The 81,129-nt window shown below is 69.1% G+C and carries 80 protein-coding genes and 4 pseudogenes; 42 read left to right on the forward strand and 42 right to left on the reverse strand.

Annotation, left to right across the window (positions count from 1 at the left end):
* Positions 1–198: 198 nt before the first annotated feature.
* The gene (locus ACIBB8_RS13240; RefSeq protein ID WP_398951435.1) at positions 199–3,021 is read right to left on the reverse strand and encodes an FAD-binding and (Fe-S)-binding domain-containing protein; all 2,823 of its coding nucleotides are present in this window, start codon (positions 3,019–3,021) and stop codon (positions 199–201) included.
* A 270-nt stretch (positions 3,022–3,291) separates the two neighbouring features.
* Between ACIBB8_RS13240 and ACIBB8_RS13245 the strand changes: the two genes are divergently transcribed.
* The 6 genes from ACIBB8_RS13245 (at position 3,292) to serC (ending at position 8,618) form a co-directional block, all read left to right on the forward strand.
* Positions 3,292–4,770 (forward strand): sensor histidine kinase, encoded by a 1,479-nt coding sequence (locus ACIBB8_RS13245; RefSeq protein ID WP_398951437.1) that lies wholly within the window; start codon positions 3,292–3,294, stop codon positions 4,768–4,770.
* Positions 4,767–5,204 (forward strand): roadblock/LC7 domain-containing protein, encoded by a 438-nt coding sequence (locus ACIBB8_RS13250; RefSeq protein WP_358856753.1) that lies wholly within the window; start codon positions 4,767–4,769, stop codon positions 5,202–5,204. The genes ACIBB8_RS13245 and ACIBB8_RS13250 overlap by 4 nt, the downstream gene beginning before the upstream one ends.
* Complete coding sequence (locus ACIBB8_RS13255) at positions 5,201–5,563, forward strand: DUF742 domain-containing protein (protein WP_398951439.1); 363 nt, start codon at positions 5,201–5,203, stop codon at positions 5,561–5,563. The genes ACIBB8_RS13250 and ACIBB8_RS13255 overlap by 4 nt, the downstream gene beginning before the upstream one ends.
* Positions 5,544–6,200 carry a GTP-binding protein gene (locus ACIBB8_RS13260; protein WP_398951441.1) on the forward strand — a complete coding sequence of 219 codons (657 nt, stop codon included), beginning with the start codon at positions 5,544–5,546 and terminating at the stop codon, positions 6,198–6,200. The genes ACIBB8_RS13255 and ACIBB8_RS13260 overlap by 20 nt, the downstream gene beginning before the upstream one ends.
* A complete protein-coding gene (locus ACIBB8_RS13265) occupies positions 6,197–7,405 on the forward strand; it encodes a cytochrome P450 (protein WP_398951443.1) in 1,209 nt (402 codons plus the stop codon). The genes ACIBB8_RS13260 and ACIBB8_RS13265 overlap by 4 nt, the downstream gene beginning before the upstream one ends.
* Before the next feature lie 94 nt (positions 7,406–7,499).
* Positions 7,500–8,618, forward strand: coding sequence for a phosphoserine transaminase (gene serC / locus ACIBB8_RS13270; protein WP_398951445.1), 1,119 nt, complete (start codon positions 7,500–7,502; stop codon positions 8,616–8,618).
* A 231-nt stretch (positions 8,619–8,849) separates the two neighbouring features.
* Here the strand turns inward: serC and ACIBB8_RS13275 are convergent, their stop codons facing one another.
* The 6 genes and pseudogenes from ACIBB8_RS13275 to ACIBB8_RS13300 all read right to left on the reverse strand — a co-directional run bounded on the left by ACIBB8_RS13275 (position 8,850) and on the right by ACIBB8_RS13300 (position 12,519).
* Positions 8,850–9,053, reverse strand: a complete 204-nt coding sequence (locus ACIBB8_RS13275) for a DUF4259 domain-containing protein (RefSeq protein ID WP_398951447.1) — start codon at positions 9,051–9,053, stop codon at positions 8,850–8,852.
* A gap of 9 nt (positions 9,054–9,062) precedes the next feature.
* On the reverse strand, positions 9,063–9,527 hold the full coding sequence (locus tag ACIBB8_RS13280; RefSeq protein WP_398951449.1) for a hypothetical protein: 465 nt from the start codon (positions 9,525–9,527) through the stop codon (positions 9,063–9,065).
* A 174-nt stretch (positions 9,528–9,701) separates the two neighbouring features.
* A pseudogene (locus ACIBB8_RS13285) lies at positions 9,702–10,187 on the reverse strand (alpha/beta hydrolase); the annotation flags it as partial.
* A complete protein-coding gene (locus ACIBB8_RS13290; protein ID WP_398951450.1) occupies positions 10,180–10,353 on the reverse strand; it encodes a hypothetical protein in 174 nt (57 codons plus the stop codon). The pseudogene ACIBB8_RS13285 and the gene ACIBB8_RS13290, both read right to left, overlap by 8 nt.
* A 373-nt stretch (positions 10,354–10,726) precedes the next feature.
* Positions 10,727–11,554, reverse strand: coding sequence for an ABC transporter permease (locus tag ACIBB8_RS13295; RefSeq protein ID WP_398951452.1), 828 nt, complete (start codon positions 11,552–11,554; stop codon positions 10,727–10,729).
* Entirely contained in the window at positions 11,551–12,519 is a 969-nt protein-coding gene (locus ACIBB8_RS13300) for an ATP-binding cassette domain-containing protein (RefSeq protein WP_398951454.1), read from the reverse strand. Before ACIBB8_RS13300 ends, ACIBB8_RS13295 begins: the two co-directional genes overlap by 4 nt.
* Before the next feature lie 133 nt (positions 12,520–12,652).
* On the opposite strand from ACIBB8_RS13300, the gene ACIBB8_RS13305 reads away from it, so the two are divergent.
* Complete coding sequence (locus tag ACIBB8_RS13305; RefSeq protein WP_398951456.1) at positions 12,653–13,435, forward strand: TetR/AcrR family transcriptional regulator; 783 nt, start codon at positions 12,653–12,655, stop codon at positions 13,433–13,435.
* 41 nt (positions 13,436–13,476) lie between these two features.
* On the opposite strand, the gene ACIBB8_RS13310 is transcribed toward ACIBB8_RS13305, so the two are convergent.
* Positions 13,477–14,478, reverse strand: coding sequence for a WD40 repeat domain-containing protein (locus tag ACIBB8_RS13310; protein WP_398951458.1), 1,002 nt, complete (start codon positions 14,476–14,478; stop codon positions 13,477–13,479).
* A 58-nt stretch (positions 14,479–14,536) separates the two neighbouring features.
* On the opposite strand from ACIBB8_RS13310, the gene ACIBB8_RS13315 reads away from it, so the two are divergent.
* Entirely contained in the window at positions 14,537–15,232 is a 696-nt protein-coding gene (locus ACIBB8_RS13315; RefSeq protein WP_398951460.1) for a GDSL-type esterase/lipase family protein, read from the forward strand.
* 21 nt (positions 15,233–15,253) lie between these two features.
* Here ACIBB8_RS13315 and ACIBB8_RS13320 read toward each other — a convergent pair whose 3' ends face one another.
* Both ACIBB8_RS13320 and ACIBB8_RS13325 read right to left on the reverse strand, forming a co-directional pair.
* Complete coding sequence (locus tag ACIBB8_RS13320) at positions 15,254–15,871, reverse strand: helix-turn-helix domain-containing protein (RefSeq protein ID WP_398951462.1); 618 nt, start codon at positions 15,869–15,871, stop codon at positions 15,254–15,256.
* A 94-nt stretch (positions 15,872–15,965) separates the two neighbouring features.
* Entirely contained in the window at positions 15,966–16,571 is a 606-nt protein-coding gene (locus ACIBB8_RS13325; RefSeq protein ID WP_398951464.1) for a TetR/AcrR family transcriptional regulator, read from the reverse strand.
* Positions 16,572–16,727: 156 nt separating this feature from the next.
* Here ACIBB8_RS13325 and ACIBB8_RS13330 point away from each other — a divergent pair, with 156 nt between their 5' ends.
* Together ACIBB8_RS13330 and ACIBB8_RS13335 are read left to right on the forward strand one after the other, a co-directional pair.
* The gene (locus ACIBB8_RS13330; protein ID WP_398951466.1) at positions 16,728–17,228 is read left to right on the forward strand and encodes a hypothetical protein; all 501 of its coding nucleotides are present in this window, start codon (positions 16,728–16,730) and stop codon (positions 17,226–17,228) included.
* Between the two features lie 41 nt (positions 17,229–17,269).
* Entirely contained in the window at positions 17,270–17,893 is a 624-nt protein-coding gene (locus ACIBB8_RS13335; protein ID WP_398951468.1) for an RraA family protein, read from the forward strand.
* A 43-nt stretch (positions 17,894–17,936) separates the two neighbouring features.
* On the opposite strand, the gene ACIBB8_RS13340 is transcribed toward ACIBB8_RS13335, so the two are convergent.
* The 3 genes from ACIBB8_RS13340 to ACIBB8_RS13350 form a co-directional block, all read right to left on the reverse strand.
* Positions 17,937–19,277: an MFS transporter gene (locus ACIBB8_RS13340; protein ID WP_398951470.1), complete on the reverse strand. Its 1,341-nt coding sequence runs from the start codon at positions 19,275–19,277 to the stop codon at positions 17,937–17,939.
* Between the two features lie 184 nt (positions 19,278–19,461).
* Complete coding sequence (locus ACIBB8_RS13345; protein ID WP_398951472.1) at positions 19,462–20,442, reverse strand: hypothetical protein; 981 nt, start codon at positions 20,440–20,442, stop codon at positions 19,462–19,464.
* A gap of 185 nt (positions 20,443–20,627) precedes the next feature.
* On the reverse strand, positions 20,628–21,056 hold the full coding sequence (locus ACIBB8_RS13350) for a hypothetical protein (RefSeq protein ID WP_398951474.1): 429 nt from the start codon (positions 21,054–21,056) through the stop codon (positions 20,628–20,630).
* A gap of 74 nt (positions 21,057–21,130) precedes the next feature.
* Here ACIBB8_RS13350 and ACIBB8_RS13355 point away from each other — a divergent pair, with 74 nt between their 5' ends.
* Genes ACIBB8_RS13355 through ACIBB8_RS13370 form a run of 4 tightly spaced genes read left to right on the forward strand, consistent with a single transcriptional unit; the run spans position 21,131 to position 24,542 of the window.
* Positions 21,131–21,949, forward strand: coding sequence for a helix-turn-helix transcriptional regulator (locus ACIBB8_RS13355; protein ID WP_398951476.1), 819 nt, complete (start codon positions 21,131–21,133; stop codon positions 21,947–21,949).
* Complete coding sequence (locus ACIBB8_RS13360) at positions 21,946–22,188, forward strand: DUF397 domain-containing protein (protein WP_398951478.1); 243 nt, start codon at positions 21,946–21,948, stop codon at positions 22,186–22,188. Before ACIBB8_RS13355 ends, ACIBB8_RS13360 begins: the two co-directional genes overlap by 4 nt.
* A 9-nt stretch (positions 22,189–22,197) precedes the next feature.
* The gene (locus tag ACIBB8_RS13365; protein ID WP_398951480.1) at positions 22,198–23,478 is read left to right on the forward strand and encodes an ATP-binding protein; all 1,281 of its coding nucleotides are present in this window, start codon (positions 22,198–22,200) and stop codon (positions 23,476–23,478) included.
* Entirely contained in the window at positions 23,475–24,542 is a 1,068-nt protein-coding gene (locus tag ACIBB8_RS13370; RefSeq protein ID WP_398951482.1) for a tetratricopeptide repeat protein, read from the forward strand. Before ACIBB8_RS13365 ends, ACIBB8_RS13370 begins: the two co-directional genes overlap by 4 nt.
* Before the next feature lie 170 nt (positions 24,543–24,712).
* Here the strand turns inward: ACIBB8_RS13370 and ACIBB8_RS13375 are convergent, their stop codons facing one another.
* Entirely contained in the window at positions 24,713–25,612 is a 900-nt protein-coding gene (locus ACIBB8_RS13375; RefSeq protein ID WP_398951484.1) for a hypothetical protein, read from the reverse strand.
* A gap of 107 nt (positions 25,613–25,719) precedes the next feature.
* Positions 25,720–26,250, reverse strand: coding sequence for a hypothetical protein (locus ACIBB8_RS13380; protein ID WP_398951486.1), 531 nt, complete (start codon positions 26,248–26,250; stop codon positions 25,720–25,722).
* A 131-nt stretch (positions 26,251–26,381) separates the two neighbouring features.
* Here ACIBB8_RS13380 and ACIBB8_RS13385 point away from each other — a divergent pair, with 131 nt between their 5' ends.
* Positions 26,382–26,771 (forward strand): DUF3592 domain-containing protein, encoded by a 390-nt coding sequence (locus ACIBB8_RS13385; RefSeq protein WP_398951488.1) that lies wholly within the window; start codon positions 26,382–26,384, stop codon positions 26,769–26,771.
* Between the two features lie 261 nt (positions 26,772–27,032).
* Complete coding sequence (locus tag ACIBB8_RS13390; RefSeq protein ID WP_398951491.1) at positions 27,033–27,272, forward strand: hypothetical protein; 240 nt, start codon at positions 27,033–27,035, stop codon at positions 27,270–27,272.
* 26 nt (positions 27,273–27,298) lie between these two features.
* On the opposite strand, the gene ACIBB8_RS13395 is transcribed toward ACIBB8_RS13390, so the two are convergent.
* Positions 27,299–27,634, reverse strand: coding sequence for a hypothetical protein (locus ACIBB8_RS13395; protein WP_398951592.1), 336 nt, complete (start codon positions 27,632–27,634; stop codon positions 27,299–27,301).
* Positions 27,635–27,699: 65 nt separating this feature from the next.
* Positions 27,700–27,990, reverse strand: a complete 291-nt coding sequence (locus tag ACIBB8_RS13400; protein WP_398951493.1) for a hypothetical protein — start codon at positions 27,988–27,990, stop codon at positions 27,700–27,702.
* 212 nt (positions 27,991–28,202) lie between these two features.
* On the opposite strand from ACIBB8_RS13400, the gene ACIBB8_RS13405 reads away from it, so the two are divergent.
* Together ACIBB8_RS13405 and ACIBB8_RS13410 are read left to right on the forward strand one after the other, a co-directional pair.
* Positions 28,203–28,592 (forward strand): DUF3592 domain-containing protein, encoded by a 390-nt coding sequence (locus ACIBB8_RS13405; protein ID WP_398951495.1) that lies wholly within the window; start codon positions 28,203–28,205, stop codon positions 28,590–28,592.
* 50 nt (positions 28,593–28,642) lie between these two features.
* Complete coding sequence (locus ACIBB8_RS13410) at positions 28,643–29,308, forward strand: Scr1 family TA system antitoxin-like transcriptional regulator (protein ID WP_398951594.1); 666 nt, start codon at positions 28,643–28,645, stop codon at positions 29,306–29,308.
* Between the two features lie 196 nt (positions 29,309–29,504).
* On the opposite strand, the gene ACIBB8_RS13415 is transcribed toward ACIBB8_RS13410, so the two are convergent.
* Positions 29,505–30,041: a GNAT family N-acetyltransferase gene (locus ACIBB8_RS13415; protein WP_398951596.1), complete on the reverse strand. Its 537-nt coding sequence runs from the start codon at positions 30,039–30,041 to the stop codon at positions 29,505–29,507.
* A 310-nt stretch (positions 30,042–30,351) separates the two neighbouring features.
* Here ACIBB8_RS13415 and ACIBB8_RS13420 point away from each other — a divergent pair, with 310 nt between their 5' ends.
* The gene (locus tag ACIBB8_RS13420; protein WP_398951497.1) at positions 30,352–31,413 is read left to right on the forward strand and encodes a hypothetical protein; all 1,062 of its coding nucleotides are present in this window, start codon (positions 30,352–30,354) and stop codon (positions 31,411–31,413) included.
* Positions 31,414–31,468: 55 nt separating this feature from the next.
* On the opposite strand, the gene ACIBB8_RS13425 is transcribed toward ACIBB8_RS13420, so the two are convergent.
* The 4 genes from ACIBB8_RS13425 to ACIBB8_RS13440 form a co-directional block, all read right to left on the reverse strand.
* Complete coding sequence (locus ACIBB8_RS13425) at positions 31,469–32,332, reverse strand: ABC transporter permease (RefSeq protein WP_398951499.1); 864 nt, start codon at positions 32,330–32,332, stop codon at positions 31,469–31,471.
* Positions 32,292–33,140 (reverse strand): ABC transporter ATP-binding protein, encoded by an 849-nt coding sequence (locus tag ACIBB8_RS13430; protein WP_398951501.1) that lies wholly within the window; start codon positions 33,138–33,140, stop codon positions 32,292–32,294. Before ACIBB8_RS13430 ends, ACIBB8_RS13425 begins: the two co-directional genes overlap by 41 nt.
* Complete coding sequence (locus ACIBB8_RS13435) at positions 33,137–33,592, reverse strand: MarR family winged helix-turn-helix transcriptional regulator (protein WP_398951503.1); 456 nt, start codon at positions 33,590–33,592, stop codon at positions 33,137–33,139. The genes ACIBB8_RS13430 and ACIBB8_RS13435 overlap by 4 nt, the downstream gene beginning before the upstream one ends.
* Positions 33,593–33,738: 146 nt before the next feature.
* Positions 33,739–34,245 carry a hypothetical protein gene (locus tag ACIBB8_RS13440; RefSeq protein WP_398951505.1) on the reverse strand — a complete coding sequence of 169 codons (507 nt, stop codon included), beginning with the start codon at positions 34,243–34,245 and terminating at the stop codon, positions 33,739–33,741.
* A gap of 242 nt (positions 34,246–34,487) precedes the next feature.
* Here ACIBB8_RS13440 and ACIBB8_RS13445 point away from each other — a divergent pair, with 242 nt between their 5' ends.
* Positions 34,488–35,933 (forward strand): Gfo/Idh/MocA family protein, encoded by a 1,446-nt coding sequence (locus ACIBB8_RS13445; RefSeq protein WP_398951507.1) that lies wholly within the window; start codon positions 34,488–34,490, stop codon positions 35,931–35,933.
* A 77-nt stretch (positions 35,934–36,010) separates the two neighbouring features.
* Positions 36,011–37,009: an NEW3 domain-containing protein gene (locus ACIBB8_RS13450; protein ID WP_398951509.1), complete on the forward strand. Its 999-nt coding sequence runs from the start codon at positions 36,011–36,013 to the stop codon at positions 37,007–37,009.
* Between the two features lie 124 nt (positions 37,010–37,133).
* On the opposite strand, the gene ACIBB8_RS13455 is transcribed toward ACIBB8_RS13450, so the two are convergent.
* Positions 37,134–38,192: a VWA domain-containing protein gene (locus ACIBB8_RS13455; protein ID WP_398951511.1), complete on the reverse strand. Its 1,059-nt coding sequence runs from the start codon at positions 38,190–38,192 to the stop codon at positions 37,134–37,136.
* A 384-nt stretch (positions 38,193–38,576) separates the two neighbouring features.
* On the opposite strand from ACIBB8_RS13455, the gene ACIBB8_RS13460 reads away from it, so the two are divergent.
* A complete protein-coding gene (locus ACIBB8_RS13460) occupies positions 38,577–39,326 on the forward strand; it encodes a hypothetical protein (protein ID WP_398951513.1) in 750 nt (249 codons plus the stop codon).
* Between the two features lie 56 nt (positions 39,327–39,382).
* Positions 39,383–39,547: pseudogene (locus tag ACIBB8_RS13465) on the forward strand (Tn3 family transposase); the annotation flags it as partial.
* Positions 39,548–39,606: 59 nt separating this feature from the next.
* Here ACIBB8_RS13465 and ACIBB8_RS13470 read toward each other — a convergent pair.
* Entirely contained in the window at positions 39,607–40,041 is a 435-nt protein-coding gene (locus tag ACIBB8_RS13470) for a VOC family protein (RefSeq protein ID WP_398951515.1), read from the reverse strand.
* 590 nt (positions 40,042–40,631) lie between these two features.
* Here ACIBB8_RS13470 and ACIBB8_RS13475 point away from each other — a divergent pair.
* Both ACIBB8_RS13475 and ACIBB8_RS13480 read left to right on the forward strand, forming a co-directional pair.
* Entirely contained in the window at positions 40,632–42,068 is a 1,437-nt protein-coding gene (locus ACIBB8_RS13475; RefSeq protein WP_398951517.1) for an MFS transporter, read from the forward strand.
* 385 nt (positions 42,069–42,453) lie between these two features.
* Positions 42,454–44,682 carry an N-acetylmuramoyl-L-alanine amidase gene (locus ACIBB8_RS13480; RefSeq protein ID WP_398951519.1) on the forward strand — a complete coding sequence of 743 codons (2,229 nt, stop codon included), beginning with the start codon at positions 42,454–42,456 and terminating at the stop codon, positions 44,680–44,682.
* A 99-nt stretch (positions 44,683–44,781) separates the two neighbouring features.
* Here ACIBB8_RS13480 and ACIBB8_RS13485 read toward each other — a convergent pair.
* Positions 44,782–45,633, reverse strand: a pseudogene (locus ACIBB8_RS13485) (aldo/keto reductase); the annotation flags it as partial.
* 81 nt (positions 45,634–45,714) lie between these two features.
* On the opposite strand from ACIBB8_RS13485, the gene ACIBB8_RS13490 reads away from it, so the two are divergent.
* From ACIBB8_RS13490 to ACIBB8_RS13520, 7 genes are all read left to right on the forward strand, one after another.
* Entirely contained in the window at positions 45,715–47,364 is a 1,650-nt protein-coding gene (locus ACIBB8_RS13490; protein ID WP_398951520.1) for a recombinase family protein, read from the forward strand.
* Positions 47,365–47,619: 255 nt separating this feature from the next.
* Positions 47,620–48,576: an AAA family ATPase gene (locus ACIBB8_RS13495; protein WP_398951522.1), complete on the forward strand. Its 957-nt coding sequence runs from the start codon at positions 47,620–47,622 to the stop codon at positions 48,574–48,576.
* Between the two features lie 498 nt (positions 48,577–49,074).
* Entirely contained in the window at positions 49,075–49,248 is a 174-nt protein-coding gene (locus ACIBB8_RS13500) for a hypothetical protein (protein WP_398951524.1), read from the forward strand.
* Positions 49,249–49,373: 125 nt separating this feature from the next.
* Positions 49,374–49,682: a hypothetical protein gene (locus tag ACIBB8_RS13505; RefSeq protein WP_398951526.1), complete on the forward strand. Its 309-nt coding sequence runs from the start codon at positions 49,374–49,376 to the stop codon at positions 49,680–49,682.
* Positions 49,675–50,214 (forward strand): hypothetical protein, encoded by a 540-nt coding sequence (locus ACIBB8_RS13510; protein ID WP_398951528.1) that lies wholly within the window; start codon positions 49,675–49,677, stop codon positions 50,212–50,214. The genes ACIBB8_RS13505 and ACIBB8_RS13510 overlap by 8 nt, the downstream gene beginning before the upstream one ends.
* A 406-nt stretch (positions 50,215–50,620) precedes the next feature.
* Positions 50,621–51,193 (forward strand): recombinase family protein, encoded by a 573-nt coding sequence (locus ACIBB8_RS13515; RefSeq protein WP_398951598.1) that lies wholly within the window; start codon positions 50,621–50,623, stop codon positions 51,191–51,193.
* A 68-nt stretch (positions 51,194–51,261) separates the two neighbouring features.
* Positions 51,262–52,251 carry an aldo/keto reductase gene (locus ACIBB8_RS13520; RefSeq protein ID WP_071365445.1) on the forward strand — a complete coding sequence of 330 codons (990 nt, stop codon included), beginning with the start codon at positions 51,262–51,264 and terminating at the stop codon, positions 52,249–52,251.
* Between the two features lie 135 nt (positions 52,252–52,386).
* On the opposite strand, the pseudogene ACIBB8_RS13525 reads toward ACIBB8_RS13520, so the two are convergent.
* The 3 genes and pseudogenes from ACIBB8_RS13525 to thpR form a co-directional block, all read right to left on the reverse strand.
* Positions 52,387–52,539, reverse strand: a pseudogene (locus tag ACIBB8_RS13525) (aldo/keto reductase); the annotation flags it as partial.
* Positions 52,540–52,594: 55 nt separating this feature from the next.
* Positions 52,595–52,741: a hypothetical protein gene (locus tag ACIBB8_RS13530; RefSeq protein WP_398951531.1), complete on the reverse strand. Its 147-nt coding sequence runs from the start codon at positions 52,739–52,741 to the stop codon at positions 52,595–52,597.
* 277 nt (positions 52,742–53,018) lie between these two features.
* Positions 53,019–53,582, reverse strand: a complete 564-nt coding sequence (gene thpR / locus ACIBB8_RS13535) for an RNA 2',3'-cyclic phosphodiesterase (RefSeq protein ID WP_398951600.1) — start codon at positions 53,580–53,582, stop codon at positions 53,019–53,021.
* A gap of 110 nt (positions 53,583–53,692) precedes the next feature.
* Between thpR and ACIBB8_RS13540 the strand changes: the two genes are divergently transcribed.
* Positions 53,693–54,283 (forward strand): Uma2 family endonuclease, encoded by a 591-nt coding sequence (locus ACIBB8_RS13540; protein ID WP_398951533.1) that lies wholly within the window; start codon positions 53,693–53,695, stop codon positions 54,281–54,283.
* A gap of 76 nt (positions 54,284–54,359) precedes the next feature.
* Here ACIBB8_RS13540 and ACIBB8_RS13545 read toward each other — a convergent pair whose 3' ends face one another.
* Positions 54,360–55,694 carry an MFS transporter gene (locus ACIBB8_RS13545; RefSeq protein ID WP_398951536.1) on the reverse strand — a complete coding sequence of 445 codons (1,335 nt, stop codon included), beginning with the start codon at positions 55,692–55,694 and terminating at the stop codon, positions 54,360–54,362.
* An 82-nt stretch (positions 55,695–55,776) separates the two neighbouring features.
* Positions 55,777–56,217 (reverse strand): MarR family winged helix-turn-helix transcriptional regulator, encoded by a 441-nt coding sequence (locus ACIBB8_RS13550; RefSeq protein ID WP_398951538.1) that lies wholly within the window; start codon positions 56,215–56,217, stop codon positions 55,777–55,779.
* Positions 56,218–56,350: 133 nt separating this feature from the next.
* On the opposite strand from ACIBB8_RS13550, the gene ACIBB8_RS13555 reads away from it, so the two are divergent.
* Positions 56,351–56,542, forward strand: a complete 192-nt coding sequence (locus ACIBB8_RS13555) for a ribbon-helix-helix protein, CopG family (protein WP_358862349.1) — start codon at positions 56,351–56,353, stop codon at positions 56,540–56,542.
* Here ACIBB8_RS13555 and ACIBB8_RS13560 read toward each other — a convergent pair.
* Positions 56,535–57,989, reverse strand: a complete 1,455-nt coding sequence (locus tag ACIBB8_RS13560) for an NCS2 family permease (protein ID WP_398951541.1) — start codon at positions 57,987–57,989, stop codon at positions 56,535–56,537. The two genes, ACIBB8_RS13555 and ACIBB8_RS13560, sit on opposite strands and share 8 nt — an antisense overlap.
* 189 nt (positions 57,990–58,178) lie before the next feature.
* Here ACIBB8_RS13560 and ACIBB8_RS13565 point away from each other — a divergent pair, with 189 nt between their 5' ends.
* Positions 58,179–58,478, forward strand: coding sequence for a DUF2530 domain-containing protein (locus ACIBB8_RS13565; RefSeq protein WP_398951544.1), 300 nt, complete (start codon positions 58,179–58,181; stop codon positions 58,476–58,478).
* A 259-nt stretch (positions 58,479–58,737) separates the two neighbouring features.
* Entirely contained in the window at positions 58,738–61,206 is a 2,469-nt protein-coding gene (locus tag ACIBB8_RS13570) for an HAD-IC family P-type ATPase (protein WP_398951546.1), read from the forward strand.
* Between the two features lie 3 nt (positions 61,207–61,209).
* Here the strand turns inward: ACIBB8_RS13570 and ACIBB8_RS13575 are convergent, their stop codons facing one another.
* From ACIBB8_RS13575 to ACIBB8_RS13590, 4 genes are all read right to left on the reverse strand, one after another.
* Positions 61,210–61,983, reverse strand: a complete 774-nt coding sequence (locus tag ACIBB8_RS13575; RefSeq protein WP_398951548.1) for a DUF5707 domain-containing protein — start codon at positions 61,981–61,983, stop codon at positions 61,210–61,212.
* Positions 61,984–62,188: 205 nt separating this feature from the next.
* Positions 62,189–63,124 carry a hypothetical protein gene (locus ACIBB8_RS13580; RefSeq protein ID WP_398951552.1) on the reverse strand — a complete coding sequence of 312 codons (936 nt, stop codon included), beginning with the start codon at positions 63,122–63,124 and terminating at the stop codon, positions 62,189–62,191.
* A gap of 189 nt (positions 63,125–63,313) precedes the next feature.
* Positions 63,314–66,574: a sacsin N-terminal ATP-binding-like domain-containing protein gene (locus ACIBB8_RS13585; protein WP_398951602.1), complete on the reverse strand. Its 3,261-nt coding sequence runs from the start codon at positions 66,572–66,574 to the stop codon at positions 63,314–63,316.
* 665 nt (positions 66,575–67,239) lie between these two features.
* Positions 67,240–68,175, reverse strand: a complete 936-nt coding sequence (locus ACIBB8_RS13590; protein ID WP_398951554.1) for a DUF3027 domain-containing protein — start codon at positions 68,173–68,175, stop codon at positions 67,240–67,242.
* Between the two features lie 395 nt (positions 68,176–68,570).
* On the opposite strand from ACIBB8_RS13590, the gene ACIBB8_RS13595 reads away from it, so the two are divergent.
* From ACIBB8_RS13595 to ACIBB8_RS13610, 4 genes are read left to right on the forward strand one after another with little or no spacing between them, the layout of a single operon-like run.
* Positions 68,571–69,995: an MFS transporter gene (locus tag ACIBB8_RS13595; RefSeq protein ID WP_398951556.1), complete on the forward strand. Its 1,425-nt coding sequence runs from the start codon at positions 68,571–68,573 to the stop codon at positions 69,993–69,995.
* 27 nt (positions 69,996–70,022) lie between these two features.
* The gene (locus ACIBB8_RS13600; protein ID WP_398951558.1) at positions 70,023–70,505 is read left to right on the forward strand and encodes a DUF2771 domain-containing protein; all 483 of its coding nucleotides are present in this window, start codon (positions 70,023–70,025) and stop codon (positions 70,503–70,505) included.
* A 29-nt stretch (positions 70,506–70,534) separates the two neighbouring features.
* Positions 70,535–71,230, forward strand: coding sequence for a futalosine hydrolase (locus ACIBB8_RS13605; RefSeq protein WP_398951560.1), 696 nt, complete (start codon positions 70,535–70,537; stop codon positions 71,228–71,230).
* Positions 71,214–72,089 carry a 1,4-dihydroxy-6-naphthoate synthase gene (locus tag ACIBB8_RS13610; protein ID WP_398951562.1) on the forward strand — a complete coding sequence of 292 codons (876 nt, stop codon included), beginning with the start codon at positions 71,214–71,216 and terminating at the stop codon, positions 72,087–72,089. The genes ACIBB8_RS13605 and ACIBB8_RS13610 overlap by 17 nt, the downstream gene beginning before the upstream one ends.
* Before the next feature lie 245 nt (positions 72,090–72,334).
* Here ACIBB8_RS13610 and ACIBB8_RS13615 read toward each other — a convergent pair whose 3' ends face one another.
* Positions 72,335–72,718: a cold-shock protein gene (locus tag ACIBB8_RS13615; RefSeq protein ID WP_358863230.1), complete on the reverse strand. Its 384-nt coding sequence runs from the start codon at positions 72,716–72,718 to the stop codon at positions 72,335–72,337.
* Positions 72,719–72,916: 198 nt separating this feature from the next.
* On the opposite strand from ACIBB8_RS13615, the gene ACIBB8_RS13620 reads away from it, so the two are divergent.
* The gene (locus ACIBB8_RS13620) at positions 72,917–73,141 is read left to right on the forward strand and encodes a hypothetical protein (RefSeq protein ID WP_398951564.1); all 225 of its coding nucleotides are present in this window, start codon (positions 72,917–72,919) and stop codon (positions 73,139–73,141) included.
* Positions 73,142–73,427: 286 nt separating this feature from the next.
* Here the strand turns inward: ACIBB8_RS13620 and ACIBB8_RS13625 are convergent, their stop codons facing one another.
* The 5 genes from ACIBB8_RS13625 to ACIBB8_RS13645 form a co-directional block, all read right to left on the reverse strand.
* Positions 73,428–75,794, reverse strand: a complete 2,367-nt coding sequence (locus ACIBB8_RS13625; protein ID WP_398951566.1) for an MMPL family transporter — start codon at positions 75,792–75,794, stop codon at positions 73,428–73,430.
* A 490-nt stretch (positions 75,795–76,284) separates the two neighbouring features.
* Complete coding sequence (locus ACIBB8_RS13630; RefSeq protein WP_398951604.1) at positions 76,285–76,920, reverse strand: response regulator; 636 nt, start codon at positions 76,918–76,920, stop codon at positions 76,285–76,287.
* Positions 76,920–78,122 carry a sensor histidine kinase gene (locus tag ACIBB8_RS13635; protein ID WP_398951568.1) on the reverse strand — a complete coding sequence of 401 codons (1,203 nt, stop codon included), beginning with the start codon at positions 78,120–78,122 and terminating at the stop codon, positions 76,920–76,922. Before ACIBB8_RS13635 ends, ACIBB8_RS13630 begins: the two co-directional genes overlap by 1 nt.
* A gap of 68 nt (positions 78,123–78,190) precedes the next feature.
* Entirely contained in the window at positions 78,191–78,853 is a 663-nt protein-coding gene (locus tag ACIBB8_RS13640; RefSeq protein WP_398951570.1) for a DedA family protein, read from the reverse strand.
* Between the two features lie 495 nt (positions 78,854–79,348).
* Positions 79,349–79,594 carry a DUF397 domain-containing protein gene (locus tag ACIBB8_RS13645; protein ID WP_398951572.1) on the reverse strand — a complete coding sequence of 82 codons (246 nt, stop codon included), beginning with the start codon at positions 79,592–79,594 and terminating at the stop codon, positions 79,349–79,351.
* Between the two features lie 89 nt (positions 79,595–79,683).
* Here ACIBB8_RS13645 and ACIBB8_RS13650 point away from each other — a divergent pair, with 89 nt between their 5' ends.
* On the forward strand, positions 79,684–79,932 hold the full coding sequence (locus ACIBB8_RS13650) for a hypothetical protein (RefSeq protein ID WP_398951574.1): 249 nt from the start codon (positions 79,684–79,686) through the stop codon (positions 79,930–79,932).
* Positions 79,933–79,937: 5 nt separating this feature from the next.
* Here the strand turns inward: ACIBB8_RS13650 and ACIBB8_RS13655 are convergent, their stop codons facing one another.
* The gene (locus ACIBB8_RS13655; protein WP_398951576.1) at positions 79,938–80,552 is read right to left on the reverse strand and encodes an HAD family hydrolase; all 615 of its coding nucleotides are present in this window, start codon (positions 80,550–80,552) and stop codon (positions 79,938–79,940) included.
* Positions 80,553–81,129: the final 577 nt, after the last annotated feature.

Here is an 81,129-nt window from a genome sequence, read left to right on the forward strand (position 1 = left end):
GCGCGTTTTTTGGCAATGCCCCGCCCCAGTAAAATGGGGGGGGGGGGGGGGGGGGGGGGTGGGGGGGGGGGGGGGGGGGGGGTTTGGGGGGGGGGGGGGGGGGGGGTGGGCCGCCCCCCCCCCCACCCCTCCCGGCCGCGGGGCTCCGCCCCGGACCCCGCCCCTCGGTCGCCGGAGGGCCCCGGCGGAACGCTTGTGTCAGTTGCCGTCGGGGGAGGTCCCGGGCCCGTCCAGCCCCTCCGCCAGCAGCTCCGCCAGGTGCCTCGCCCGCACGCCCGCCAGCTGTGCCAGCTGGGTCCGGCACGAGAAACCGTCCGCCAGGATGTCCGTGCCGGGCTCCGCACCCCGTACCGACGGCAGCAGCTGCTCCTCCGCGCACGCCACCGACACACCCCAGTGGCCCCGCTCGAAACCGAAGTTCCCCGCAAGACCGCAGCACCCTCCACTCAACTCGCCCTCCATGCCTGCCCGTTTGCGCAGTCGGCGTTCGGCCGCGTCACCGAGGACCGCGTGCTGGTGGCAGTGGGTCTGGCCCGCGACCCGACGATCCAGGCGCGGCGGCCGCCAGTCGGGGGCGTACTCCTCCAGGTACTGCGCCAACGTCCGTACCGAACCGGCGAGTTCGGCGGCGCGCGGGTCGTCGGGGAGGAGTTCCGGCAGGTCCGTACGGAGGGTGGCGGCGCAGCTCGGTTCGAGGACGACGAGCGGGTCGCCGAGGAAGAACCCCATCCGGTCCAGGGTGCGGCGCATAACCGTGCGGGCCTTGTCCAGTTGGCCCGTCGACACGTAGGTGAGTCCGCAGCACACGCTGCGTTCCGGGTACAGGGCCGTCCGGCCCGCCGCCTCCAGGACCCGGACGGCCGCCTTCCCGACCTCCGGGGAGAGGTGGTTGGTGAAGGTGTCCGGCCAGACGGCCACCACCTGATCGCTCGACAGGATCACCGTCCCGCGGCCCGTGCGCTTTCGGGCCCACCGGGTGAACGTCTCCCCCGCCAGCACCGGAATCGTCCGCTCCGCAGTGATGCCCGCCAGCCGCTTCGCCAGTGCGGCGAACGGGCGGATCCGGGCGAGTGCGTTCAGCACGGGCGCGATCGGGGCCACGAGCCGCAGCCACTGCGGCAGCCGGCCCATCACGTAGTGGGCGGCGGGCCGCAGCCGCCCCCGGTAGTGGTGGTGCAGGAACTCCGCCTTGTACGTGGCCATGTCCACGCCGACCGGGCAGTCGCTGCGGCACCCCTTGCAGGACAGGCAGAGGTCGAGCGCGTCCCGCACCTCCTTTGACCGCCAGCCATCCGTGATCACCTCGCCGGCGAGCATCTCGTGCAGCAGGCGGGCCCGGCCGCGGGTGGAGTGGGCCTCCTCCCCGGTCGCCCGGAAGGACGGGCACATCACGTCCGCGCCCGCCGGCTGCGCCGTACGGCATTTCGCGACGCCGACACATCGTCGTACGGCCGCCGTGAAGTCGCCGTCGTGCGGGTAGCCGAAGGTGACGTCCACGGGGCGTTTCGGCAGGACGTCGAAGCGGATGTTCTCGTCGAGGCGGGCGGGGCGGGCGAGGATGCCGGGGTTCATGCCGCCGTCCGGATCCCAGAGGTCCTTGAACCGGCCGAAGAGCGCAACAAGTTCGTCCCCGTACATCCGGGGCAGCAGCTCGGCCCGCGCCTGCCCGTCGCCGTGTTCCCCGCTCAGCGAGCCGCCGTGCGCGACGACGAGCACGGCGAGTTCTTCGGAGAAGCGGCGGAATCGGGCCACACCGTCGCCGCTCAGCAGGTCGAAGTCGATCCGCACGTGGATGCAGCCGTCACCGAAGTGCCCGTACGGCGTGCCGCGCAGCCCCTGTGCGGCAAGCAGGGCGCGGAAGTCGCGCAGATACGGGCCGAGGCGGGCGGGCGGTACGGCGCAGTCCTCCCAGCCGGGCCAGGCCTCACTGCCATCGGGCATCCGGGTGGCGGTGCCGGCCGCGTCCTCCCGGATGCGCCACAGGGCCCGCTGTCCGGCCGGGTCGGTGACCACGGCCCCGTCCACCGCGTCGGCCGCCCGCAGGATCCGTTCGGCGTGCGCCCGCGCCTCGGCCGGGGTGTCCCCGCCCGTCTCGACGAAGAGCCAGGCTCCGCCGCGCGGCAGCCCGGCAGGTTCCCGTACGAGATCGGCGGCCATGCCCTCGACCGTCAGGGGGCGGTACGGGAGGAGGCCGGCGGCTGCTTCGGCGGCCGCGGACTCGTCGGCGTAACCGAGTACGGCGAGGGCGCGGGATCCGGGTGCCTCGACCAGTCGTACGGTCGCCTCCGTCACCACGCCGAGCGTGCCTTCGCTGCCACAGAAGGCGCGGGCCAGGTCCGGGCCGCGCTCGGGGAGCAGGGCGTCGAGGGCGTATCCGGAGATGCGGCGCGGAAGTTCGGGGAAGCCGGTGCGCAGCAGCGCGAGGTGGGAGCCGACCAGTTCGCGCAGGCCGGCGGGGGCGCCGTCCCACCTCCCCCGGTCGAGCCGGAGCGTGTCGCCGCCGTAGCGGGCGACGGTCAGTGCGTGGACGTTGTCCGCGGTGGTGCCCCAGGCCACCGAGTGGGAGCCGCAGGCGTTGTTGCCGATCATCCCGCCGAGCGTGCACCGGCTGTGCGTGGAGGGGTCGGGGCCGAAGGTGAGGCCGTGGGGTGCGGCGGCGGCGCGCAGGTCGTCCAGGACCACGCCCGGCTGGACGACGGCCGTCCGGGACGCAGCGTCCAGTTCGACGATCTTCCCCAGATGGCGGGTGAGGTCGAGGACCACACCGATGCCGGTGGCCTGCCCGGCGATGGAGGTGCCACCGCCACGCGGCACGACAGGCACCGCGTGCGCACGGCAGACGGCGAGCGCGGCGGCAACGTCGTCGGCGTCGCGCGGGGCGACGACGCCGAGCGGCACCCGGCGGTAGTTGGAGGCGTCCATCGTCGTCAGCGCCCGCGCGGTGGTACCGAACTCCACCTCTCCGCGCACGGCGCTGCCGAGGGCCCGTACGAGAGCGGTCCGGTCCTGTGGTTCAGCCATGGGCCCAGCATGCCGCTGGTCGGGGCAGTGGGCCCGTCGCCCCCTCGCGTTTCCCCCGAATACGTCAATCCGTCGGAATACGTCGGATGCGTAGTCACATACGTGACAGAGAAGACCACAAGGTCTTCCCAAACAGATCGTCAATTCTCATATAGTGGCGACGACTTGATTAGGAATTATCAACTCCGGTTGATCTCTTTCGCCCCCTGCCGTACTGAAGTGTCCGGATCCGCCCCCCTGTCCGTAGCCGTCCGCCACCGAGGACTCCGCTTGCGCCCCACATCCCGGCCGACCACACTGGCCCTGCTGGTCTCGGCGGCCGTCACCGGTTCCTGCTGCCTGTGGGCGGTCCTCGCCGCTCCCGCTTCGGTCAGAACCCCGCTGTCCTGGGGGGCGGGCGCAGCCGCCCTGCTGCTGTCCGTCGCCGTGGCGACCGCTGTCCACGCCCGGGCCACGACGCGCCTGCTGCGCGCGCACAACGCCGCCGAGGCCCAGCGGTTCACCGCGGAGATGTCGCGGCTGGTGTCGTCGTCCGCGGCCGACGCCCAGCGTTTCACCGCGGAGACGGCCAGGATCAAGGCCGCGGCAGCGGCCGAGAACGCCGGGATCACCGAGCTGGCCGCCGCGGAGACCGCCCGGCTGGAGGACGAGGTCAAGCGGCTGGGCGACCGGCTGCACGACGAGGCCGAGCGGCTGGGCGCGTGCGTGGCCCGCAGCGAGAGCGAGCGCTCCGCCGCGATCGCCGCCTGCGCCAACGCCGCCGGACGGATGCAGGCGCTCGCCACCAGCATGCTCGCCGACCTGCGCGAGATGGAGCACCGGCACTCCGCCGAGGACGTCCTCGGCGATCTGCTGCACCTGGACCACCGCACCGCCCAGGCGGGCCGGCTGGCCGACTCCATCGCCGTGCTGACCGGCGCCCGATCCGGGCGGCGCTGGGCGAAGCCGATCGTGATGGAGTCCATCCTGCGCGGCGCGATGGGCCGGATCAACGGCTATCAGCGGGTACGTCTCCACTCGACCAGCGACGTCGCGATCGCCGGTCACGCGGCCGAGGGCGTCATGCACGCGCTCGCCGAACTCCTCGACAACGCTGCCAACTTCTCGCCGCCCACCGCGGAAGTCCATGTGTACGTGGAGGAGGTGCCCGCCGGCATCGTCCTCACCGTCGAGGACAGCGGTCTGGTGATGAGCGATGTGCAGCTGCGGCGCGCCGAGCGTGCGGTGTCCGCCACCAACCAGGACCTGGCCGGTCTGTCCGGCACCCGCCTCGGTCTCGCCGTCGTGGGCCGGCTGGCCCGTAAGCACGGTCTGACGGTGTCGTTCCGGCCGTCCGCACGCGGCGGCACGGGCGCCCTGATGATGCTCCCGCAGGAACTGATCACCCGGACACCGGTGACCGTCCCGGCGCCCGCCCCGGTGGCGGAACCGGCGGCGGAACCGGAGCCCGTCCACACCCCCGCCCCGGCCGCCGGTCCCGCCCCCGCGAACGCGGAGACCGGCTCCGGCCCCGCGTCCGAGACCACCGGCAGCCTCCCCCGGTTCGGCGAGAGCGGCCTCCCCAAGCGCACCCGGGGCCGTACCCTCGCCGCCGCCGAATCCCGTAACAACCCCAACGGCGCCACCCCGGGCGCCGCCGCGACTTCCCGGCCCCGTACTTCCGACCCCAAGGAACAGGCAGCCCGCTTCAGCAGCTTCCGCCAGGCAGTACGGCCCAATCCCCCGCACCCGGAAGGCAACACCCGATGACCGCGACCACCGACGAGAAACTCAACTGGCTGCTGGAGGGGCTCCTGGAGCGCACCCCCGGCGCCCGGCACGCCCTCGTCCTGTCCAGGGACGGCCTCAAGCTCTGCCGTACCCCCGAGCTCTCCGTCGATCAGGCCGACCAGCTGGCCGCGATCTCGGCCGGCATCCAGAGCCTGTCGCACGGCGCCTCCGTCGAGTTCGGTGACGGCACCGGCGGCGTACGGTCCGCGATGGCCGAGTTCTACGGCGGCGTGCTGTTCATCGTCGAGGCGGGCGCGGGCGCCCATCTCGCGGTCGTCGCCTCGGAGGACTCCGACGTCGGCCTCATCGGCCACAACATGACCGAGCTCATCGAGCAGCTCGGCGAACACCTCAGCGCCCCGCCGCGCTCCTCCGCGACCTCCGAAGCCGCCGACGCGACCGCCGCCGTATGACCCGCCCCCGCCCCGGCCGGGACGACGACCCGGACCGGCTGTACACCCTCACCGGTGGCCGCAGCCGGTCCGATTCGGACGTGTTCGACCTGGTGACGCTGGTGGTATCCGAATGCGAACCGACCCCCGGCATGCAGTCGGAGCACGTCACGATCCTGCGGATGTGCCAGAGCCCCACCGCGGTCGTCGAGATCGCGGCGGGCCTCGGGCTGCCCGTCAACATCGTCCGGATCATGCTGTCCGATCTGCTGGACACCGGCCGGATCAGCGCCCGTCACCCCCGTACCGCCCGTGTCGCGGACCGGCTCCCCGACCCCGACATCCTGGAACAGGTGCTCGTTGGACTCCGCAACCTCTGACCGTGCCGCCCTGCAGGCGACGGCCGACAACGGACTGAAGATCGTCGTCGTCGGCGGCTTCGGGGTCGGCAAGACCACCATGGTCCGCTCCGTCAGCGAGATCCGTCCGCTGAACACGGAAGAGACCATGACCCGCGCGGGCGAGGCCGTCGACCACCTGGACGGTGTGCAGTCGAAGACGTCCACGACCGTCGCCTTCGACTTCGGGCGGATCTCCCTCGACGAACGCTCGGTGCTGTACCTCTTCGGCGCACCCGGTCAGGAACGCTTCTGGTTCCTGTGGGACCGGCTGTTCTCGGGCACGCTCGGCGCCGTCGTCCTCGTCGACACCCGCCGGCTCGCCGACTCCTGGTACGCGATCGACCGCCTGGAGCACCACGGCACGCCGTTCATCGTGGCGTGCAACGACTTCGGCGGCCCGCTCCACACCGAACAGCAGATACGTGAGGCGCTCGACCTCGCGGACGACGTGCCCCTGGTGGAGTGCGACGCCCGGGACCGCTCGTCCAGCAAGTACGTACTGATCACGCTGGTCGAGCACCTCCATGCCCTCGCGGCCGGCACGGCGTCCGCCCCGTCCGCCGCCCGTCCGGAGACCACACCGGAGCCCACCCCCGCCCTTGGAGGCGAAAGATGACCCGTATCGCCCTCGACCCGTTCGTCGCCGATCTCGACGGCGAGAGCGCCCGGCTGCGCGCGGAAGGTCCCCTCGCCGAGGTGGAGCTGCCGGGCGGGGTGCACTGCTACGCGGTCACCCACCACGCCGAGGCGCGCCAGCTGCTCACCGACAGCCGGATCGTGAAGGACATCAACGTCTGGGGCGCCTGGCAGCGCGGCGAGATACCCATGGACTGGCCGCTGATCGGCCTCGCCAACCCGGGCCGCTCCATGCTCACCGTCGACGGCGCGGACCACCGCCGGCTGCGCACCCTGGTCGCGCAGGCGCTGACCGTGAAGCGGGTGGAACGGCTGCGGGCCGGTATCGAGGCGCTGACCACGGCGAGCCTGGACCGGCTGGCGGCGCTGCCCCGGGGCGAGCAGGTCGACCTGAAGGCCGAGTTCGCGTACCCGCTGCCGATGAACGTGATCAGCGAGCTGATGGGTGTGGACAACGCCGACCACCCCCGGCTGAAGGAGCTGTTCGAGAAGTTCTTCTCGACACAGACACCGCCGGAGGAGGTCCCGCAGATGATGGCGGACCTCGGCACGCTCTTCACGAGGATCGTCGACTCCAAGCGGGAGAACCCGGGCGACGACCTGACGAGCGCCCTGATCGCGGCCTCCGAGGACGGCGACCACCTCACCGACGAGGAGATCGTCAACACCCTCCAGCTGATCATCGCGGCGGGCCACGAGACCACGATCAGCCTGATCGTGAACGCGGTCGTCGCGCTCCAGACCCACCCGGAGCAGCGCAAGCAGGTGCTGAGCGGGGAGGTGCCGTGGGAGAACGTGATCGAGGAGACCCTGCGCTGGAACACGCCCACCTCGCACGTGCTGATCCGGTTCGCCACGGAGGATGTCGAGGTCGGCGACAAGGTGCTGCCGAAGGGCGAGGCGCTGATCGTCTCCTTCGGCGCGCTGGGCCGCGACGAGGCGCAGTACGGGCCGACCGCCGGTGACTTCGACATCACCCGCTCCCCCAACCGCCACATCGCCTTCGGTCACGGCCCGCACGTGTGCCCGGGCGCGGCGCTGTCCCGGCTGGAGGCGGGGGTGGCGCTGCCCGCGCTGTACGAGCGGTTCCCGGACCTGGAGCTCGCCGTCCCGGCGTCCGAGCTGCGGAACAAGCCGATCGTCACCCAGAACGACCTGTACGACCTGCCGGTCGAACTGGGCTGACACCGCCGCGCGATGTGGTCCACACGCCGGAGCGGCTGTCTCATCCGACGGACACGGCGCTCAACCGTGCCCGCGAGGTATTACGCTCCGGTTCGTGGCCGATATCCAGATTCCCGCTGACATCAAGCCCGCCGACGGACGCTTCGGCGCCGGTCCTTCCAAGGTGCGGACGGAGGCGCTCGACGCGCTGGCCGCCACCGGTACGTCTCTTCTCGGTACGTCCCACCGCCAGGCCCCGGTCAAGAACCTGGTCGGCTCGGTGCGTCAGGGTGTACGCGACCTCTTCTCCCTCCCCGAGGGATACGAGGTGATCCTGGGCAACGGCGGCTCCACCGCCTTCTGGGACATCGCGACGCACGGTCTGATCGAGACGAAGTCCCAGCACCTCAACTTCGGTGAGTTCTCGTCGAAGTTCGCGAAGGCCGCCAAGCTCGCGCCGTGGCTGGCCGACCCGACCGTGATCGCCTCCGACCCGGGCACCCACCCGGACCCGCGGGCCGAGGCGAGCGTGGACGTCTACGCGTTCACACACAACGAGACCTCGACGGGTGTCGCCGCGCCGGTCAAGCGCGTCGCCGACGCCGACGAGGGCTCCCTGGTCCTGGTGGACGCCACCTCGGGCGCGGGCGGCCTGCCGGTCGACATCACCGAGTCGGACGTCTACTACTTCGCCCCGCAGAAGTCCTTCGCCTCCGACGGCGGTCTCTGGATCGGCGTCTTCTCCCCGGCGGCCCTGGAGCGCGCCGCGCGCATCCACGCGTCGGGCCGCCACATCCCGGAGTTCTTCTCGCTGCCGACGGCGATCGACAACTCCCTCAAGAACCAGACGTACAACACCCCGGCCTTGGCCACGCTGTTCCTCCTGAACGAGCAGCTGAACTGGCTGAACACCCAGGGCGGCCTGGACTTCTCGGTCCGCCGCACGGCCACTTCCGCGCGGAACCTGTACGGCTGGGCGGACGAGTCCAAGTACGCGACCCCGTTCGTCACCGACCCGGCGAAGCGCTCGGCGGTCATCGGCACGATCGACTTCTCGGACGAGATCGACGCCTCGGCCGTCGCCAAGACGCTGCGCGCCAACGGCATCGTCGACACCGAGCCATACCGCAAGCTGGGCCGCAACCAGCTGCGCGTGGCGATGTTCCCGGCGATCGACCCGTCGGACATCCAGGCGCTGACGGCCTGCATCGACTACGTGATCGAGAAGCTGTAACGCGTACGCGCTCACGCACAGGAAGGGCCCCGCATCCATCTGGTACGCCAGGCGCGCGGGGCCCTTCGCGTTCACTCGACCGGGGTGGCGCAATGCCTTCCGGGCGATCGCGGCTACGACTACCACCAGGTGCACGCCCCCGGGCAGACAGTCACGCTGCCCGATTCGATCGGCGCCCCGGTGACTCTCGACGTAGACGAGCTCATCAGGGCCGGCCGCCCCCAGACCTGATCAACCGGCCGAGGCCGCCGGCACCTCCCGGAGCCGAGTGATGCCGGCCGTCCACTCCTCGTTGTCCTCCCGCAGCTCGCGCAGCTCCGAGGCTTCGCCCAGCACCCGGTCGAGGGCCCGCACCACGAGGGGGCTCAGGTCCGGCGAGCGAACCGGGTGGCGCGGGCGGCGGACCGAGCCATCCCGCACCCACGCGTCACGCAAGCGGCACCTTCAGAACCGTTCGACCTTCTCGCCGTCCGGCACCTGATAGCAGCCGGAGACGACCATCAGGCTGAGGCTTGGCGGGTCGATCTTGGCCATCTCGACAATGTTGACGCTGTGCTTCTTCTTGTCGTTGTCGGCCGTGAGGTTGAGGTTCTTGCTCTTGCTGGTGTCGAGCCCGTACTCGACGACTTTCCAGCCATGCTTGGGCAGTTCTTCCTTGAGCCGCTCCATCACACCACCGAGCTGGTCGGCCGATGCCGGAGTAAAGCTCCATGGGTGAAAGATCTGGAAGTACTTCTCCGGATCCTTGCCGCTGCACTCGGAGACGCCTGGGCCAGTATTGGACGTCTTCCCCTTGATGCCGATCAGGTCGTAGAGCTCGCTGGAAACCTTTTCCGTCTCATTGGCAGCGGCAAGTGAGGTGCTGGTGCCCGCGGATGGGACGTCGCCGGAGTTGTTGGTATCAGTCATGCTGCATCCAGTAAGGGTCGCGAGGGCGAGGGATACAAGGAGCGCCGGGGCGCTCAGTTTGATCTTCAAGTCGAGGGGCCTCGATGGGTCGGACCGGGACACGAGCCGGTCATGTCTTCGGGTACTTCGAGGGTCGGTCGTCGAACAGGCAGATGCCCGCGGGCACCGACACCCCTACTTCACATGCGCCCAGTGGTCCGGCGGCGGCTTCAACTTCACTTCGTCACCGTGCCCCGCGACAACCAGGCCCTGGTTCCTGAGGCTCTGAGTGTTCTCCTTCCAGTAGTCACTGTGGCCCTCGGTGTCCGTGGTCATCTGGTTGGCGCCGAAGCGTTCGTCGCTGGGGATGGTCCAGAGGCCGTCCCAGTCGGTTCCGCCGTGCCCATAGCGACCGATGTCCGGGACGGGATCCCCGTCGGCCTCCTGGTTCCAGACATGTCCCGTGGGCACGTCCAGCTGTTCGGCCTTGGATACCTGAACACCGGGGCTTCCCGCGAGGATCACGTCGTCCGCGTTCAGGTCACCCTGCCGGGCCGCGGACCCGATGAGGGTCGTGCCGTACGAGTGGCCGATCGCAGTGCGGTGCGGGTCCGAGTCGGCGGTGTGCGACGCGTCGAGTCCGTCCATGAACCGGTTGAAGGCCGGGGCGCCGTCATTGGCCCTCGCCGGCCTTCGCCCATGCCTTCTTGTCCGACTTCAGATCCTCCGAAGCCGCGCCCGCCGGAGCCCCGCCCCCCTGATCGGCCGGATACTGGTTCAACTGCATCTGCGCGGAACCGCGCGCCACCGCATCGGACTTGAGCCGCTCCCACTCATCCCACGCCATCCGCAAGACCCTCCCCGTTTCCCCGTTCCCGGGTGACCCCGGGCCGAGCCGCCATAGTCTCCGGCTCCGAGGAGCGAAATCAAACGCTCACACCCGGTACCAGCACCGGCGGGTACCCGGAGTACCCAGTTCCACCAGTGTTCGGCAGGGTCGGGGGCGCCAGCTTCCCAGCGGGTGTAGCGGGCCCGGAGGGTGTCCAGGTCCTCCGGCTCACCGCCCGTGTACGTGTGCAGTGCCGGGTCGTCCAGCACCACCGCCATCTCGTCCGCGTACGCGACCCGCAGCGGCAGTGCGTCGAGCCGTTCGGTGGAGAAGGCCTCGGGCCCCTGGTGCGTCATGGCGCCCGACCCTACGCGCGCCGTCCCGCCCCGGTTCAGCGGCTCAGTCGCTGGAACCGCCGCACCGCCAGAGGCAGGAACACCACGGTCAGTACCAGCGGCCACACCACCGCCATCAACAGGGCGTGTTCCTCCACCCAGGTGCCGCCGCCCGCCACCGGGTTGCCGAAGAGTTCGCGGGTTGCCGTGACCGTCGAAGAAATCGGGTTCCAGGCGGCTACGGTGCCCAGCCAGCCCGGCATCAGGGAGGGTGCGACCAGGGCGCTGGAGATCATCGTGGCCGGGAACGCGATGGCGTACAGACCGCCCGCCGACTCCGCGCTCGGGACCAGGAGTCCCAGCCAGACGCCGACCCAGATCAGGCTGAACCGGAGCAGCAGAAGCAGTCCGAACGCGCCGACGGCGGCAGTCGGGCCGCCGTCCGCACGCCAGCCGATCGCGAGGGCCGTCGCCGCGAGGATCGTCAGCTCGGCGCCGGCGACCAGCAGATCGGCGAGGCCGCGCCCGGCGGAGATCGCGGACGGTGCCATCGGCATGGAGCGGAACCGGTCGACGACGCCCTTGCCAACGTCGGTCACCATGGCCATCGCGGTGTTCATGAAGCCCATGGCCATGGTCGTGGCGAACATGCCCGGCATCAGGAACTCCCGGTAGTCGCCGCCTCCGGGCACCTTCATGGCACTGCCGAAAACATACCCGTACAGCAGAACGGAGAGGATCGGGAAACCTAACTGCCAGATGATGACCGCCGGTTGGCGCTGGTAGTGGGTGAGACTGCGCCGGGTGACGTTCCAGCTGTCGGCGAGCGCCCAGTGGAGTCGGCCGCGTGCGGGGCCGGCCGTGTGCAGTTCGATGGCGGTCACACCGTCACCTCCTCTTTGGGCGTCTCCGTACGGTGTCCGGTCAGGCTGAGGAACACGTCGTCGAGGCTCGGTCTGCGCAGCCCGATGTCCTCGACCGCGATGCGTTCGTCCTGGAGGGTGCGCGCGACCTCGGTGAGCGCGGCGACCCGGTCGGCGACCTGGGCATGGACGCGGCGGTCCGCCTCGTCGGAGACGACAGGACCGGCGCCCGCGACCCGTTCCACGGCCTTGACGACCGTGGGCAGGTCGGCCGCCTCGCCCGCGACGACCTCGATCCGGTCTCCCCCCACCCGGTTCTTCAGCCCGTCCGGGGTGTCGTCGGCGATGGCCCGGCCACGGTCGATGACGGTGATGCGCGAGGCGAGCCGGTCGGCCTCCTCCAGGTACTGGGTGGTGAGCAGCACCGTCGTACCCTCTGCCACCAACGCCCTTACACTGTCCCAGACTTCGCCCCGCCCACGCGGATCGAGCCCTGTCGTCGGCTCGTCCAGGAACAGCACCTGGGGTGCGAGGATCATCGATGCCGCCAGGTCGAGGCGGCGCCGCATGCCGCCGCTGTATCCCTTGACCCCCTTGTCGGCGGCGTCGCGCAGGTCGAACTGTTCCAGCAGTTCCGCGGCCCGCCGCCGGGCACGCGCGCCGCCCAGATGGAAGAGGCGCCCGAACATCTCCAGGTTCTGCCGCCCGGTCAGGATCTCGTCGACGGCGGCGTACTGCCCGGTGAGCCCGATCCTTGTGCGTACGCGACGGGGTTCGCGCGCCACGTCCAGCCCGGCAACCTCGGCTCGCCCGCCGTCGAACCGCAGCAGCGTCGACAGGGCGCGTACAGCAGTGGTCTTGCCGGCCCCGTTGGGACCGAGCAGCCCGTGCACGGTGCCGGGCCGGACGGCCAGATCGAATCCGTCGAGAGCCCTCTTCTCCCCGCTGCCCTTCTTCCCGCCGCGCTTCTCTCCGTACCGCTTCATGACCCCTTCGGCACGTACGGAATATCCGCTCGCGTCGATGACAGAACCCCCTTCACTCCAATGAACTGAGTACGCTGTACCCAAATGAGAGTACACCGTACCCACTTCTTGTCCAGAGGCTTACGCTGAGCTCATGACGAAGAGCGATTCAGCGGGTGGCGCAGACGGAACGACGGCCGGCAGCGGCGATATCGCGCGCAGCCTGGAGCTCCTCTGGGGCACCGGCGACCGCCCCAGCCGCGGCCCCAAACCGGCTCTCACACTCGGCCGGATCGTCACCACCGCCGTGGCGATCGCCGATGCGGAGGGCCTGGCCGCCCTCTCGATGCGCCGGCTCTCCACCGATCTGGGCACCGGCACGATGTCGCTCTACCGGTACGTCCCCGGCAAGGCCGAGCTGCTCGACCTGATGCTCGACCACGTCCTGGGCGAACCCCTGGAAGCCACCCCGGCCGACGGACCGGCGGACTGGCGCGCCGCCCTCGACACCATGGCCCGCACCTACCTGGAGCAGCTGAGCCGCCACCCCTGGCTGCTCAAGATCAACCAGGCGCGTACGATCCTCGGCCCCAGCGCCCTCCGAGGTCTCGAACTGGCCCTCGCCGGTATCAGGGGCATGGGTCTGACCGACCCGGAGCTGATCTCGACGATCATCACGGTCAACAGCTTCGTGGAGGGCATCGCCCGCACCCGGCTCCAGGCCACCGAGGCCGTGCAGCAGACCGGGCTGAGCAATGACGCCTTCTGGGAGGACCAGCGCCCCTACCTGGAGCGGGCCATGAGGAGCGGCGACTATCCGCTGATGGCAGGGCTCTCCGGGGACGCGTTCAGCTACGACAACGACCACTTCGCGTTCGGCCTGCAACGGCTGATCGACGGATTCGAAGTGCTCGTCGAGGGGCGCGCCAGGGGGTGACGCGGGGCCCTGGCCGTGCACCGATGGAGACCGGGCAGCGGTCAGCCGCGCTTGCGGCGCCGGTTCATGAAGACGAGTGCGCCCACGGCGGCGAGCACCAATGCTCCGACCAGGGTGCTGCCCTTCGTCTGGTTGCCGCTCCCGTCACCGGCGGCGGCCGACGCTCCGCCGCCGTCCTTCGACGGCGACTTGGCGTCGCCGCCGTTCCTGTCCGCGCCTGCGATGTCCACCCGCACCACGTCGCTCCGTGCGCCCTCCGAGCCGAACATCAGCGCCGAGCCGTCCGCCGTGTACGTCACCGACTCGGACTGCCGCTGGAGCGGTGCCTGCACCGCGTGGTCGGCGCCGAGCCGCCCGTCCTTGAACGCGTAGCCACGGGCGCTGAAGTAGGACCGCAGCACCAGTTCCTTCCCGTCCGGCGAGAACGCCCCGTCCGTCACCCACGGCACCTCGCCGACCCGCCGGAACACATTGGTCCGTCCGGTGGAGAGCTTGGCGGGCCCTTCGTACAGTCCGCCGCCGTCCTCGTTCTTCGAGGCGATGTAGACCCGGCCGGTCTTCGGGTGGATCATCAGCGCCTCGGCGTTGCGCGCCCCGTCCGCGTACTTCACGTCGAACTGGGTCGCCCGGACCGTCGCGTCCTTCAGCACCTTCGGCTCCGGGAACCGGTAGATCCAGACGTGGTCCCAGCTGCCGTTCAGGTTGTCGCCGATGTCGCCGACGTACAGGTTGCCGTCGGGTCCGAGCGAGATCGCCTCCACGTCGCGCGGCGCGCCGACCCCGCGCATGGTGATCGTCGCGACGGTCTTCCCGGTCCGGGAGTCGACGGCGTACACGTACGGCCCGTCTTCGCTGTCGTTGTGCGTCCAGTAGATGCCCGGGTGGGCGCGGCTCGCGGCGAGGCCGCTGGACTCGGTGATCCTGGGGTCCTCGATCGTGAAGCTGCGGTCGGCGGACCCGTCGTCGGCACTGGCCGGGGCGGCTGCCGCCCCGGTGAGGACGAGCAGCGCGGCGGCACCGGTGACTGTCAGATACGAACGCATGGACCAAGTGTCCATGCTCACGTCGCAGCTCCGCGCGTTGATCCGCCATGATGGCGTCATGCGTTTTCTGTTCGTCGGCGATTCCATGACCATCGGCCGCGCCGGCGACTTCACCTGGCGCTACCGCATGTGGCAGCACTTCGAAGCGGCTTTCGATGGTCCGTACGAGATCGTCGGTCCCCGGACCGAGCTGTACGACACCGCGACAAATACCCCGGCCTCGTACGCGTACGGCGACCCGGATTTCCCCGCCCTGGCCCGCCGCCATCTGGCGGGCTGGGGCGAGGGATGGCTGCACATGGCCCCGGTGATCGCGGACACGGTCACCGCGTCGCGTGCCGACGTGCTGCTCGTCTCGCTCGGCCTGATAGATCTCGGCTTCTACACGGACAGCGGGCAGGCCGCCGAGAACGCCCGCGCGTTCATCGCGGCGGCCCGCAGCGCGAACCCGCACATCAAAACCGTGCTCCTGCCGGTCATCCCGAACATACGGGCCGAGTCGGACGCCCCGTTCGCCGCCGAGTGCGACCGCTTCAACGAGCTCCTCGCGAAGGCGGTCGCCGACCTCGACGAGCCGATGTCACCGATCCTGCTGGCGTCGCGCCCGCCCGGGTACGACATCCACACGGACACGTACGACGGCACGCACCCCGGCCCCACGGGCGAGCAGAAGCTGGCCGCGACGTTCGCCGACGCGATGCACCAGGCGTGGGGCATGGGCGGGCCCTACGCGGGCGGCCGCGCGGAAGCCTGACGCCCGGCCGTCCCGGTGCCCTCACTTTCTGGTGGGCCGGGCCCGCACATGCATCCGTTCGCCCTGCGGCCCGAACAGGCTGAGAATCTCGACCGGTTCCGGCCCCGCGCTGGACCAGGCGTGGGGCGTACGCGTGTCGAACTCGGCGACCTCCCCGGTGGTCAGTACGACATCGTGCTCGCCCAGCACCAGCCGCAGCCGCCCCGCCAGCACGTACAGCCACTCGTAGCCCTCGTGCACCCGCTGCTCCAGGGGCCCGGTCGCCCCTCGCCCGCCGGGCAGCACCAGCTTGTACGCCTGGAGGCCACCGAGGTGGCGGGTCAGCGGCATGAACTTTCTGCCGCCGCGGGTGAAGGGGCGCAGATGGACGCGGGGGTCGCCGGTGGCGGGGGCGCCGACGAGTTCGTCGAGCGGCACCCCGTACGCCTTGGCCAGCGGCAGCAGCAGTTCCAGGGTGGGTTTGCGGCCGCCCGACTCCAGGCGGGAGAGGGTACTGACCGAGATTCCGGTCGTCTCGCCCAGCTGGGCGAGGGTCGTGCCGCGCTCCCGGCGCAGGGCCCTCAGGCGCGACCCGACTCCGGTCAGGACAGCGGCGAACTCATCGCCGGCACCCGCATCCGCCTTCGCTCCGTCTCCCATCGCCCCATTATTCGCCGTGCGGGAGAGCGGGGGCGGTTATCCGCCGTACGGGAGAGCGGGCGCGGATATCCGCCGTACGGGAGAGCGGGAACGGTCAGGGCGAACCGAGCATCGTCAGGGAGAGCCGCGTGAGCTCTTCGGTGAGCCAGTCGGGCGTGACCTGGCGGGGGCGGCGGGCGTGGTGGGCGAGGAGTTCCTCGACCGAGTGGGTCATCACCGTGACCGCGACCCGCTGGTCGCCGTCACCCACCTCACCCCGCTCGGCGGCGCGTTCGGCCTCACAGGTCAGGAACTCGGACCACATCGTCCGCCACATCGCCAGATGGTCGTCGACGGTGCGGCTCACGCCCAGCACCTCGACGAACGCCACCCGCGCGGCCCGCGGATCAGCGGTGACCCCGCCCACATAGGCGGCGAAGAGGCGACGGAACCGTTCCTCCGTCGAGCACTCCTCCATGTCGTCGGAGAGCATCGCCTCCTCGGACGCGCGCAGTCCGCTGGTCGCCACCTCGTCGTACAGTGCGATCAACAGCGCCTCCCGGGAGGTGAACTGCTGATGGAACGCGCGAATCGGCACGCGCGCCTCGGCGCAGAGTTGCTCGATGCTCGTGCGCGCGTAGCCGTATGCGGCGAACAGGTCCCGTCCGGCCCGCAGGAGCCGGGCACGCCACTGCGCCCGGTCCTCGGCGGACTCGGTCATCCCTGTTCCGCGGCTCACCACGGCATTCACCACAAGTCCTCCTTCGTCGGCCCGAAGTCGCTGTCATTGTCCTCGCTCCGCCCCGACGGCGGCGGATCCGCCACACCCACAGGCAGCGGCGCGTCGTCGGACGACGACATCTGTCATCGTGGAGCCATGGCCTGTCCCGACACCGACGGTGACGACATCGACGCCGACTCGCCTCTGTGGCCGGTAAGAGCGGCCGCGGGACGCCTAACTGCGGCGACCGCGGACGCGGGTGTGGACGGTGTCCTCCACCGTCTCCACCTGGACGCCCGGGACACCGGGGTCACACAGGCGACGGCGGAGGCTCTGCTGGAGCGAGGCGACGTGTACGGCCTGCGCGCCGTGCTGAGGGCGCTCGCCCGCGCACAGGACATGGGGACGGCCGACCAGTTGGGAGCAGCCATCGACTGCGATCCGCACGGGTGGACGGAGGCCGGGGATGATCGGCGCATCCACGAGTTGCGGGAGCTGACGTCCGACGAGGATGCGGGCGTACGGGCCGAATCGGCGGCCGTCCTCGGCTCTTTGCGACCCTCGGATCTCTGCGACGAGGCGTCCTTCACGTCGGCGCTGCCCAGCGCCACCTGCACCTGGATCGAGGAAAACCGGTCACCGGACGGCTGCTCCTGACCATGCGTCAGCGACCGCACACAACGATATGAAGGAAGAACATGAGCGACGTCAACGGATTCCAGAGCATTCCCCCGACCACCCTCGCCGACCTTCTGGGACGCGAGCAGGTCATGGACATCGGGATCCGCCCCCTGTGGCCCTCGCCCCGGCGCGTCGCCGGCCCGGCGTTCACCGTGCAGTGCCCTCCGGGAGACAACCTCATGCTTCATGCGGCCATTTACCGCGCTGAGCCCGGCTCCGTCATCGTCGTCGAAGCGGGTGACGTGGACTACGCGCTGGCCGGAGGAAACGTCTGCGCCGTCGCGCAGCGTCGGGGGATCGCAGCGTTCGTGGTCGACGGCGTGATCCGTGACCTCGCTGAGGTGCGCGAGATGGGCTTTCCCGTCTTCGCCCGGGGTGTCATCCCTGTTCCGGGGACCAAGAAAGCCGCCCGGCCGCTGGGGGGCCGGGTGCGGTGCGGCGGAGTGAACGTGAACGCCGGCGATGCCGTGGTGGCCGACGAGGAGGGAGTTGTGGTCGTGCCCCATGCCCGTCGGGAGCAGGTACTCCTCGACGCTCGGGCGAAGTTGGCCAAGGAGGCCGACGAGTCCCTCGACGCGTGGGAGGCGGCGCACCGCGCCCGTATCGACAAGATCCTCGCCGAGAACGGCTTCGAGGGCTGATCAACGCCGTGCCCGGCACGGCACCGGGTCCGGCCGGCGTCCCTCAGACCGTCCGGACCCACCGCCTGCCGTCGGCGGTATCGGCCACCGGGAGCACGGTGTCCAACCGCCGCAAGCAACCCCGCCGTTGTACGACCGAGAGCCCCGCGACCGCCGCCCCGAGCACGAGCCAGCCCGCCGGGCCGGCCGTCAGCACGGCACCCGTCAGCAGCAGCGGACCGGCGGACTTCTGCACGGACTGGGACATGCCGGCCACTCCCAGGTAGGGCGCCCGTGCTTCCCGGGGCGCGAGCGACACGGCGAGCTCCCAGGAGCTCACCGACCGCATCAGCTCCGCCAGGGTGACCAGCATCGCCGCGGCGAACAGGGCGATCGACGCCGACCAGGCCGCGCCTGACGTGGCGGTTGCCAGCACCGCGCAGCAGGCGAGCATCGTCAGCCCGTACACGACCACCACTCCCGCTGCCTGGCGCGGCTCCTTCACCTTCGCCGACACCCGCAGCTGCAGGACGACGACGAGCACGGTGTTGATCACCAGGAAGGCCGGGACGAAGGCGTGCGGCGCCTGGGTGTGGTTCACCAGCCACAGCGGCAGTCCGACGTTGAGGATCGAGTCGTCCAGATTCATCGGGATGTCCAGCAGGACGAACCGGAGGTAGCCGCGGTCGCGCCACGGGCTCGGCGCGGCCGGCCCGCCCGCTGCGGCCGCGTCCCCGGTCCGCGCCGTCACGCGCCCAGGGTCGCGCGGCTCCCGGGTGCGCCACACCAGCACCGCGGCCACCAGGAACGAGAGCGCGTTGCACAGGATCAGGGCGCGGTACGCATCACGGGTGCCCATGGCCAGGCCGATGGCGGCGATCCCCGCACCGAGCGCGTACCCGGCGTTCGCCACGCTGCGCGACAGCGCCTGGTACGTGGTGCGCCGCTCGCCCGCCACCCGCGTGGCGAAGAGCATCTCCAGCGTCTTGGCCGCCCGGTCGCCGAGGTAGGTGACGGCGACGACGGGCAGCAGCACGGAGAAACCGGTGCAGAGGAGCATCAGACCGAGGGTTCCGAGGCGGAGGAGGTGACAGCCGATCAGCAACGAGCGCACCGGGAAGCGACCGGCGAGGCGTCCCACGATCGGCGATCCGGCAATGCCCGCCACCCCGGCGGCGCCCAGCAGCAGGCCCAACTGCCGGGCGTCCAGGCCGGTGACGAAGGTGAAGTACAGAACCGAGGATGCGCCCCAGACTCCCGAACCGGTCCTGTCGAGGAGCTGGCCGAGCAGCATGATCCGCCCGTCCCGGCCGCCCGGCGGACGGCGCAGCTGCGCCAGGAGACCGGCCTCGCGCTGCCGGGCTTCCTGGGTCCTGATCCTCCGGGCCTGTGCGCCGCGCCGCATCGCCGGCCTCCGATCCGCTGTCAATGTATCTCGATATCAAGAGATCCAGAGGCAGCCTGCCGGAGATGCATCTCGACGTCAAGATACTTGATATCAACAGGGTTCTGGTCAGGCCCAGCGGATATGCCGCCGGGGCGCAAGCCCCGGCCGAACGCGGGAATCGTCGATCTGTGGCGAGCCCCGGTCACCCGCTGTTCAGGCGCTGGCCGTCTCCACCCGGGCTCACCGCGAGGGCGGCAACCCGTTCGCGCCAGGGGACGCGGGGAGGCCGGGCGGCGACGGCTGCCGCATCGGCGAGCCAGAACCGCCGCGCACCTTCCCTGCGACACGGACCGCAGTGCGTCTCGTCCCCCACGGGCCGGAACACGTGATCGTCGCCGGGCCCCTGGCAGACCACCAGTCCGGCCACACGCGGCGCGGGCCGGGATTCGACGGTGGGTGGCGGTACCGCCTCGGGGAGCTTCTGTACGAGCCGGTGCCGCAGGAACCCCACTGCGGACCACACCCCGCCCTCGGGCAGCCCGCTGGTCAGCGCCCGCCGCAGATCGGCAGCCGTGGCTCCGCGCCGCAACCACTCGGCGGCGGCCTCCGCGAGACCCCGCGCCTCCCGCGCCCCCAGATGCAGCTCCCGGTGCACATGCCGCAACGAGAGCAACACCCGCTCGCCCTCGGCCACTTCCGGCGCGCATTCAGCTTCGGGTTCGGCTTCGGCTTCGGTGGGTGGGTGGGATGAGTTCTTCCCCAGTTCTTCATCTACCGGTGTACAGCCACCGGCCACCCGACTCCTCGGCTGATCGACCGTCCGTTTCTGCGCACTCGGTGGCACCTCGGCACCCCACCCGTCCCTGAGCCCGGCAGCCGCCGCACCCGTGACCGGGGAGTTGGCGAAGAGCTGTACGGTCACCCACCGACCCCGGTCGTTCTGCTGATGCCACTCGTGCAGGAACCCGTCCTCGACCAGCATCCTCTTGGCCCGCTGATAGGCCCGCCCCGTGATCCCCAGCTGCCGCGCATGCTCGCTGAGCGGCTTGTCGGCCAGACCTTCGGGGAGCCCCTGCACGTACAGGAGCAGAATCTTCGCGTCACTGTTCAGACGCGGATGACGCACCACGTCGTGCGAAGCCTTCGTGAAGCGCCGAGACGGCGCGATAGCATGCCAAAGCATCCCGGTGGACTCTCGTTCCACTTGTGGTGAAGGCCCTCGGACTGGTGTTGGTAGCACCGCCGGGGGCCGCCCCGCATGCGGCTGCATACAGAGCGTGATGACGACGTCACCGTACCGCACCCAGCTCCCCCTTCACTACGCAAACGGACATTGCACCCGGCAACGCGCCTGCCGTGAGGGCTCCTTCAGAAGACCTCCGCCTCATCTGCCAGCACGCCCGCGGTCAGCTCGTGCAGCAACCCCGCATCCACGAACGGCGTCTCGGCGGTCGGCAGCGAACGCCAATCCAGCGGCCAAGTCAGCCCGTGCAGCGCGGGTACCCCGACGAACGCCGCTGTCCGCCCGTCCCGACTCATCGCCTCCGCACCGGCCGGCCAGCGGTAGGCGGTCACGGTTTGCGGCGGCAACAGAAAATACGTGCTTTGCGCCCCGATCCGCGAACGCACGACGGGGCCCGCCCGGAAGTCGGTGAACTGCATCAACTCGTACGCCACTTGTTCGCCCCGCATGCCGGTGATCTGTACGGCGTCGAAGTGGATGCCCGCATACCGAAGGGCATGCCCGCTTGCAGGCACCCACGAGGGCGCCAGGTCCAGTGAACTTTTCCGTTCCATACGGAAAGCCTCGCGCCCCACACGTACCGTGACCAGGGACACAAGGCGTCTGTGCACTGTTGTGCACTCGGGAGGTGGGTTGTGCACTCCGGTGGCCAAGGGGGCGGCAACGCCCAGATGTTCGGACGTTATTGCGCTTCTATCGGGAGCGGGCAGAGCTGTCGCAGGAGGCGCTGGGGCTGAGGATCGGCTTCTCGAAGTCGCAGGTGGCGATGGTGGAGCGGGGGCAGCGGCCGCCGAAGGGCGACTTCGTCGCGCGGGCGGATGAGACGCTGGGTGCACAAGGTGCACTGCTGGCCGCAGGGGCAGAGTTGCGACCCAGCCATTTGGCCTCATGGTTCGAAGAGTTCGCCGAGGTAGAAACCGGAGCCTGCTCACGACACGAGTACGAGACACACGCGGTGCCTGGTCTGCTCCAGACGGAGGAACACGCCCGTGCGGTCTTCACCAACCACCACCCGGCTCTCGACGACGAGGAGATCGAGGGACGGGTCGTGGCTCGAATGGAGCGGCAGAAGCTTCTTACCCGCAGACCGGCGGCCGACATCGGCTTCGTGCTGGAACTGCATCCGCTCACGCGGCCCATCGGCGGCAATCAGGTGCGCAAGAGGCAGCTCCGCCACATCCTCGATGTCGCTCAGCTGCGGAACGTACAGATTCAGGTGATGGCGCCGGACCGGACGACCCACGCGGGGCTCAACGGCCCGTTCGTTCTGCTGGAGACGGCTGAACGGAACCGCCTCGCCTACGTCGAAGGACAGAGCGGCAGCTTCTTCGTGAGCCAACAGCCTGACCTGGGCGATCTGTTCGGCAAGTATGGCATTCTGCGGGCGCAGGCGCTCAGCCCGGACGCGTCCATGAAACTGATCGATGAGGTGACAGGGGAAGAATGAGCACCGACCTCAACTGGTTCAAGAGCAGCTACAGCGGCGACCAGGGCGGCAACTGCATCGAGGTCGCCCTCGCTTGGTCCAAGTCCAGTTACAGCGGCGACCAGGGCGGCGACTGCGTCGAGGTCGCCACCTGCCCCCACACCGTCCACGTCCGTGACTCCAAGGACCTCACCGTCCCCGCCCTCGCCCTCTCCCCCGCCGCCTGGACTGCCTTCCTGGGATACGCCACCGCTCAATAGGGTGTTGGCATGTCCAACGAGCCCCCGCTGATCCAGAGTCTGCGTAACGCAGTTGCCGCGGCGCCCTCCGACGTACCTCTTCGGCTGCATCTCGCCGAGTTGTTGCTCGGTGAGGGGCTGAACGACGCCGCCGTCGCCGAGGCTGCCGTCGCGCTTCAGCATGCGCCGGGTGACTCCGCCGCGCGGGCACTCATGGTCCGGGCCATGGGCATGCCCGCACCGGCCCCGGAAGCACCCAAGGCCCCCGAAGAGCCCGAGACACCCGCGGCACCCGCGGCACCGGCCGGGTTCGACTGGCGTGCCGCCGAGGACGAGCTCGGGGGTGCCGTGCCGCCCCGGTTCGTCACGTCCGGGGCAACCGAGACGCCTGTCCCCGTGGACGGCCAGGGCGATCCCGGGCCGGCCGCCACCTGGGAGGTCGACACCCCGGGTTCCGTGACGCTCGCCGATGTCGGCGGCATGCACGAGATCAAGGAGCGCCTCGAAGCCGCGTTCCTGGCTCCCATGCGCAACCCCGAGCTCGGCAGGCTGTACGGGAAGAGCCTGCGCGGCGGGCTGTTGATGTACGGGCCGCCCGGGTGCGGGAAGACGTTCATCGCGCGGGCCGTCGCGGGCGAGCTCGGGGCGAGCTTCATGTCCGTGTCGATCAACGACGTGCTCGACATGTGGATGGGCAACTCCGAGCGCAACATGCACGAGGTCTTCGAGACCGCCCGCCGTCAGGCGCCGTGCGTGCTGTTCCTCGACGAGGTGGACGCGCTGGGCGCCAAACGGAGCCGTATGCACCACGGCGGGATGCGCAACACCGTCAACCAGTTGCTCACCGAGCTCGACGGCGTCGACGGGGCCAACGAGGGCGTGTTCGTGCTCGCCGCGACCAACGTCCCCTGGGACGTGGACATCGCACTGCGACGTCCCGGCCGGCTCGACCGTACTCTGCTCGTCCTGCCGCCGGACGCGCCCGCGCGCGAGGCGATCCTCCGCTACCACCTGCGCGACCGGCCGATCGAATCCGTCGACCTGGGCAAGCTGGTCAAGGTCACCGAGGATCTGTCCGGCGCCGATCTGGCGCACGTCTGCGAGTCCGCGTCCGAGCGGGCGTTGCTCGACTCGACCCGTACCGGCACGGTCCGGATGATCAACATGAAGGACCTGCTGGCCGCGGCGAAGGAAGTCCGGCCGTCCACCGACCCCTGGTTCGCCTCGGCGCGCAATGTGGCGATGTTCGCCAACGAGGGCGGCATATATGACGAGTTGCTCGCCTATCTGAAGAGGAAGCGCAAGCTGTGAGCGCCACCGCCGATCACCCCATGACCGAGCAGGCAGCCGCCCTCATCAGCCTGGACCGGCTGGACGAGGCGAAGGCCCTGCTGGCCAAGCGCCTCGCCGAGGACCCCGAGGACTTCCGGGCCTGGGTGCGGCTCGCGCGCTGTCATCTGGCTGAGCGGGAGTTCGAGGACGTCATCACCACGACCGGCGAGGCACTGCGGATCGCCCCGCAGGACTGCGACGCGTGGATCGTGCGGACGTACGGGCTGCGCAGGACGGGCAGGCGGGACGAGGCGCTCGCGGCGGCCCAGGAGGCGGTGCGGATCAACCCGCAGTCGTGGCAGGCGGTCATCGCGCTCTCGGAGGCCGTCAGCGCCTGGCAGCCGCGCTGGCCCGAGGTGCTTGAGCTGGCGCAGACGGCGGTCCGGCTGGCCCCGGAGGAGCCGGGGGCGTATCAAGGGCTGTGGAAAGCGGCGCTGCTCAACGGGGCCTTCGACGTGCGGGACCATGCGATCCGCGAGACGCTGCGGCTCGACCCGACGAGTGCCTGGGCGCTGCAAGAGCTGGCCGCGAAGCAGGCCACGGCGCCCGGCACGGGGCCCAAGCAGCGGGCGGAGGTGTACGCGTCCGCGCTGGCCGCCGACCCCGATTCGAAGAGCATGCGCATGGGGCTGGACCGGGCGGTGTTCCAGATGCTGCGCCGCACCCGGTGGCTCGCCGTGCTGTGCCTGGTGATCGCGGGGGCGGCGATCAATCTGTTCCCGTCCGACGGGGACGGCCCCGAGCTGCCGCTGCCGATCGGTACCCGGCTCTATGCGCTGGCGCTGATCGGGGTGGTCTGGGCGCTCGGCGCGTGGTGGCGCTACCGGAAGCTCCGCGCGGGGGTGCAGTTGAGTGTGCGGTCGCTGCTGCGGCGGATGTTCTGGGCGCGGCTGGTACTGGTGCAGGCGGTGCTGGGGACGTTGTGTGCGGTGGCCATCGCAACGGCGCCGTGGACGGACCGGGGCGTTCCGCAGGTGATCTTCTGGGTGGGGCTCGCCCCGATCCTGCTGACGATCTGGTTCGACCGACCGCGCACGCAGTGAGCGATCCGGCAGCGCGTGGTCGCCTTCGCCTGTGTGCCATCTCGCCGGCTCGATAAATCGCCGACCCGAGAAATGTGACGCACACCTCCAGGCACCGGGGGGCCTATCCACAGGTTGCTGGGCAGGGCGTGTACCTCCGGGTTCTCGTACGGGTTCTGGAGGAGGGGCGACTACCGCCGGGCGAGCTGGCGCTGTCCCAGGAACACGGCGCGGGCGATGGTCTGCGAGTCGACCTGTACGTGCACGGGCCGATCCGCGAGCGCCTCGACGGCAGCGGCGAGCCGGTGCAGCGCGGCGCCGCCTCCCGGGTGGTGGCTGAGCATGCGGCTCAGCTTGGACAGCGGGATGACGGCCTCGTCCTCGCCGCCCTCACCGATGACGGCGAGGCGGCCGCCGGAGCGGGCGGAGACGACGCCACCCTCGGCGAGCGTCGGAATGTTGGGGATCTTGGGGATGTGGATCCCGAATTCCTTGCCGCCGAAGACCGGTACCCAGCCGGGAATCTTGACGTGAATCCCGTTCAGGCCGCCGATCATGGCGTTGATTCCGCTGATGTAGGCGCGGGGCAGGGCGGTGAAGGAGTTGATGATGCCCTTCATCACACCCTTGATGGGCCCGGCGTGCGACTTGATGGCCCCGGAGATGGCATTCCAGGCCCACTTCACGCCCGCCGCCAGGGCCTTGGACACCTTGTCCATATTGATGAACTGCCCGATGATCGGTGCGAGCAGCGTCATGACCAGCCCGAAGGCGTTGGCCTTCATGGCGGTGTTGAGGCCCTTCTGGGCCAGGGTGGCGCCCTTGAGCCCCTTCCCCAGGCCACCCATGGAATTACCGCTGCCGCCGGCGCTCTTGCCGGCCTTGCCGACGGACTTCTCCACGGCGTCGGACTGGCGCTTTACGTCGCGGAGGGCGGCGTTGGCCTTGCCGGAGGAGGACTTGAGGTGGTCTAGGGAGGTCTTGAACTTGTCGGAGGAGGTTGTGGATTTGCCGAGGGATGATCCAGCGCTCTTGGCGCCGTTGCCGACTTTACCGATGGAGCCGGAGGCGCTCCCCGCCGCACCACGCAATTGTCTGACTGCCGAGGATGCTTGGGACGCCGAGCTCCGAAAGCGCGAGAGATTCCCCGCCGCGGTGCTTGAGCTACGAGCGAGTGTCATGTGAACTCCGGTTTCCGTCAGGCGATGGCTCGCGCTGCGCTGGTGACGTCCTTGGTGAGGTCATTGAGAGAACGGGCCAACTCGATCGACGCCTTCCGCATGCTCTTCAACCGTTCCGTGTCGATGCTCGTCACGGGAGCTCGCGGGGCCGGGGGTTGCTGCGCTGCGGCGGCCCGAGCCTCCAGTTTCTTCTTACTGCGCGGAATGCCGTTGTCATCGTGTTTGAAGCCTGCCGCGTCCAGAAGCTTTTCCTTGACTTTCTCGGAATTGATGAAGTTGCTCACCACAAATCCGGTGATGACCGCTCCGAGTGCGGACCAAGCGGCAACCGAGCTGCCCTTGAAATCCTTGAATGACTTGACCAGCTCATCCAGACCAAATCCCATCGCCTTGGTCCAGTTTTCTTCCTGGGTGGGATCCTCTTTCGCCTCCTTGAATTTCTTGTCGATGTAGTCCTTGGAGGCTCCGCCTCCATTTCCCTGTTGCTCCAACTTCTTCTTTACTTCGACTACTTCTGTATAGACGTCGTCGACTGTGTGGCTACCCATGGCGTCCCCTCCGACTCTCCGTGTGTATGTGCAAGGTTGAGTACGTGCAAGGTCGAGCCCCTTGACGGGCGGGAGGATAGACCCGATAGTGAGTTCCGAAATATCTACTGGGGATCTATCGGGGTGGGCAAATGTATGGTTTCGCGATTCCGGTCGCCTTCTTGGCGGTACTCGTTCTCTTTTTTGCCGTGCGAATTTATGTGCGTGGGCGGGCGCTGCGAGTTCGGTGGATCAGGGTTGTCGCGCAATGCATAAATTCAGGGCATGGATCGAGCGGGAGCGTCTACCTTCGGGTGAGATTCGCGTCGAATGACGGGGAGCGGGAGGCCAGTGTCGGGCCATTCACATTCCCCCCCGCTCGCGTTGGCGAATCGATCTTTGTCGTCTACGATCCTCGGGATTTGGGCAACGTTGAGACCCCGGATCAGATGACGAGCGGAAGAGTTGCGCTGACCTTCATTGTTCTCTCTGTTGCGGCGCTCGCGCTGTCGACGGTCACGCTCTATATTTGGGCCGTTTGAACCGTGTTGGTGTGCAGGGTCAAGTAAGTGGGATGTGAATCCCCCACGGAACTCCAAGAGGACCGGATCTACGGCCCCTCCTCCTGCGCGAGAGGTCTTGAGCGATGATTCCAGGCGCGACAATTTGTCGTAAACGTCGCCCGTCGTGTGATTACTCATGATCGAGCCCCCATTCCATCCGCATGCGTCTTGACTGCTTGATCCGCTATGGCAAGGATGAGGCGGAGCAGCTTGCAAGTTGACCAAGAGTGGGGGTGGGGAATGATTTACCTTGCGGAAGCAAGCGACATGCAAATTTTGGCGAGATTCATCGGGGTTACTCTGACAGGGATTGGCCCCATTGGTATCATTTTGGCCGTTCTTACACCTAAAGTGGTTCGCGAGGAGCGCGAAAAGGGGAACCTGGAGACGGCTGCAAAGGTCAGACGAAGTGGGTGGGGTGCGGCGACGATTGGGATTTCCTTGATCGGTATCGGCGCCTGCCTGTACTTCTTTTCCTAGCCCCTGGGCGAACTGAGGAAGGGACCTCAGGCGAAGAACCTGCTGAGTTCCTGCGGAGGCGGCAGCGTGGTCGCGTCCTCGCCCGATGTGTCCTTTCGGGCCGGCTCCGCCTGCCCGGGGCGTTGGATGGGCTCAGGGCAGTCGAGGGGATCGCTGTCCTCGTCCCGGTTGACGGTGGCGAACATCCAATTGGCCTCCTGGAACAGGTCCACCACGTGGGCCAGCAGGTAGTCCGTCACGCTCCATTCGGCGGCATCGCCATGCAGCTCACGCGCGAGCACGCTGTCGCGCGGCATGTGCGCGACGAGCACCGCGAGCCGGCGTGAGGTGAGCCGGCCGCGGTGCCAGTCCAGGAGGTCGATGCCGTAGTGGCGGAGCAGGTCCGCCTCGATGGCCTCGGCGTGCTCGTCGACGAGCTCGTCGAGGCTCAGTCTTCCCCCAGGCCCAGCCCCGTCTCCTTGCCGTAGGCCTCCAGAATCGCCGCGATGTCCTGCATGGTGATGTCGTGCCGCTCGAAGCGCGCGAACTGCCGCTCACCGAACAAGAGTTGGAGAAGACCGTCGACGTCGTTGTCGTCGAGGTCCCGCAGCTTGCGGGCGGTGCCGCGGCCGAGCTCGGTCGGCAGCTCGAAGGTGTCGTCGTCGAGGGTGAAGGTCCAGGCGCAGCCGAGCGCTTCGAGGCGCTGGGCGCGGGCGGCGTTGACGTTGAAGCCGGGCATGCGGGAACTCCTCTGTGCAGGGCGAGGTGGTGGGGTGGCCCGGCGCGCGCTGACGGGCGCGCCAGGCCGGATGGCGCGGGAGGCCGCGATGCGGCCGATCCCGTTACACGTATGACCCATGTATTCGGAGGCAGAGTTACTGGTTCCCAGGTCTGTGAACGGCTAGAATTCCGGATTGCTGGATTTGGGCGGAGCTGGAGAGGCGGGGGATCGTGCTTGATGGGCTGCACGGATGGGAGATGGATATCCTGGTCTTTGGAATTCCCGTACTGGCCGGGGCACTTCTATTTATCTGGCGCGATGGGAATCTTCGTCGCAGAGGTGTCGTTATTCGCGCTGCGTGTGTAAATAAGGCCTTTGATGGAAAAGGTCTGGTCACTTTACGCTTGGAGTACGAAGTTGAAGGCCTGCGCTATTACTGCAACAGCATGCCGTATAAATTTCCTCCGGTTGGTGTCGGTCAGCGGTTGGATGTGATCTATGACTCCAAAAATCCCGGCTACTCGGAGGTGGTGGAACAGCGGGGCCGCGGCACAGTTCCCTGGATCGTCGGAGGTATCGCGTTCATATTTCTCCTGCTGGCAGGTATTTCTTACTTCTGACCTCGGGGGTCTAGGTAAAGAAGCGAGTCATTTCGCCATGGCTCGGCAGCCTGGACTCGGCAGGCTCCGTCTCGTTCTTCACCAACCACCACCCGGCTCTCGACGACGAGGAGATCGAGGGACGGGGCGTGGCTCGAATGGAGCGGCAGAAGCTTCATACCCGCAGACCGGCGGCCGACATCGGCTTCGTGCTGGAACTGCATCCGCTCACGCGGCCCACCGGAGGCCATCAGGTATGCAAAAAACAGCTCCGCCACATCCTCGATGTCGCTCAGCTGCGGAACGTACAGATTCAGGTGATGGCGCCGGACCGGACGACCCACGCGGGGCTCAACGGCCCGTTCGTTCTGCTGGAGACAGCTGAACGGAACCGCCTCGCCTACGTGCGGACGGTGGCGGACGTGCAGCGCATGCTGAGGCTGTTGCCGGATGTGCCCGTGGACCCCGTCGAGCTGGAATCCTTGCTGCCGTTGTTGCTACGTCCTGGCGTTGATCGGGGTGGTCTGGGCGTTCGGCGCGTGGCGGCGCTACCGGAAGCTGCGTGCGGGGGTGCAGCTGAGCGTGCGGTCGCTGGTGCGGCGGATGTTCTGGGCGCGGCTGGTGCTCGTGCAGGCGGTGCTGGGGACGCTCTGCGCGATGGCGATCGCGGCATTGCTGTGGACGGACCGGGGCGTTGCAGGTGGTCTTCTGGGTGGGGCTCGCACCGACGCTGCTGACGATCTGGTTCGACCGGCCGCGCACACGGCAGGCGCCCCAGTCCCGGCAAGCTCTGCCCCGTCGCACTGCCCGGCACACCCGCTCGCCGCGTTGGCCACAAGCCCTGGTAGCTCCTTCCCCGAGCTCTCAGCTTCGTTCGAGCAGGGGAGACCCCATCCAAGGGCTTCCGGTTGCCGGGCCAGGTATCCGTCTCACTCACCCATGCGGGGCCGGCGAGGACCCTTCCGTGGCGGCCAGGGTGCGGGTCAGCACGCGAGTGGTGCTGCCGTCGTCCTCGCTGATGTCCCGGACGTGCTCAAAGCCGATCCTGCCCAGCAACGTCAGCGAGGCACTGTTCGCTGCAGCCACAGTGGCGTGCACCTCGGTCAGCCCGAGAGTGCCGAAGCCATAGGCGACGACAGCCTCGGCCAACTCCGTCCCCAGGCCCGATCCCCACACCGCTGGGACCAGCGCGTAGACGATCTCGTGGCCCCCGACCACATCGGTCGGCTTGATCTCGGCATGCCCGATCAACAGACCGTCACTGCGAACGGCCCAGACATCGAACAGGTTCTGGGCATAGACCTTCGTGAAAATCCGCCCGAACAGGGCCCGATCCGCTGCCTCGGGAGCCAGGCCGTCACCCATCCACTGCGACACCCTCACATCCTGGAACAAGGCAATGAAGCCCTCTTCGTCCTCCGGAACGTAGGGGTCCAAGAGCAGTCGCTCGGTGCACAGAGTCGGGGTCATGAACGGCGACGCTAACCACCGGACACCGTGCCCGCAAACCACTTTCACCAGCATGAACGCGGCCTGGACAACCCGCACCGCTACAGCACCTGAAGTCGCCGCCCGCGGCGAAAAACCGGCCGGGGCAGCGATTAGCAGGCCGGGCCCCCAGCCCGAAGGTCGGCAGGTGAGCCACTCCTGAGGAACGCACCCGGGGCCGTACTTGGTGCTTTGCTCAGCTTCCGACTGCTGGAGCAGCGCCGTCGGCCTCCCTCCGTAAGGTGAAGGCGTCAGGTACGCGCATCTCGCGCCATCCGTGCCGGAGGATTCCGTGACCTTCACCGCTCGTCTCGTCTCCACCGTCGCTGCTCCGCTGGACCCCGCGTCGACGGACGCCCCACAGGTGCTGCACTGGCCCGGGCGCAGACTGCTGGTGCAGCGCGGGGACACCGAGTTGGCCGTCCGCGACCTGGACGGGGAGGGAACGGAGGTCCGCTTCCCCGCGCCCTGGCCTCGCCGGTACGGCTCGGTGACAGTCTCCCCCACCGGCGATGTCGCCGTGTTCGCTGGCGTGCACGCATTGCGAGCCGTGGATACGACCGGCGCCGTGCGGTGGGAGCTCCGGCACGGTTGCTGGTCCTCTGCCGAGTGCACCCAGGCCCATGCCTCGTTCTCCGAATACGCCGACGACCACCACCACCACGCCCACGCGGACAGCGGCTCGGCGGCATTCTCCTCGGACGGCAAGCTCCTCTGGGCCCACATCCGCACCTATGTGGAGGGCGACATCGAGGAGGAATGGCTGATCCTCGACCCCGTCGACGGCACGGTACTGACCCGGGCCGCGACGATGACCGTGGGATCGGGCTCCCTCCACTTCCCCCACCCGAACCCGGCATACATGGGGCTGACCGTCGCCGAGGGCGAGGAGGACTCGCCCGTGCTGTGGGGACACTGGGACGGTGCGAAGCTCACTGTCCAGCGGTTCGTCGAGGAGGTCCTCCTCGCCGTGAGCCCGACCGGAGAGCACTTCCTGACCACCGATCCTGGGCAGTGGGCCCTCTACCTGCACCGGGCGGAGGACGGCATGGAACTGCGGCATCTGAACGCCGAGGAAGCCGTTCCCCCTCCCTCAGGCAAGGGCGACGACCGAGTTTGTTGGGACTACGAGGCGGCGTTCCCGTACGACGACACCGCCGTGGTCGGCACCGAGCACTACGCGCAGGTCCCCCGCCACTGGCTCGTCGACGTGCGCGGGATGATCCTGCGTGGCGAGATCGCCTACCCCTTCCCCGTCTCCGGATCTCCCCGATCGGCGGGAGACGGCACCTGGTACACAGTCTCCGCAGACCGTACGTCCCTGCACCTGTGGCACCCGCAGGGCGCGCGCTGAGGAGGCCGCGCGCCAACAGCGGGCCCCGAACGCAAGAGCGCGTCGTACGACGCGGTCAGCGGGCGAGCCGGCCGAGGAGCGAACCGGCGGCGGCGATGCCGACGCACGCGGCGAGAGCGAGTACCGCGACATCGAGGCCGAGGTGGGCCGGCGTGCCGATGAGCAGTCCGCGCAGGGCGTCGACCTCGTAACTCAGCGGATTCGCCTTGCTGATCGCCTGGAGCCAGCCGGGCATCAGCGCGACCGGGTAGAGCGCGTTGGAGGCGAAGAACAGCGGCATGGTGATGGCCTGACCGATCCCCATCAGCCGGTCGCGGGTGAGGACGATCCCGGCGATCGACATCGACAGGCAGGAGAAGAACGCCGACGCGAGAACGACCACCACGACCACGCCCAGCAGCCGCAGCGGATTCCAGGTCATGCCGACGCCGAGCGCCGCGGCGATCACGATGACGACCGCCGCCTGGATCACGGCTTTCACGCCGGCGGCGAAGGCCTTTCCGGCCACCAGGGCGGTCCTGGGCGTCGGCGTGACCATGAGTTTGGTGAGGACGCCGGAGTCCCGCTCCCAGATGATCATGATGCCGTAGAAGATCGCGATGAACATGGCGGACTGGGCGATGATCCCGGGCGCCAGGAAGTCGAGATACGGGACGCCGCCGGTGGGGATGGCGTGGATACGGGAGAACGTCTGGCCGAAGATCAGCAGCCAGAGTGCGGGCTGGACGGCGCGGGTGTAGATCTCGGTGCGGTCGTGGCGCAGCTTCTGCAGTTCGACGGCGCACATCGCCGCGACCCGCGCGGGGACGACGCGCCAGCCCGTGCGGGCGGGCGGCGGCTCCAGCAGGAGGGCGAAGCGGCCGTCGGGCGAGCCGGGTTCAGCCGCGGCGCGATGCGGTGCGACGGGTACGGAGGACATCGTTGAAGGCTCCCTTCTCCCCGGGAGAACCGGGGTCGTCCAGGCCGCTTCCGGAGTGGTACCGGAAGACGTCCTCCAAGGTCGGTGGTGGCAGAGCCGTATCGCCGGACTCCTCGCGGTGCGCGACCAGTTCGCTCTTGAGCTCGGCGGGCGTGCCGAGCGCGCGCAGGCTGCCCAGATGCATCAGGGCGAGCCGGTCGCAGCGCTGGTCCGCCTCTTCCATGGAGTGGGTGGTGACCAGCACCGTCATCCCGGTGCCGACGCGGATTTCGTTGATGCGGTCCCAGACACTGTCGCGGGCGATCGGGTCCAGACCGATGGTCGGCTCGTCCAGGATCATCAGGCGGGGTGCGCTGACCAGTGCCTGAGCGAGTTCGAGGCGGCGCACCATGCCACCGGAGTACGTGGCCGCGAGCCGGTGCGCCTCGGGACCCAGCCCGACCGCGTCCAGCGCCTGCCCGACACGGGCCGCGCGCTGCCGGCGGGGCACGTCGAAGACGCGGGCGAAGAGGGCGACGTTCTCCCGGCCGGTAAGACTGGCGTCGGCCGACAGCTGCTGCGGTACGTAACCGAGCAGGCGCCGTACGGCCATCTTCTGCCGGGCCGCGTCGTGGCCGAACACATCGATGACGCCGGGGGGTACGGGCAGCAGCGTCGTGATCGCCCGCAGGGTGGTGGTCTTGCCCGCACCGTTGGGCCCGAGGAGTCCGAAGACCTCGCCGGGGCGGACGAGCAGGTCCAGGCCGTCGACGGCTTTCGAGGTGCCGAAGGAGTAGGTCAGACCGGTGCAGCGGAGGGCGGGAGTCATAGGGTCTCCTCTCCTTCGCGCAGTGACTCGGCGAGTCTGCGCAGTGACGGGAGCGCGGCGGTCAGCGCGGCCCGGTCGGCGGCGTCGAGTTTTGCCACGTGTTCGCGGAAGAGCGCGTCGCGCCGGGCCCGCCAGTCGCGCAGCCGGCCGACGCCCGCCGGGGTCGGGTGGAGGAGCGCGGCCCGCCCGTCGCCGGGGTCCGGCTCTCGCCGCAACAGGCCTTCCGCAACCAGATGGTTGACCAGGGTGGAGACGGAGTTGGGCGCGAGGCAGAGTTCGCGCGCGGCCGCCGAGACCCGGATTCCGGGCCGGGCGGCAACCAGCCGCAGCAGTTCCGCGTGCGCTCCGCGCAGCCGAGGCGTGGGCAGACCGCCCCACAGCCGCCGCCGCGCGAGCCGCTGGATGCGGAGCAGAAGTCCGGCGAGTTCATCGGGGAGATCACTCGCCACCACCTGCCCATTTTACCTCTGTTTGCGACGTATTAGGTGGCAAAGCACCGGCGAAGGGGGCCACCGACACAGCGGTGCGTCAACGGGCCGGGGCGCGGCCGCGCCCCGGCGGCATGGGTTCACGCTAGCGCCCCTCCCGCCGTCACCGTTCACCCCTCCGGGAACCGCTCCCCGCACCGGCTGCAGAACACCGGCGCCGGGTCCGGCGAGAGCCGGCCGCACTCCGGGCAGACCCGGTCCAGCATGCAGGGCGCCTCGCCGCCTTCGTGCGCCACCGACGCGTGGACCGACGGCTTGATGGTCAGACCCGGGCGACGGCGGTGGACGGTCAGGTACGCGAGCCCGTCCGGGCCCGCCGCGACGGCGCGGCGCGAGGTGCGGGGAAGCCAGACGGCCGTGGTGGGGGTCAGCTCCAGCGCCTGCGCGCCTGTGCCCGTGCCTGCGAGGACACGACCGTCGCCCGCGAGGACGACGAGGAGGACGTCGAGGATGTCCTCCTGATGCTCGCCGACCTCGGCGCCGGGCGGCAGACGCACCAGATTGGCGTCCAACTCACGCCCTTGTTCGGATAGTTGCCAGAGGGCGCCACGCTCCTCCGGGCCCGCTCCGGTGAGCAGTTCGTCGAGCACGGCCAGGATCCGGGCGGTGGAATTCACGGCAGCCAGGCTACGCCCCGCCGTAGTCCGGCCCCTTTGCCGCGGACCGGGGGGCGCCGCCATGGGCCGTGAACTCGGATCCGAGCCGCGGCCCGCCGTGCACGCAGATGCAGCGGAACGCGGGCGCGATGTTCATTTATGAGCGCCAGAAGCATTTTGCAATCATCTATTGACATGCATATGTAACGCGCGTCACAGTCGTCCCGCCAGTGATCCCGACCACGTCGAATCTGGAGTCCTTCATGTCTGAAGTCCCCGCAGTCTCGCGGCGATCGGTTCTCGGAGGGGCGGTGGCCACGGGCGCGATCGCCGTCGGCTTCGGAGCCGCCGGGTCCGCCCCCGCGCTCGCCGCGCCGGGCGCTTCCGGTGCGGTCACGGCCTCCGAGCCGCGCCGCATCGCCGGCCAGACCTCCATGATCAACGTGCCGTACAAGGTGCACCAGACCGTCCGGGTCGCCGTCATCGGCCTCGGCAACCGCGGCAACGGCATGACCACGGGCTGGTCCGCCGTGCCCGGCTGCCAGGTCACCGCCGTCTGCGACATCCGCCCGGACCGCGCCAAGCGCGTCGCTGACAACCTGGTCAAGGCGGGCAAGCCGCGCCCCGCCGAGTTCGGCGGCTCCGCCGACTCGTACGCCGAGATGCTCAAGCGGGACGACATCGACCTCGTCTACATCGCCACGCCCTGGGAGTTCCACTACCCGCAGGGCAAGGCCGCGCTGCTGGCCGGCAAGCACGTCATCGTCGAACTCCCCATCGCCACCCAGCTCGAGGAGCTGTGGGACCTGGTCGACACCTGCGAGCAGACCCGACGGCACCTGATGCTCGCCGAGAACTGCTCGTACGGCCGCAACGAGCTGGCCATGCTCAAGATGGCGCACGAAGGCGTGTTCGGCGACGTCACGAACGGCCACGGCGGTTACCTGCACGACCTGCGCGCCCTGCTGTTCTCCGACACGTACTACACGGACTCCTGGCGCCGCCTGTGGCACACCCGCAGCACCGCCTCCTTCTACTCGATGCACGGTCTCGCCCCGATCGCCGCGGCGATGGACATCAACCGCGGCGACCGGATGACCACGCTGCGCGCCACCGCGACCGCCCCGAAGGGCCTGGCCGACTACCGCGAGCGCTTCGTCCCCAAGGGCCACCCCTCGTGGAAGGAGACCTACATCAACGGCGACCTCGTCACCTGCATGATCGAGACCGCCAACGGCCGGACGATCCGCGCCGAGCACAATGTGAGCGAGCCCCGCCCGTACAGCCGGATCAACAGCCTCGCCGGCAGCCGCGGCCTCTTCGAGGACTACGCCGGAGACTCCTCCACCGGTGCTCGGATCTACTTCGAGCCCGACCACGGCGACGACGCCTGGCGGGACTTCGAGTCGTACCGCAAGGAGTTCGACCACTGGCTCTGGAAGAAGATCGGCGACGACGCCGCGAACAACGGCGGCCACGGTGGCATGGACTACGTCATGCAGTGGCGCACCGTGCAGCTGATGCGGGCCGGCCTCGTGCCCGACATCGACGTGTACGACTCGGCGGCCTGGTGCGCGTCGGTGCCGCTGAGCGTCATGTCCCTGGAGAAGGACGGCAAGCCCGTAGCAATCCCGGACTTCACCCGGGGCGCGTGGGTGAACCTCCGTCTCGGCCTCGACTCGCGCATGATCGAGATGCCGCCCGTGTGACTCCGGCCCACGTCCAGCCCTGCCCCCTGAACCCTGGCCGAGCACTGCCCGAACCGTAAGAGAAGGAGCGAGCATTCATGTCCGTACATGTGACCGCAGCCCGAAGAGCCGCGGCGGCCCTGGCGGTGGCGGCGGCGGCGTTCACCTCCACCCCCGCGAGCGCCGCGCCGCAGGCCGCGGCCGCGTCCGAGACGCGCACCCAGGTGACGATCGCCCCCATCGACCTGAACGGCCCTGCCATCTCGGAGGTGAAGGTCACCGTCACCAACGCGGGACCCGAGCGCCTGAGCCGGCTCAATGTCACCTTCAACGGCCCCGCCGGCTGGGCCGTGCAGCCCGCGGCGGTCAGCGTCGACGGAACGTACAGGCCAGGTGCCACGGCCACGGCGGAGTTCCGGATCCAGGTGCCCGAACAGCGCACGGGGTTCGTCATGCGCACGTTCACGGCCACCGCCACCTACAAGGGAGGCGACGGCCAGGGCACCGCCACCGGCACGCGGGTCGAACGCTCCGGCACCGCGCTGGCCCGCCTCTCCGACGCGTACAACAAGGTCGCCATCACCAACGAGAACGACACCAAGGCTGGCAACTACGACGGCGAGGGCAACAGCTTCTCCGCGCAGAAGCTCGCCGCGGTCGGGCTGACGCCCGGAGCGTCCGTCAGCGCCCTCGGCGCCCAGCTGACCTGGCCTGCCGCGGCCCCCGGCACCAAGAACAGCGTGTCGAGCACCGGACAGGCCGTGAAGCTCGCCGGCAAGGGCAGCAAGCTGGTCTTCCTCGGCTCCGGCGTCGGCTACGGGGCCGCCGGCACGGCGACGGTGATCTACGCGGACGGGTCGAGCACCACCGGGTCGATCGGCTTCCCCAACTGGTCGTTCCAGGAGGACACGGCACACGGCGCGACGCTTGTGAAGTCATCGGACGGCCGCAACCGTCCAGATGGGTACGGCAACGCGGGCATCGCCTACCGGGTCTTCGCCCACTCCATCGCCCTGGACCCGGCCAAGCAGGTCGAACTCGTGGTGCTCCCGGCCAATGCCAGCATCCACCTCTTCGACATCGCGTTGGCTCCGTAACACGCCCCGGACACCACGTGCGTCGGCCGGCGGAGGACACATCCTCCGCCGGTCGGCGCCCACGGCGGTGTCGAGCAATGGGAGCAGACTGCTCCCGGACCACCCCGCTCTTCGCTCATTAATCTCAGAGCATGATGAGCAGACGGGTCTTCGGCTTGAGCTTCCTATTCACCGAACGACTCTGTACGTATACCTCCAGCTTGGGGTTGTTCCCCGCCTTCACGGAAACGGTCCCCTGGACATCCGTACCGAACAAAAGGCTGCGTGCCGCGTCGCCGGTATAGGCGCGGTCGGTGTCTTTCTCGACCACGATGACTTCCTTGTTCTGCTGAACCTGAGCCCGAGCGCCCAGCTGGTAGTAACACGAACCACGTTCATACGTCACGCCCGGGTGCGAGTTGACGAAGGGGCGAATCTCGACCTCCTTGTCGACTTTCAGGAGCCGGTACTTGTCAGCCGGAATCGGTTCGAGGTTCGCCCGCACCTCGTCAACCGATATGTCCTGACCGACGGCGAACAGGTTCTTCGTGCCGCGGACCCCCTGCTCTCGCCCGCGGAGAAAGCTGGTGGCGGCAGCGCGCACGGTGCCGATCGCCTCCTCGACGCCCTTCTGGGAGTCCGCATCCCAGATGGCGATGTTCCCGGCCGGGAAACCGTAGTTCTGGGCGGTGCGCTTGGCCAGGGAGTTCGGAACGAGGATCGCGGAAGTCCAATGGCCCGGAAGCCCGCCCATCTTCGCCGTGATCTTGTCGAGCCAGGGGCCAAGGATGGCCATGTCGCCGTCGTGCCGCCTGTCGCCACCGGAGGCGTTCTCCTCACCGTCCGTCACGACGATCTGGAGGAAACTGTGCTCGCCGTATTCCTCCCAAATATGGCCCAGGTCGTCCAGGGACTTCAGAGAAGCCTCGATGAGGGCCGTAGCGCCATTGTTGACCTGGTACAGCCCCCGCATGGACGGGAGATGCTTCACGTCCATGTCCCAGACCAGGTTCTCCACCTTGTGGTCGAAGGAGTAGAGACTGATCCGAGTCTCGTGCCCCAGGCTGTCCGACTCGGCCTTCAACCCCGCCACAAACTCGTCCACAACTCGAATGAGTTGGCTCTGGTGCGGACGCATTGAACCCGAACAGTCCACTACCAGCGCGACGTGATTCACCTTGTGCTGGATCTTGTTTGCGGACATGCCTGTGCTCCCCCTCCGAAGCTCCCCGAGTGATGTCTTCACTTTATGGGGAGGCACTGACAACGGCGTTTGACGCCCAATCACCGGCCTGCACCCAGGTCCTGCCCTGTCGATCTTCGTGGATCAGCCCGGGGCGCCTGACGCGGCGCGTCGCAAGGCGGAGGATCGTCCGCGTACTGGACGTACGGGGGCGACTCGTGCCTCCACCCCAGAACCGCCGTCCGCTGGTCAGGGTTCGCCAAGACCTCCTGGGCCGACTACCTCGCCGCCAGAGCCCACGGCATGCGGAAGCATCCGGGCAAGGACGTCCAGGACGGAGTCGCCCGTCTCCTTTCAAGCAGAAACACGCAGGACAACTGCCACCGACTCCGAGACCATCAGTCAATGACCACAGAACCGCATCTGCTGTCCCTCCGCATCGTCGTGCCACCGCTGGGAAGTCGACACGGCGCCGTGGAATGCCGGCCGATCATCAACGGACGGGACATCCTGGCCGACGTGTTCGATGAGGGCCCGGCATATGACCCTGAGTATCTGTTGGGGCCGGATGCGTCGCTTCACGCGACAGACATCCCCCGGGAGGTTCGCCTTGCCGTGGCCGAGTGCACGGAAGGATGCTGTGGCGCTGTCTACGTGACCATCAGACGCGAAGGGCACCACGTGATCTGGAGCGGCTGGCGCAACCCGGATCAAGACGATGTCGATCTCCCAGAGTTTCGATTCGACGTCAACCAGTACGAAGCGGAGGTCCGCCGGGCTTCGACGGACCACAGCTGGGAGTGGCCGGCCCGAACAGTCGCCAGGCTTCTGGACGAAAGGCTCCGGGAGCATGTCAGCCGGCTGACGACCTGGGAATGCGAACTTGGAGCCGTCTCAGCCTGGCACTGGGAACCTGACCAGATCAACGTCTTCCTGTTCCATCCCTGCCATCCCGCGATCACGGAAGACCGCCCCTGGCTTCAGTTCAGAATGACCCTTCCGATCTCCGGAGACGACCCGGCTGACCAAGTAGAGCGCCTTGAGGCGCGCCTGACGGCCGAGGACCCCCGCGAGGTTGCCGAAGTTTGCGGCGGTTCGGCAGAGTTCGCTGATCAGCTCGGCTACCCCTGGCCGGACCCCCGACGACGCGCATGAAGCGCGGTTGAGGCGAGGAATACGACACGCCAGGAACAAGACCGGTCGGCATATGTGAGGCGGCCGGGTTCGGCGGGAAGGTCGTGGCCGGCACCCCGCGCGACTCGCTTTACGTGCTGGACGTGCTCTACGAGCGCGACGGCGGCAAGCGCCCGAAGATGATCGTCACGGATACCGCGTCGTACCCCGACATCGTGTTCGGGCGCTTGCCGCGGGACGGTGACCCCCCGTGTGGCGAACAGCACCAGTCGACTCGCGAAGCTGCCACGTTCGCGGCCACTCAGTCGAGACAGAACTCGTTGCCCTCGATGTCCTGCATCACGATGCACGACTCATTGACGCCATCGGCACGCAGTAGCCGCACCCGCACCGCGCCGAGCGCGACCAGTCGTGCGCACTCGGCCTCGAGTGTGGCGAGGCGCTCCTCACCCACGAGCCCGGTGCCGACCCGCACGTCAAGATGCAACCGATTCTTGACGACCTTGCCTTCGGGAACGCGCTGGAAGTACATACGCGGGCCCACGCCTGAGGGATCCATGCAGACAAACGCTGAACCCTGACGCTCAGGCGGCAGCGAGCGATTGAAATCGTCCCAACCGGCAAACCCCTCCGGCGGCGGCGGTACGACGTACCCCAACACCTCGCACCAGAAACGAGCGACGCGCTCAGGTTCTGCGCAGTCGAAGGTGACTTGGAACTGCTTGATCGACGTCATCGGTCCATCGTAGAGGCGAGGTTCTTCGTCGTCTCCACGGGACCGTCCACGGCACCATGTTGTGGCGCATGCGGCCGAACTCCTGGCGAGGAGTTGGACCTTGAGCCGCGGGATGGCGATCCTGAAGTGTCCCCACTGGGGGAGGTCCTGGCGGACTTCGGGAACGTCGCATGCGCGCAGGTGAGTTGTAGCCACGCCCCAGTTTGGCGAAGCTGGTACGCCGCCCCGGTTGCCCGGGGGAACGGTTTACGGGCCGCCCTGCAGTTGATCTCGACCGCGGGCGGGGACACGACGAAGGCCGCGCGAGCTATCCAGGGTGAAGCTCAGTCAAGCCCGCGCGGCCATGTGCCGGCTCAGTCGCGAGGCGGACCGTTAGTGCCGGTTTCGTTCCGATGTTCCTCAAGCCGCGTCAACCATGCTCCTCAGTAGGCGCTTTGGTCGTGCGGCAGGCAGCCGACGCGGGCTGCCTCCTTCTCGCGGACGCGACGCGCCTTCGCGGTGATGCGCTCCAACCCATTGCGTTCAATACCCCTCGGGGGTATGTTTCTGGCGTTCACGGATACCCCCCTGGAGTATTTGAGGTGAGTGAGATGTCCGCAATATCGCCGCAGCCGTCCCCGCGCAGATGGTGGGGGCTGGCGCTGATCGCCATGGCGCAGTTCATGGTGATCATGGATACGTCCATCATCGGAGTGGCCCTGCCCGAGATGCAGACTGATCTGGGGTTCACCCAGGGCAATCTGTCCTGGGTGTTCAACGCCTACGTCGTCGCGTTCGGCGGACTGCTGCTGCTGGGTGGCCGCCTGTCGGATCTCCTGGGCGCCAAGCGGGTATTCAGCGCCGGCTGGGCGGTGTTGGCCATCGGATCGCTGATGGCAGGGCTCGCGAACGAGGTGTGGATCGAGCTGGCCGGGCGCGCCGTACAGGGCGCCGGCTCGGCGCTGATCGCACCCTCCGCACTGACCTTGCTGATGATGCTGTTCGGATCCAGCCCGAAGGAGCTGACCAAGGCGTTCGCCCTCTACGGCGCGGCCGCGCCGGCCGGCGGCACGGCAGGCGTCTTCCTGGGCGGCGTCATCACCCAGTACACGAACTGGCCGTGGGTCTTCTACCTCAACATCCCCGTTGCCGTGCTCGCCCTGGTGGCGACTTCGGGCCTGATGCCCTCCGCCCCACCCGCGCGCGGTTCGATCGACATTCTCGGCGCGCTCACCGTCACCGCCGGCCTCGGCACCATCGTCTACGCGGTGGTCCGTGCCCCCGAGGTCGGCTGGGCAGCAGGCGAGACCTGGCTGATGATGACCACAGGAATCGCCCTGACCGGGCTGTTCGTCGCTCGTCAGGCCAAGAGCCGTGCGCCCTTGATGCGGCTGAGCATCCTGCGCACGCCCAACCTCGCGGGCGCCAACCTCGCGCAGCTGCTGCTGGCCGGGGCGTGGATCCCGATGTGGTTCTTCCTCAACCTCTACCTCCAGCAGGTTCTCGACTTGGGCGCCTTCGCCTCCGGAGCCGCCCTGCTGCCGATGACCGGCACGGTGATGCTGATGATGATTGTGTTCGCGCCCCGGTTCATGAACCGCTTCGGGCCACGCACGATGATCGTCTCCGGCATGGTGGCGCTCGCCGCCGGCATGCTGTGGCTGTCCTTCGTCCGCCCCGACGGCTCCTACGCGGTCGACGTGCTGCCCGCCTCACTGCTCGCCGCTGTCGGCATGTCGCTCGCCTTCATCCCCTCCCTCGGCACGGCCATCTCCAGCGCCCGCCCGGAAGAGGGCGGCCTGGCCTCCGGCATCGTCAACACCAGCTACCAGATCGGCTCCGCCCTCGGCCTGGCCGCGATGACCGCCATCGCCGCCTCCCAGGGTGCCGACCAGCTCGGCAACGCATCCGCCCTGACGGACGGATTCTCCGCAGCCTTCCTCGGTGCCTCCGCCATCGCCGCCGCCGGAGCCGCCCTCGCCCTCACAACGCTGCGCGCCAAGCAGCCGGCCGCGCAGCCCGAGCCGGAAACATCCCCCGTCGCCTGACCACCAGCCGCCGCTCTCACCGCACACGCGATCGGCCGCGAATCCTGCAGGGTTCGCGGCCGATTCACTGGCACACGCGCAGGTCCGCCTGGCACACCATTCCGGGGCGGCCCCGGCGGCGGTCCCTGCGGATCACGCAGCCGGAGCGGCACCAGGACCTTTTTCCCGGATCGGGCCGGGCTCCCCGATCGGGCTCGATCCTCAAGAAATGCCCTAGTCGCCGGGGGCGCGGAACGGGCTGTCGGACGGTCATGGAAAGCTGTGCGAACGCCGTGATCCAACGGCTGCTTGCCACCCCCCGAGCCACCCCCCGTGACACCCCGAGGGATACGACGTGAGATCGCACCGAAAAATTTGGACCACGGCTGCCGTCACGACGGCAGCCGTGGCAGGTTTCGTGGTGTTCCAGAACGTGACCGGCGACTCCGCAGACAACAGTGACAGCAAGGCCGGTCCGGTCAGGACCGACGTACGGAAGACGGCGCTGAAGGTGGCCGCGGACGGCAGTTCCGCGTCGCTCGGCCGACGGGACACCGCACCGTTCAGCATGCTGGGGGTCACCTGGACCGACCCGGCGGCGAAGGTGACGGGAGCGGTCGAGGTACGGACCAGGTCGGCCGCGAACGGCACCTGGACCTCCTGGACGCCGCTGGAGACCGACATCGACGGCCGTATGGAGGCGGGTCCCGGCGTCCGCGGGTCCACCGAACCGCGGTGGGTCGGCCCGTCCAACGGTGTCGAGGTACGCGTCACCGCGGGCGGCAAGGTCTCCGCGAAGCTGCCCGCCGGGCTGCGGCTGGACACCGTCGACCCCGGCAAGGACTCGTCGCTGCACGCGGCCCCGGCCGCCTTCGCCGCCGAGACCGACGCCCCCACCGACGCCCCGTCGCCGTCCGACTCCCCCGCGGCCGACCCGACGGCCGCCTCGGAACCGACCCCCACGGCCACGGAGTCCGACACCGCCCCGGCATCCGAGACGCCGTCCGCGACACCGTCCGCGACGGCAACGAACAGCCCCTCGCCCACGGCGAGCGCCAGCTCCTCGCCGACCGCGAGCACCTCGCCGTCCGCGTCGCTGCCGCCCGCGCCGCCGTCGACCGTGCCCAAGCCGCCCATCACCTCGCGTGCGGGCTGGGGTGCCGACGAGTCGATCAGCCCGGAGGCGCCGGAGTACAACCCCACGCTCAAGGCCGTCTTCGTCCACCACACCGCCGGGACCAACACCTACTCGTGCGCCGACTCCGCGGCCATCGTGCGCAGCGTGTACGCGTACCACGTCAAGAGCAACGGCTGGAAGGACATCGGCTACAACTTCCTGGTCGACAAGTGCGGGACGATCTTCGAGGGCCGCAAGGGCGGCGTGGACCGGCCGGTCCTCGGCTCACACACCTACGGCTTCAACCGTGAGTCGACCGGTATCTCCGTCCTCGGCAACTACACGACCACGGCCGCTCCGAGCGCGGTGACCACCTCGGTGGCCCGGATCGCCGCGTGGAAGCTCGGCCAGTACAAGGGCGACCCGGCGGGCAGCACCATGCTCACCGCGGGCGCCACCCAGTCCAACTACTTCAAGAAGGCCTTCACCGCCGGTACGCAGTACTCCTTCAAGCAGATCTCCGGCCACCGCGACGGCTACAACAGCGAGTGCCCCGGCAACATGCTGTACGGGCAGCTGCCCGCGATCCGCAGCCTCGCCGCGGGCCCCGTCACCGGACTGGCCATCAAGTCGGTGACCGGCGCCACGCTCTCCGGGACGTCGTACTACACCAAGTCCGCGATCACGGTCGGCTGGTCGGCGAGCACGCCGAGCGCCTTCATCTCCAAGTACGAGCTGCTGGTCGACGGCAAGAGCGTCGCCACCGCCGCGGGCACCGCCACTTCGGCGAAGGCCACCCTCGGCGTCGGCACGCACTCGGTCCAGGTCCGTGCCACCCACCAGTCGGGGAAGACGTCCCTGTCCGCTGCGGCGACCGTGGTCGCCGACCAGACGGCGCCGAGCTTCACCACCAAGCCGAGCCTCGAGCTGCGCACCGGCACGGTGAACACCACCGCCGTCCCGCTCACCCTGAAGTGGAAGGCGACCGACACCGCGTCGCTCAAGGAGGTCCGGCTGACCGCCCCGGTCGCCAAGACCTACGGCCCGACCACCACGAGCGCCTCGCACACCGCGAAGTCCGGCGTGGCGACCACCTGGTCCATGAGCGCGTACGACTTCGCGGGCAACACCGCGGCCGCCTCCGTCTCCGGCACCCCGGTCATCCTCCAGGAGACCTCGGCCACGAAGACCGGCACCTGGACGACCAAGTCCTCGTCCTCGTACCTGGGCGGCAAGTCGTACTCCAGCACTGCCAAGGGCGCGAGCCTGAGCTGGACGTTCACCGGCCGCTCGGCCGCCTGGGTGGTCTCGCGCGCCGCCACGTCCGGCCAGGCGTACGTGTATGTCGACGGTACGAAGGTGGCCACGGTCGACCTGAAGTCGTCCACCACCAAGTACCGCGACGCCCTGTGGACGAAGAGCTGGTCCACCAGCGCCAAGCACACCGTCAAGATCGTCGTCGTCGCCACCTCGGGCCGTCCGGCGGTCACCACGGACGGCCTCGTCTACCTCAAGTAGCCGCTGCGGTCCGCTGACGGACGTACCCGCATGACCTGAGCCCGGCTCTGCGCACCTGTGTCGCAGAGCCGGGCTCAGGCGTCCGGCCGGCCCCGTCGCCTACCAGGCGAAGGCCTCCGGCGACGGACCCGGGCCCGGGAAGATCTCGTCCAGGGACGCGAGCACCTCGTCCGACAGCTCGAGGTCCACCGCGCGCACCGCCGAGTCCAGCTGCTCCCGGGTGCGCGGGCCGGAGATCGGTCCGGTCACACCCGGGCGGGTCAGCAGCCAGGCCAGCCCCACCTCGCCGGGCTCCAGGCCGTGCTTGTCGAGCAGGTCCTCGTACGCCTGGATCTGCGCCCGCACCGTGGTGTTGGCGAGCGCGTCCGCCGACCGGCCGGACGTCGAACGTGCCGCGCCTCCCTCGCGCTCCTTGCGGATCACACCGCCGAGGAGTCCGCCGTGCAGCGGGGACCACGGGATGACACCGAGTCCGTACTCCTGCGCGGCCGGGATGACCTCCATCTCGGCGCGGCGCTCGGCGAGGTTGTAGAGGCACTGCTCGCTGACCAGCCCGTACGAACCGAGGCGCCTGGTGGTCTCGTTGGTCTGGGCGATCTTCCAGCCGGCGAAGTTGGACGAACCGGCGTAGAGGATCTTGCCCTGCTGGATCAGCACGTCGATGGCCTGCCAGATCTCCTCGACCGGGGTGGAGCGGTCGATGTGGTGGAACTGGTACAGGTCGATGTGGTCGGTCTGCAGGCGCTTGAGGCTGGCGTCGACGGCCCGCCGGATGTTGAGGGCGGAGAGCTTGTGGTGGTTGGGCCAGGCGTCGCCGTCCGCGGCCATGTTCCCGTACACCTTGGTGGCGAGAACGACCTTGTCGCGGCGGCCGCCACCCTGGGCGAACCAGGTGCCGATAATTTCCTCGGTACGGCCCTTGTTCTCGCCCCAGCCGTAGACATTGGCAGTACCCAAAGATTCACTTTGACGCCATGATCCTGAACACGTAACGTAATCCCCCGCTTACCGCAGGGGAGAGGGAGAGCGAGCATGGCGAGAGTTCTGGGTGTGGTTCGCCTGTCGAGGGTGTCGGACGAGACCACATCGCCGGAGCGTCAGCGTCGGTCCATCCAGCGATGGGCCGATCAGGAGGGGCACGTCGTCGCGGGGTGGGTCGAGGACATCGACGTGTCCGGCGGGGTCGAGCCGTGGAAGCGCCCGGAGTTCGGCAAGTGGCTTCCGTCGACCATCGGGAAGGAGACCAGTGCGATCGAGCATCGGATCGCGATGGAGGAATCACGCGCCGATGAGTACGACATCATCTGCGCGCTGAAGATCGACCGCCTCTCGCGGCGTGTGCTCCACGTGCACACCCTCCTGGAGTGGTGCGAGAAGAACGGCAAGGAGGTCGCCACTGTCGAGGACGGAATCAACCTCAACACGCAGATGGGGAAGCTCCTCCTCAGCCTGATCGCGTCCTTCGCGGAAGGGGAGCTCGAAGCGATCAAGGCGCGGGCCAAATCCTCGTACAACCACCTGGTCAAGGAGGGCCGCTGGCGCGGCGGTCGCACGCCGTACGGCTACCGCGAGGAGAAGCAGGAGACGGGTGACGGATGGAAACTTGTCCCTGACGACTACGGGACCGACACGGCCGGGACGCTCCGCGAGATTGTTGGTCGCCTCATCGCGGGCGAGTCGGCGAACAGTATCGCGCAGTGCCTCAACGAGGACGTATCGAAGACTCCGACGTCTCTCGACGCCCAGATGATCCGAGCAGGCAAGACCCCGAAGGGCAGCCGCTGGACTGCGGCGAACACGGCGAAGGTCGTGCGCTCCCGCTGCATCCTGGGGCAAATGGAGGTGTCCGAGGAGGTCATGGCCGACGGGAAGAAGACGACACGACGCCGCGTCGTCCGGGACGCAGACGGCCAGCCGCTTCAGCGCGCGGAGCCACTCATCACGCAGGAGGAGTGGGAGCTGGCCAACAAGAAGCTGGACGAGAACACCAGTAAGCGCAACGGCAACCGCAAGGGCGGCTCACCCTTGCTCCGGGTCGCGTTCTGCACGTGCGGGGAGCCCGCGTACCGCGGCCCCGGCCGCAGCTGGCCCTACTACCGGTGTGCCTCGCGGACCACTCACAAGCCGTGTCCGACCGGAAGCAAGGGCATCGCGGCGCACACACTGGAGGACGCTGTGGAGAAGGCGTTCCTCCTCGCCGCCGGGGACGTCGAGATCGTCCGGAAGGTCTTCCGCCCGGGAGTGGACTACACGCGCGACATCGAGGAAGTGAACCGTGCCCTGGCGGATCTGCGAGAGGACCGCGAGGCAGGCCTCTACTCAAGCGAGCTGGGCAAGCAGGAGTACCGCGAGACGTACAAGCGGCTGGACGCGCGACGTGAGCAGCTCATCGCCCAGCCCACGCGACCGGACACCTGGGAAGAGATCCCTACAGGGGAGACGTACCGCGAACGGTGGAGCAAGCTCCCGACCCAGCATGAGAAGGGCAAGGAGCTTCGCGCCGCAGGGGTCAAGGCCGTCATCCACGCCGAGCCGCTCCGGGGGATGACCGTCGCGCAACTCATGTCCGCCGAAGGCCATGACGGGATGTGGCAGCACCCCGTCGGACGGGTTCAGGTTCTGATCCCGATGGACTTCAAACAGCGTGTACGCAACATGGCGGCGGTCCGCAGCGAAGACTGACGAGGGGCGAGAGGGAGTGAGGGGGCCCTGTGCCGGGGCCCTCTCGGCCTTTGTAAGCTGCCTGCCAGGTCGTCGCCGTCGCTCCCGACCGCACGAGACCGAGTCCGGGCATTACGCCTCGGGCGCCACCTGTGATGAGAGACCGCGCCGTCCGGCGCCGGTCCACCCCCGCGAAGAAAGGGAGGCACATGTCCCGCCGTCCGGCGGGGGCTACCGGCGCATCCGTGCGCCTCACAGGAAGGGGTCCGACAAACCGTGGGAGCCATCACCACCAAGGGGCGCAAGCTCCACCAGATCGAGCACGTCCCGTACGAGAAGGCGTTCCTCATTGGCGACCTGCTCACCAGCAACATCACCATGCTCGCCGGCGAGCCCAAGGCCGGGAAGACGAACTTCGCCGCTGGGATGTCCGCCGCTCTCCTGAACGGAGCGGACGAGTTCCTCGGCCTGCCTGTGCTGCGCCCCTGCCGCCACATCGTCTTCGGCCTCACCGACGACGGCGCCGAGGGAGAACTCCGCGAGCGCCTTCACGGGGCAATCCCGAGGGACTCCGTCACCGTCTTCCCCGTGGAGGACACCAGTCAGCCCGGCTACTGGCAGGGCGTCCACGACGACCTCGTGGCACTGGGCGCCGATCTCTTCGTCCTCGACAACGTGCTCGGCGCCCTCGGCGACGGCGAGGACGTCGCCTCCTCCGTAACGGCTCGCAACACCATCGACAAGCTCAAGTCCGTCAGCAAGTCCGGCATCCCTGTCCTTGCCGTCACCCACACTCCGAAGGGCAACGGCGAGGGGCTGACCACAGCTTCCGCCCCCATCGGCGGGCGAGCAATGGCCGGAGGTGTCCGCGGCGTCATCGTCCTGCGGAAGTCCAAGAAGGGCCGCAGCATCCAGACCGCGATCAACCGGGCCCGGAGCGACCTCGACATCGCGGTCACCATGAGGACGGCGAGCAACGGCTCGGAGATCCCCATCTGGGAGCGAGTGGAATCGGGACTCAAGGTCGTCAGCCTGCCCAAGGCGAAGACCTGGGACGAAGACCTCATCGCACGGATCATCGAGGAACAGCCGGAAGAGGAGTCGGCGCTCGCGTTGTCGAAGCGCTACGCGCCCGTCGTCGACAGGAAGGCCGAGACCGTACGGCCGAAGCTCAGGGACCGGCTGGAGCGTGTCGACGGGCGCTGGGTCCGAAAGCCTGCCGACATGGCCTGAGCGCTGGTGGTGGTGACGGCTCCCCCTTACGGGAAGTGTCACCACCACCAGCTACCTCGCTCCGCTCGGCAAGCCTCGCTCCTCACTTCACTTACGTAAGTACGTCAGCCGTCTGAACTCTGGCGGCCTGCGGCCGACCAGCACGCAGATCGCTGGCGAACTGCGAAGCCAGAAGCCGTGCAGCGGCGAAGAGGTAAGCAGCAGGGGCGGCCGGGAGGCCGCCACATTCGGAAGACGCCTGACAGGTGTGTGACCCCTTTCGGGGCCGACAGAGCATGTGCATCTCGACAGTAAACGGCTGTGGGGCGCGACAGCGGCCCTCGGGGCATGACCCCTGACCCGCCGTCGCTGACCGCGACAGCGCTCGCGCTGAACGAGGATGTGCTACGCGATGCCCATGCCTGAGTCACCGCTGGCAGCGCCTGCGACGGAAGGGAAGGGGCACTGGACCGCTGCGACGACGGCGGCCCGGCGGGCCGCCAAAGATGCGTCGCGGACGTGATCGGCCGCAGCCTCCAGCAGGTCGAGCTGTCCGGCCCACGCCTGGGCGACGCCGAGGAGCCGCCAGCTCCCGACAGCCCACTCGCTCGCGTCCTCGCGTTCGCCGCTGAGCACGGCGAGGACGCGGTGACCGAGGAGCGCATCGAGCTGGCCAAGCAGGGCCGGCTGTAGCTTCTGCCTCTCGCCTTGCCGTAGGAGAGGGTGATCCCCCTCCTACTCGAACGAGGCAGCAGGGTACGGGAGTTGAGACCGTGAGCGCGTTGCTCAGAGTGCCGCCTGCGCCGTACCGTGACCGCGTGGCAACCTTCAACCAGCACAACCAGACTGTCGGCGTTCAGCACAACGCTGAGAACATGATCGTTGGATCGTCGGCCTCGATGGCCGACATTGCTGCTGGGCTGGAAAACGTCCTGGCGCAAGCTCACCAGACGGATCCGCCCCTGCCTCCCGAGGTGCAGGCGGAGCTGGAAGCCGCGCGTAATGCAGCAGCGTCCGGCGACACCGCTGAGACGGGAGGACGGCTGCGGCGAGTGCTTGAGATGGGCAGCCTGGCCACGGGCATCGGGAGTCAGATCGCCGCAATGCTTGGGGCGCTCAGTGGATGAAAGCAGCTTCGACCAGCAGGGGCAGCACGTAGGACTTCAGTTCAACGCCGATCGCCAGACAATTGAAGAGACGGTATTCGGCGACAAGTACTCGATCACCGTTGACCACCAGGCGGACTCTCCACGTCAACGCGCCGCGAGCGAGATGTACGTGAACATGGCGCGACTCTCCGAGACTGTCAAGCAGGTCTGGAGCCACGTAGTGGAAAGGGGGAATGCCCCCGGTGACACAGATGAGCTTCAACGACTGCGGCACGACACGCTGACGTACCTTGACCAGCTCACGGTTCAGCTCCTCCGATTTCGCGCCGCAGTGCCGTCATGGAAGGAGGAGAGTGGGCCCAAATTTCTGCACGATGAATTCATCGAAGCAATGAATGAGGTCATGAGGCTGGCGGCCAGATGGAGCGGCGAGATTCACCAAACCCCAAGAGATGCGCTTACAGCAGAGATCTGGCCTGAAGTCGAGGGCGCAGTAATGCACATGGAGGCCATGTTGAGGATGTTCCTGCACAGAGTTGTGAGAGCTTGATCAACCCTGAAACCGTGGCGCGACCTCGGCCGGTAAGACTCGGCGGTCGGGCAAAGACCCTTCCGGGGGTCATACCCCCCACCCCCTTCCACCATCTTCAAGGCTGGCCCGTGCCGCGGCCGACGAATGGCTGTGCGCCCGCGCGAGCGGCTGGCAGGCTGCGCTACCAGCGGGCCCGCGAGATCGCAGCGACGCACAGGCAGACGGCATACGTCGGTTACCGCCGCGACCGACAGGGCGCAGCGCGTGATCAGAAACGAGCGTCTCAGAAACCAAGGTTTGCGAGACGAGGTATCAGGCATCCCAGAAGGGAGCCCAGTGCTGTTCAAAACCCGTCTCGAAACACCCGCCTCAGGCTTGACGTATTGAGACGAGTTTTGAGACGGTCTCGGCTGTGACGACGAACATGAACACTGGCCAGCTCGTCGGGTACGCCCGCGTCTCCACCGGCGACCAAGAGGCGCAGCTCCAGCGCGACGCGCTCGCCGACGCAGGCTGCGCCCGCATCTTCGAGGACAAGGCGAGCGGCAAGAACAGCGATCGGCCGGAGTTGCACGCAGCACTCGACTACGTCCGTGCCGGCGACACCCTGTGCGTGTGGAAGCTGGACCGCTTCGCTCGGTCGCTCATCGACCTCGTGTCCATGGTCGACACCCTTCGAGAGCGGGACATCGGCTTCAAGGTGCTCACGGGTGCACTGGCCGACATCGACCCCGGCACGGCCGACGGCCGCCTCATGCTCCAGGTCGTCGGAGCGATGGCCGAGTTCGAGCGCAGCCTCATCAAGGAGCGCACCCGCGCCGGGCTGGACGCGGCCAGGGCGCAGGGGCGTACCGGTGGACGGCCCGCTGCCATGAACGACGACATGCTCACGGTCGCCCGCGCCAGACGGGCCAAGGGCGAGAGCGTCAACGCCATCGCCAGGGCCCTGGGCGTCTCACGCGCCACGCTGTACCGGCACATCGGCGAGGGCGCCTGAGGCAGGCGTACCCGCCGCCCGCCGGACGTCTTGCGTGGAGTGGACTCGAAGGGGTTCGCTTGGCGTCCATGGAATACACGCAGCTGGGACGTACCGGACTCAAGGTCAGTCGCATCGTGCTCGGCACGATGAACTTCGGGCCTCAGACGGATGAAGCCACCAGCCACACCATCATGGATGCGGCGCTCGATGCGGGGCTGAATTTCGTTGACACTGCAAATGTGTACGGGTGGGGCGAGAACAAGGGGCGCACCGAGGAGATCGTCGGTACCTGGTTCGCCAAGGGCGGCGGGCGTCGTGACAAGGCGGTCCTGGCCACCAAGGTCTACGGGAACATGGGCGCCGACGGACCGGCCTGGCCCAACCATGACCGGCTCAGCGCCGTGAACATCCGCCGCGCCGTGGACGCTTCCCTCAAGCGGCTCCAGACCGACTACATCGACGTCTACCAGTTCCATCACATCGACCGGTCGACGCCGTTCGAGGAGATCTGGCAGGCGATCGACGTCCTGATCCAACAAGGGAAGATCCTGTACGCCGGTTCCTCGAACTTCCCCGGTTACAAGATCGCCCAGGCAAACGAGATCGCGAAGACACACGGCCGGGTCGGGCTCGTCAGCGAGCAGTGCCTGTACAACCTCGCCGAGCGCCGCGCCGAGATGGAGGTCATCCCTGCCGCGCAGGACTACGGCCTCGGCGTCATCCCGTGGTCGCCGCTGCATGGCGGGCTGCTCGGCGGAGTCCTCAAGAAGGAGGCCACGGAGGGGCGCCGGGCGAGCGGACGGGCCGCCGACGCCCTCAAGGACGCCCGCACGCGCGAGCAGATCCAGGCGTACGAGAACCTGCTCGACAAGCACGGCATCGAACCGGGCGAGGCCGCCCTGGCCTGGCTGCTCACCCGTCCCGGCGTGACAGGACCGATCGTCGGCCCGCGCACGCAGGAACAGCTTGATTCGGCGCTGCGCGCCCTCGACCTGGACCTGGGCGCGGAGCTTCTTGCGGCTCTCGACGAGATCTTCCCGGGGCCGGGGCCGTCCCCCGAGGCTTTCGCATGGTGAAGTAACAAATCTGCATGTGGACCGCTGCCTCCTGCTCTGCGTGCAGGGCGAGTTGGGGGTGGCGGTCTGCGCTCTCCGTGGTCCCGCATGCGCGCTGGCGACACGCTACGATGCAGTTCGGCGTCAAAATTGCCGGTTGGCGGTGTCGAAGAAGTTGACACCTGCGTCCAGCGCAGCGTCCATGATGGCGTGACTGTCGGCTTCGTTGGTCTGCGGACCGAAATTCATGGTGCCAAGGACAAGTCGGCTGACCTCGAGTCCGGTGCGTCCGAGCTGCGTGTACTTCATGGGCACCCAGCCAACGCCTTCGAGTCCGCTCAAGGCAAGTGGCCGGCGGACGGTCTCAGCGGGTCTCGAGGTCCTTCAATGTCGTTGCCAGCCAGCTCAGTTCCGCCTCGCTCGTCGCGCGGTCCGCCTGCTCGGCGGCCCCCGGGAGATGGCTGCGGAAGGCGAGCACGGTGAACCAGCGGTTCTCGTCGCTGATGTCCACCGCGTCGGCCTCGCGCAGCCAGCGGCGCAGCTCCTCGCGCCCGGGGTGCGGGTCGTGCCGGTCCCGGAGGCGGGCACAACATCACGCTGGACAACCCCGAGGCGTTCGCGAGGGAGACCGCCCGGGGGCTGGGGCTCGCCTGACGGGAGCCGGCGCCGCAGGCTCTCAGCCGCCGAGCGCGGCTGCCACGGCGACGACGGCGAACATCAGCACGAGCACGGCCGCCATGATGCGGTTTCTGGTCTTCGGGTCCACCCGTCGAGCGTAACCGCACCGCTCAGTGTCCCAGCGACCAGGATGCGACCACCTCGTACCGCGGCTGCTCCCCCGGCACACCGGAGACCGGCAGATTGCTGCGTACGAGAGCGACCTCGCCGACCTCCCACGGTGTGCCCTCGAAGGTGTCCAGGGCCTCCAGATAGGGGCGCAGGTCCGCCTCGGCGCGGCTGCGGGCGAGGGTGAGGTGCGGGGTGTAACGGCGGTGCTCGTCCATCGGCACGCCGGCGCGGCGGGCGGCGGCGTCGGCGCGCTCGGCGAGGAGCCTCAGCGTGTCGAGGCCGCCCGCGGCCCCGGCCCACAGCACATGGCCGTCGAACCGGCCGCCGCGGTGGATGCGCAGCGGGAACCGCTCGGTGTGACTGGCGGCGCGCGTCAGCCGCTCGTGCAGATCGGGCAGCAGCGCGTCGTCGACCACACCGAGGAAGGCGAGCGTGAAGTGCCATGCGTCGGTTCCGGTCCAGCGCAGGCCACCGGCGCCAGGAAGGGTGTGCAGCGGGGCGACGGCGCGGCGGAGCTCCGTGATGGCGGTGTCGGGCGGCAGGACGGCGACGAACAGTCTCATGCGGCTCATGAACCGAGTGTCGCACCGTAACGGCGTGTCCCGGTCACCGTGCGTATCGTTGTATGAGCGGCTGCCCCGCGCCCGTGCGGCAGCGGGGAGGAAGCGGCACGATGACCGTCGTGGACACCGACAGGATCGAGATGGCCGAAGAGCGCGACGAGCGCACTCTGGACTCCATGTTCGAGTGGCTCGAGAAGATGCCCGTCCCCGAGGGAATCAAGACCGAGATCGTCGGGGGAAACATCTTCATGTCGCTTCAGCGGAACACCCACTGGGACATCATTGCCGACATTTTCGAGCAACTGCGGGCCACGTATCCGCGCAGGCGCGTGAAGTCCGATGTGCGGGTCGACTTTCCTGGACACCTGAACGGGTTCGCGGCAGATGTGCTGGCGCTGAGGGAGGACGCCGCGAAGGACGGCAAAGGAAACTGGCTGTTCTCGGGTGTGGAGTTCGTGGCCGAGGTGATCTCGAAGGGCACCGCGATGAACGACTACGGACCGAAGAAGGACGCGTATGCGGCGGCGGGCGTTCCGGTGTACTTGATCGCCGACCCGTACAGCGGCGAGTGCCACGTTTTCCGGAATCCCACGAACGGCGTGTACGGATCGAAGCTGACCGTGCTTTTCGGCACAGACATCGACCTCACCGACACCTCCGCCGGTATCACCCTCCGAACCGACGAGTTCCCACGCGACTGACGTCCTCCGCACATGCAGCGGCCCCGACCGGCAGGTTCACCGGTCGGGGCCGTATCACGTCCGTGGCGGACCGGGCTCAGGCCGCCGTCGCCAGCTGCTCGCGCGGGACGAACCGCACATGCGGGTGGCCCGGCCGCAGGTCGACCTTGAGGCGCAGGCCGCCGACGCGGGCCAGCATGAAGCCGACGCCGAGCGCGGCCAGCAGCGAGAAAGCGCCGCCGACCGCCATGGCGGTCCGGACGCCGTACGCGTCGCTGATCCAGCCCACGACCGGGGCGCCCACCGGCGTACCCCCGACGAAGACCATCATGTACAGGCTCATCACCCGGCCGCGCACGGCCGGGTCGGCCGCCATCTGGACGCTCGTGTTCGCGCTGATGTTGGTCGTCAGGCCGATCATGCCGATCGGGACCAGCAGGATCGCGAAGAGCCAGACGGACGGCGACAGGGACGCGATGATCTCCAGGAGACCGAACGCGGTCCCCGCCGCCACCAGCATCCGCAGCCGCGAGGAGCGGCGGCGGGCGGCGAGCAAGGCGCCGGCCAGGGAGCCGGCGGCCATGAGGATGTTGAAGAACGAGTACATCCCGGCGCCGCCGTGGAAGATCTCGTCCGCGAAGGCGGTGAGCCAGATCGGGAAGTTGAAGCCGAACGTGCCGATGAAGCCGACGAGGACGATCGGCCAGATCAGCTCGGGGCGGCCGGAGACATAGCGCAGCCCCTCGCGCAGTTGCCCCTTGGCGCGCGGCACGACGACCGCCTTGTGCAGTTCGCTCGTACGCATCATCAGCAGACCGATGAGCGGGGCAATGAACGACAGACCGTTGAACATGAACGCCCAGCCGCTGCCGACGGTGGTGATCAGGACACCCGCGACGGCGGGGCCGATGAGCCGGGCGGACTGGAAGTTGGCCGAGTTCAGGCTGACCGCGTTGCGCAGCTGGGCCGGGCCGACCATCTCGGAGACGAACGACTGGCGGGCCGGGTTGTCGACGACCGTGACCATGCCGAGAAGGAAGGCGATCAGGTAGACGTGCCAGACCTGGACGACTCCGGAGAGCGTGAGGACGGCGAGGGCGATGCCGCAGAGGCCGAGCGCGGCCTGGGTGACGAGGAGGAGCTTGCGCTTCGGGAGCCGGTCGGCGATGACGCCGCCGTACAGGCCGAAGAGCAGCATGGGAAGGAACTGGAGGGCCGTGGTGATGCCGACGGCGGCGGCGGACCCGGTGAGGCTCAGGACGAGCCAGTCCTGCGTGATGCGGGACATCCAGGTACCGGTGTTGGAGATCACGGCGCCCGTGGCGAACAGGCGGTAGTTGCGGATCTTCAGCGACGAGAAGGTCCCGCCGGGCTTGCTCTCGTGGGTGGACGTCGGTGCGGGGGCGGAGTCTGCTCCGGATCCCGTACTCAAAGGGGTTCGCCTCCTCGGCGTGGACTTTTCACTGACTGACGAGGCAGTGACGGCGGTACCGGACCGTGGTCCGGTACCGCCGCTACAGGTGGGCGAGCTTCTCCAGTACGGGCGCGGCCTTGCGCAGCGTCTCCCACTCTTCCTCGTCCAGACCCTCGGCGAGAGCGGCCAGCCAGGCGTTCCGCTTGGAGCGGCTCTCCTCGAGCATGGCTTCGGCCTGCTCGGTCTGGCTGACCATCTTCTGACGACGGTCATCGGGGTGCGGTTCCAGTCTGACCAGCCCCTTGGCCTCCAGCAGCGCGACGATGCGGGTCATCGACGGAGGCTGCACGTGCTCCTTGCGGGCCAGCTCACCGGGGGTGGCGGAACCGCAGCGGGCGAGCGTGCCGAGCACCGACATCTCGGTGGGGCTCAGCGACTCGTCGACGCGCTGGTGCTTGAGGCGTCGGCCCAGCAGCATCACGGCGGAACGAAGGGAGTTCACGGCGGCCGCACTGTCGCCGTCGTGGATCAGGTCAGGCATGTTCATTAGGGTAACTCATTACCTTTTCTAAAGACCATTCGGCGGTACACGCACACCCGATCGCTCACCCGAACGAGTGAGTTGGATGCGGAAAGTGACGCCAAGCGACCTCGGAGGCCTAACCCTGCTTGCCATGGGATCGACAGTGCTCAGCCTGCGGCTTGACGGTGAGCTGCTCGACCGGCTCCGGCAGCACGCCGCCAAACGCGGAATGAGCGTCCAGGACTATGTGGTCCGGACGCTCATTCGGGACGACTTCGACGAACGCTTCAAGACGGCCGTCGACGAGACGCAGAAGTTCTACGGGGCGGAAGAGGTCACGTGAGGCCGAGAGACGGCATCGCGTAGTAGAAGACGAAGACCGCCGACACCAGGTACATGGCCACCGGCACCTCGCGCCAGCGCCCGGCCACCACCCGAAGCACGGAGAAGGCGATGAAGCCGACGCCGATGCCGTTGGTGATCGAGTAGGTGAACGGCATCATCATCATGGCCAGGAAGGCCGGGATGGCGAGCGTGTAGTCGCTCCAGTCGATGTCCCGCACCGAGCCCGCGATGATCAGGAAGCCGACGGCCAGCAGCGCCGGGGTGGCAGCCTGCGACGGGACCATGGTCGCCAGCGGCGTCAGGAACAGCGCCACTGTGAACAGCAGGCCGGTGACCACGCTCGCGAAGCCGGTGCGGGCGCCCTCGCCGACGCCCGCGGTGGACTCCACGAAGCAGGTTCCCGCGGAGGCGGAGCCCGCACCGCCCGCCGCGACGGCGATGCCGTCCACGAACAGCACCTTGTTGATGCCGGGGAAGTTGCCGTCCTTGTCCATCAGCTTGGCCTCGTCGCCGACGCCGAGGATGGTGCCCATCGCGTCGAAGAAGCAGGACAGCAGCACGGTGAAGACGAACAGGATGCCGGTGAGCACACCGACCTTGTCGAAGCCGCCGAACAGACTGACGTGACCGATCAGCCCGAAGTCGGGGGTGGCGACCGGATTGCCCGGCCACTTCGGGACGGTCAGACCCCACGCCTCGCCCGGCAGATCGGCGACCGCGTTGATGATCAGCGCGACGACCGTCATCGAGACGATGGAGATGAGGATCGCGCCCGGCACCTTGCGGACGATCAGCGCGAGGGTGAGCAGCGCGCCGAGGATGAAGACCAGGACCGGCCAGCCGTGGAGGTGGCCGCCGCTGCCGAGCTGGAGCGGCACGGTGGTGTGCGCGGCGTCCGGGATGCGGGAGACGAAGCCCGAGTCGACCAGACCGATCAGCAGGATGAAGAGACCGATACCGATGGCGATGCCCTTGCGGAGCGACGTCGGTACCGCGTTCATCACGCGTTCGCGCAGCCCGGTCGCGACCAGCAGCATGACGACGATGCCCGCGAGGACGACCATGCCCATCGCGTCCGGCCAGCTCATCCGGGGGGCGAGCTGGAGGGCGACGACGGTGTTGACGCCGAGGCCCGCGGCCAGCGCGATCGGCACGTTGCCGATGACACCCATCAGAAGCGTGGAGAACGCGGCCACCAGCACGGTGGCGGTGACCAGCTGACCGCCGTTGAGCTGGTGCCCGTACATGTCCTTCGCGCTGCCGAGGATGATCGGGTTCAGCACGATGATGTACGCCATCGCAAAGAACGTGGCGAATCCGCCACGGATCTCGCGCGCGACCGACGACCCCCGCTCGGAGATCTTGAAGAAACGATCCAGGCTGCCGTGCGGCTGCGGAGCCGCGGGCTGCTTGGAGGCGACCGGAGCGGTGGCCGAGGGGGACATGTATGACCTCAGTCGTACGTAGAAAAAGCGAAAAAATGGGATGCGCTTTGGACTTTTACACGAATAAATCGAGCCAGCCGTAAGCAGATTCAGTATGAATACATAAGGCGAAGATCGCTATCTCCGCGCGTAGACCCATGGGCCGACTGGGCCGAGGGGCTTTGTATACGCGCCGCATACACTGAGCCCATGGCGAAGTGGACACCTACACACGAGGCACCCGAGCCCCTGGAGGGGCCCGTCGTCGCCACCATCACCGGCGGCACGATCCTCTGGTTCGTCCTCTTCCTCGTGCAGCTGCCGTTCTACGGCTGGTTCGACGACCACGGTCACGCGTGGTGGATCTGGACGTGTCTGGCCGGTGCCGGGCTCGGACTGATCGGTATCTGGTACGTGCGGGGGCGCGACGCGGCGATCAAGCGGGCGGCCGCCGCGGCCGGACGGGCTGATGCGTCCGGTGCCACCGACGAAGGTCAGGGCCGGCCCTGACTTCCGTGCCCTCCTAGGAGGGTGCTGAAGATCTTGGCCGGATCAGCGAGCGGCGTCTGGTGCGTGCAGCTGCAAGGCGCCGAAGCGGCCTCATAGCGGAGCTATCAGGCCGTTTTGGCAACGCCGCAGATGTGCGTGCAAGACGTCGGGAGCCCGGCCAAGATCTTCCGTGCCCTCCTAGGACCATTCCGCTCCTCCCCCGGTCTGATCTTCGACCCCCGGCGGGTGAACCGGACGTTCTACCCGTACCGTCGGAACCATGACGCAGAGGGCACTTAGCTCCTCCGGGGAGCACACACCCGGCCGTCCCCGGCCGGCCAGGATCGACGCCGGTTCCGAGCTCGACCCGGTCCACCCGATGAAGCTCCCTGCCCCGGCCGTCCGCATGAGCGGGCTGACCGCGGCCGAGGTGGCCGAGCGGATCGCCCGCGGCGAGGTCAACGACGTACCCGTCCGCTCGTCCCGCTCCATGGGCGAGATCGTCCGCGCCAACGTCTTCACCCGGTTCAACCTGATCATCGGCGTGCTCTGGCTGATCATGCTGATCGTCGCGCCGATCCAGGACAGCCTCTTCGGCTTCGTGATCATCGCCAACACGGGCATCGGCATCGTCCAGGAGTGGCGCGCCAAGAAGACCCTGGACAGCCTCGCGGTCATCGGCGAGGCGAAACCCACGGTCCGGCGCGACGGGGTCGCGGCCGAGATCTCCACCTCCGAGATCGTCCTCGGCGATCTCATCGAGCTCGGGCCCGGCGACAAGGTCGTGGTCGACGGCGCGGTCGCCGAGGCCGACAACCTGGAGATCGACGAGTCCCTGCTCACCGGCGAGGCCGACCCCGTACTGAAGCAGGCAGGCGACCCGGTGATGTCCGGCAGCTTCGTCGTCGCGGGCGGCGGCGCGTTCTCCGCGACCAAAGTCGGCCGCGAGGCCTACGCCGCGCAGCTCGCCGAGGAGGCCTCCCGCTTCACGCTCGTCCAGTCCGAGCTGCGCAGTGGCATCAGCATGATCCTCAAGTACGTCACCTGGATGATGGTGCCGGCCGCGATCGGCCTCATCATCAGCCAGCTCGTCGTCCACAACAGCAACGTCCAGGACTCGATCGCCCGCGCCGTGGGCGGCATCGTCCCCATGGTCCCCGAGGGCCTGGTCCTGCTCACCTCGGTCGCCTTCGCGATCGGTGTCATACGGCTCGGCCGCAAGCAGTGCCTCGTGCAGGAGCTGCCCGCCATCGAGGGTCTCGCCCGGGTCGACGTCGTCTGCCTGGACAAGACCGGCACGCTCACCGAGGGCGGCATGGACGTCACCGAGGTGCGGGCGCTGAACGGCGCGGACGACCCGTACATACGCCAGGTGCTGAGGGCCCTCGGCGCATCCGATCCGCGGCCCAACGCCAGCCTGCAGGCGATCATCGACGCGTACCCGTCCCCGAACGGCGAGGCATGGCGGTGCACGGAGGCACTGCCGTTCTCCTCGGCACGCAAGTACAGCGGCGCCGCGTTCGTCGAGGCCGACGGGCGGTCGTCGACCTGGCTGCTCGGCGCACCCGATGTGCTCCTCCCGGACCAGGACCCGGCGCTCGATGAGATCGAGCAGCTGAACGAGCAGGGGCTGCGGGTGCTGCTGCTGGCGCGCGCCGAGGGCAAGCTGGAGGGGCCGGAGATCGCCCACAGGGCGGTACCGACCGCGCTGATCGTGCTGGAGCAGCGGCTGCGGCCGGACGCCGGGGACACGCTGCGCTACTTCGCCGACCAGCGGGTCGCCACGAAGGTCATCTCCGGGGACAACGCAGTCTCGGTCGGCGCGGTCGCGGGCAAGCTCGGCCTGCCCGGCGCCGAGCACACGCTGGACGCGCGCCGGCTGCCCACGGCCCCGGACGACATGGCCACGGCCATGGAGCAGAACGCGGTCTTCGGCCGGGTCACCCCGCAGCAGAAGCGTGAGATGGTCGCCGCCCTCCAGTCCCGCGGACACACGGTCGCGATGACGGGCGACGGGGTCAACGACGTGCTGGCACTGAAGGACGCCGACATCGGGGTCTCGATGGGTTCGGGCTCCGAGGCGACACGCGCCGTGGCCCAGATCGTCCTGCTGAACAACAGCTTCGCGACGCTGCCGTCGGTGGTCGCGGAGGGCCGCCGGGTGATCGGCAACATCACCCGGGTCGCGACCCTGTTCCTGACGAAGACCGTCTACTCGGTACTGCTGGCGATCCTGGTGGTCTGCTTCCAGGTCGAGTACCCGTTCCTGCCCCGGCATCTGACCCTGCTGTCGACGCTGACGATCGGCGTCCCGGCGTTCTTCCTGGCCCTCGCGCCCAACACGGAGCGGGCCCAGCCGCACTTCGTCCGCAGAGTCATGCGGTACTCGGTGCCCTCCGGCCTCATCGCGGGCATCGCCACCTTCGTGACGTACATGATCGCCCGGCACTACTACACGGGGGCAGGGGCGTTGGACGCGGAGACCAGCGTGGCGACGCTCACGCTGTTCCTGGTCTCGATGTGGGTGCTCGCGATCATCGCCCGCCCGTACACGTGGTGGCGGATCGTTCTGGTCGCGTCGATGGGAGCGGCGTTCCTGGTCGTGCTGGTGGTGCCGTGGCTGCAGAACTTCTTCGCGCTGAAGCTGGTGGGCGCGGTCATGCCGTGGACGGCGGTGGCGATAGCGGTGATGGCGGCGGCTGCCCTGGAGTTCACCTGGAGACTGGTCAGCCGCCGCTTCCCCGCTTAGCCGCTACCGCACGTCGACGAAGTCACCGGCGGTGGTGACGGCCGGAGTGGTGGACGTACCGGCGAAGCTGTAGCGCCAGTAGCCGTCGACCGAGGCGGTGACCGTGGTCTTCAGGCCGCCGGTGCTGTTCGTCTTGATCGTCTTCACCGTGGTGTACGTGGAGCTGGTCTTCTTGCGGAACTGAAGCTTCACCGGCTGGCTCGTGTAGCCCGCGTAGGTGTGCGTCTCCCAGTTGGCGCGCGACAGCTTGCCCGTGACCGTGATGGTCCTGCCCTTCTTGACGGGCTCCGGGGAGGCGTTGACCGTCAGCTTCGACAGCCGCTGGATCTTCGCCGTGGCGTAGGAGTCGTAGTTCGTGCTGGAGCCGTCCTTGGCCTCCGCGCCGGCGAGGACGTGCCAGGAGCCGGCCAGCGCGTTCTTCGGCAGATTGGCCCTCGGGTCGATCGTGACGGTGTACGAGCAGGTGGAGGTGGTGGCGCTCGCGGCCTTGCAGGTCGCTGCCTCCTCGTTCGGCAGCAGCACGCCGTCCAAGCCCACGTCCAGGCTCTTCCCGTGCCACAGGATCACCCAGCCGTCGGCTATGCCGGAGGCGTGCGAGGCGGTGACCGACACGGTGATGGTCTTCGCCGCCGTCGTGCCCAGGACGGTGTTCTTGCCGCCGTTGACGCTGACCTTGGTGATGACGGGATTCGCCGTTGCCGCGTGCGCGGCCGGGACGGCGAGGGCGGACAGGGCCAGGGCGCCGGACGCGGCGGCGACGGTGGCACGAATACGCATGTTCTCTCCGGTGGAGAAAGGGGTCCGTCGGGCAGGTGGCGTGGTGGCTCCGGCCGCGGGGGACCCGATGGGTCAGTGCGTCCGCGGACCCGACGGGCCGGACGGGGACGCACGGAATGGGGGCACGAGAAGCGGGACCCCCTCCCGGAGATCCCGCTTCTCGTGTGGACCACGTGTGGAACTATGCCTGCAATCAGGCGTGGAACTACTGCACGTCGACGTAGTCACCGGCGGTGGTGACGGCCGGGGTGGTGGACGTGCCGGCGAAGCTGTAGCGCCAGTAGCCGTCGACCGTGGCCGTGGCCGTGGTCTTCAGGTAGCCGGTGCTGCTCGACTTGATCGTCTTCAGCGTGGTGTAGGTGGAGCTGCCCTTCTTGCGGAACTGGAGCTTCACCGGCTGGGCCGAGTAGCCGTGGTAGGCCAGGTCGTCCCAGCTCGCGCGGGTCAGCTTCCCGGTAATCGTGATGGTCCTGCCCTTCTTCACGGGCTCCGGAGAAGCGTTGACCGTCAGCTTCGAGAGGCGCTGGAGCTTGGTGGTACCCAGGCCGTCCTGCAGCGCGAAGTCGATCTTGGTGGGGTCGGGGTTGGTCGGGTCCTGGCCGTTGTAGTCGACGGCGAAGCCCATCGCCTTCCACGTCGTGGCGTCCGCGTTGCCGAGGAGGTCGTAGTACGGCGAGATGTCGATCTGCCCCTTGCAGGTGGCGACCGTCGAGGAGACGGCCTTGCAGGTGGGGGGCTTTGCGCCGTAGAGCTCGTTCGTCGGAGCGTCGAACGAGCCGCGGTAGAGCCCGACTTCGAGCATGAAGCCGGCGGCGAAGATGTTTACGTCGGCGGCGTGCGTCACGGTGTACGTGGTCGCCACGGTCTTCGTGGCGGAGGTACCCACGGCGATCGGCTTGCCGCCGTTCACAGTGAGCTTGGAGAAGGTCAGGTTGAGCGGGGCACCGACGGGACCGGCAGCGGTGACGGAGCGCGCGCCGGACTTCGCACCGGACTGTGCGCCGGACGCGGCCTGAGCGGCGCGCGCGGCATCGAGGACAGTGGAGCGGTGTGCGTCGTCGGCCTGAGCCGCAGACGGAACGACGAGGGCGGAGAGGGCCAGGGCGCCGGTTACGGCAGCCACAGTGGCACGAATACGCATGTTTCGTTCCCCAATGTGGAGAAGGGGCCCGCGGAGGTCGTCCGTTCCCGGGCCCAAGGTCGTCTGTGAAGCCTGGTGACTTCACAGATCGAGACCCTTGGGGCACGTAAACGGTTGTGTGACCCGTGGGGATTTTTGCGAATACGTGACCCTGCCCGGGTATTGGCGCGTTCCGCCCCCTCCGCCCTGTCAGTCGAACCAGCGGTCGCGCGCCAACTCCTCCGTGCGCGACGGGTCCTGCAGCAGAGCCGCGACCTCGAAACGGCGTGGCCACTGGCCCGCCGCCCAGGCCAGCCCCGCCGCGACACCCTCCAGCGTCGAGGCGTGAACAGTCCCGTCCGGGGTGCGGCGCCAGTCCAGCTCGACGCCGCCCGCACGGAGTTCGCCGTGTTCGACGTACGTGTCCGGGGTACCGGAGCCGAGCAGGATCCGTACCGACTCCGGCACCCGGTGCTCCTCGCCGTCCGTCGTCACCTCCGCCTCGACGGTCTCGCCGAGCCGCCGCACCTGGAACAGCTCGGCCAGTTCCGCGGCGCGCGCCGGGGCCACCGGCAGGAGCGGCAGGCTGCCCGTCAGTGGCAGCAGGTCGGGGGCGTCCGCGATCAGCGCGTCGGCCGCGTCGACGACCCGTACCTCGCCACCGACCACGGCCCGCAGCTCGTCGGGCAGCGTGACCTGTTCCGGGTCGAGATCGGCCAGGGCCGTGTACAGCTCGTGGAGTTGTACGGAGCCGACTGGGCGGTCCTCGTCCGCGAGCCGGCCGAGGAGTTCCGCCGCACCGCCCGGCTCGTCGAGGAGCGCGGCGACGGAGGTCCGTACACCGAGGGCGTGCAGCACCTGGGCGTCGTCGAAGCCGGTCGCATCGGTGGAGTCGTACAGCCCGGACAGCCGCGGGTCGCCACCGGCGGCCCGCAGCCCCGCCGGGCGGCGGCCGTCGAGCACCGGATGGTCGCGCAGCCACCAAGCGGTGTACGGGCGCACGGACTGGGTCGTGCCGTCCGGGAGCAGCACCCGCACCGGCTGGGTCAGCGCGTCGCGCAGCGGCGGCCGGGAGAGCAGGGCGAGCGCCTGCGGCCACGCGTCGTCGTCGACGAGGTCGAGGTCGCGGACGGCGACGAGTTCGGTGGCGACGGGCGGCACGGAGACCCGCCCGTCTTCGGACCACCACCCCTCGTCGTCACCGCTGCGCGGCGGCAGACTCAAGTGCAGCTGGTCGAGAATGTCCTCGCACCACACGTCGACGGCGTCGAGCAGTCCCGCGTCGTCGGGTTCGGCGAAGTCGCCTTCGCGTGGCTCCAGTTCGTCGGGATCGAGGACGACATCGGTGGCCCGGACGAGCGCGAAGGTGGCCAGCACCCCGCAGGCGGTCAGCGGCTGCTCACCCCAGCGGTCCGCCAGCTCCTCGTCGCAGAGCGCGAGTTCGCCCTCCCGCATGATGCTCGCGAACGGGCTTCCCGGCAGCACGAGTTCACCGGCAGGTGCGGGCTCACCGTCCTCGTCGGGGAGGGCGAGCGCACCAAGCCAGGGTTCGTCGCCCGGCTCGAGGTCGGCGTCCCGGACGAGCGTGAGGACGGTGTCCGCGAGCTCTTCCGCGTCCAGCGCGTCCTCGTCCCACACCTCTCCGGCGTCCAGCGAACCGGCGACGGCCGCACGCACCTGAGGGGTCGTCAGCACCGCGCGCGGGGTGGCGGGCAGGGCGCCCAGCTTCTCCAGGAGCGGATGGGCGGCATCCGGATGCGCGACCTTCAGCCCGAGCCGGGCCAGCCGGCCCAGGACCGGGCCGGTGAGGGCGTCGGGGAGCGGCAGGAGAACCTGGCGGGGGCCGATGGCGGTGCGGGGTGGCGCGATGCCGGGGGCGCCCACCGCGTTCTCCACCGCTCCGGCCAGCGGGACCGGGAGTCCGGAGAGCCGGTCGGGGTCGATTCCCGACAGGCTGTCGTACAGCCGCCGCCACCAGGCGGGTTCGCGCTCCAGACCGGCGAGCCGGTCGATCGCCTCGGTCAGCGGGACCCGGGCGACCCCGAGGGTACGCAGTTCGCTCCGGCGCTCAAGTCCCGCGGGCAGCAGGCACGGCAGCACCTCGGCCAGCACCTGAACGGTCTCGGCGCCCACCCCCTCCACGACCTCTGCCTCGATCGGCCGCAGCGCGGTGGTGGCCACGCGGACGCTCTCCGCCCCGGCGTCCCAGGTGTCCCACTGCTCGGGTTCGGAGGCGGCGTCGCGCGGGGCGGCGGGCTCCAGGAACGCGACGCGCGCCAGCCGGTCCAGGATCGCGCCGCGCACGGCACCGTCCAGTGCGCCCTTGCCGAGCGGGCCGGGCACGAGGTCGAGCGTGGCGACGGACACCGGATGCCAGTCGGCAAGCAGTTCGGCGTACGCGTCGGCCGCGCGCTGCACCAGGAAGTCGGTGAGCGGGCCGGGCGCGGGGTGACGGCGGGTGGTGTCGAGCGGCAGTGACGCGATGAGCAGGGCGGGGACGCCGAGGGGCTCGTCGGTGGGGGTCGGCGCGTGGACGACAGGGGCGGTACGGGGGTACACCGGCGCCCCTTCCACGTCCACGGGCACCGCCCAGGTCACCGACCAGTGCGGGCGCAGCCGTTCCTCCAGCGGGCGGTCGGCGAGCAGGGCCGGTTCGATCGGCCCGTGCTGGGCGACGGTGCGCCAGCGGTTCGTGCCGTACGCGGAGTCGTCGATGTGTGTGTACGGGCCCTGCTGGGAGCGGCGCAGCGTCCGCAGGTCCTCGGGGGTGTCGATGACGACCTCTTCGAGACCGCCGAGCGTCAGGAGGAGCGCGTCGTCGACGGCGTCGAGCAGCCGCCCGACGAGGTCCTCGGCGACGCCGTCGCGCAGCGGCAGGACGACGACGGTGTCGTACCCGTCCGGTGCGGTGCCCTCGGCGGGCAGCGGAAGACGCAGCAGCGGTACGTGGCCGTCGCGGCGGCGGAGTTCGTCACCGAGGCCCGGGCTGCCGACGGCGGCCTCGCGGGCGAGGTCACGGGCCTCGGCGAGGGACCAGCGGACGCCGCCGTGCCGGCCGATGACGGCGGGCTCGTCGCTGACCGCGAGGACGGCGGCGAACCCGACGCCGAACCTGCCGACGGCGGACTCGTGACCCTCGCGCTTGGCGGAGGCGCGGAGCGTGCTGAGCGATTCGACGCCGGTGGCGTCGAGGGGGGCGCCGGTGTTGGCGGCGGCGAGGACGGCGGGTCCGGTGTCCGAGGCGGGGTGAAGGGTGAGACGGAGCCGGCCGGGGACGCCGGCGCGAGCGGCCGCATCGGCGGCGTTCTGGGCGAGCTCGACGACGAGGCGGTCGCGGTAGCCGCCGAGCGCGAGGTCCTCCTCGGCGTTGGCGTCCTCCCGGAACCGGGCCGGAGCGGCGCCCCAGGCGTGGAGCACGCCGCGCCGCAGCCGTGCCGTCCCGAACGGATCGGCCCCCTCGGTCGCATTCATGCTCACGCTCTGACTCCGCTCTGTCCGGTGACGCGTTACCCGTGTGCGGCGGGGGTGTGTGCGCCTGCGTGCGCGTACACCCGTGCCGCCAGTGTGCGCCCGAAGGTACCGCGACCGGCAATCCTGCGTGGCGCGGCGGTGGGGCGCCACCCTTGTCCTCCATCGCCGCACATGCGCGAAATGCCCCGGCGCGGCACCGCCCGGGTCACATCCCCGTCAGGGCACGGGGGACCTTCTCGCCGAGCCGAAAGCGACGGCGGGGGGCTGCGAACCCGGCAAATCCTCGACGCCTTGTCCTCAGCCGCCGGACCGGGCTCGATTCCGCCCCCGAGGAACGCACCCGGCCACATCCAGCCCGCCCGGCGCTCGAGGACACACGCCCACCGGGCCACACCCGGAACCCACACCGAGCCCGTCCCGCGCTTGAGGACAACACCACCACCGGGAGCCCCGGGACCGCACCGCAGCACGCGACCCCAGCCACATCCAGCCCGTCCGGCGCTTGAGGACAACACGACCACCGAGCCGCACCCGCAAACCCATCCGGAACCCGCACCGAGCCCGTCCCGCGCTTGAGGACAACACCACCACCGGGAGCCCCGGGACCGCACCGCAGCACGCGACCCCCGGGTACCGCGAACCCGGCCCCCCAGCGGCCAGGAGCGTCAGGAGTGGCCCAGGTCCTCCGACGGCTCATCCGGTTCCACCGGAACCGATCCGCTGTCCCGCGCCGGGCGCAGCGGGTACTCGTCCACCTGCATCGTGTCCAGCGCGTGCGGCGTCGGCTTCGGCGGCTTCGGCATCACCGCTGCCTCCGAGTGCCCACCGCAGCCGTACGAGAGGGAGACCACATGACCGTCCGCCGGGCCGAACTCGTTCGCGCACACGCCGAAGGCCTGCCGCAGCGAACCCGCCAGCGGCACCAGGAAGGCGCAGGTGACACAGGATGCCGGTGCCGCCTGAGCCATCGGCGTCTTCGGGCCGAATGCCTCTTCCCAGCGGTCGGCCGCAGTATGCAGCCCGTACCGGGACAGCACCCGTGCCCGCCGCATGCCGAGCTCTTCCGCGAGCGCGGCGATGGAGCCGCGCCTCGTCGCCTCCGGGCGCGTCGTGAGTTCCGCGTCCTCCGCGTCGACGAGGTCGGCCATCTCCTCCGACATCTCGGAGGCCACCGAGTTCGGCGCCGGCTCGTCCTCGCCGCTGTACCCCGGCTCCAGACGCAGATCCTCCGCCTCCGTCGGCAGCAGATCACCAGGTCCCATGTCGCCGGGCCGCAGCCGCTCGCTCCATGGCACCCACTCGGGAGCGAGCAGCGCGTCGGTCCCCGGCAGCAGTACCGCCTCGTCGAGCGTGACGACCTTGGCGCGGGAGGCCCTGGCGACCGTCGCCGCCCAACGCCAGCCCTTGTAGCCGGGTTCCTTGCACTCGAAGTAGTGCGTGACGACCCGGTCCCCCTCGGAGACCAGGCCTACGTGCTCACCGACCTCCCCCGGCGCGGCCACTTCCTCGGCCGCCGCGCGCGCGAGGTCTACCGCCTCGGCGCACAGACGGTCGGGGGCAGGGGTACGGGCAGTACGGCTTCGCGTCGTAGCAGCACTCACAGGTCTCGCTTCTCTCCATACGCCGTCTCACGAGTGCGCCAGCAGATCCATCGATTTCGGCCATAACGGTTGCGGGCGGAGCGGACCTGGGGGCCGCGTCGACGTCCGCACCCGTTGTGCCTGCCTCGGGCGCGCCTTCTGCTATCCATTCTGCGGGATCGCCGAGAGGCGCGCGGCCAAGAACAACCGCCGGGGGCGCGCTACGCACGCTACCCTCTCCGCAGCTCCCCGCCCACCTCCCGTTCCAAACGACGGCTTCTCCACCGCGGTGTCCGGGCCGAGCAGTCGCAGGAATGCCCTGTCGGCAGGGTGCTCGCTGACCCGACAGGGCGGCGAACCCCGCGCCCCGTACCGTTCTCGGTTCGTTACCGCAGTGGCTGGGGCACTATGTCGAGGTGGCTTCCGCCAGGTCGCACGACGGGTCCGGCCCGCTCCGCAGGACGGCCCGGTCGATCGGTCATGCCCTGCACACGCCGTTCACCGGCACCGCGAAAGGCATCCGCAAGGCGACGCACGCCCACGGGGCCGGCGAGTCCGGACTCGGCAAACTGATCGAGTTGCACGCCGTGAACGGCGCGGGCGACGTGATGGTCACGGTGGCGCTCGCGTCGACCGTGTTCTTCTCCGTCCCGACGGACGAGGCGCGCGGCCGCGTCGCCCTCTACCTCGCCGTGACGATGGCGCCGTTCACTCTCCTCGCCCCGGTCATCGGCCCGCTCCTGGACCGTCTGCCGCACGGCCGCCGCGCCGCGATGGCGGGCGCCATGCTGGCGCGTGCGGTGCTCGCGCTCACGATGTCGGGCGCGGTCGCCACGGGCGGCCTGGAGCTGTATCCGGCGGCACTGGGCGTGCTGGTCGCCTCGAAGGCGTACGGGGTCGTGCGCAGCGCGGTCGTGCCACGCCTGCTGCCACCCCGTTTCTCCCTGGTGAAGGCCAATTCCCGGGTCACCCTGGCCGGGCTTCTGGCCACGGGTGTGGCGGCGCCGATCGGGGCCGGGCTGCAGACCATCGGTGCGCCCTGGCCGCTTTACGGCGCGTGCCTGATCTTCACCGGCGGCACCGTTCTCGCGTTCACGCTGCCCCACAAGGTCGACTCGGCGAAGGGCGAACGCCGCGCCCAGTTGGTCAAGCCGCACATCCATCAGCCCTCCGTCCGCACCAGGCCCTCCGGGGCCAACGGCAAGAAGGGCAGGGCCAGGGCCAACGGAAACAAGGAGAAGCGGCTGGGGCTGCGGACCGTCGGGCCGTCCGTCCTGCACGGGCTCCAGGCCAATGCCGCGCACCGCGCGCTCTCCGGCTTCCTGATCTTCTTCCTGGCGTTCCTGCTGCGGGTGCACCCGCTCGCCGGGCAGAGCGCGGCCGTCTCGCTCGGCATCGTCGGTGTCGCGGCCGGGGTCGGCAACGCCCTCGGCACGGCGATGGGCTCCTGGCTCCGGGCCCGCGGCCCGGAGGTGATCATCGCCTCGGTGCTGGGGCTGGCGCTCGGTGTCGCCGTCCTCGCCGCGGTCTTCTTCTCCACCGTGATGGTCGCCGCGCTCGGCGCTGTGGCGGGTTTCACCCAGGCACTGTCCAAGCTGTCGCTGGACGCGATGATCCAGCGCGACGTGCCCGAGGAGGTCCGCGCGTCGGCGTTCGCCCGGTCCGAGACACTGCTCCAGATGGCCTGGGTGGTCGGCGGCGGTATCGGCATCGTCCTCCCCCTCAACGGCGTACTGGGAATGTCGGTCGCTGCGGGGATCCTCGCCCTCGGTGCGGCAGCCTCCGTACGGGGTTTGCTGGGTGCGGCTCGGCGCGGCTCGCCGCACCCCCGCGTGGCGTGAGCGGGAGCGACCGATAGCCTTCGGCCCATGACCGTTGCGTTCTTCTCCGGTAAGGGCCGTCGAATCGGCGTCGCTCTTGGTGCCGTATCCGCGGGACTCCTTGTCCTGTCCGCCTGCGAAAAGCCGACGCCGCTCGCCACCGTGACGGTCGGCGACAACTCGGTGAGTGCCGAGGCAACCTGCTACAACGGCGGCGACGCCATCAAGGAGTCGCTGATCCAGGGCTGCCTCAACAACAAGAAGGCCGAGCACACCGTCAAGGTCGCGATGGACGACAAGGTCCGCTTCGGCGTCGACCCGAAGATCGCGGACAACGGCTGGACCCTCTTCATCAACGGCCAGCAGGCCGAGCAGGAGCCGTACAAGAAGACCTACCGGTCCATCCCGGGCAGCGCCTTCTTCTCCAGCCAGACCGGTGCGACCGCGAACAAGACGGAGATCAGCATCGTGGAGACCACGGGCAAGAAGCTCACGGGCATCTGGCACTTCACCTTCGTGAAGACCAGCTGACCCCCTCCCGACCCGGGAGGACCCTCCCCGTGCGTGTGCTCGTCGTGACCGCTGTCCCGGTGGAACGGGACGCGGTCACGCGTGCGTTCACGGACGGACCTGAGGTGGTCCGGGCACCGGGCGCCGAGCTGCACCGCGCCGGCGGTGTCGATGTCCTCGCGGGCGGCGCCGGTCCGGCATCAGCGGCCGCCGCCGCCGCGTTCGGGCTTGCCTCCGGGTCCTACGGCCTGGTGGTCTCCGCCGGTATCGGCGGCGGGTTCGCACCCGGCGCCCCGGTCGGCTCGCTCGTCGTGGCGAGCGCGATCGTCGCCGCCGATCTGGGCGCGGAGACCCCCGACGGGTTCGTGCCCGTCACCGCCCTGGGCTTCGGCCGGGACCGGTTCGAGCCGCCGCCGGCCCTGGTACGGGACGTGGCCGCCGCGACCGGCGCGGTCACCGGCGACATCCTCACCGTCTCCACCGTGACCGGCAGCGCCGCCCGCGCCGCCGCCCTCCGCGGCGCGCATCCGGACGCCGTCGCCGAGGCCATGGAGGGCTTCGGAGTCGCCGAGGCAGCCGACCGGCTGCGCGTACCGGTGCTGGAGATCCGGGCCGTGTCGAATGCCGTCGGCCCGCGCGACCGGGACGCCTGGCGCATCGGCGACGCGCTGGCCGCGCTCACCGACGCGTTCGGGAAGCTCACCCCCGTACTGGAAGGTTGGACCCAGCATGACCGACTCGACTGAGGGCACCGCGAAGCCCGGCACCGCTGTGAAGATCGCCTTCTCGCCGTGCCCGAACGACACCTTCGTCTTCGACGCCTGGGCGCACGGCAGGGTCCCCGGCGCGCCCGCCCTCGATGTCACCTTCGCCGACATCGACATCACGAACGGCATGGCCGAGCGTGGCGAGCTGGACGTGCTGAAGGTGTCGTACGCGGTGCTGCCCTGGGTCCTGGAGGAGTACGCCCTGCTGCCCTGCGGCGGTGCGCTGGGCCGCGGCTGCGGGCCGCTCGTCCTGACGAAGGAGCCGGGTACGGATCTGACGGGGAAGACCGTCGCCGTTCCGAGCGAGCGCTCCACCGCGTATCTGCTGTTCCGGCTCTGGGCGGCGGATGTCCTGCCGGGCAATGTCGGCGAGATCGTCGTCATGCCGTTCGACGAGATCATGCCCGCCGTGCGGGACGGGAAGGTGGACGCCGGTCTCGTCATCCACGAGGCGCGTTTCACGTACCGGAACTACGGGCTGCACAGCCTCGCCGACATGGGCGAGCACTGGGAGGCCACGACCGGGCTGCCGATCCCGCTCGGCGCGATCATCGCCAAGCGGTCACTGGGCGCGGAGACACTGAAGCTGCTGGCCGAGTCGATCCGCACGTCGGTACGGATGGCGTGGGACGACCCGGAGATGTCACGGCCGTACGTGCTGGAGCACGCCCAGGAGATGGACCCGGCCGTCGCCGACCAGCACATCGGGCTGTACGTGAACGAGTTCACCGCCGACCTCGGCAAGAACGGCTATGCGGCGGTCCGCGGGCTGCTCACGCGCGCGGCGGCCGAGGGCCTGGTGCCGCCCCTCGGCCCGGACGCTCTGTCGTTCGCCTGAGTCCGGCCCTGGCCGGGCCGGACGCCCGCTGCCGGGAGGGGCACTGGTGCCCCTCCCGGCAAGCTTTGCCCCGTCGCGGCGCTAGTGCTGCGACCAGAAAGGTTTGCCGTAACGCTCGCGGCGTCCGGTGCGGTGCATCGCAAGGCGGAGCATCGCCCGCGTACTGGATGTACTCGGGTGATGCGACAACACGGCGAGGTGCCGTGCCGGGCGCCGCGAGCCGGTGAACCTTTCCGGTCACAGCACTAGACGTCGAGCTGGTCGGCGACCGCGCGCAGCAGGCCGCCGATCTGCCTGCCGGCCGCCTTGTCGGGGTAGCGGCCCCGCTCCAGCATCGGTGTGATGTTCTCCAGCAGCGTCGTCAGGTCCTGCACGATCGATGCGAGCTCGTCCGGCTTGCGACGCTGGGCGGCCGCGACGGACGGTGTCGGGTCGAGGATCGCCACAGAGAGCGCCTGGTCTCCGCGCTGACCTGCGACGACGCCGAATTCGACGCGCTGGCCGGGCTTGAGCGCGTCGACTCCGTCAGGGAGCACCGACGAGTGCACGAACACGTCGCCACCGTCGTCGCGGGAAAGGAAGCCGAAGCCCTTCTCGCTGTTGAACCATTTGACCTTGCCAGTCGGCAAAGCACGCACCCCATCTCAACCCATAAGCCGGAACCAAGCCTCAGCAGGTCAGGCCGTCCAGTGGTCGTGCTCCCCTGCTGGCAGCAGCCTCCACAGGTGCAGTACCCCCCGTCAAGCCTGGTCATCCGGACTCTGTCCGGAAACGGCACACTCCGGGTGAATGGACGGCTGCTCCGGAGCGGGAACTACCCTGGCGGGGTGAGTACTCCTCCCTCTGGCGCAGGTGACCGGCTTGTCCGCGTCGGCGCGATCGTTTTCTTCATCGGGGCACTGTCCACACTGGTCACGGTGGCTCCGCTGTTCCTCGGGACCGACCCGTTCCCGTCCTTCGCATACGCCTTGTGCATGCTGATGGGCGTGGGGTTCCTGATCGCCGCGGCGGGCGTGGTGCGGTCGGCGCGAGCCGGGGCGCCGAAACGGTAGGGCCGGGGGCGTCCGGCGGGCCGCTTCGGCCGGCCCCTCTGGACGGGCTTGATCCTGCCCAGGCCTGACACCTGCAGATCTCTTCTCCACCGCTCACATCGTGAGCCGTCCTACGTGACCGTCCGATCCCCACCTCACGGGACAGCAGCAGGAAACGAAAAGGGTGGCGCGAGCTGCTCATCCAGCGATGGTTCTCGGTCGCCACAGGCATGGAAAAGGAAGAAGAGGGAGGGTCTCCGTCCGGGGGCGACGGGAGACCCTCCCTCCTCGGCGGAGGGACCTGGCCCTACGGCTGGCAGGAGTCAGGTCGCGAGGTATCACGGCGGTGCCGACCGGGCTGCGACTGCTGCTGCGGGTGGCTGCCTTGCTGGTAGGGCTGCTGGTACGCGCCCTGCTCGTACTGCTGCTGGGGCGCTTCCTGCCGGTACTGCTGCGGGGCGGTGGACCGGGCGTACTGCGGCCGCTCCCCGGCGCGATGCCACGCGGGATCGGCCTGGTCCGGGAGCTGGGCCGAGGGGCCGCGGCTATCGCCGGAGATTCCGCCGGGCCACCAGTTCCACTTGCCGAGCGCCGTCATGAGCGCCGGCAGGACGTAGATGCGGATGATCACGGCGTCCAGCAGGATGGCCGCCGCGAGGCCTACGCCGAGCTGTTTGAACTCCACCATGGACAGCGTGCCGAAGATCGCGAACACCCCGACCATGACGATCGCGGCGCTGGTCACCACGCCCGCCGAGCGGGTGATGCCCTCACGGACGGCGTCCTTGGTCGAGGCGCCGGCCAGCGCGGCTTCGCGGATCCGGCTGACCACGAAGACGTGGTAGTCCATCGACAGGCCGAACAGCACCACGAACAGGAAGAGCGGCAGCCACGAGACGACCGCGCCCGAGCTGCGGAAGTCGAGGATCTTCTCCGCCCAGGTGTGCTGGAAGACCCCGACCAGCACACCGAACGCGGCCGCCGCGGAGAGCAGGTTCAGCAGGATCGCGGAGATCGCGACGGCCGGCGACCTGAAGATCAGGACCATGGTGACGAAGGTCAGCAGCAGGACGAAGCCCACCACCCAGGGCATCCGCTCCTCCAGGTGCCCCGTGAAGTCCACACCCTGCGCCACCTTGCCGCCGACCGCGCTCTCGGAGTCGGGCACGTTGGCCATCGCCTGCTGCACCCACTCGCGCAGCAGGTCCAAGGACTCGCGTGCCCCGTCGCTCTTGGGCTGGTACGGCGTGCCCACGTCGACGGTGTGGACGCGGTGGTCCGCCGACTCCTTGATCGTCGGCGTCGAGTCGTGCGCGAACAGCTTGTTGTCCGCAGTGCGTCCGAGCAGGCCTTTCAGCGCGCTCTTCACCTCGCCGGCCTCCGCGGTGGGCGCCCGGACGGCGACCTGGTGCACGGTGCCCTTGCTCGGGAAGGCCGCGGTCAGCCGGTCCATCGCCTGGACGACCGGGATGTCACGGGACAGATCGTCGGAGCCCGGCTGCTTGAGCTTCATGTCGAGGGCCGGCACGGCCAGCAGGAGCAGCACGCCCACGGACACCACGAGCGTGATGACCGGCTTGGACAGCGCGGGACGCAGCAGCGCGGGCCACATCCGGGACTCGCCGGAGCGCATGGTCAGCCGCCACAGGAAGGGCACCTTCGGCTTGTCGACCCAGCGGCCGAGCTTGCCGAGCAGGGCGGGCAGCACGGTCAGCGAGGCCAGGACAGCGACCGCGACGACGATGATGGAGCCGGTGGCCAGGGACGCGAAGGTCGCCTCTTTGGCCAGGTAGAGGCCGGCCATCGCCACGATCACGGTGGTGCCGGAGACCACGACGGTGTGCCCGGAGGTCTCCGCGGCGATCTCGATCGCGTCGACGTGGGACTTCCCGGCGCGGCGTTCCTCGCGTTCGCGCTTGAGGTAGAAGAGCGAGTAGTCCACGCCCACGGCCATGCCCATGAGCAGGATGACGTTGCTGACGGCGCTGGTCTCGGGCAGCACGTGGGAGGCGAGCGTGGACAGCCCGATGGCGGCGCCGACGCAGGACAGCGCGAGCACCACGGGAACGCCGGCCGCGATGATCGCGCCGAAGACGACGAGCAGGATCAGCAGGGTCAGCGGCAGGCTGATCAGTTCGGCCTTCTGGAAGTCCTCGCCGAGGGTCTCCGACAGCCCCTTGGCCGTCGAGCCGGTGCCCACCTCGTCGACCCGAAGGCCTTCGTGGGCGTTCTGGACCGCCGCGCTTGCGTCGAGCAGCGGCTGGACCCGCCGGTCGGCGTTCTCCGTGTCGCCCTTCATGGTGACCGGCACCAGCAGCGCCTTGCCGTTCGGCGAGGCGACCGGCTCACCGACGCTCTCCACCCCGGAGAGCGCCTTCATCCGCTTGACGACGTCCGCCGCCGCGGCTCGACCGGCCCGGTCCAGCTTCCCGCCGTCCTCGGCGGTGATCAGCACGTTCTCCTCGGCCTTCTCGGGGAAGTCGCCGGAGTGCACGATCTTGCCGGCGCGGCCCGACTCGCGGACCCCCGACTCCTCGTCGCTGATCGCGTTCGTACCCGCCACTCCGCCCAGGAAGAGGCACGCGGCGACGAACACGACCCACAGACCGATGGCGGACCACGGATGGGTGGCGCTCCATCGCGCAATCCGTACCGTTGCCGGTTTCTTTCGCACCTTGCTTCCCCCGTTGCTGCAGGCCCGGCCCAGGAAGCCGGTCGGATCTCGATGGGGAAAACGCTAGGTCCGCCGACATGCGTGCGGATACGAGGTAAACCGTCATGGCGGCCGTTGCTTTCCGCAGGCTCAACATGCGGAAAACCACAGGTGCGACCCTACGGAAAACCGCAGCGAGAAACCTGCGGAAAACCGTACCGCCCTGGGGAAACCAGGAAAACCCGGGCCCGTTACGTTCGGAGTGCGAATCACCGGCACCCGCAAAGGGCCGTGTACTAGCTTCCGGGTTGGAATATTCGCCGATCGCGGAGTGTAGCTCGTCGAATTAAAGGTGTACATTCCTTGGCAATTAGTTGCCGAGGTGCGACAAAACTCGAGGGGCGAAAATGGCCCGACGACGCTCTGAACCCGTATTCGCTCCAGTGACGACCCGGTGACGACAACGACGTGCCGGGCGGCAGGATCTCCGCTGCCCGGCACGTCGTTGTCGTCACGACTCCAGATACCGCAGTACGGCCAGGATCCGGCGGTTGTAGCCCGCGGCGTGGGCGAGTTCGAGCTTGTCGAAGATCGCGTTGAGGTTCTTCTCGACCGTGCTCATGGAGATGTGCAGCTTCTCCGAGATGGCCGCGTTGGTGTGCCCCTGGGCCAGCGTCTCCAGGACGCTGCGCTCGCGGGGGGTCAGCCGGGCCAGCGGGTCGCTGTGCGTCGTACGGATCACCAACTGCCTTACGACCTCCGGGTCGATGGCGGCGCCACCCGCCTGAATCCGCTCCAGCGCGTCGAGGAACTCCTCCACCTGTGCGACCCGGTCCTTGAGCAGATAGCCGACCCGCTCCGCGTTCGAGGTCAGCAGCTGTGCCGCGTAGTTGCGCTCTATGTGCTGGGACAGCACCAGGACCCCGACGCCGGGCCACCGCTTGCGGATCTCCAGTGCGGCCCGCAGCCCCTCGTCCGTGTGAGTGGGGGGCATCCGGATGTCCACGACGACCATGTCCGGCTGCTGGGCCTCCACTTCCCGCAGCAGGGCGACGGCGTCTCCCACCGAGGCGAGGACCTCGTGCCCCTCCTCGGTGAGCAGCCGGACCAGCCCCTCTCGCAGCAGGGTCGAGTCCTCGGCCAGCATTACGCGCACGGCAACTCCGCGGTGATCGTGGTGGGCCCCCCGGAGGGGCTGTGGACGTGCAGCCGGCCGTCCAGCGCGCCGACCCGGCTGTGCAGGCCGGTCAGTCCGCTGCCCGCCGGATTCGCGCCGCCGACGCCGTTGTCCTCGACCCGGACGACGAGGACGGGGCCGTACGCGCGGACGCTCACGAGGATCTCCGTGGCGGCCGAGTGCTTGGCCGCGTTGGTCACGGCCTCCGACACGACGAAGTACGCGGCGGTCTCGACTGCGGCGGGCAACGGCTCGGCGAGGCCGTAGTCCATCCGGATGGGGATGCTGCACCGCTCGGACACGCCGGCGAGCGCCTCCTGAAGCCCCAGGTTGTCCAGCGCCGTCGGATAGGCCCGCCAGGCCACTTCCCGCAGTTCGGTCAGCATCTCCTGCGACTCCCGGTGGGCCTGCTCCAGCAGGCTGTCCGCCTGTTCGGGCGTACGGCCCCGGCGGACGCGTCCGAGGAGCATGGCCAGCGCCACCAGACGCTGCTGCACCCCGTCGTGCAGGTCCCGCTCGATACGCCGGCGTTCGGTGTCCACGGCCTGGAGCACCGCCGCCCGGCTGGTGGCCAGTTCGTCGATGCGCCGCTGCATCAGCTCGCGTTCCGACGGACCGAAGCTCTCGCGGGCCAGACGCGCGTCGAGCGCCTCCAGCGACACCAGGCCCTGTACGTCCAGGAAGAGCAGCACCCCGCCGAGCAGCCCCTGGGTGAGCAGCTCCCGCCAGCCGAGCGTGCCCCGCGCAAGGCTCGCGACGAGCAGCCCCGCCAGGACGATGCCGAAGCCGAGCAGGCCGACCACGATGCCGGTGACCAGACCGGCGTAGGTGCGGGTGGCGAGGTAGCGCAGGATCCGGTGGTCGGGAACGGGGCGGTCGGGGAAGCGGTCCCCGAAGAAGACCGAGCGGCGCCGGCGTTCGAGTCCCGTCAGCCGTCGGGCCCCGGCGATCAGGGCGACGAGGGCGTGTCGTCGGGTGCGCGGCCACAGCAGAAGGGGGCCGAGGAGGGTGCCGACGACCGCGAAGTACAGCAGTCCGCATAAGGCGGTCAGACAGCCGAGCAGGATGCCGGCGGCCCGTCGCGGCAACGCCGGAGGCTCACCTCCCGGTTGCGCGGGTCCGAGCGCCGTCGGGAGGGGCCGGGTGGTGAAGTCCGCCGAGTCCCCCTGCACGGTCGCCGAGACTAGTCGGGCGGCGCAGCCGGGGCAAGATCGTTCGATCGGGGTGAGAGGGGGACTGGTCACGACGTACGGCGATGCTGGGCGGAGCCGCGGGAGCGCACGCGGACCACGATGTAGAGGACGAGGGCCGCCGCGACCAGGACGAGGACGACCTTGCTGATGACCCCGACGTAGGTCTCGACGAGGTCCCACTGATCGCCGAGCCAGTAGCCGGCCAGCACGAGCACGGAGTTCCAGATCAGGCTGCCCAGGGTGGTGAGCAGCAGGAAGATCGACATCGGCATGCGTTCCAGGCCGGCCGGAACGGAGATGAGACTGCGGAAGATCGGCACCATACGGCCGAAGAAGACGGCCTTGGTGCCGTGCTTGGCGAACCACTCCTCCGTCCGCTCCAGGTCGGACGTCTTGACCAGCGGCAGCCTGGCCCAGATCGCGTGCATACGCTCTCGTCCGAACAGCATGCCGATCCAGTAGAGGACCGCGGCGCCGACCACCGAGCCGAGTGTGGTCCAGAACAGCGCCGAGAACAGGCTGATGACGCCCTGTCCGGCCGCGAAGCCGGTCAGGGGGAGGATCACCTCGCTGGGCAGCGGTGGGAAGAGGTTCTCCAGGGCGATGGCGAAGCCCGCGCCGGGGCCGCCCATGGTGTCCACGAGGTCGGCTGCCCAGCCCGCGATACCGCTGGCGGGCTTCTGGGCCAGAGCCAGGGTCATGAGGTCCATTCGAAATCTCCAGGCTGCGGGGGCGGTCGCCGCGGGCAGATGCCGCGATCCATTGACCACGCTAGAAACCGCTGATCAGCGCCGGTATGAGGATTGCCGTCGAACTTATGCGGTTCTCCGCACTCTCCACCCTGCGGTTTTCCGCAGGGTGGAGAGTGCGCGTGCAACCCGGCCGTCGAGGCGGCGGCAACGACCGTGGCACGTTCCTGCGGCCGGACATCAGGAATAGGGGGCTCGCACTGGCAGCAAAGTGCCAGCGGCCGGATTTCGTTGGCTCTTGAATTCCGACGTGGTTGGCCTCGGCTCACCGGCCGTCAAGTTCCTTGAAAAGCAGGGGTGCTTGGCGCTCCGCTATGCCGAATTCAGTGCACAACACTGACAGGAGGCGGAGAACATGGGCGGCCTCGTCATCGGGCGCCGCGGTCGCCACGGCCGGCGCGTGAACAACCTCCTGCTACTGACACCGGACGAGGTTCGTGCCGTCGAGTCGTGACGTCAGGACGGGGTGACCGGGCCCTCGCCGTCGAGTTCGGCGAAGTGGTCGAACTCGCCGGCCATGACGCCCTTGGTGAAGGCGTCCCATTTCGTCATGGTCGTCGTCACGACGTTCTCGGGGTCACTGGTCTCCCGGAGATAGACCAGATCGTCCGGCCCGTACGCCACCTCGATCCAGGGGCCGGGGCCCTCCTCGCCCTCGGGCGCGGCGCGGATCCAGGTGAGGTCAGTGGGGATGTCAGCCATGGAAGCGGTTCTCCTTGAGGGCGCGTACGAGGGATGCCCGGGCGGCGGGTGTGGTGTGGAGTATCGCCCCGGTGGGGTCGCTGTTTTCGGTGAGTCTGACCGTGCTGTGTATCCGGCTGAGCGTGTGGGACACCAACCCGCACATCCCCGCCCCCTTCCAGTGGAGCGCCGAGGCGCCGGCGGAACTGGCCGAACGCCAGCAAGGGCTGTACCTCGTCGCCCTCTACGCGGAGAGCTGGGGCGCCTACTCCATGCGCGGCGGGACGCCCGGGCAGGACGGGAAGCTGCTCCGGGTGGAGTGCACGACCAAGCGGCAGGAGCGGGCCCAGGACGAGTGAGACGTCTACGCCGCGTACGCGTCCAGCCAGGACGGGAACTCCGTCAGCGACGACAGGACAACATCCGCGCCCGACGCCCGGAGCTCCTCCGCGTCGCACGGGCCCGTCGTGACCCCGACCGACAGGGCATCGGCGGTACGGGCACCGCGCACGTCCCCGGTGTGGTCGCCGACGTACACCTGCGCGCCGTGCTCGCGCAGCGCATCCCCCTTGCGCTCCGCCCACAGGCTGCCTATGACCTCGTCGGGTTCGATTCCCAGGTGTGCCAGGTGGAGCCTGGCGTTCGGCGTGTGCTTCGCGGTGACGACGATCGTCCGGCCGCCCCGCGCGCGGATCGCTTCGACGGATTCCCGGGCGCCGGGCAGGGCGGGGCTCGGCGTGATCGCGTACGCGGGATAGATCTCCCGGTATCGGTCGGCCGCGGCGGCCACGGCGTGCGCCGGGTACCAGTTCGCGAGCTCGTGCTCCACGGGCGGTCCGAGCCTGCCGACGACCAGGTCGAGATCGATCGGCGTCCCCGTCTCGGCGGACAGCGCCCGGTAGGTGGCCTTGATGCCAGGCCGGGAGTCGATGAGCGTCATATCGAGGTCGAAACCGACCGTCAGGGGGTGCGGAGCCATGCTGCTCATTGTGCCGAGGGCACGGCCTCCTTCCGCCCCTCGGTACCCCTCGGCCCTGCGGACCCCTCCCGCCCCTCGGACTCGGGCCCCGGTCCGGGGTGACCGGTTCCGTCCTCAATCGCCGGACGGGCTTGAGTGTGCTGCCCAGCAACGGGGCGGGCCCGCGTCCACCCCACCCCGGGTCCGGGGCGGGAGGTTCCGTCCTCAATCGCCGGACGGGCTTGAGTGTGCTGCCCAGCAACGGGGCGGGTCCGCGTCCGCCCCACCCCGGGTTCGGGGTGACCGGTTCCGTCCTCAAGCGCCGGACGGGCTTGGGATGCGCTGCCCGGCAACGGGGGTGCCGCCGCGTTGTCCGGTGGTGGGGTGGGTGGGGCCCTTCCGGGGCGTCTCCTCGGGACTGGCGCGGAAGCCGGCAACGCGGACGAACCCGGCACGTACGCCAGCCCCTGCGGGGACTCCCCTGCACGGCCCCACCCGCGCATCACCCGCGCATCACCCGCGCCCGCGACCCGGCGGTCGTGACAAAAGAGGCGCACCGGGCCGCGGACGCGCGACGGCCGGTCCGGGGCCGTGCAGG

This window comes from Streptomyces sp. NPDC051286 (assembly GCF_044455345.1).
Taxonomy (GTDB): Bacteria; Actinomycetota; Actinomycetes; order Streptomycetales; family Streptomycetaceae; genus Streptomyces.

Excerpts from the sequence above, each read along its gene's own strand:
- ACIBB8_RS13475 (WP_398951517.1), top strand. The coding sequence starts at position 40,632 with ATGTCCGCAATATCGCCGCAGCCGTCCCCGCGCAGATGGTGGGGGCTG.
- ACIBB8_RS13655 (WP_398951576.1), bottom strand. The coding sequence starts at position 80,552 with ATGGCTCCGCACCCCCTGACGGTCGGTTTCGACCTCGATATGACGCTC.
- ACIBB8_RS13575 (WP_398951548.1), bottom strand. The coding sequence starts at position 61,983 with ATGCGTATTCGTGCCACCGTCGCCGCCGCGTCCGGCGCCCTGGCCCTG.
- ACIBB8_RS13515 (WP_398951598.1), top strand. The coding sequence starts at position 50,621 with ATGAACACTGGCCAGCTCGTCGGGTACGCCCGCGTCTCCACCGGCGAC.
- ACIBB8_RS13580 (WP_398951552.1), bottom strand. The coding sequence starts at position 63,124 with ATGCGTATTCGTGCCACTGTGGCTGCCGTAACCGGCGCCCTGGCCCTC.
- ACIBB8_RS13455 (WP_398951511.1), bottom strand. The coding sequence starts at position 38,192 with ATGTCCGCAAACAAGATCCAGCACAAGGTGAATCACGTCGCGCTGGTA.
- ACIBB8_RS13320 (WP_398951462.1), bottom strand. The coding sequence starts at position 15,871 with ATGGGAGACGGAGCGAAGGCGGATGCGGGTGCCGGCGATGAGTTCGCC.
- ACIBB8_RS13350 (WP_398951474.1), bottom strand. The coding sequence starts at position 21,056 with ATGGAACGGAAAAGTTCACTGGACCTGGCGCCCTCGTGGGTGCCTGCA.
- ACIBB8_RS13550 (WP_398951538.1), bottom strand. The coding sequence starts at position 56,217 with ATGCCTGACCTGATCCACGACGGCGACAGTGCGGCCGCCGTGAACTCC.
- ACIBB8_RS13450 (WP_398951509.1), top strand. The coding sequence starts at position 36,011 with ATGTCCGTACATGTGACCGCAGCCCGAAGAGCCGCGGCGGCCCTGGCG.
- ACIBB8_RS13310 (WP_398951458.1), bottom strand. The coding sequence starts at position 14,478 with ATGCGTTCGTATCTGACAGTCACCGGTGCCGCCGCGCTGCTCGTCCTC.
- ACIBB8_RS13600 (WP_398951558.1), top strand. The coding sequence starts at position 70,023 with ATGACCGTTGCGTTCTTCTCCGGTAAGGGCCGTCGAATCGGCGTCGCT.
- ACIBB8_RS13555 (WP_358862349.1), top strand. The coding sequence starts at position 56,351 with ATGGGATCGACAGTGCTCAGCCTGCGGCTTGACGGTGAGCTGCTCGAC.
- ACIBB8_RS13315 (WP_398951460.1), top strand. The coding sequence starts at position 14,537 with ATGCGTTTTCTGTTCGTCGGCGATTCCATGACCATCGGCCGCGCCGGC.
- ACIBB8_RS13400 (WP_398951493.1), bottom strand. The coding sequence starts at position 27,990 with ATGCCCGGCTTCAACGTCAACGCCGCCCGCGCCCAGCGCCTCGAAGCG.
- ACIBB8_RS13585 (WP_398951602.1), bottom strand. The coding sequence starts at position 66,574 with ATGAATGCGACCGAGGGGGCCGATCCGTTCGGGACGGCACGGCTGCGG.
- ACIBB8_RS13390 (WP_398951491.1), top strand. The coding sequence starts at position 27,033 with ATGATTTACCTTGCGGAAGCAAGCGACATGCAAATTTTGGCGAGATTC.
- ACIBB8_RS13265 (WP_398951443.1), top strand. The coding sequence starts at position 6,197 with ATGACCCGTATCGCCCTCGACCCGTTCGTCGCCGATCTCGACGGCGAG.
- ACIBB8_RS13445 (WP_398951507.1), top strand. The coding sequence starts at position 34,488 with ATGTCTGAAGTCCCCGCAGTCTCGCGGCGATCGGTTCTCGGAGGGGCG.
- ACIBB8_RS13560 (WP_398951541.1), bottom strand. The coding sequence starts at position 57,989 with ATGTCCCCCTCGGCCACCGCTCCGGTCGCCTCCAAGCAGCCCGCGGCT.
- ACIBB8_RS13360 (WP_398951478.1), top strand. The coding sequence starts at position 21,946 with ATGAGCACCGACCTCAACTGGTTCAAGAGCAGCTACAGCGGCGACCAG.
- ACIBB8_RS13305 (WP_398951456.1), top strand. The coding sequence starts at position 12,653 with ATGACGAAGAGCGATTCAGCGGGTGGCGCAGACGGAACGACGGCCGGC.
- ACIBB8_RS13340 (WP_398951470.1), bottom strand. The coding sequence starts at position 19,277 with ATGCGGCGCGGCGCACAGGCCCGGAGGATCAGGACCCAGGAAGCCCGG.
- ACIBB8_RS13345 (WP_398951472.1), bottom strand. The coding sequence starts at position 20,442 with ATGCTTTGGCATGCTATCGCGCCGTCTCGGCGCTTCACGAAGGCTTCG.
- ACIBB8_RS13470 (WP_398951515.1), bottom strand. The coding sequence starts at position 40,041 with ATGACGTCGATCAAGCAGTTCCAAGTCACCTTCGACTGCGCAGAACCT.
- ACIBB8_RS13540 (WP_398951533.1), top strand. The coding sequence starts at position 53,693 with ATGACCGTCGTGGACACCGACAGGATCGAGATGGCCGAAGAGCGCGAC.
- ACIBB8_RS13520 (WP_071365445.1), top strand. The coding sequence starts at position 51,262 with ATGGAATACACGCAGCTGGGACGTACCGGACTCAAGGTCAGTCGCATC.
- ACIBB8_RS13335 (WP_398951468.1), top strand. The coding sequence starts at position 17,270 with ATGAGCGACGTCAACGGATTCCAGAGCATTCCCCCGACCACCCTCGCC.
- ACIBB8_RS13330 (WP_398951466.1), top strand. The coding sequence starts at position 16,728 with ATGGCCTGTCCCGACACCGACGGTGACGACATCGACGCCGACTCGCCT.
- ACIBB8_RS13415 (WP_398951596.1), bottom strand. The coding sequence starts at position 30,041 with ATGACCCCGACTCTGTGCACCGAGCGACTGCTCTTGGACCCCTACGTT.
- ACIBB8_RS13325 (WP_398951464.1), bottom strand. The coding sequence starts at position 16,571 with ATGACCGAGTCCGCCGAGGACCGGGCGCAGTGGCGTGCCCGGCTCCTG.
- ACIBB8_RS13610 (WP_398951562.1), top strand. The coding sequence starts at position 71,214 with ATGACCGACTCGACTGAGGGCACCGCGAAGCCCGGCACCGCTGTGAAG.
- ACIBB8_RS13240 (WP_398951435.1), bottom strand. The coding sequence starts at position 3,021 with ATGGCTGAACCACAGGACCGGACCGCTCTCGTACGGGCCCTCGGCAGC.
- ACIBB8_RS13430 (WP_398951501.1), bottom strand. The coding sequence starts at position 33,140 with ATGACTCCCGCCCTCCGCTGCACCGGTCTGACCTACTCCTTCGGCACC.
- ACIBB8_RS13290 (WP_398951450.1), bottom strand. The coding sequence starts at position 10,353 with ATGGCGTGGGATGAGTGGGAGCGGCTCAAGTCCGATGCGGTGGCGCGC.
- ACIBB8_RS13280 (WP_398951449.1), bottom strand. The coding sequence starts at position 9,527 with ATGACTGATACCAACAACTCCGGCGACGTCCCATCCGCGGGCACCAGC.
- ACIBB8_RS13460 (WP_398951513.1), top strand. The coding sequence starts at position 38,577 with ATGACCACAGAACCGCATCTGCTGTCCCTCCGCATCGTCGTGCCACCG.
- ACIBB8_RS13250 (WP_358856753.1), top strand. The coding sequence starts at position 4,767 with ATGACCGCGACCACCGACGAGAAACTCAACTGGCTGCTGGAGGGGCTC.
- ACIBB8_RS13630 (WP_398951604.1), bottom strand. The coding sequence starts at position 76,920 with ATGCTGGCCGAGGACTCGACCCTGCTGCGAGAGGGGCTGGTCCGGCTG.
- thpR (WP_398951600.1), bottom strand. The coding sequence starts at position 53,582 with ATGAGACTGTTCGTCGCCGTCCTGCCGCCCGACACCGCCATCACGGAG.
- ACIBB8_RS13570 (WP_398951546.1), top strand. The coding sequence starts at position 58,738 with ATGACGCAGAGGGCACTTAGCTCCTCCGGGGAGCACACACCCGGCCGT.
- ACIBB8_RS13255 (WP_398951439.1), top strand. The coding sequence starts at position 5,201 with ATGACCCGCCCCCGCCCCGGCCGGGACGACGACCCGGACCGGCTGTAC.
- ACIBB8_RS13565 (WP_398951544.1), top strand. The coding sequence starts at position 58,179 with ATGGCGAAGTGGACACCTACACACGAGGCACCCGAGCCCCTGGAGGGG.
- ACIBB8_RS13385 (WP_398951488.1), top strand. The coding sequence starts at position 26,382 with ATGTATGGTTTCGCGATTCCGGTCGCCTTCTTGGCGGTACTCGTTCTC.
- ACIBB8_RS13380 (WP_398951486.1), bottom strand. The coding sequence starts at position 26,250 with ATGGGTAGCCACACAGTCGACGACGTCTATACAGAAGTAGTCGAAGTA.
- ACIBB8_RS13490 (WP_398951520.1), top strand. The coding sequence starts at position 45,715 with ATGGCGAGAGTTCTGGGTGTGGTTCGCCTGTCGAGGGTGTCGGACGAG.
- ACIBB8_RS13640 (WP_398951570.1), bottom strand. The coding sequence starts at position 78,853 with ATGGACCTCATGACCCTGGCTCTGGCCCAGAAGCCCGCCAGCGGTATC.
- ACIBB8_RS13300 (WP_398951454.1), bottom strand. The coding sequence starts at position 12,519 with ATGAAGCGGTACGGAGAGAAGCGCGGCGGGAAGAAGGGCAGCGGGGAG.
- ACIBB8_RS13645 (WP_398951572.1), bottom strand. The coding sequence starts at position 79,594 with ATGGCTGACATCCCCACTGACCTCACCTGGATCCGCGCCGCGCCCGAG.
- ACIBB8_RS13425 (WP_398951499.1), bottom strand. The coding sequence starts at position 32,332 with ATGTCCTCCGTACCCGTCGCACCGCATCGCGCCGCGGCTGAACCCGGC.
- ACIBB8_RS13365 (WP_398951480.1), top strand. The coding sequence starts at position 22,198 with ATGTCCAACGAGCCCCCGCTGATCCAGAGTCTGCGTAACGCAGTTGCC.